At 37.7% G+C, this 115,343-nt stretch carries 113 protein-coding genes, 1 pseudogene and 5 other annotated features (1 of these 119 cut by a window edge); of the genes and pseudogenes, 93 read left to right on the top strand and 21 right to left on the bottom strand.

Annotation, left to right across the window (positions count from 1 at the left end; translation table 11 throughout):
• Positions 1–181 precede the first annotated feature (181 nt).
• The 8 genes from hemA (at position 182) to ysxE (ending at position 8,771) form a co-directional block, all read left to right on the top strand.
• Positions 182–1,519 (top strand): glutamyl-tRNA reductase, encoded by a 1,338-nt coding sequence (gene hemA / locus WAX78_RS08440; RefSeq protein ID WP_336481833.1) that lies wholly within the window; start codon positions 182–184, stop codon positions 1,517–1,519.
• Positions 1,520–1,535: 16 nt separating this feature from the next.
• Entirely contained in the window at positions 1,536–2,369 is an 834-nt protein-coding gene (locus WAX78_RS08435; protein WP_336481832.1) for a cytochrome c biogenesis protein, read from the top strand.
• Between the two features lie 15 nt (positions 2,370–2,384).
• Positions 2,385–3,314: a hydroxymethylbilane synthase gene (hemC, locus tag WAX78_RS08430; protein ID WP_336481831.1), complete on the top strand. Its 930-nt coding sequence runs from the start codon at positions 2,385–2,387 to the stop codon at positions 3,312–3,314.
• Positions 3,315–3,318: 4 nt separating this feature from the next.
• A complete protein-coding gene (locus WAX78_RS08425; protein ID WP_336481830.1) occupies positions 3,319–4,080 on the top strand; it encodes a uroporphyrinogen-III synthase in 762 nt (253 codons plus the stop codon).
• Between the two features lie 35 nt (positions 4,081–4,115).
• The gene (gene hemB, locus WAX78_RS08420; RefSeq protein ID WP_336481829.1) at positions 4,116–5,105 is read left to right on the top strand and encodes a porphobilinogen synthase; all 990 of its coding nucleotides are present in this window, start codon (positions 4,116–4,118) and stop codon (positions 5,103–5,105) included.
• Positions 5,105–6,394 (top strand): glutamate-1-semialdehyde 2,1-aminomutase, encoded by a 1,290-nt coding sequence (gene hemL / locus WAX78_RS08415; RefSeq protein WP_336481828.1) that lies wholly within the window; start codon positions 5,105–5,107, stop codon positions 6,392–6,394. The genes hemB and hemL overlap by 1 nt, the downstream gene beginning before the upstream one ends.
• 135 nt (positions 6,395–6,529) lie before the next feature.
• Positions 6,530–7,525 (top strand): stage VI sporulation protein D, encoded by a 996-nt coding sequence (spoVID, locus tag WAX78_RS08410; protein ID WP_336481827.1) that lies wholly within the window; start codon positions 6,530–6,532, stop codon positions 7,523–7,525.
• A 211-nt stretch (positions 7,526–7,736) separates the two neighbouring features.
• Positions 7,737–8,771, top strand: a complete 1,035-nt coding sequence (gene ysxE / locus WAX78_RS08405) for a spore coat protein YsxE (protein WP_336482015.1) — start codon at positions 7,737–7,739, stop codon at positions 8,769–8,771.
• A gap of 129 nt (positions 8,772–8,900) precedes the next feature.
• Here the strand turns inward: ysxE and WAX78_RS08400 are convergent, their stop codons facing one another.
• Positions 8,901–9,095, bottom strand: coding sequence for a hypothetical protein (locus WAX78_RS08400; protein ID WP_336481826.1), 195 nt, complete (start codon positions 9,093–9,095; stop codon positions 8,901–8,903).
• 256 nt (positions 9,096–9,351) lie between these two features.
• Positions 9,352–9,583 (top strand) — a binding site (T-box leader).
• A 38-nt stretch (positions 9,584–9,621) separates the two neighbouring features.
• Between WAX78_RS08400 and WAX78_RS08395 the strand changes: the two genes are divergently transcribed.
• The 24 genes from WAX78_RS08395 to pheA all read left to right on the top strand — a co-directional run bounded on the left by WAX78_RS08395 (position 9,622) and on the right by pheA (position 34,527).
• Positions 9,622–12,267 carry a valine--tRNA ligase gene (locus WAX78_RS08395; RefSeq protein WP_336481825.1) on the top strand — a complete coding sequence of 882 codons (2,646 nt, stop codon included), beginning with the start codon at positions 9,622–9,624 and terminating at the stop codon, positions 12,265–12,267.
• Positions 12,268–12,519: 252 nt separating this feature from the next.
• A complete protein-coding gene (locus WAX78_RS08390) occupies positions 12,520–13,830 on the top strand; it encodes a bifunctional folylpolyglutamate synthase/dihydrofolate synthase (protein WP_336481824.1) in 1,311 nt (436 codons plus the stop codon).
• A gap of 156 nt (positions 13,831–13,986) precedes the next feature.
• The gene (locus WAX78_RS08385) at positions 13,987–14,955 is read left to right on the top strand and encodes a stage II sporulation protein B (protein WP_336481823.1); all 969 of its coding nucleotides are present in this window, start codon (positions 13,987–13,989) and stop codon (positions 14,953–14,955) included.
• A gap of 295 nt (positions 14,956–15,250) precedes the next feature.
• Positions 15,251–15,811 carry a Maf family protein gene (locus WAX78_RS08380; protein ID WP_336481822.1) on the top strand — a complete coding sequence of 187 codons (561 nt, stop codon included), beginning with the start codon at positions 15,251–15,253 and terminating at the stop codon, positions 15,809–15,811.
• Between the two features lie 13 nt (positions 15,812–15,824).
• Positions 15,825–16,502, top strand: a complete 678-nt coding sequence (gene radC, locus WAX78_RS08375) for a RadC family protein (protein ID WP_098305083.1) — start codon at positions 15,825–15,827, stop codon at positions 16,500–16,502.
• A gap of 171 nt (positions 16,503–16,673) precedes the next feature.
• The gene (gene mreB, locus WAX78_RS08370) at positions 16,674–17,690 is read left to right on the top strand and encodes a cell shape-determining protein MreB (protein ID WP_336481821.1); all 1,017 of its coding nucleotides are present in this window, start codon (positions 16,674–16,676) and stop codon (positions 17,688–17,690) included.
• A gap of 48 nt (positions 17,691–17,738) precedes the next feature.
• Positions 17,739–18,593, top strand: coding sequence for a rod shape-determining protein MreC (gene mreC / locus WAX78_RS08365; protein ID WP_336481820.1), 855 nt, complete (start codon positions 17,739–17,741; stop codon positions 18,591–18,593).
• Between the two features lie 12 nt (positions 18,594–18,605).
• Positions 18,606–19,145: a rod shape-determining protein MreD gene (gene mreD / locus WAX78_RS08360; protein WP_336481819.1), complete on the top strand. Its 540-nt coding sequence runs from the start codon at positions 18,606–18,608 to the stop codon at positions 19,143–19,145.
• Positions 19,146–19,180: 35 nt separating this feature from the next.
• Complete coding sequence (minC, locus tag WAX78_RS08355; RefSeq protein WP_336481818.1) at positions 19,181–19,876, top strand: septum site-determining protein MinC; 696 nt, start codon at positions 19,181–19,183, stop codon at positions 19,874–19,876.
• 2 nt (positions 19,877–19,878) lie between these two features.
• Complete coding sequence (gene minD / locus WAX78_RS08350) at positions 19,879–20,676, top strand: septum site-determining protein MinD (protein ID WP_336481817.1); 798 nt, start codon at positions 19,879–19,881, stop codon at positions 20,674–20,676.
• Positions 20,677–20,859: 183 nt separating this feature from the next.
• Entirely contained in the window at positions 20,860–21,600 is a 741-nt protein-coding gene (locus WAX78_RS08345) for a M23 family metallopeptidase (RefSeq protein ID WP_336481816.1), read from the top strand.
• Positions 21,593–22,453, top strand: coding sequence for a M50 family metallopeptidase (locus WAX78_RS08340; protein ID WP_336481815.1), 861 nt, complete (start codon positions 21,593–21,595; stop codon positions 22,451–22,453). The genes WAX78_RS08345 and WAX78_RS08340 overlap by 8 nt, the downstream gene beginning before the upstream one ends.
• A gap of 62 nt (positions 22,454–22,515) precedes the next feature.
• The gene (locus WAX78_RS08335) at positions 22,516–23,898 is read left to right on the top strand and encodes an Rne/Rng family ribonuclease (protein ID WP_336481814.1); all 1,383 of its coding nucleotides are present in this window, start codon (positions 22,516–22,518) and stop codon (positions 23,896–23,898) included.
• 77 nt (positions 23,899–23,975) lie between these two features.
• Positions 23,976–24,053 (top strand) — a sequence feature (ribosomal protein L21 leader region).
• A gap of 14 nt (positions 24,054–24,067) precedes the next feature.
• Entirely contained in the window at positions 24,068–24,376 is a 309-nt protein-coding gene (gene rplU / locus WAX78_RS08330) for a 50S ribosomal protein L21 (protein WP_020059958.1), read from the top strand.
• An 11-nt stretch (positions 24,377–24,387) separates the two neighbouring features.
• Positions 24,388–24,732, top strand: coding sequence for a ribosomal-processing cysteine protease Prp (locus WAX78_RS08325; protein WP_336481813.1), 345 nt, complete (start codon positions 24,388–24,390; stop codon positions 24,730–24,732).
• Between the two features lie 3 nt (positions 24,733–24,735).
• Positions 24,736–25,026: a 50S ribosomal protein L27 gene (rpmA, locus tag WAX78_RS08320; protein ID WP_017150650.1), complete on the top strand. Its 291-nt coding sequence runs from the start codon at positions 24,736–24,738 to the stop codon at positions 25,024–25,026.
• A gap of 65 nt (positions 25,027–25,091) precedes the next feature.
• On the top strand, positions 25,092–25,640 hold the full coding sequence (locus WAX78_RS08315; RefSeq protein WP_336481812.1) for a sporulation initiation phosphotransferase B: 549 nt from the start codon (positions 25,092–25,094) through the stop codon (positions 25,638–25,640).
• Complete coding sequence (obgE, locus tag WAX78_RS08310; RefSeq protein WP_336481811.1) at positions 25,640–26,926, top strand: GTPase ObgE; 1,287 nt, start codon at positions 25,640–25,642, stop codon at positions 26,924–26,926. The genes WAX78_RS08315 and obgE overlap by 1 nt, the downstream gene beginning before the upstream one ends.
• A gap of 149 nt (positions 26,927–27,075) precedes the next feature.
• Complete coding sequence (locus tag WAX78_RS08305; protein WP_336481810.1) at positions 27,076–27,783, top strand: response regulator transcription factor; 708 nt, start codon at positions 27,076–27,078, stop codon at positions 27,781–27,783.
• Entirely contained in the window at positions 27,773–28,855 is a 1,083-nt protein-coding gene (locus tag WAX78_RS08300; protein WP_336481809.1) for a sensor histidine kinase, read from the top strand. Before WAX78_RS08305 ends, WAX78_RS08300 begins: the two co-directional genes overlap by 11 nt.
• 93 nt (positions 28,856–28,948) lie before the next feature.
• On the top strand, positions 28,949–29,725 hold the full coding sequence (locus tag WAX78_RS08295; protein WP_098914034.1) for an ABC transporter ATP-binding protein: 777 nt from the start codon (positions 28,949–28,951) through the stop codon (positions 29,723–29,725).
• Positions 29,700–31,613, top strand: a complete 1,914-nt coding sequence (locus WAX78_RS08290; protein WP_336481808.1) for an ABC transporter permease — start codon at positions 29,700–29,702, stop codon at positions 31,611–31,613. The genes WAX78_RS08295 and WAX78_RS08290 overlap by 26 nt, the downstream gene beginning before the upstream one ends.
• Positions 31,614–31,662: 49 nt before the next feature.
• Complete coding sequence (locus tag WAX78_RS08285; RefSeq protein ID WP_336481807.1) at positions 31,663–33,576, top strand: ABC transporter permease; 1,914 nt, start codon at positions 31,663–31,665, stop codon at positions 33,574–33,576.
• Positions 33,577–33,672: 96 nt separating this feature from the next.
• Positions 33,673–34,527, top strand: coding sequence for a prephenate dehydratase (pheA, locus tag WAX78_RS08280; protein ID WP_336481806.1), 855 nt, complete (start codon positions 33,673–33,675; stop codon positions 34,525–34,527).
• Between the two features lie 34 nt (positions 34,528–34,561).
• On the opposite strand, the gene WAX78_RS08275 is transcribed toward pheA, so the two are convergent.
• The 3 genes from WAX78_RS08275 to WAX78_RS08265 form a co-directional block, all read right to left on the bottom strand.
• Entirely contained in the window at positions 34,562–35,209 is a 648-nt protein-coding gene (locus tag WAX78_RS08275; protein ID WP_336481805.1) for an MOSC domain-containing protein, read from the bottom strand.
• A 92-nt stretch (positions 35,210–35,301) separates the two neighbouring features.
• A complete protein-coding gene (locus WAX78_RS08270; protein WP_336481804.1) occupies positions 35,302–35,847 on the bottom strand; it encodes a transcription repressor NadR in 546 nt (181 codons plus the stop codon).
• Positions 35,844–36,986, bottom strand: a complete 1,143-nt coding sequence (locus tag WAX78_RS08265; RefSeq protein WP_336481803.1) for an IscS subfamily cysteine desulfurase — start codon at positions 36,984–36,986, stop codon at positions 35,844–35,846. Before WAX78_RS08265 ends, WAX78_RS08270 begins: the two co-directional genes overlap by 4 nt.
• Positions 36,987–37,110: 124 nt before the next feature.
• Here WAX78_RS08265 and nadB point away from each other — a divergent pair, with 124 nt between their 5' ends.
• The 6 genes from nadB (at position 37,111) to WAX78_RS08235 (ending at position 45,130) form a co-directional block, all read left to right on the top strand.
• Entirely contained in the window at positions 37,111–38,637 is a 1,527-nt protein-coding gene (gene nadB, locus WAX78_RS08260) for an L-aspartate oxidase (protein ID WP_336481802.1), read from the top strand.
• 21 nt (positions 38,638–38,658) lie between these two features.
• Positions 38,659–39,492: a carboxylating nicotinate-nucleotide diphosphorylase gene (gene nadC, locus WAX78_RS08255; protein ID WP_336481801.1), complete on the top strand. Its 834-nt coding sequence runs from the start codon at positions 38,659–38,661 to the stop codon at positions 39,490–39,492.
• A gap of 30 nt (positions 39,493–39,522) precedes the next feature.
• The gene (gene nadA / locus WAX78_RS08250) at positions 39,523–40,629 is read left to right on the top strand and encodes a quinolinate synthase NadA (RefSeq protein WP_336481800.1); all 1,107 of its coding nucleotides are present in this window, start codon (positions 39,523–39,525) and stop codon (positions 40,627–40,629) included.
• Positions 40,630–41,029: 400 nt separating this feature from the next.
• Complete coding sequence (gene safA, locus WAX78_RS08245; RefSeq protein ID WP_336481799.1) at positions 41,030–43,429, top strand: SafA/ExsA family spore coat assembly protein; 2,400 nt, start codon at positions 41,030–41,032, stop codon at positions 43,427–43,429.
• 133 nt (positions 43,430–43,562) lie between these two features.
• Positions 43,563–44,303 (top strand): NAD(+) synthase, encoded by a 741-nt coding sequence (gene nadE, locus WAX78_RS08240; protein WP_336481798.1) that lies wholly within the window; start codon positions 43,563–43,565, stop codon positions 44,301–44,303.
• 95 nt (positions 44,304–44,398) lie between these two features.
• The gene (locus WAX78_RS08235) at positions 44,399–45,130 is read left to right on the top strand and encodes a YhcN/YlaJ family sporulation lipoprotein (RefSeq protein ID WP_336481797.1); all 732 of its coding nucleotides are present in this window, start codon (positions 44,399–44,401) and stop codon (positions 45,128–45,130) included.
• A 366-nt stretch (positions 45,131–45,496) separates the two neighbouring features.
• Here WAX78_RS08235 and WAX78_RS08230 read toward each other — a convergent pair whose 3' ends face one another.
• Both WAX78_RS08230 and WAX78_RS08225 read right to left on the bottom strand, forming a co-directional pair.
• Positions 45,497–45,622, bottom strand: coding sequence for a hypothetical protein (locus tag WAX78_RS08230; protein ID WP_336481796.1), 126 nt, complete (start codon positions 45,620–45,622; stop codon positions 45,497–45,499).
• Positions 45,619–46,713: a response regulator aspartate phosphatase gene (locus WAX78_RS08225; RefSeq protein WP_336481795.1), complete on the bottom strand. Its 1,095-nt coding sequence runs from the start codon at positions 46,711–46,713 to the stop codon at positions 45,619–45,621. The genes WAX78_RS08230 and WAX78_RS08225 overlap by 4 nt, the downstream gene beginning before the upstream one ends.
• Positions 46,714–47,257: 544 nt before the next feature.
• On the opposite strand from WAX78_RS08225, the gene WAX78_RS08220 reads away from it, so the two are divergent.
• The 7 genes from WAX78_RS08220 (at position 47,258) to yajC (ending at position 52,563) form a co-directional block, all read left to right on the top strand.
• On the top strand, positions 47,258–47,788 hold the full coding sequence (locus WAX78_RS08220) for a BofC C-terminal domain-containing protein (protein WP_336481794.1): 531 nt from the start codon (positions 47,258–47,260) through the stop codon (positions 47,786–47,788).
• A 440-nt stretch (positions 47,789–48,228) separates the two neighbouring features.
• A complete protein-coding gene (gene ruvA, locus WAX78_RS08215; RefSeq protein WP_336481793.1) occupies positions 48,229–48,846 on the top strand; it encodes a Holliday junction DNA helicase RuvA in 618 nt (205 codons plus the stop codon).
• 5 nt (positions 48,847–48,851) lie between these two features.
• The gene (gene ruvB, locus WAX78_RS08210; RefSeq protein ID WP_336481792.1) at positions 48,852–49,853 is read left to right on the top strand and encodes a Holliday junction branch migration DNA helicase RuvB; all 1,002 of its coding nucleotides are present in this window, start codon (positions 48,852–48,854) and stop codon (positions 49,851–49,853) included.
• Complete coding sequence (locus WAX78_RS08205; RefSeq protein WP_336481791.1) at positions 49,850–50,050, top strand: DUF2905 domain-containing protein; 201 nt, start codon at positions 49,850–49,852, stop codon at positions 50,048–50,050. Before ruvB ends, WAX78_RS08205 begins: the two co-directional genes overlap by 4 nt.
• Positions 50,051–50,068: 18 nt before the next feature.
• Entirely contained in the window at positions 50,069–51,121 is a 1,053-nt protein-coding gene (gene queA / locus WAX78_RS08200) for a tRNA preQ1(34) S-adenosylmethionine ribosyltransferase-isomerase QueA (protein WP_336481790.1), read from the top strand.
• Between the two features lie 14 nt (positions 51,122–51,135).
• On the top strand, positions 51,136–52,275 hold the full coding sequence (tgt, locus tag WAX78_RS08195) for a tRNA guanosine(34) transglycosylase Tgt (RefSeq protein ID WP_336481789.1): 1,140 nt from the start codon (positions 51,136–51,138) through the stop codon (positions 52,273–52,275).
• A 27-nt stretch (positions 52,276–52,302) separates the two neighbouring features.
• A complete protein-coding gene (yajC, locus tag WAX78_RS08190; RefSeq protein ID WP_336481788.1) occupies positions 52,303–52,563 on the top strand; it encodes a preprotein translocase subunit YajC in 261 nt (86 codons plus the stop codon).
• A gap of 43 nt (positions 52,564–52,606) precedes the next feature.
• On the opposite strand, the gene WAX78_RS08185 is transcribed toward yajC, so the two are convergent.
• Positions 52,607–52,993 (bottom strand): TIGR04086 family membrane protein, encoded by a 387-nt coding sequence (locus tag WAX78_RS08185; protein WP_336481787.1) that lies wholly within the window; start codon positions 52,991–52,993, stop codon positions 52,607–52,609.
• A gap of 114 nt (positions 52,994–53,107) precedes the next feature.
• Here WAX78_RS08185 and WAX78_RS08180 point away from each other — a divergent pair, with 114 nt between their 5' ends.
• Positions 53,108–53,764, top strand: coding sequence for a DUF421 domain-containing protein (locus tag WAX78_RS08180; RefSeq protein WP_336481786.1), 657 nt, complete (start codon positions 53,108–53,110; stop codon positions 53,762–53,764).
• Between the two features lie 31 nt (positions 53,765–53,795).
• Here the strand turns inward: WAX78_RS08180 and spoVB are convergent, their stop codons facing one another.
• The gene (gene spoVB, locus WAX78_RS08175) at positions 53,796–55,355 is read right to left on the bottom strand and encodes a stage V sporulation protein B (protein WP_336481785.1); all 1,560 of its coding nucleotides are present in this window, start codon (positions 55,353–55,355) and stop codon (positions 53,796–53,798) included.
• Positions 55,356–55,476: 121 nt separating this feature from the next.
• On the opposite strand from spoVB, the gene WAX78_RS08170 reads away from it, so the two are divergent.
• The 11 genes from WAX78_RS08170 (at position 55,477) to WAX78_RS08120 (ending at position 69,753) form a co-directional block, all read left to right on the top strand.
• The gene (locus WAX78_RS08170) at positions 55,477–55,761 is read left to right on the top strand and encodes a post-transcriptional regulator (RefSeq protein WP_336482014.1); all 285 of its coding nucleotides are present in this window, start codon (positions 55,477–55,479) and stop codon (positions 55,759–55,761) included.
• Positions 55,762–55,866: 105 nt separating this feature from the next.
• Entirely contained in the window at positions 55,867–58,131 is a 2,265-nt protein-coding gene (secDF, locus tag WAX78_RS08165; RefSeq protein ID WP_336481784.1) for a protein translocase subunit SecDF, read from the top strand.
• A gap of 106 nt (positions 58,132–58,237) precedes the next feature.
• Positions 58,238–59,131: a cation diffusion facilitator family transporter gene (locus WAX78_RS08160; protein ID WP_336481783.1), complete on the top strand. Its 894-nt coding sequence runs from the start codon at positions 58,238–58,240 to the stop codon at positions 59,129–59,131.
• Positions 59,132–59,390: 259 nt separating this feature from the next.
• Positions 59,391–61,730 (top strand): single-stranded-DNA-specific exonuclease RecJ, encoded by a 2,340-nt coding sequence (gene recJ, locus WAX78_RS08155; protein WP_336481782.1) that lies wholly within the window; start codon positions 59,391–59,393, stop codon positions 61,728–61,730.
• Between the two features lie 47 nt (positions 61,731–61,777).
• Positions 61,778–62,290, top strand: a complete 513-nt coding sequence (locus WAX78_RS08150; protein WP_336481781.1) for an adenine phosphoribosyltransferase — start codon at positions 61,778–61,780, stop codon at positions 62,288–62,290.
• 204 nt (positions 62,291–62,494) lie between these two features.
• Positions 62,495–64,675, top strand: coding sequence for a GTP diphosphokinase (gene relA, locus WAX78_RS08145; protein WP_336481780.1), 2,181 nt, complete (start codon positions 62,495–62,497; stop codon positions 64,673–64,675).
• A gap of 16 nt (positions 64,676–64,691) precedes the next feature.
• Positions 64,692–65,132 (top strand): D-aminoacyl-tRNA deacylase, encoded by a 441-nt coding sequence (gene dtd / locus WAX78_RS08140; RefSeq protein WP_336481779.1) that lies wholly within the window; start codon positions 64,692–64,694, stop codon positions 65,130–65,132.
• Between the two features lie 117 nt (positions 65,133–65,249).
• Positions 65,250–65,426, top strand: coding sequence for a hypothetical protein (locus WAX78_RS08135; protein ID WP_336481778.1), 177 nt, complete (start codon positions 65,250–65,252; stop codon positions 65,424–65,426).
• A gap of 69 nt (positions 65,427–65,495) precedes the next feature.
• Positions 65,496–65,725, top strand: a binding site (T-box leader).
• Between the two features lie 67 nt (positions 65,726–65,792).
• Entirely contained in the window at positions 65,793–67,064 is a 1,272-nt protein-coding gene (gene hisS / locus WAX78_RS08130) for a histidine--tRNA ligase (protein ID WP_336481777.1), read from the top strand.
• Positions 67,065–67,077: 13 nt separating this feature from the next.
• On the top strand, positions 67,078–68,853 hold the full coding sequence (gene aspS / locus WAX78_RS08125) for an aspartate--tRNA ligase (RefSeq protein WP_336481776.1): 1,776 nt from the start codon (positions 67,078–67,080) through the stop codon (positions 68,851–68,853).
• Positions 68,854–68,985: 132 nt separating this feature from the next.
• Complete coding sequence (locus tag WAX78_RS08120) at positions 68,986–69,753, top strand: tRNA threonylcarbamoyladenosine dehydratase (RefSeq protein WP_336481775.1); 768 nt, start codon at positions 68,986–68,988, stop codon at positions 69,751–69,753.
• 130 nt (positions 69,754–69,883) lie between these two features.
• On the opposite strand, the gene WAX78_RS08115 is transcribed toward WAX78_RS08120, so the two are convergent.
• Together WAX78_RS08115 and WAX78_RS08110 are read right to left on the bottom strand one after the other, a co-directional pair.
• The gene (locus WAX78_RS08115) at positions 69,884–70,525 is read right to left on the bottom strand and encodes an RsfA family transcriptional regulator (protein WP_336481774.1); all 642 of its coding nucleotides are present in this window, start codon (positions 70,523–70,525) and stop codon (positions 69,884–69,886) included.
• 37 nt (positions 70,526–70,562) lie between these two features.
• Positions 70,563–71,849, bottom strand: a complete 1,287-nt coding sequence (locus WAX78_RS08110) for a replication-associated recombination protein A (RefSeq protein ID WP_336481773.1) — start codon at positions 71,847–71,849, stop codon at positions 70,563–70,565.
• A 466-nt stretch (positions 71,850–72,315) separates the two neighbouring features.
• Here WAX78_RS08110 and cymR point away from each other — a divergent pair, with 466 nt between their 5' ends.
• The 7 genes from cymR (at position 72,316) to WAX78_RS08075 (ending at position 78,606) form a co-directional block, all read left to right on the top strand.
• Positions 72,316–72,732: a cysteine metabolism transcriptional regulator CymR gene (gene cymR, locus WAX78_RS08105; RefSeq protein WP_090916825.1), complete on the top strand. Its 417-nt coding sequence runs from the start codon at positions 72,316–72,318 to the stop codon at positions 72,730–72,732.
• Positions 72,733–72,767: 35 nt separating this feature from the next.
• Entirely contained in the window at positions 72,768–73,913 is a 1,146-nt protein-coding gene (locus WAX78_RS08100; RefSeq protein ID WP_336481772.1) for a cysteine desulfurase family protein, read from the top strand.
• Between the two features lie 16 nt (positions 73,914–73,929).
• Entirely contained in the window at positions 73,930–75,045 is a 1,116-nt protein-coding gene (mnmA, locus tag WAX78_RS08095; protein ID WP_336481771.1) for a tRNA 2-thiouridine(34) synthase MnmA, read from the top strand.
• Between the two features lie 112 nt (positions 75,046–75,157).
• Positions 75,158–75,814, top strand: a complete 657-nt coding sequence (locus WAX78_RS08090) for a tetratricopeptide repeat protein (RefSeq protein WP_336481770.1) — start codon at positions 75,158–75,160, stop codon at positions 75,812–75,814.
• Positions 75,815–75,832: 18 nt separating this feature from the next.
• Positions 75,833–78,163, top strand: coding sequence for an SF1B family DNA helicase RecD2 (recD2, locus tag WAX78_RS08085; protein WP_336481769.1), 2,331 nt, complete (start codon positions 75,833–75,835; stop codon positions 78,161–78,163).
• A 108-nt stretch (positions 78,164–78,271) separates the two neighbouring features.
• Positions 78,272–78,460 carry a hypothetical protein gene (locus tag WAX78_RS08080; protein WP_020060848.1) on the top strand — a complete coding sequence of 63 codons (189 nt, stop codon included), beginning with the start codon at positions 78,272–78,274 and terminating at the stop codon, positions 78,458–78,460.
• 17 nt (positions 78,461–78,477) lie between these two features.
• Positions 78,478–78,606, top strand: coding sequence for a DUF3918 family protein (locus WAX78_RS08075; protein WP_336481768.1), 129 nt, complete (start codon positions 78,478–78,480; stop codon positions 78,604–78,606).
• 59 nt (positions 78,607–78,665) lie between these two features.
• Here WAX78_RS08075 and WAX78_RS08070 read toward each other — a convergent pair whose 3' ends face one another.
• Entirely contained in the window at positions 78,666–78,878 is a 213-nt protein-coding gene (locus tag WAX78_RS08070) for a hypothetical protein (RefSeq protein WP_336481767.1), read from the bottom strand.
• A gap of 280 nt (positions 78,879–79,158) precedes the next feature.
• Between WAX78_RS08070 and WAX78_RS08065 the strand changes: the two genes are divergently transcribed.
• From WAX78_RS08065 to WAX78_RS08005, 13 genes are all read left to right on the top strand, one after another.
• Positions 79,159–80,235, top strand: coding sequence for an AI-2E family transporter (locus tag WAX78_RS08065; RefSeq protein ID WP_336482013.1), 1,077 nt, complete (start codon positions 79,159–79,161; stop codon positions 80,233–80,235).
• Positions 80,236–80,602: 367 nt separating this feature from the next.
• Complete coding sequence (gene alaS, locus WAX78_RS08060; RefSeq protein WP_336481766.1) at positions 80,603–83,245, top strand: alanine--tRNA ligase; 2,643 nt, start codon at positions 80,603–80,605, stop codon at positions 83,243–83,245.
• A 73-nt stretch (positions 83,246–83,318) separates the two neighbouring features.
• Positions 83,319–83,585, top strand: coding sequence for an IreB family regulatory phosphoprotein (locus WAX78_RS08055; protein WP_035434175.1), 267 nt, complete (start codon positions 83,319–83,321; stop codon positions 83,583–83,585).
• Between the two features lie 3 nt (positions 83,586–83,588).
• Complete coding sequence (ruvX, locus tag WAX78_RS08050; protein ID WP_098307965.1) at positions 83,589–84,002, top strand: Holliday junction resolvase RuvX; 414 nt, start codon at positions 83,589–83,591, stop codon at positions 84,000–84,002.
• 12 nt (positions 84,003–84,014) lie between these two features.
• The gene (locus tag WAX78_RS08045; RefSeq protein WP_336481765.1) at positions 84,015–84,299 is read left to right on the top strand and encodes a DUF1292 domain-containing protein; all 285 of its coding nucleotides are present in this window, start codon (positions 84,015–84,017) and stop codon (positions 84,297–84,299) included.
• A 244-nt stretch (positions 84,300–84,543) separates the two neighbouring features.
• Positions 84,544–85,605 carry an endolytic transglycosylase MltG gene (mltG, locus tag WAX78_RS08040; protein ID WP_336482012.1) on the top strand — a complete coding sequence of 354 codons (1,062 nt, stop codon included), beginning with the start codon at positions 84,544–84,546 and terminating at the stop codon, positions 85,603–85,605.
• Between the two features lie 197 nt (positions 85,606–85,802).
• Positions 85,803–86,450 carry an O-methyltransferase gene (locus WAX78_RS08035; protein WP_336481764.1) on the top strand — a complete coding sequence of 216 codons (648 nt, stop codon included), beginning with the start codon at positions 85,803–85,805 and terminating at the stop codon, positions 86,448–86,450.
• A 6-nt stretch (positions 86,451–86,456) separates the two neighbouring features.
• Complete coding sequence (locus WAX78_RS08030; RefSeq protein ID WP_336481763.1) at positions 86,457–87,386, top strand: peptidase U32 family protein; 930 nt, start codon at positions 86,457–86,459, stop codon at positions 87,384–87,386.
• Positions 87,387–87,402: 16 nt separating this feature from the next.
• Positions 87,403–88,683 (top strand): peptidase U32 family protein, encoded by a 1,281-nt coding sequence (locus WAX78_RS08025; RefSeq protein ID WP_336481762.1) that lies wholly within the window; start codon positions 87,403–87,405, stop codon positions 88,681–88,683.
• 17 nt (positions 88,684–88,700) lie between these two features.
• On the top strand, positions 88,701–89,339 hold the full coding sequence (gene udk / locus WAX78_RS08020; protein ID WP_336481761.1) for a uridine kinase: 639 nt from the start codon (positions 88,701–88,703) through the stop codon (positions 89,337–89,339).
• 284 nt (positions 89,340–89,623) lie between these two features.
• Entirely contained in the window at positions 89,624–90,100 is a 477-nt protein-coding gene (gene greA, locus WAX78_RS08015) for a transcription elongation factor GreA (protein WP_336481760.1), read from the top strand.
• A 375-nt stretch (positions 90,101–90,475) separates the two neighbouring features.
• On the top strand, positions 90,476–92,230 hold the full coding sequence (locus tag WAX78_RS08010) for a peptidoglycan D,D-transpeptidase FtsI family protein (protein ID WP_336481759.1): 1,755 nt from the start codon (positions 90,476–90,478) through the stop codon (positions 92,228–92,230).
• Between the two features lie 100 nt (positions 92,231–92,330).
• Complete coding sequence (locus WAX78_RS08005) at positions 92,331–92,951, top strand: YrrS family protein (protein WP_336481758.1); 621 nt, start codon at positions 92,331–92,333, stop codon at positions 92,949–92,951.
• 32 nt (positions 92,952–92,983) lie between these two features.
• On the opposite strand, the gene WAX78_RS08000 is transcribed toward WAX78_RS08005, so the two are convergent.
• Entirely contained in the window at positions 92,984–93,199 is a 216-nt protein-coding gene (locus tag WAX78_RS08000) for a YrzA family protein (RefSeq protein WP_336481757.1), read from the bottom strand.
• Positions 93,200–93,335: 136 nt separating this feature from the next.
• On the opposite strand from WAX78_RS08000, the gene WAX78_RS07995 reads away from it, so the two are divergent.
• The 6 genes from WAX78_RS07995 (at position 93,336) to WAX78_RS07970 (ending at position 100,058) form a co-directional block, all read left to right on the top strand.
• Positions 93,336–93,974, top strand: coding sequence for a class I SAM-dependent DNA methyltransferase (locus WAX78_RS07995; RefSeq protein WP_336481756.1), 639 nt, complete (start codon positions 93,336–93,338; stop codon positions 93,972–93,974).
• 14 nt (positions 93,975–93,988) lie between these two features.
• A complete protein-coding gene (mtnN, locus tag WAX78_RS07990) occupies positions 93,989–94,684 on the top strand; it encodes a 5'-methylthioadenosine/S-adenosylhomocysteine nucleosidase (RefSeq protein WP_336481755.1) in 696 nt (231 codons plus the stop codon).
• 85 nt (positions 94,685–94,769) lie between these two features.
• A complete protein-coding gene (locus WAX78_RS07985; protein WP_336481754.1) occupies positions 94,770–95,693 on the top strand; it encodes an O-acetylserine dependent cystathionine beta-synthase in 924 nt (307 codons plus the stop codon).
• 2 nt (positions 95,694–95,695) lie between these two features.
• A complete protein-coding gene (locus WAX78_RS07980) occupies positions 95,696–96,829 on the top strand; it encodes a bifunctional cystathionine gamma-lyase/homocysteine desulfhydrase (RefSeq protein WP_336481753.1) in 1,134 nt (377 codons plus the stop codon).
• A gap of 263 nt (positions 96,830–97,092) precedes the next feature.
• On the top strand, positions 97,093–99,696 hold the full coding sequence (adhE, locus tag WAX78_RS07975; protein ID WP_336481752.1) for a bifunctional acetaldehyde-CoA/alcohol dehydrogenase: 2,604 nt from the start codon (positions 97,093–97,095) through the stop codon (positions 99,694–99,696).
• Positions 99,697–99,821: 125 nt separating this feature from the next.
• Positions 99,822–100,058 (top strand): YrhC family protein, encoded by a 237-nt coding sequence (locus WAX78_RS07970; RefSeq protein WP_336481751.1) that lies wholly within the window; start codon positions 99,822–99,824, stop codon positions 100,056–100,058.
• Positions 100,059–100,243: 185 nt separating this feature from the next.
• Here WAX78_RS07970 and WAX78_RS07965 read toward each other — a convergent pair whose 3' ends face one another.
• Positions 100,244–100,999 carry an HAD family hydrolase gene (locus WAX78_RS07965; protein WP_336481750.1) on the bottom strand — a complete coding sequence of 252 codons (756 nt, stop codon included), beginning with the start codon at positions 100,997–100,999 and terminating at the stop codon, positions 100,244–100,246.
• 88 nt (positions 101,000–101,087) lie between these two features.
• On the opposite strand from WAX78_RS07965, the pseudogene WAX78_RS07960 reads away from it, so the two are divergent.
• Positions 101,088–101,181 (top strand): annotated as a pseudogene (locus WAX78_RS07960) (LacI family DNA-binding transcriptional regulator); the annotation flags it as partial.
• Between the two features lie 75 nt (positions 101,182–101,256).
• The gene (locus WAX78_RS07955; RefSeq protein ID WP_336481749.1) at positions 101,257–101,772 is read left to right on the top strand and encodes a GNAT family N-acetyltransferase; all 516 of its coding nucleotides are present in this window, start codon (positions 101,257–101,259) and stop codon (positions 101,770–101,772) included.
• 62 nt (positions 101,773–101,834) lie between these two features.
• Here WAX78_RS07955 and WAX78_RS07950 read toward each other — a convergent pair whose 3' ends face one another.
• Positions 101,835–102,380 carry a helix-turn-helix domain-containing protein gene (locus WAX78_RS07950; RefSeq protein ID WP_336481748.1) on the bottom strand — a complete coding sequence of 182 codons (546 nt, stop codon included), beginning with the start codon at positions 102,378–102,380 and terminating at the stop codon, positions 101,835–101,837.
• Between the two features lie 157 nt (positions 102,381–102,537).
• Here WAX78_RS07950 and WAX78_RS07945 point away from each other — a divergent pair, with 157 nt between their 5' ends.
• Positions 102,538–102,942: a DoxX family protein gene (locus WAX78_RS07945; RefSeq protein WP_336481747.1), complete on the top strand. Its 405-nt coding sequence runs from the start codon at positions 102,538–102,540 to the stop codon at positions 102,940–102,942.
• A gap of 200 nt (positions 102,943–103,142) precedes the next feature.
• Here WAX78_RS07945 and WAX78_RS07940 read toward each other — a convergent pair whose 3' ends face one another.
• The 3 genes from WAX78_RS07940 to WAX78_RS07930 all read right to left on the bottom strand — a co-directional run bounded on the left by WAX78_RS07940 (position 103,143) and on the right by WAX78_RS07930 (position 105,407).
• Positions 103,143–103,289 carry a tRNA U-34 5-methylaminomethyl-2-thiouridine biosynthesis protein gene (locus WAX78_RS07940; protein WP_336481746.1) on the bottom strand — a complete coding sequence of 49 codons (147 nt, stop codon included), beginning with the start codon at positions 103,287–103,289 and terminating at the stop codon, positions 103,143–103,145.
• 71 nt (positions 103,290–103,360) lie between these two features.
• A complete protein-coding gene (locus WAX78_RS07935; RefSeq protein WP_098307926.1) occupies positions 103,361–103,672 on the bottom strand; it encodes a 4a-hydroxytetrahydrobiopterin dehydratase in 312 nt (103 codons plus the stop codon).
• Positions 103,653–105,407, bottom strand: coding sequence for an aromatic amino acid hydroxylase (locus WAX78_RS07930; protein WP_336481745.1), 1,755 nt, complete (start codon positions 105,405–105,407; stop codon positions 103,653–103,655). Before WAX78_RS07930 ends, WAX78_RS07935 begins: the two co-directional genes overlap by 20 nt.
• 161 nt (positions 105,408–105,568) lie before the next feature.
• Positions 105,569–105,794: a binding site (T-box leader), on the bottom strand.
• A gap of 50 nt (positions 105,795–105,844) precedes the next feature.
• Positions 105,845–106,070, bottom strand: a binding site (T-box leader).
• A 199-nt stretch (positions 106,071–106,269) separates the two neighbouring features.
• Here WAX78_RS07930 and WAX78_RS07925 point away from each other — a divergent pair.
• The 3 genes from WAX78_RS07925 to WAX78_RS07915 all read left to right on the top strand — a co-directional run bounded on the left by WAX78_RS07925 (position 106,270) and on the right by WAX78_RS07915 (position 109,991).
• Positions 106,270–108,342 carry a peptidoglycan D,D-transpeptidase FtsI family protein gene (locus tag WAX78_RS07925; RefSeq protein WP_336481744.1) on the top strand — a complete coding sequence of 691 codons (2,073 nt, stop codon included), beginning with the start codon at positions 106,270–106,272 and terminating at the stop codon, positions 108,340–108,342.
• A 104-nt stretch (positions 108,343–108,446) separates the two neighbouring features.
• On the top strand, positions 108,447–108,758 hold the full coding sequence (locus WAX78_RS07920) for a hypothetical protein (RefSeq protein ID WP_336481743.1): 312 nt from the start codon (positions 108,447–108,449) through the stop codon (positions 108,756–108,758).
• A 9-nt stretch (positions 108,759–108,767) separates the two neighbouring features.
• Entirely contained in the window at positions 108,768–109,991 is a 1,224-nt protein-coding gene (locus WAX78_RS07915) for a TolB family protein (protein WP_336481742.1), read from the top strand.
• Positions 109,992–110,442: 451 nt separating this feature from the next.
• Here the strand turns inward: WAX78_RS07915 and WAX78_RS07910 are convergent, their stop codons facing one another.
• Positions 110,443–110,937 carry a GNAT family N-acetyltransferase gene (locus WAX78_RS07910; protein WP_336481741.1) on the bottom strand — a complete coding sequence of 165 codons (495 nt, stop codon included), beginning with the start codon at positions 110,935–110,937 and terminating at the stop codon, positions 110,443–110,445.
• 260 nt (positions 110,938–111,197) lie between these two features.
• On the opposite strand from WAX78_RS07910, the gene WAX78_RS07905 reads away from it, so the two are divergent.
• Entirely contained in the window at positions 111,198–111,773 is a 576-nt protein-coding gene (locus WAX78_RS07905) for a histidine phosphatase family protein (RefSeq protein WP_336481740.1), read from the top strand.
• A 356-nt stretch (positions 111,774–112,129) separates the two neighbouring features.
• Positions 112,130–112,630: a DoxX family protein gene (locus WAX78_RS07900; protein WP_336481739.1), complete on the top strand. Its 501-nt coding sequence runs from the start codon at positions 112,130–112,132 to the stop codon at positions 112,628–112,630.
• Between the two features lie 86 nt (positions 112,631–112,716).
• On the opposite strand, the gene WAX78_RS07895 is transcribed toward WAX78_RS07900, so the two are convergent.
• The 3 genes from WAX78_RS07895 to WAX78_RS07885 form a co-directional block, all read right to left on the bottom strand.
• The gene (locus tag WAX78_RS07895; protein ID WP_336481738.1) at positions 112,717–113,163 is read right to left on the bottom strand and encodes a hypothetical protein; all 447 of its coding nucleotides are present in this window, start codon (positions 113,161–113,163) and stop codon (positions 112,717–112,719) included.
• Between the two features lie 66 nt (positions 113,164–113,229).
• Complete coding sequence (locus WAX78_RS07890) at positions 113,230–114,108, bottom strand: alpha/beta fold hydrolase (protein WP_336481737.1); 879 nt, start codon at positions 114,106–114,108, stop codon at positions 113,230–113,232.
• Between the two features lie 15 nt (positions 114,109–114,123).
• Positions 114,124–114,963 carry a GNAT family N-acetyltransferase gene (locus WAX78_RS07885; protein ID WP_336481736.1) on the bottom strand — a complete coding sequence of 280 codons (840 nt, stop codon included), beginning with the start codon at positions 114,961–114,963 and terminating at the stop codon, positions 114,124–114,126.
• Between the two features lie 40 nt (positions 114,964–115,003).
• Between WAX78_RS07885 and WAX78_RS07880 the strand changes: the two genes are divergently transcribed.
• Together WAX78_RS07880 and WAX78_RS07875 are read left to right on the top strand one after the other, a co-directional pair.
• Complete coding sequence (locus WAX78_RS07880; protein ID WP_336481735.1) at positions 115,004–115,141, top strand: hypothetical protein; 138 nt, start codon at positions 115,004–115,006, stop codon at positions 115,139–115,141.
• Positions 115,142–115,238: 97 nt separating this feature from the next.
• Positions 115,239–115,343, top strand: the start of a protein-coding gene (locus WAX78_RS07875) for an alkaline phosphatase (protein ID WP_336481734.1). The gene runs 1,281 nt beyond the window's last position; 105 of the gene's 1,386 nt are visible here — the first part of the coding sequence; it begins with the start codon at positions 115,239–115,241; its stop codon lies beyond the right edge, outside the window.

The raw sequence follows: 115,343 nt of genomic DNA, 5'->3' as shown, positions 1-115,343 counted from the left end.
TCTTTATAAAAGTTTTCCTTACCTTTCTTTTTTCATTCTTTACTTATTCCAATGGATGTCTTATTGTCAATTAAGGAAGGAAAAAATGAGACGATGTTCACATGATTGTCGGATTTATAAGAGGAAAGTTGTATTATGATAGTAGATAAGATGAAAAATCGGTTGAAGGGGGACATGCTGCGTGCATATTCTTGTTGTTGGTGTTAACTATCGAACAGCCCCTGTAGAAATTCGTGAGAAACTAACGTTCCAAGAGGCAGAGTTAGAGCAAGCAATGACAACGTTACAACAACAAAAAAGTGTATTAGAAAATGTCATTGTATCAACGTGCAATCGAACGGAAATCTATGCTGTGGTAGATCAGTTACACACAGGACGCTATTATATTAAGAAATTTATGGCTGATTGGTTTCAGCTTGAAATAGAAGAAATTGCATCATATTTGTCTATATATGAGCAAGACGGTGCTACGGATCATTTATTCCGTGTAACATGCGGATTAGATTCAATGGTAGTGGGAGAAACGCAAATTTTAGGTCAAATTCGTAATAGCTTCTTACTAGCGCAAGAAGTAAAAACGACAGGAACGATATTTAATGAATTGTTTAAACAAGTCGTTACACTGGCAAAACGTGCCCATTCTGAAACAACAATTGGCGGCAATGCCATGTCGGTAAGTTATGCAGCTGTTGAACTTGGGAAGAAAATTTTTGGTGATTTGAAAGATTGCCATGTTCTTATTCTTGGTGCGGGGAAAATGGGTGAATTAGCACTTCAAAATTTGTACGGAAGCGGTGCTCATAAAGTGACTGTTATGAATCGTACGTTTGCAAAAGCGGAAGCGATGGCAGAAAAATATATGGGGCATGCAAAGCCATTAGATCAGTTACAATGTGCATTGTTAGAGGCTGATATTGTAATTAGTTCAACAGGTGCTTCTGAATATGTAATTACGAAAGAAATGATGTCCAAAGTAGAGGGTATGCGCTCTGGTCGTCCGCTTTTTATGGTAGATATTGCGGTGCCGCGGGATATTGATCCAGCAATTGATGCCTTAGAAAGTGTTTTCTTGTATGATATTGATGATTTACAAGGTGTTGTGGAAGCAAATCGTGCTGAGCGATTAAAAGAGGCTGAAAAAATTCAAATTATGATTGAAGAAGAAATGATTCTATTCAAATCATGGCTAAATACGCTTGGTGTTGTACCACTAATTTCAGAGCTTCGTGATAAGGCATTAGCGATCCAAAGTGAAACAATGCAAAGTATTGAACGAAAGATTCCAACGTTAACAGAGCGTGAGCGAAAAGTGATTAGTAAGCATACGAAAAGTATTATTAATCAACTGTTAAAAGATCCAATTTTAATTGCGAAAGAGTTGGCAGCTGAAGAAGATGCGCAAGCAAAACTTGCTCTATTTGCGAAAATTTTTGATTTAAATGCGAAAGAAGTAGTGGAAGAGACCGAAGCAGAATGGAAACAGACGGAGAAGTGGACCGTATCCGCTCCATCTTTGTAATGGAAAGGATAAATGGATGGGTGTTTTAAACAATAGCATTATTTATCATATTGCCATTATTTTATATGCCTGCAGCGTGAGTTTATATTTCATAGATTATTTTCAAAGTAACCGAAAGGCGAATCGGATTGCCTTTTGGTTACTTTCTGTTGTATGGGTATTATATTCGATATTTATGTTACTTCGAGCAACAGATGCGGAAATCAATCCTATTTTAACGCTGCTATCGGGTATTTATTTTTATGTGTGGCTATTAATTACATTATCATTAGTTATTAACCGATTTATGCGTATTGATTTTTTAGTCTTTTTTACAAATATGATTGCATTTGGTGTAAGCGCTGTTTCTATTTTTACTCCGCTTGGACAAATGTCACCGATGTTAACAAATCAATTAGTATCGGAGCTTGTCTATGTGCATGTTGGTATGGCGATTATTTCCTATGCAACATTTACAGTTTCCTTTATTTTTTCCATTATGTATTTAATTCAATATCGTTTATTAAAACAAAAAAAATGGAATGCAAGATTAAGACGTTTAGGAAATTTACCGAAGCTCGATTCTATGTCATACGGTTTGAATTTATTTTCTGTACCCTTCTTTTTATTAGCAATTTTGCTCGGGTGTATATGGGGATATACAAAGTTAGATAATTTTCATTGGTATGATGCGAAGGTAATTGGATCTTTTGTTGTTTTATTTGTGTACTGCGCGGGTATTTATTTGCGCGGATCAGATACATTGCAGGGGAAGAAAATTGCAAGTTGGAACATTGGGGCATTTCTTATCATGTTAATAAATATTTTTCTATTTAGCAGTTTATCGAATTTCCATTTTTGGTACTTATAATGAGGAGAGAAAAATATGCGCAAAATTATTGTAGGATCAAGAAAAAGTAAATTGGCATTAACGCAAACACATTGGTTTATCGATCAATTGAAAGCACTGGGATTACCGTATGAATTTGAAGTGAAAGAAATTGTAACGAAAGGTGACGTTATTTTAGATGTGACCCTTTCGAAAGTAGGCGGAAAAGGGCTATTCGTAAAAGAGATCGAACATGCGCTGCTTACAAAAGAAATTGATATGGCTGTTCATAGCATGAAAGATATGCCGGCAGTACTTCCTGAGGGATTAACAATTGGATGTATTCCAAAACGTGTGGATCCACGTGATGCGTTTATTTCCAAAAATGGTGAATCATTCGATGGGTTACCAGAAGGAGCTGTTATCGGTACAAGCAGTTTACGTCGCAGTGCACAGTTGTTAGCAGCACGCCCGGATTTACAAATAAAATGGATTCGCGGAAATATTGATACGAGGATTCGTAAGCTAAAAGAAGAAAATTACGATGCGATTATTTTAGCAGCCGCAGGACTAAAGCGAATGGGCTGGGCAGATGATGTGATTACAGGGTATTTAGACGAAAAGGCATGTGTACCAGCTGTTGGGCAAGGTGCGCTATCCATTGAATGCCGCGAGGATGATGCTGATTTATTACAACTACTAAGTCATCTGAATGATAGTGTAACAGCGAAAACAGTTGAAGCAGAACGAGTATTTCTTCATAAATTAGAAGGCGGCTGCCAAGTGCCGATTGCTGGATATGCAACGCTGAAAGAAGATGACCAAATTGAATTAACAGCTCTTGTTGGATCTGCAGATGGAACCGTCTTATTGAAAGAAGTTGTTACTGGTGAAAATTCGCAAGAAGTTGGAGAACGAGCAGCAGACTTGTTAATCGGGCAAGGAGCGAAGGAACTTATTGCTTTAGCAAATCAGGAGCAAAACTAGCAATATGACTTCTCTTCGTGGAAAAACAGTGCTAATTACAAGAGCAAAGCAACAGGCGAAGGAAATGAGTACAGAAGTGCGAAAGCAGGGCGGAATTCCATTAGAAATTCCGCTTTTGCATATAACAGCAGTTTCAAATGAGAGCTTTCAACAAGTGCGTGATGAATTGGACACATATAATTGGATTATTTTCACAAGTAAAAATGGTGTGAATTTCTTTTTAGATGGTATAAAGCAATCGTTACCACATACCATTAAAATTGCTGCAGTTGGTGTGAAAACAAAGAAAGAATTAGAGAAACGCGGCTATACTGTCCATTTTGTACCAACTGCATTCGTAGCTGAAGCATTTGCGGAAGAATTTGTGAGTTATATAGGAAGCGGGACGCGTGTATTACTGCCAAAAGGAAATCTTGCAAGAGATGTGATACCGGAAGCATTGCGAGGTCATGGTGCTATCGTACGTGAGCTTGTTGTATATGAAACTGCAGTCCATGTACAAAAGCGCGAGCAACTTATTGATGCACTGCAATCAAGAGGAATTGATGTGATTACCTTTGCAAGCCCCTCGACTGTGCAAAGTTTTATCGCATTGCTCGAGGATGAAAACTGGAGAGAATGGATAAAAGAATGTACAATTGCTTGTATAGGTCCCATTACAGAACGAGAAGCGCGTAAACATTTTCAAAATCTTCTCATTCCGAAAGAATATACAATTGAATCTATGTTACAATGCATTTCAGAATATTATTATAAAAATGTATAATACAGTGAAACTTTAAGAATTGGAGATGGAAAGTTATGAATCCTTTACAATTTAACCGTCATCGTCGTTTACGACAAAGTGCAAGTATGCGTGCTCTTGTGCGTGAAACACATTTGCATACAGAAGATTTCATTTATCCAATTTTTGTTTTAGAAGGAGAAAATAAACGTAATGAAGTTCCTTCTATGCCGGGTGTGTATCAAATTTCTTTAGATCATCTGCAAGCGGAAATGCAAGAAGTTGTCGATTTAGGTATTCGTTCAGTTATCGTATTTGGTTTACCTGCTGAAAAAGATGAAGTTGGTTCTTCTGCGTATTGTGAGCATGGTATTGTACAGCGAGCAATTACGCAAATTAAAGAGCAATTTCCAGAATTAGTTGTAATCGCAGATACATGTTTATGCCAATATACAAGTCATGGCCATTGCGGTGTAATTGAAGACGGCGTTATTTTAAATGATGAATCGTTAGAGGTTCTTGCAAAAACAGCAGTAAGTCAAGCGAAAGCAGGTGCGGATATTATTGCACCATCTAATATGATGGATGGATTTGTAGCAGCTATTCGTCATGCGTTAGATGAAAACGGCTTTGCGCATATTCCAATTATGTCATACGCAGTAAAATATGCGTCTGCCTTTTATGGACCGTTTCGCGATGCTGCACATGGTGCGCCGCAATTTGGTGATCGTAAAACATATCAAATGGACCCAGCGAATCGTTTAGAAGCGTTCCGTGAGGCTGAGTCAGATGTGATGGAAGGAGCAGACTTCTTAATTGTGAAGCCAGCACTTTCTTATTTAGATATTATTCGTGATGTGAAAAATAACTTTAATCTTCCAGTTGTTGCGTATAATGTGAGTGGTGAATATTCAATGATTAAAGCGGCAGCACAAAATGGCTGGATCAATGAGAAAGACATTGTTCTTGAAAAATTATTAAGTATGAAACGTGCCGGAGCAGATTTAATACTTACATATCATGCGAAAGATGCAGCGAGATGGTTACAAGAAGGGAGCGCACGATAATGAAAAGTTTTGATAAATCGATTGAAGCGTTTGAAACAGCAAAAGATTTAATGCCAGGTGGTGTAAATAGCCCAGTGCGTGCATTTAAATCTGTCGGTATGAATCCATTATTTATGGATCGTGGAAAAGGCTCTAAAGTTTATGATATTGATGGAAATGAATACATTGATTATGTATTGTCATGGGGCCCGCTTATTCATGGTCATTCCAATGATCAGGTTGTGGAAGCGTTAAAAGCTGTAGTAGAAAAAGGGACGAGCTTCGGTGCGCCAACAGAAATTGAAAATAAATTAGCACAGCTTGTAATCGACCGTGTACCGTCTATTGAAATTGTGCGTATGGTTAACTCTGGAACAGAGGCAACAATGAGTGCACTTCGCTTAGCACGCGGTTACACAGGGCGTAATAAAATTTTGAAATTTGAAGGTTGCTATCACGGGCATGGAGATTCTCTTTTAATTAAAGCTGGTTCTGGCGTTGCTACGCTTGGTTTACCAGATAGCCCGGGTGTACCAGAAGGCGTTGCGAAAAATACGATTACTGTTGCTTATAATGATTTAGAGAGCGTGAAATATGCTTTTGAACAGTTTGGTGATGATATTGCGTGTATCATTGTAGAACCGGTGGCTGGAAATATGGGCGTTGTACCGCCGCTTCCAGGATTTTTACAAGGACTTCGCGATGTTACAACAGAATACGGTGCACTTCTAATTTTTGATGAAGTTATGACGGGATTCCGTGTGGCTTATAATTGCGGGCAAGGATATTTTGGAGTAACACCTGATTTAACATGTCTAGGAAAAGTTATTGGCGGTGGACTTCCTGTTGGGGCATATGGTGGTAAAGCTGAAATTATGAAGCAAGTAGCGCCAAGTGGACCAATTTATCAAGCTGGTACATTATCTGGTAATCCATTAGCGATGACAGCTGGATATGAAACGCTTGTCCAATTAACACCGGAGAGCTATAAAGAATTTGAACGTAAAGCAGAGATGCTTGAAAAAGGTTTACATGAAGTAGCTGTAAAATATGATATTCCGCATTGTATTAACCGTGCTGGTTCCATGGTTGGTATTTTCTTTACAGACGAAAAGGTTATTAACTATGAAACAGCAAAAACGTCTAATTTAGAATATTTTGCGGCATATTACCGTGAAATGGTAGAACAAGGCATCTTCTTACCACCTTCTCAGTTTGAAGGACTGTTCTTATCAACAGCACATAGTGATGCTGATATCGAGGCAACAATTGCTGCTGCAGAAATTGCTATGTCTAAATTAAAAGGTTAATTTGTTAGCTTTTTCATTCTTTTAAATATGTGGTATTAAAATCGCTCTCAAGTTAGAGCGATTTTTTTTATTCATAAAGTCCCTATTCCTCACATAAATCTGTAATGATATATAGTTTGGGAGGGGGAATACGAAGTGACAGCAGATCAACAAACTTCATTACGGTTTTCGCTAAAAGAATCTGTCTGGTTTCAAAAAGGACAGGAAGTCAATGAGTTACTTTCTATTTCGTTAGATCCTGATGTTGTTATAGAAGAACGTGAATATGAAATTGTTGTAAGTGGACAGCTTGATTTAACGGGGGAATATATTGCAAAGGAAGAAACAGAGGTTTTCTCATTGCGGGAATTATCACCAGCTCGCACTGTAGATTATGTGGAAACACGTGATGATGGTATAAATGAATTGGTACATTCGTTTCCGTTGGAGATTTCTATTCCAAGAGGACGCGTGAAGCAAGTCGAAGATTTATATGTGGATATTGAAGAATTTGATTATGAATTGTTGGACAGTGGCTGTTTGCAGCTTTTGGCAGATATTTCAATTTATGGATTGCGTGATGAAGAGCATGAAGAGGAAGCAATAAGAGAAGAAGAGGTAATAAGAGAAGAGGAAGCAATAAGAGAAGAAGAGGTAATAAGAGAAGAGGCAGTAATAAGAGAAGAAGAAAAAGAGGAAGAAGAATTGGTAGAGACTGATGAGTGGGAAGATTATGCCTTTGAGCCATTTCAGTTAGAAGCTCGTCAAGAACCAGAGCTTGATCTAGAAGAGGAGCAAGAAATCGAGGAAGAGGAGGAAAAACAAGAAGAAGTCGCGCCGCAGCTGTTTTTTGGGCGTAAGGGAACGAAAGTAAAACAGGAAGCTGTCAATGAGGAGGCGCAAGAAGAAATTTCATACTCACAGCGAGATGAAAATGCGTTATATTTAACGAAATTATTTGCAAAGCAGCCGGAAGATGAATTTACAAAGCTGAGATTGTATTTTGTACAAGAAGGCGATACGATTGAATCCGTTGCAGAGCGTTATGATACTTCCGTTCAACATTTACACCGTATAAATCAAACGGATGATATATATTTAACAGCAGGACAAATTTTGTATATACCAGTACCAAAAGTAAAAACAAAGTGAGTGAAGAGGAATCTTCCTCACCTCTTTTCTTTTTCATCCCGCTATTTTTGGGCGGTAAACCCCTATCTCAAGATTCAGAGAGAAGCGAAGGAGATAGGCGTGAGATAACTGCTGGTATGCGCCCGATTGGGCGGGCTTTCCATCAGTGGGGATGAAGCCCTCACTGATGGAAGTTTCACTTTATGCTCCTGTAGAAAGGATCGTTGTTCGTATGGACATGGAATTGCGAGACCGTTATGCTTCTATTTTGCAGCTATATCAATTAGCTCCTGAACATATTGAGGAATATGGGAATGTAATAAAAATTTATACGAGCCAAGGTCCATATGCGTTGAAAAAATTACCCCCTCAGAAATTAGAACGAAGTAACCTTATGTATTATGTTCAATTTTTACGAGAAAAGGGCTTTACGAATTTTGCGCCGATTTACCATACGAAAGATGGAAGGCACGTGTTAACTGATGGTGAACATAGTTATTATTTAATGCCTTGGCTAGGAAGTGCAGAAGGACAAGGCGAAGAGAATGATCAGTATCATAAAATGTTTCAAACACTTGCTTTGATGCACAGGAAAACGGTGCGAGAGGAAGAAGTGACGGAAGAAGCGCTTCAAGAACATTTTGATACTATTTCAAACCGCTGGGAACAAGATGGAGTTCTATTAGAGCAGTTTTTAGTTGAATCTGAAGCGAAGTGGTATATGTCTCCGTTTGAATTACAGTATTGTACGTACTTTCATCAAGCGCTTCGTGCCCATGAATTTGCGACGAAACAGTTTACAGAATGGCATGAAGCGATGAAAGAAAAAGAAAAAACACGTATTTCATTTATTCATGGCAATGTTTCCATGAAGCACTTTTTATTTGATTATCAACGGAACGGTTATTTTATTAGTTTAGAAGATGCGCAGTTTGCTACCCCAGTTCAAGATATCGTTCAGTTTTATTCACGTTCCTTCAACACATATCCAATTGCAAGAAATGATCGTTATGAATGGTACCAAATCTATCAAAAGAATTTTGCGTTTACAAAGGAAGAAAAGTTACTTATGTTTGCATATTTAGCTTATCCAAAAACATTTATAAAGCAAGTGCATTCATATACAAATGCTCGAAATGTCCGTAACGAAACAAAGGAGCTACATGATGTGAAAATGCTTCAACAAGCACATTGGCTTATAAGTAATATTGAATATTTCGTGGCACAGCTTCAAGCTGCTGAGCAAGAAGCGAAGAACTCAAAATAAAATGAAGCTTTCATCAGTGAGGGTTTTCTTCATCTCCCACTTATCTTCTTCGCTTCTCTCTGAGTCTTAGGGTGGGGTCCTACTGCCCGTGAATAGCGGGATAAAATTAGCCGTAGCCTCAAGAAGAGGTTACGGCTGAAAATGTAAGCGAATCGTTGCTGCTACGAAAATAACAAGTATGACAAAATCTAAAAACGTAGGCAGAAGTAACGTACGAATGCCTTGGAAAATCGTGAGCGGGATTGCAAAGTCAGAAAACATCGTTTGTATATTTCTTAGCCATGAAGGGGCTGAAAAGTTGTACGTGCGTCGAAAGCGTCGCATAATGGTCCTCCGTATTAGAAACTCCTCTAGGATGGAATCATAAGAGAAGAATAAATGTGATATTACATTATGCAGGGTAAGCGTCTAATGTGCTTGTGCTGCACTTTTTTCATTTTCTTTGCATATGGTATAAAAAACTTGGTTAAGCTGATTGAAAATAGAATGTAATACTTGTAGATGTAAGTCGAAAAATATTTTTATCTTGACGAATGTGGTTTCGTTTTTTACACTGTTGTATATAATAAATAACAATTATATAAATGCGTTGAAGGGGAAGAGTATAACATTAAACGTCTGCAGAGAGGAGAATTATTAGCTGTGAGATTCTCTAGATAGTCATGTTAGAAGGTAGCCCTGGAGCATCTTTTCTGAACGGAGTCATTCTCATTAGGAAAAGACGGATCTGTCCGTTATCAAATCAAGAGTATAAGCAAATTTTGAATTTGTTTGTAAATAAAGGTGGTACCACGATGTCCCTCGTCCTTTTTGGATGAGGGACATTTTTTATTTTGAAGGAGGGAAAATAATGTCAAACACGGAAAAGAATTTACCGACTAAATATGATCATATGTCCGTTGAAGAAGGCCGCTATCAATGGTGGCTTGAAGGCAAATATTTCGAAGCAACAGGAGATGAAAAGAAACAACCATATACAATTGTAATCCCGCCTCCAAACGTAACTGGTAAGCTGCACTTAGGTCATGCTTGGGATACGACGCTTCAAGATATTTTAACTCGTACAAAGCGTATGCAAGGTTACGATGTATTATGGCTTCCAGGAATGGACCATGCTGGTATCGCAACACAAGCGAAAGTAGAAGGAAAACTTCGTGAAGAAGGTATTTCACGTTACGATCTTGGCCGTGAGAAATTCCTTGAAAAAGCGTGGGAATGGAAAGAAGAATACGCTTCTCACATTCGTCAGCAATGGGGGAAAGTTGGTTTAGGACTAGATTATTCTCGTGAGCGTTTCACATTAGATAAAGGTTTATCTGATGCGGTTAATAAAGTATTCGTTCAATTATACGAAAAAGGCTTAATTTACCGCGGTGAATATATTATCAACTGGGACCCAGCAACACGCACAGCTCTTTCTGATATTGAAGTAATTCATAAAGAAGTTCAAGGTGCATTCTACCATATGAACTATCCGTTAACAGACGGCTCTGGTCACATTCGTCTTGCAACAACTCGCCCAGAAACGATGCTTGGTGATACAGCAGTAGCAGTTCATCCAGAAGACGATCGTTACAAACATTTAATCGGAAAAACAGTTACACTTCCAATCGTAGGTCGTGAGATTCCGATTATTGCTGATGAGTACGTAGAAAAAGACTTCGGAACAGGCGTTGTAAAAATTACACCAGCCCATGACCCGAATGACTTTGAAGTAGGTAATCGCCATGACTTACCACGCATCTTAGTAATGAACGAAGATGGAACGATGAATGAAAGAGCTGGTAAGTACAACGGTATGGATCGTTTCGAATGCCGTAAAGAGTTAGTAAAAGACTTACAAGAAGCTGGTGTATTAGTAGAAATCGAGCCTCATATGCACTCAGTGGGTCATAGTGAGCGCAGCGGTGCAGTTGTTGAGCCTTACTTATCAACACAATGGTTCGTAAAAATGGCACCACTTGCAGAAAAAGCGATTAAACTTCAACAAAAAGAAGAAGAAAAAGTAACGTTCGTACCAGATCGTTTTGAAAACACATACTTACGCTGGATGGAAAACATTCATGACTGGTGTATTTCTCGTCAATTATGGTGGGGACACCGTATTCCAGCTTGGTATCATAAAGAAACTGGCGAAGTATACGTAGGTACAGAAGCACCAGCAGACATTGAAAACTGGAACCAAGATAACGACGTACTTGATACATGGTTCAGTTCAGCGTTATGGCCATTCTCAACACTTGGTTGGCCAAATGAAGATGCAGCAGACTTCAAACGTTACTATTCAACAGATGCACTAGTAACTGGTTATGACATCATCTTCTTCTGGGTATCTCGTATGATTTTCCAAGGTTTAGAGTTTACAGGCGAGCGTCCATTTAAAGATGTATTAATTCACGGTTTAGTTCGTGATGAGCAAGGACGTAAAATGAGTAAATCTCTTGGTAACGGTATTGACCCAATGGATGTTATCGAGAAGTACGGTGCAGATGCAATGCGTTTCTTCTTATCAACAGGAAGTGCACCAGGTCAAGATTTACGTTTCAGCATGGAAAAAGTAGAATCTACTTGGAACTTCATTAATAAAATTTGGAACGCATCACGTTTCGTATTAATGAACATGGATGACATGAAGTATGAAGAAATCGATTTAACTGGTGAAAAATCAGTTGCAGATAAGTGGATTTTAACTCGCTTAAACGAAACAATCGAAAGTGTAACACGTAACATGGATAAATATGAGTTCGGTGAAGCTGGTCGTTCATTATACAACTTTATTTGGGATGATTTCTGTGACTGGTACATTGAAATGGCGAAACTTCCACTATACGGTGAAGATGAAGCAGCTAAGAAAACAACTCGTTCTATTTTAGCTTACGTATTAGACCAAACAATGCGTCTATTACACCCATTCATGCCATTCGTAACAGAGAAAATTTGGCAACATTTACCGCATGAAGGTGAGTCTATTACAGTAGCTGCATGGCCAACAGTTCGCGAAGATTTACAAGATACAGAAGCTGCGGCAGAAATGCACCTTCTAGTTGATATCATTCGCTCTGTTCGTAACATCCGTGCAGAAGTAAATACGCCAATGAGCAAAAAAGTTCAAATGCAAATTAAAGCAAAAGACGAAGCAGTACTAGCTCAACTTACGAAAAACAGCTCTTACATTGAGCGCTTCTGTAATCCAAGTGAATTAACAATTCAAACGGATTTACAAGCGCCGGAAAAAGCAATGACTGCAATCGTATCGGGTGCAGAGTTATTCTTACCATTAGCTGACCTTATTAACCTTGAAGAAGAAAAAGCACGTCTTGAAAAAGAACTTGAGAAGTTCGATAAAGAAGTAGAGCGTGTACAAAAGAAACTTTCAAATCAAGGATTCGTGGCAAAAGCTCCAGCCGCAGTTATTGAAGGAGAACGCGCGAAAGAACAAGATTATCTAGAAAAACGCGAAGCAGTTCGCCAACGTTTAGCTGATCTTCAAAAATAAAGTGAAACTTTAATCAGTAGGGGCTTCATCCCCCATTGATTATTAGTTGAACCAATCGGGATTTTACGGGTAGTTTACAGCCCACCCAACTTCTTTGCTTTCCTTAAAGTTTGAGGTAGAGTGTATTACTGCCCGTTAGTGCGGGATAAAATCGTTCCAAAGAGACTCGCTGTATTGGTGAGTCTCTTTTATTTGCGTATAATAGAGCTGAGACAAGTTCTATTTTGCTGATTGGAAAGGGGAAGGGCACACGTGATACATACATATGAAGAAGCAATCGGCTGGATTCATAGCCGTTTAAAATTTGGGATTAAACCAGGGCTAGAACGTATGAAGTGGATGTTAGAGGAACTCGGAAATCCTGAGCGACATATAAAATGTGTTCATCTTGCGGGAACAAATGGAAAAGGTTCCACTCTCACATATATGCGCTATATGTTACAGGCGGCAGAGTATAAAGTAGGAACATTTACTTCACCGTACATTGAAACGTTTAATGAACGAATTAGCACGAATGGAATGCCAATTACTGATCAAGAAATTACAGATCTCGTAAATATGGTCAAACCTATTGTGGAAAAGTTAGATCAAACGGATTTAGGCGAAACGACAGAATTTGAAATCATTACTGTTATGGCGCTTTATTATTTTGGAAAGACAAATCCTTGTGACATCGTTTTATTTGAGACAGGTCTTGGAGGACGTTTTGATTCAACAAATGTCATTCACCCTGTACTTAGTATCATTACAAATATTGGTCATGATCATATGCATATTTTAGGAGATACGCTCGAAGATATCGCATTTGAAAAAGCCGGAATTATGAAATCAGGTGTTCCTGTTATTACAGGTGTGCAGCAAGGCGGCGCGTTAGAAGTCATTCGTACTGTTGCAAGTGAAAAGCGTTCTAATTTATATGAACTTGGGAATCAGTTTAAAGTAGAACATCTTTTTGCAAAGAAGCAAGGTGAACAATTTACATTCTTGTCTCCATTCCATACATATGAAGACCTTCGTATTTCTATGAAAGGTCAGCATCAAGTGCAAAATGCTGCGCTTGCTTTGATGGCAATCACGTATTTAAAAGTGTATCAGGCGTTCTTAATTGATGAGGAGCATATTCGAAAAGGGTTAGCTGAAGCATACTGGATTGGACGTTTTGAACAACTTGCTACGAACCCACATGTCATTATTGATGGTGCTCACAATCCAGAAGGAGTGCATAGCCTTGTAGAAACTGTTCGTGCTCACTATAGTGAAAAGCGAATTGTCGTTTTATTTACAGCGCTTGGGGATAAACAATTGGATGAAATGGTTGGACAGCTAGAAACAATTGCAGATGAAATGATTTTTACGACGTTTACGTTTGATCGCGCAATTTCTGCTGAGGCTCTTGCTGCTTATTCGAAACGAGAATCGAAACATATTTTTGAGAATTGGCAGGAAGCGATTGATACAACAATAGCTTCTCTACAAGAAGATGATGTTTTCTTACTAACAGGTTCTCTTTACTTCATATCAGAAGCTCGTAAATACGTTATTCAAAAAACTAGACAGAAATAAGCTGTCTAGTTTTTTAGTTCTACAAATAAAGACGCAAGCATACATATAAGATAACAATATAGGATAATTTGGCGAATCTCTTTGACAAATATCTCGTTCTTTTTTGAAACGAGTATGATACGATGCTGGCAATGATAAGAAGTAAGGAGTGGGGGTATGGACAAGCAATCGCGAACAATTTCAATTAAAGTGAATGGAACGGAAGCAAATTATTTAGAAAAGAAAGAACATGAGCAAAAGAAAGAAGAGTTTGAGTGGGTGCTGCCAGAGAATACAAATACAGTGACAAATAATGTTGTGCCGTTTCAAAAAAATGTATTATCTTCCATGCAAAAAGGGAAAAAAGGATGGAGTAATACTTTCATTTTGACAGTATCCACAGCGATTGTAATTGGGACAGGATTTGGAATGGGAATGCTCCACCTGTTAACAGGTCAAGAAACAGTTCGTGAAAATACAGCCCCAGTAGCAAATGTTACAGAGAAAAATGAGACAAAACAATCAACAAATGAGAAAAAAGAAGAAAAGAAAGCAGCATCGGCAGCTTTATCACCGCTTACTATTTATTTTGTGCAGGGCGGGGTATTTTCTACAAAAGAAAAGGGACAGGCATCGTTACAGGAGTTACAAGAAAAAGGAGTCTCTGGAGCAATTATGCAATCAGGAGATAAATATTTACTCGTTCTTGGAATAGCAAATGATGAGCAATCTGTTATGCAGATGATGGAGCAATATAAACAAAAAGATATATCAGTAATGAAAAAGAAATGGGAGATTGCGGATCAAGCGCTTCTAAAAGGGAATCAAGAGTACGGACCGTTTTTTGAAAAGCTACAATCATTGTATGGAAAATTGCTGCAACAAGCAGCTGTGATACAGTCAGGGAATAAAATAAGTAAAACAAATATAGAACAAATTGAAAATGAATGGAAGGCAATAAAAAAAGAGGAAAAAGCATTGAAGCGAGACGATGTAAAAAAATTATTTACGTATGCATCGGTGGCTGTACAGACAATACAAGAGGGAAAACAAGATGTGGCAACAATAACAAAATTGCAGCAAGTTTTAGTAGATAGCTTTCTTTCCTATGAAAAAATAGTTTCACAAAAAAACAAAAACGTATAATAATTAGATAATATTTAACTCATTATCCAGCTATTCACGGGCAGTAAGACCCCACCACAAAACTCAGGGAGAAGCGAAGTGGGAGATACATGCTGGCATGCGAATCATCAGTGAGGGTTTAATTTTTTTAAATCATCTGTTTAAGCTGAAGAAAGGGAAGGGGAGTTTAAGCTTCTTTCCTTTCTTTTGTATTTTTTAAAAGAAAAACGATATTTTCGAAATTTGAGGAGAATATATACATTTAGTATGGTTATGTTGTATCTTCCTGCTAATTTGGAAAACGAAAGGAGAACGTATGAAAAAACTTATTTTAGCGTCTGGTTCACCAAGGCGTAAAGAATTACTTGAACTAGTAGATATGCCGTTTGACGTTGTAGTTAGCGATGTGGAAGAAATAATTGGAGCATATTCATTACCGCATGATATCGTGATGTCGCTTGCATTGCAAAAAGCATCTGCTGTAGCAAAGAATTACGAAGACTGTGTTGTGCTTGGTGCTGATACAATTGTTACGTATGAGTCGCGTATTTTGGGAAAACCGGTAGATGAGGGTGAAGCGAAAGAAATGTTGCGGCTCTTATCAGGGAAAACACATGAAGTATATACAGGAGTCGCTCTTATTTCAAAAGAAAAAACAGTGACATTTTATGAGCGTGCAGAAGTAACGTTTTGGGAATTAACAGAAGAAGAAATCGATGCATATGTACGAACGAAAGAACCGCTTGATAAAGCTGGTAGCTATGGTATACAAGGAAAAGGTGCTATTTTTGTTCAACATATACAAGGTGATTATTATGCGATTGTCGGCTTGCCAATTGCACGTGTTATGCGTGAATTAAAACAATTTAATATGTAAAGGAGGCTGAAATATGAGCTGCATTCGTGATGTTGTGAAAGAAGATCAACCACGGGAACGTTTATTGCTAGAAGGAGCAAGCAGCTTATCAAACACAGAACTTCTCGCTATATTACTTCGAACGGGTTCAAAAGAGGAGTCGGTTTTAACATTAGCGAATCGAATTTTGCATCATTTTGATGGATTACGAATGTTAAAAGATGCAACAATCGAAGAAATGACAAGCATTCACGGCGTTGGGATGGCAAAAGCATCCCAACTTATTGCTGCTTTTGAACTTGGACGAAGAATGGTACGATTAGAGTATCAGAATAGATATAGCATTCGCAATCCAGAAGATTGCGCACGCTACATGATGGAGGAGATGCGCTTTTTACAACAAGAACATTTTGTGTGTCTATATTTAAATACGAAAAATCAAGTGATGCATCGACAAACGGTATTTATTGGAAGTTTGAATGCGTCAATTGTGCATCCGCGCGAGGTTTTCAAGGAAGCTTTCCGCCGCGCTGCTGCCTCTATTATATGCCTCCATAATCACCCTTCAGGCGATCCCGCACCAAGCCGAGAAGATATTGAGGTAACGAAACGACTTGTAGAATGCGGGAAAATTATCGGGATTGAAATTCTCGATCATATTATAATTGGTGACCATAAATTTGTTAGTTTAAAAGATAAAGGTCATATTTAAGACTATTTTTTTTCTTTATTTTGTTTTATAATGTGAGTTATGAGTTTTTTGTAGGCTTTCGTCTACACTATAACAAAGAACATATAAAAACGTTATGTTTTATATAAATATAATAGTATTTAAAAGAACAAATAAAGTACTTTTGTTAAATTAGAAAGGAAGATACATGATATGTTTGGAATTGGTGGTTTTACTCGTGACCTTGGAATAGACTTAGGAACAGCGAATACGCTTGTATACGTGAAGGGGAAAGGTGTCGTTGTACGCGAGCCATCTGTTGTGGCATTGCAAACAGATACAAAACAAATTGTTGCAGTTGGTAACGATGCAAAACAAATGATTGGTCGTACACCTGGAAATGTTGTAGCACTTCGTCCGATGAAAGACGGTGTTATCGCTGATTATGAAACAACAGCAACAATGATGAAATATTATATTCAACAAGCACAAAAATCAAACGGCTTCTTCTCTCGCAAGCCTTATGTAATGGTATGTGTGCCATCTGGTATTACAGCTGTTGAAAAACGTGCAGTAATTGATGCGACTCGTCAAGCAGGCGCACGTGATGCATATCCAATTGAAGAGCCATTTGCAGCAGCAATTGGTGCGAACTTACCTGTTTGGGAACCAACAGGAAGTATGGTTGTTGATATCGGTGGTGGTACAACAGAAGTTGCAATTATCTCGCTAGGTGGTATTGTAACAAGCCAATCTGTTCGTGTTGCTGGTGATGAAATGGATGATGCAATTATTCAATATGTTAAGAAAAGCTACAACGTAATGATTGGGGAACGAACATCAGAAGCATTAAAATTAGAAATCGGCTCTGCAGGCGAAGTAGAAGGTATTGAGCCAATGGACATTCGCGGTCGTGACTTAGTGACAGGATTACCAAAAACGATAACAATTCGCCCAGAAGAGATTGCAGCAGCTTTAAAAGATACAGTAGATGCGATTGTTGAGTCTGTGAAAAATACATTAGAAAAAACTCCACCAGAATTAGCGGCAGATATTATGGACCGCGGGATTGTTTTAACTGGTGGTGGTGCTTTGCTTCGTAACTTAGATAAAGTAATTAGCGAAGAAACAAATATGCCAGTTCTTGTTGCAGAAAATCCATTAGATTGCGTAGCAATTGGAACAGGTAAAGCGTTAGACAATATCCATCTTTTCAAAACTGCTCGATAAAATCCATTATTTCAGCATAAAAATTAGTGAATTTAAGAGGGTGTGAACGTGCCACAGTTTTTCTTAAACAAAAGATTAATTGTTTTGTTAGTTAGTATTATTCTTCTCGTGGCATTGATCGGGATCTCATTGAAAGAACGGAAAAATCTAACATGGCCAGAGCAGTTTGTAAAAGATACCGTAGGAGTTGTAGAGCGTGTATTTCAAAAGCCAGCGAACTATGTTGCCGGATTCTTTGAGAACGTAGGAGATGTAAAGCGCACGTATGAAGAAAATAAAGAATTAAAAGCAAACTTGGACAAGTATGCAGAATTGTCCGTAAAGGTGAAAGACTTAGAGAAAGAAAATGCAGATCTTCGTGACATTGTTGGGAAAAAAGATTCGCTTCGTAATTATAATCCGGTTCAAGCAACTATTATTAACCGCAATCCAGATAAATGGTATGACCTAATTGCAATTGATAAAGGTGCGCAACAAGGTATTCAAAAAGATTCGGCTGTTATTACATCAAAAGGTTTAGTCGGAAAAGTAAAAAGCGTTTCACAATTCACTTCAACAGTTGAACTATTAAGCTCTTTAAATAGAACAAATCGTATTTCAGCTGTTGTACAAGGGGATAAGCGTGTTTTCGGGTTAATTGAAGGATACGATAAAGAGAAGCAATTACTTCTCTTTACAAAAATCCCATCTGGTGTACCAGTAGAGAAGGATCAAATGGTTGTAACTTCTGGCTACGGTGGTGTGTTCCCAGAAGGATTGGTTATTGGGCAAATCGTCGATGTGACATCAGATGAATACGGATTAACACAAACTGCTTATGTAAAACCTGCAGCAGATTTAAATGATGTAGATAATGTTATGGTCGCAAAACGAGAAATGCCGACAGTCGATCTAGGGAAATAGGAGGGGGAAGAGATGAGTATAAAAAAAGCAATTCTTCCTCTTCTACTTCTTCTCGTGTTTGTACTCGAGAGCATGTTTTCCACCTTTGTACCAACGAGTCTTTTTTGGAAGAATACAGTCGTAGCTCCGCATTTTTTAATGATTGTTTTATGCTTTATTACAATTTACTATAATTCTGTACAAGGTATTTACTATGGACTATTATTTGGATTTTTGTTTGATATGGTGCATACAGAGCTAGTTGGTGTGTATATATTTGCTTATCCGATTTTAGCTTATCTTGTATATCATGCGATGCGAATTTTACAATTGAATCTTTTTATTGTGTTCTGTATTGTATTAGCGAGCATTGCCGCGCTGGAGTATTATGTGTATGGATTTTTGACGCTAATTGGTCGTGTTCAAATGCCAGCGCATATCTTTTTCACAGATCGTCTTCTTCCAACGTTGTTATTAAACGGCATTTTTTTACTACTGTTTTGTTTCCCACTGAGAAGATATATTTTACGTCTTTCAGAAGCCATGGAAGAAAAAGAAAAAAGGATTTTCTGATTTTATGTCGAATTGAATCGGTGGGGTGAGCATTGGTGACAGAAAAAAAGCAACAATATGTGACTATAAAAGGAACAAAGGATGGTTTAGTATTACATCTTGATGATTCCTGTTCATTTCGCGAATTGCTGCAAGAACTTGACGAAAAGCTTTCCACCCATTATTACGAGGGGGACGGACGATCGTTAATTGAAGTTCAGGTCAAAGTTGGGAATCGTTATGTGACAGAAGTACAGCAGGAAGAATTGCGTACATTAATTCGTAATAAAAAGAATTTAGTTGTAGATTCTATTGAGAGTGATGTTGTAACGAAAGAACAAGCATTGGCATGGAAAGAAGAAACAGAAATTGTTTCTGTTTCAAAGATTGTTCGTTCAGGTCAAATATTGCATGTAAAAGGCGATTTATTATTAATTGGTGATGTAAATCCAGGCGGGACGGTTATTGCTGGAGGAAATATTTTTATTATTGGAGCATTACGAGGTATTGCACATGCTGGATATTATGGGGATGCAGAAGCTGTTGTTGCAGCTTCTGTTATGAATCCAATGCAGCTTCGGATTAGCGACGTGACAACGCGCGCTCCTGAAGAGAAAGAAGACGGGGCGGAAGGGGCAGAATATGCAGAATGTGCCTACATTAATGAGAACAATTACATTGTTGTCGATCGCATTCAACTTCTCACTCATCTTAGACCTAATTTAACAAGGTTAGAAAGGGGAATTGTATAGCTGTGGGAGAGGCAATAGTTATTACATCTGGAAAAGGCGGAGTAGGAAAAACTACAACGTCTGCAAACATTGGAACAGCCTTGGCGTTATCTGGGAAAAAAATATGTTTGATTGATACAGATATCGGTCTGCGAAATTTAGACGTAGTAATGGGGCTGGAAAACCGTATTATATATGATCTTGTTGATGTTGTTGAAGGGCGTTGTCGTTTACCCCAAGCTCTTATTAGAGATAAGCGCTTCGATGAACTCTATTTATTACCTGCAGCGCAAACGAGCGACAAATCAGCTGTAACACCTGAACAAATGGAAGAATTAATACAACAATTACGCCCGGACTATGATTACATATTAATTGACTGCCCAGCTGGTATTGAACAAGGTTTTAAAAATGCTGTGGCAGGTGCCGATAAAGCGATTGTTGTTACAACGCCAGAAGTATCTTCAATGCGCGATGCCGATCGGATTATCGGACTATTGGAAAAAGAAGATATCGAGCCACCGAAATTAATTATTAACCGTGTGCGCAGTCATATGCTACATGAACAGGATATGTTGGATGTAGATGAAATTGTACGTACGCTTTCAATCGAGTTACTCGGTGTTGTAGAAGATGATGATGCAGTTATTCGGGCAACGAATACAGGAGAGCCTGTAGCATTGCAACCGAATGGAAAAGCATCAATTGCTTATCGAAATATTGCAAGACGTTTGCTTGGGGAAAATGTACCATTGCAGCCGCTTGAAAATGAAAAAGAAACGGTCTTCACGAAAATGAAAAAATTCTTCGGAATACGTTAAAAGCACTTCGCATATATGCGGAGTGTTTTTTGTTTTGCTAATCAAACTTCCCTCCATTTTAACATGTAACAGAAGATAAGGACGTTAGGTAAGAGGGGTTAAAGTTTCATTTCATTCCCATGAATATCTTTCCCGGACAACTCATACATATGTACAAACTGATTGAAAGAGGAAGGGGTCAGGATGAGAAATAAGCGAGTAGAAGAAATTAAAAAACGTATTGCTAAAAGGAAAGCACAGCAGGAAAGAACAGAAGAAGATGAATTATTTTCATATGAAGAGCAAGAATATACACAGCTTCTTATAGAAGAAGGAGAAGAAACACGCCCTTTTTTTCGCAAAGAAATATTTCTTTTTAAGTTACTACTATCTGCAATTCTTGTTCTTGTCGTAGCGATCTTATTTAAAAATACAACGAGTTCTCTTGAAGGAACGCGTACAACTGTCAAACAAGCGATGGAAAAAGAATTCCAATTTGCATCTGTTTCTAAGTGGTATGAAACGCAATTTGGAAAGCCGCTGTCATTTTTACCTTCTAGTGAAAAGAAAACGGTTCAGAAAGAAAAGGATTATGCTGTTCCTGCTTCAGGGAAAGTGATGCAAAGTTTTCATGCGAACGGGCAAGGTGTATTTGTACAAACAGCAGCAAATGCAATTGTGGAATCAGTGAATGAAGGAATTGTTGTTTTTGCCGGCCAAAAAGAGGGGTTTGGGAATATCGTTCAGGTTCAACATGCAGATGGTACTGAATCATGGTATGGAAATTTAGGAGAAGCATCAGTTAAGTTATATGATTATGTAGCGAAAAAACAAAAAATCGGAACGGTTGGCAATGATAAAAATAGTAAAAATGGTAAATTTTATTTTGCTTTTAAAAAGAATGAAAAATTTATTGATCCAATTCAGGTGATTTCATTTGAGTAAATACAGTGAAATTTTATCAAAAATTACTATTCATCCATTGTTTTGGGGAATTATGGCGATTGCAATTTTTACAGCTCGTTTTAAAGAATTATTAATTTTATTTTTCATTGTCTTTATTCATGAGCTAGGTCATGCAGTAGCTGCAGCCCATTATAAATGGCGTATTAAACAAATTCAGTTATTGCCATTTGGCGGGGTGGCTGAGCTTGAAGAGCATGGAAATAAGCCATTAAAAGAAGAATTGATTGTCATTATAGCGGGGCCTATTCAACATGTGTGGATGTTAGCTGCTGCTTATTTGTCGTACACAGTAGGCTGGATGGGAGAAGACTTCTATCATTTTTTTATGTGGAATAACATAATTATTTTGTGCTTTAACTTACTGCCGATTTGGCCTCTTGATGGAGGGAAAATTGTGCTGAATATATTGTCATATCGCTTTCCATTTGTAGAGGCACATAACATCATGATGAAAATATCAATTGCTTGTTTTAGTGCTGTATTTTTGCTGCAACTTTTCTGGAATAGTAAGAATGTAATGATGTGGACATTACTTCTTTTTTTAGTCTTCTCTTTATTTCAAGAATGGAAACAACGTCGTTATGCATTTATGAGATTCTTATTAGAGCGCTACTACGGGAAAAAACGAGAAATTGCAAAAGTTACAGCTATTACAGTTGAAAAAGAAACGAGTCTATATCATATTTTCACACAGTTTCGAAGAGGATATAAACACTCAATTATCATACAAGGAGATCATAAAAATCAATATACACTAGATGAAAATGAATTACTTTATGCATATTTTACAGAAAAAAGAACAACATCATCTATAGAAGAGTTAATTGGTTAGTGTTGACGATAACACTAACCTTTTATTATGGTATAAAAAAAGGATAAAGAGAGGAATATACTTTGAAGAAGTTATACATAAACTACATCGGTTCGGAAAAACGGGTTGCTGTTGAAGAAGAGAAAGAGATTGTAGAACTTTTATGGCAACGAAATGAACAAGAACAAATTGTTGGAAATATATATATTGGGCGTGTTATGCGAACGATAGCTGGTATGAATGCTGCCTTTGTTAATATTGGTTTGGAGAAGCATGCTTATTTGTCGTATGAAAACGTGCCATCATCTATGCGGTTGCACGAAGGACAAGCACTCCTTGTACAAGTTGTGAAAGAAGCGATTGATACGAAAGGGCCAAAAATAACAGCGAATATAGAATTCACCGGGAAATATGTCGTGTATATGCCCTACGACACAGTTTTTGCCGTTTCCCGGAAAATAAAAGATGCGAGAAAACGAGAACAACTTCTTACACTAGAAGAAACAGGTGGATTTATTTTTCGTTCTGCATGCGAGAAGGTACAAATAGAAGAGGTACAAGCGGAGATGCAACGTCTTCAGTCTCAGTTTGAGCTTGTGAAAACACAAGAACAAAGAGGAAAAGCACCGCTTCTTGTTCATTCTCCTTCTAGTTTTATAGATCGGATATTTCAAGAGATACCAGTAGAGACGGTTTCAGAAGTGATTGTAGACCAGCGTGGTATGATACAAGAATTAAAAGAGAGAATAGGTGAAGAGAAAGTTACTTTTTTTAGTGAGAAGACACCCTTATTTGCTCGCTATGGAATTGATCGTGAAGTTGAGAAAGCACTGCAAAAGGTTGTGTGGCTTCCAAACGGAGCGTATTTACTCATTGAACAAATGGAAACGATGACTGTAATTGATGTAAACACTGGGAAATTCACCGGAAAACAAAATTTACAAGATACAGTGCTGCGCACAAATGAAATGGCAGCGAAAGAAATCGCACGGCAACTGCGACTTCGAGATATTGGCGGAATGATTTTAATTGATTTTATTAATATGAAGCGCCGCGAAGAAAAAGAAAAAATAAGAGAAATCTTAAAGTCAAACTTAGAAAAAGATCATACTTATACGAGAGTATTAGGATTTACAGAGCTTGGGATTTTAGAAATGACACGAAAACGAAAAAAACAATCGCTTCGTGATGTGTTATTAGCAGACTGCACGATTTGTCAAAATAGCGGTTATGTTTTATCACATGAAACGGTAGCATATGAGTTAGAGAGAGAACTCATTGCTTATAATGGAACAGATGATGAGGCGGTTCTTATTGCTGCTCATCCGAATGTACAAAAAGTCTTTTTTGAGAAGGAACTGCAACGTAATGTATCGCTTCAAATTTATTTTATTGATGAGGAAGCTGTGCGATACAAGATTCAACGCTTTGGAACAAAGGAAGAAATATGTGCACGGAAAAAATAGTTAGTAGAACATTCATTGACAATGGGCTGTGTTTCGTGATAACATCTCTATGTTATAGTTTATAGCACCTAAACGGCTATATGCTACAACCGCACAGGACAGGTTCCAAAAAGACATTGTATGTCTACCTCGTTTTGGCGAGTCTTAGTAATTATGAGGAGGTGCAATTATGTACGCAATTATCGAAACAGGTGGAAAACAAATTAAAGTTGAAGCTGGTCAAGCAATCTACGTAGAGAAATTAGACGTAGAAGCTGGTGAAACTGTTACTTTTGACAAAGTTCTTTTCGTTGGTGGCGAAACTGTTAAAGTTGGTAGCCCAGTTGTAGAAGGTGCAACAGTTACTGCGAAAGTTGAAAAACAAGGTCGCGCTAAGAAAATCATCGTTTTCAAATACAAAGCGAAAAAGAACAATCGTAAAAAACAAGGTCACCGTCAACCATACACAAAATTAGTGATTGAAGCAATCAACGCTTAATTCGGGTTGTCATGATTAAAATTACGATTAATCGCACGAAATTAGGAAGTATCCAATCATTTAAAATGACCGGGCATGCCAACTTTGCGCCGCATGGACAAGATCTTGTCTGTGCTGGAACGACGGCGGTTGTGTTTGGATCTATAAATGCTGTGGAATCACTTTGTAATGTGCAAGCAACTATTGAACTTGGAAAAGATGGCGGATTCTTGATGTATGAATTGCCTAGTGATCTAGATGATTCTATAAAAGAAAAAGCTTGTTTTCTGTTAGAGGGCATGGTTGTTTCGCTAAAAACGATCGAACTTGATTACGGAAAATATATCCGATTAATAGAAAAAGTGCAGGAGGTGTAACGTATGTTAAGATTAGATCTTCAGTTTTTCGCATCTAAGAAAGGTGTGGGTAGTACAAAGAACGGTCGTGACTCTCAGTCAAAACGTCTTGGTGCTAAACGCGCAGATGGTCAAATGGTTTCAGGTGGTTCAATTCTTTACCGTCAACGCGGTACAAAAATTTATCCAGGTGTTAACGTTGGTCGTGGTGGCGATGACACATTATACGCGAAAGTTGACGGCGTAGTACGCTTCGAGCGTCTTGGCCGTGACCGCAAACAAGTGAGCGTATATCCTGTTGCTCAAGAAGCATAAGAAACTCACGGAAAGCTCTAACCTGGGTGCAGGTTAGAGTTTTTCTATATTAAAGGGGTATATGGATGAAGGAAAAATGGACAATTATAGATGCGCTGCGTCACTCGAGACATGATTGGCTCAATCGTATGCAGATGATTAAAGGAAATCTTTCGCTTGGAAGAGTGGAAGAAATTCATGAGCTCATCAATCGTTTTGTCCAAGAAGCGAGACAAGAATCGAATCTGATGGGGCTTTCTATGCCCAAGTTTTCAGAATGGATTTTAACATATAATTGGAAACAGCACCCGTGCTTGTTGGAGTACGAAGTATTAGGAAAGATACATAATTTATCACATCTAGATGAGAGCGTTTCTATATGGACGGCTCAATTTTTCCAAATACTTGAGCATAGTTTAGACGTTTATGTTGAAAATTATGTTTGTATCACAGTTGAATGTGAAGATGAGGATGCTCGTTTCTTTTTTGATTTTCGTGGCAAGCTAACAGATGTACAAGAAATACAAGAATGGCTTGCTCATCAACATAATAAATGGTTTTCCATTTCTTATACAGTGCGAGATGAAGAAATCTCGGTTATATTACAACTACTAGAAAAAAGTGTGGTGAGATAATGTTTGTAGATCAGGTCAAGATATATGTAAAAGGCGGCGACGGTGGAAACGGAATGGTTGCGTATCGTCGTGAGAAATATGTTCCAAAAGGTGGCCCAGCAGGCGGTGACGGTGGTAAAGGTGCCGATGTTGTTTTCGTAGTAGACGAAGGATTACGTACATTAATGGATTTCCGCTATCAGCGTCATTTTAAAGCAGATCGCGGTCAACATGGAATGAGTAAAAACCAACATGGCCGTAAAGCGGATGATTTAATTGTAAAGGTTCCGCCGGGAACAGTTGTAAAAGATGAAGCTACTGGTCAAATTCTTGCGGATTTAGTAACGCATGAGCAATCAGCAGTTATCGCAAAAGGTGGCCGTGGTGGTCGTGGTAACTCACGTTTTGCGACACCAACGAACCCAGCTCCAGAAATTGCTGAGAACGGCGAACCAGGTCAAGAACGTGAAGTAGTACTAGAATTGAAAGTGTTAGCTGATGTAGGACTTGTTGGATTCCCAAGTGTCGGTAAATCAACATTATTATCTGTTGTATCATCAGCACGTCCGAAAATTGCCGAATATCACTTTACAACAATTGTTCCAAACCTTGGAGTAGTTGAAACAGGTGATGGCCGCAGCTTTGTTATGGCAGATCTTCCAGGATTGATTGAAGGTGCACACGAAGGTGTTGGGCTTGGACATCAATTTTTACGTCATATTGAACGTACACGCGTTATCATTCATGTGATTGATATGTCTGGTTTAGAAGGACGCGATCCATATGAGGATTATGTAACGATTAATAACGAGTTAAAAGAATATAATCTGCGTCTAACAGAGCGTCCACAAGTTGTTGTTGCGAACAAAATGGATATGCCAGATGCAGAAGAAAATTTACAAGCGTTCAAAGAAAAAGTGGGCGATGAAGTGAAAATCTTCCCTATTTCTGCGGTAACGCGTCAAGGTGTTCGTGATTTACTATTTGAAGTAGCAAATCTAATAGAAACAACACCAGAATTCCCAGTGCATGAAGTAATCAGTGAATCCGATGCAAGTGTAATGTACAAATTTGAGGCTGAAGGTTCTAACTTTGAGATTACACGTGAAAGCGATGGTACATTTGTCATTTCTGGTTATGACATTGAGAAAACATTCAAGATGACAGACTTTACTCGTGATGAATCTGTACGCAGATTCGCTCGTCAAATGCGCGGTATGGGCATTGATGAAGCACTTCGCGCGCGCGGTGCAAAAGACGGCGATATTGTAAAAATTCTTGAATATGAATTTGAATTTATCGACTAAAGACTGCCGAAATACGGCAGTCTTTTTTATTTGCCAAAGTAAAAAAATCTCCTCAAATGGAAATTTACCCTTATAATGGAAAATGGGTGGATGTAAGGCACGTAGTAATTGTGCCCTCATGTACTTTTAAAAAGGGAGTGGGAAATTGTATGTATAAAATATTAATTGTAGAAGATGATCTGAAAATTTCTGATATTTTAGAAGGACATCTAGGGAAATACGGTTATCAGTCATTTCGCGTGCAAGATTTTCGTCATATAAAAGATGAATTTGCAAAAGTGAACCCTCATTTAGTTTTACTTGATATTAATTTACCATACTTTGACGGCTTTTATTGGTGCCGTCAAATTCGTACTATTTCTAATGCGCCGATTATTTTCGTTTCTGCACGTACGGGAGAAATGGATCAAGTGATGGCAATTGAAAATGGCGGAGATGATTACATTACGAAACCATTTCACTTAGATATTGTCATGGCAAAAGTAAAAAGTGCACTGCGCCGTGTGTACGGTGAATATGCTTCAGGGGCGGAAAGTGATTACTTTGGAGTCAGTGGATTACTTTTATTTCCAGCACAGCATATGGTAGAGTGGCAAGGAAAGCAAGTGGAACTTACAAAAAATGAGTATTATTTATTAGAATGCTTAATGAAGCAAGCGGATCAATATGTAACGAGAGAAGAATTATTAGAAGCGTTATGGGATGAAATTGCTTTTGTTGATGACAATACTTTAACTGTAAATGTAAAGCGTGTTCGCAAAAAGTTAGAGGAGATTGGTATTAGCGATGCAATTGTTACGAAACGAGGCTATGGATATGCGCTCCTAACGAACTGGGTGAATGAACATGAATCTTAAAAAGTATGTGATGGACCGCACTGCATTGCTTATTTCTTATATCATGAGTGTGGTTCTATTTGGTCTTGTCTTGCAGCTGCAAGCTTTTTTGCAGAAACAATCTATAAATTGGACTACCTGGCTATATGGATTTTTATTATCAATCGTCGTTTTTACTTGCTTTCTTATGTATGATTACCGGAAAAGGCAAGTTTTCTTGCAAAAAGTAGAGCATTACATTGCAGAGGGACACGAGTTGCATCATTCTTTATCGATCAGTTCGTCATATTCATACGAACAAGAAACGATTGTAGAAGCCTTTTCTCTCCTGAGACAACAATACATGAATGAAGTGCATGAACAACAAGCAAAAGGAGAGCAGCAAACGATCTTTATGAATCAGTGGATTCATCAAATGAAAACGCCGGTATCTGTCATTGAACTATTGCTGCAAAAACTTGGACAAACGCACCGCGAAGCAAGAGATACGATTGAAAGTATTCGTGAAGAAAATAATCGTATTTTACAGGGGTTAGATTTAGCGCTTCATATGGCACGCCTCGAACAGTTTGGGAAAGATTATAAAATAGAAGAAATTAATGTGGTGGACATTGTTCGTGATAGTATTAACCAGCATAAAAAAACATTCATTCAGTATTCTGTATATCCGAAAGTCACGTTTGATAAAGAGCAGTATATGGTAGCTTCGGATCAAAAATGGCTTAGTATTGCGATCAATCAAATTGTGATGAATGCACTGAAGTATACAAGAATTACAGAAAAAGAGAAAAAAGAAATTGTATTTCAGATAGAAGAAACAGAAAGCGTCATTACATTACATATTCGTGATAGCGGAATAGGGATTCCAAAACAAGATATAAAGCGAATTTTTGAACCGTTTTTTACAGGAGTCAATGGACGGAAAACAAGAGAAGCGACAGGAATGGGATTGTATATTACAAAACAAATTTGTGAGCATCTTAGCCATGGAATTTCTGTACAATCGATAGAGAATGAGGGGACAACATTTACGTTCCAGTTCTCGAAAGATAAAGGATATCACCAAATGATGAGGAAAATGACAAAATTGTAAGATAACAAACCGTTTTGTAAGGGAAATCACTCGTTACTTTCCCTCGTTTTTTCTATAGTAAAAGTAAGAAGAAAATACATAGGGGGATGTAAAATGAGTGTTCTTGAAGTAAAGGGTTTAACAAAAGTGTATCAATCAAAAGGTTCGGTAACGACAACGGCACTAAATAATATTAACTTTAAAATTGAAGAAGGTGAATTTGTCGGTATTATGGGACCATCAGGAAGCGGGAAAACAACGCTTCTAAACCTACTAGCGACAATTGATAAGCCAACATCTGGCCATGTATATATGAATGGTGAAGAAATTAGTCAAATGCGTGCTGCAAAACTTGCAGCGTTTCGCCGTACACACTTAGGGTTTATTTTCCAAGATTTCAACTTACTTGATACGTTATCAATTAAGGAAAATATCATTTTGCCACTTGTAATGGCCAATCGTCCTGTGAAAGAAATTGATGCGAAAGTATTAGAAATTGCAAAGTTTCTAAACATAGAGGGAATTTTACATAAAAAAGTGTACGAAGTATCAGGCGGTCAGCAGCAGCGTGCGGCAGCAGCACGGGCGATTATTCATCAGCCGACTTTAATTTTAGCGGATGAACCGACAGGAAACTTGGATTCCAAATCAGCGAAATCATTAATGGGTGCTCTGCAAGAACTTCATGAAGAAAAGAAAGTAACGATTGCGATGGTAACACATGATCCTGTCGCTGCAAGCTATTGCGAACGTATTTTATTTATTCGTGACGGCGAAATTTTCTCAGAGATTCATAAAGGAGAAACAAAGCAAGCCTTTTTCCAAGAAATATTAGATGTACTTGCGATGTTAGGGGGAGAGTACCATGAACTTTCGCCAGCTCGCGTTTAATAATGTCAAAGGAAATTGGCGTAATTATAAAGCGTTTTTAATTAGTAGTTGTTTATCGATTTTTGTGTTCTTTATGTATGCTTCGTTTATTTATCATCCAGATGTCGTGAATGGTAATATTAGTGAGAAAATGCGTGTTGAAAAAGGATTAGAGACATGTAATTATATTGTTATTTTATTTTCCGGGTTATTCATTTTATACTCCAACTCCATTTTTTTACGAGCTCGTAAAAAAGAGTTAGGGCTATTCACTTTAATTGGTGCGACAAAAGGACAATTAGGAAGAATGATTATGCTAGAGCAAATGATTCTTGGATGCATTTCAATTGTCAGTGGAATTGCTCTTGGTATGCTCGGTTTACCACTCTTTTTTAAAGCAGTAAGTGCTGTAATAGGAATTGAAAAAGCATTGCCATTTGTCTGGAATGGAAAAGCAATCGTAATCACTGCCGGTGTATATTTGATTCTCTTTTTCGTATTATCATTATTTGGATTATGGGCGATATGGAGATTGCAAATTATTGATCTACTTCGCGATGCAAGAAAACAAAGAGTCGAGCCATTTTCGTTTACATGGTTATTTTTAGCCGGATTACTAAGTATTATCGTTGCTTACGTTCTTTGTTTTCAAGTAACGTTCATGAACCTTACGGTGTACTTCCTTCCAATTGTTGGTTTAACGATTATCGGAACCTATTTTTTATTCACGCAAGGAAGCGTTGTTTTATTAAAAGCATTGCAAAAGAGAAAGTCGCTTTTTTATAAGCAGCCGAGTTTGTTTGTTATTAGTAATCTCGTTTATAAGATGAAAGATAACGCACGTTTTCTATTTGTTGTTTCGATCATCACAGCAATTGTTGCATCGGCAATGGGGACGTTATACGTCTTTTTTGAGGATATGAGTGCAAAAGTAGTGCAGCATTCTCCGCATGCTATTTCCATTCAGGAAAAAGGGGTCAACTCTCATGAAGTGGTGAAAGAAGAAACATTGCAATCACTACTTAAAAAACATAATTTTGAACAGGCACGAAAAGTAACCGTAACAGAAATACCGGGAACATTTCATATAAAATGGATGAATGAAGACCGAGAATTTGATATAAGAATTATCTCTGAGCAAGAATTTAATGCAGAAGCGCGAAAGCAAAAGGAAGAAGAGATTCATAATAAGCCGGGAACTGGCACAATGGTTGTGTTGGATATGATGAATGAAGTTATGAAATTTGATACAACGAAGCCTTTTACATTTAAAGTACAAAATCAATCGTATGAGCTGAAGTTAAATAAGCCATATACAAAAGCGATATTTAATACTGGTAATTTATTTGTTGTAAATGAGCAAGACTACGCCAAGTATGCAGCTGCTGTCCCAGATACAGAAAAGATGATGTATTACGGCTATTATATTCAGAACTGGAAAGATACGGAGGCTCTCGTGAAAGAATTGAAAGGTCACATTGCCGATGATAAAAAAGTGAATTTTGATAATTCTATTCTTATTTATCAAAGTGTAAAAGAAAATGGTGCGATTACGATGTTTATTGGTTTCTTCATAACAATATTGTTCTTCTTTTTTGCTTGCAGCATGACATACTTTAAGTGGTTTAATGATAAAGAACAAGATCGTATTCAATTTCATTCTTTAAAACGAATTGGTATGACGGATCAAGAAATTCGTAAAATTGCAGTTAGACAAATGGGAGCGATTTTCTTCATTCCTATCTTGATAGGTATTTTACATAGCGGGTTTGCATTATATACGTTAGGAAACATGTTGTATTTAGACTTATGGAAATCAGGAGCGGTTATTATTACAGCATACGTACTAGCATCCGCATTATATTTTGCCATTGCACAAAGAGGATATTTAAAGCACGTAAAAAGCTAGGACTTCCTAGCTTTTTACGTATGTAACGGGCTTTAGAGGGGGTGGAAAGGTGAAGTTTTACCAACTTACTTTTCAAAATGTTAGAGGGAATTGGCACAACTACAAAATATTTTTCTTAAGTAGTTGCTTTTCTGTATTTGCCTTTTTTATGTACACATCTATTATTTTGCATCCTTACATGAAAACGGGTGATTTGTATAAGGGGGTACAGTCGGGCCTTATTGTGTGTGATGTGATTGTAATTGCTTTTTCCATTATATTCATTCTTTATTCTAGTTCGATTTTTATACAATCTCGTAAAAAAGAATTTGGGCTATTTATATTAATGGGAGCTACGAAAGTAAATGTCATATGTATGATGATAATGGAGCAACTTGCAGTTGGGCTCATTGCGAGCTTTGCTGGGATAGGGATTGGTCTGTTATTTTTAAAGTTATTTTTTATGATTTTTAGTTTATTGCTTAATATGCCGGATCAATTGTCGTTTATTTTTAGTTTAAAAGCTGTTGTTGTAACGATTATCACATACGTCACTATGTTTCTCTTTTTATCGATTTTTAGTGCACTACGTATATGGAAAATCGAAATTATTCATTTATTAAAGGAAATTCAGGAAGGAAAGAAGGAAACAAAAAGTAAGAAGTGGCTTTGGTGGTTCGGTTTCGTCTGTATAGGAATTGGCTATGGTTTAACAACAAAAGTGACGATGATGAATATTGCTTTGTATTTTATACCTGTTTCCATTTTAACGACAATTGGTACATATTTTGTATGCACACATGGTACGATCCAAGTATTACAAAGGATTAAAAATAGAAAGAGTGTGATGTATCAATATCCGTATTTATTCGTTGTCAATCAGTTGTTACATACAGTAAAAGATAATCGACGTTTTTTCTTTATTTTATCTATGTTAACAACGATAGTAGTAACAGCTACAGGTTCTGTCTATTTATTTTTTTTAAGTATGAAAGAACAACTTCGTTACAATCAGCCGCATGCTTTCTCATATGTTGAAAAAGGAATTGGTTCTAAGGAAGTAATGGCGAAAGAAACGGTTGAAAATCTGTTCCGTAAGCACGGTGTCAATGATTTTCGTTATGCAACGTTTGTTGGAATCCCGGTAACATTTCAGTTAGATTCTAATAAAGAGTCTTATGCAACTGTGATTAGCGAAGATGAGTATAATAGAGAAGCAAACAGGCAGTCGAAGCAGCAGGTGCATCAGAAGGAAGGAACCGTAACATTTGTTTATTATGGTAATTATGATGTTCCGCCTCGGCATCATAAGAAGTATATAAATTTTAAAGCGCTAGGAGAAACATATCAATTTGCATATAACGGAGCATATGAAGGAAATGTATTTAATACGGATAGTAGTCAGCGTAGCGGCAGATTTCTCGTTATGCATAATCAAGATTTTCAAAAGCTTTCTCGTCAAGTTCCTGACCATGAAAAATATGTATATAGCGGATATGAATTAAGAAATTGGGAGAATAGAGAAAGATTAGGTGAAGAATTACAAGCTTACATTTCAAAAGGGAAAGAAGCAGTAACACGTAATAATGTGTATATATATAAGACGATGAAAGACGGAGGGAATCTTATATTATTTATCGGTTCATTCATTAGTGCACTCTTTTTTCTTGCATCCTGTAGCACAGTTTATTTTAAATGGTTTCATAATATTGAATATGACCGCATGCAATATCAAGCTCTTTTAAAAATAGGGATGACAAAGCAAGAAATATATAAGATTTCACGTTGGCAACTAGGGGTTCTATTCTTTTTCCCCGTTTTATTAGGAAGCATACATAGTGCAGTTGCCTTGCATACGTACTATGTTGCCTTTTTTTTATCTAAATCATTTGGACTCGTTTTAGAGGTCATTGCAGTTTATCTCATCGCGTGTATACTCTATTTCTTCTTTGCACAAAAAGAATATATGAAACATATAGGCTAGCTCTTGCTAGTCTTTTTGTTTTAATATTCTAAAAATAAGTAGAAGAATATAGATGTTTATGGTATAACAGTAAGAAAACGAAAAAGAGGGGAAAAGATGACGATTCGAGTTGGCTATTTAGGACCAGAAGCAACATTTACAAATATGGCGGTGAGTCGCTTCTTTCCTGAGGCTGAACATGTACCATATCGAACGATTCCAGATTGTATAGATGCAGCAGCAAATGATGTTGTAGACTTTGCCGTTGTACCGCTGGAAAATGCGATTGAAGGCTCAGTAAATATTACGATTGATTATCTTGTACATGAGCAAACGTTGCCAATTGTTGGCGAAATTACAGTACCTGTTCAGCAACATTTGCTCGTTCATCCGCAACATGCACAAGTATGGAAAGACGTATATGCAGTACATTCTCATCCACATGCAATTGCGCAGTGTCATAAGTTTTTAAATCAAGAATTAAAAGGTGTGACGGTGCGTGATATGACATCAACAAGCGCTGCCGCGCAGTTTGTAATGGAACATCCAGAAGAAAAAATTGCGGCAATTGCAAATGAGGCTGCAGCTGAAAAATACGGATTATCTATTGTCCAACGTGATATCCATACGCATAAAAATAATCATACGCGTTTTCTCGTATTGCATAAGAACGAACAAGTTGAATTACCGAGAAATGGGGAGCGCCGCGGGACGAAAACAACGCTTATGGTAACGTTACCTTCAGATTATGCAGGGGCGTTATATCAAGTATTATCCGCATTTGCATGGAGGAAATTAAACCTTTCAAAAATTGAGTCTCGTCCGATGAAAACGGGCCTCGGCAATTACTTTTTCTTAATTGATGTGGAAAAAGAGTATGATGATGTCCTGCTTCCAGGAGTAAGAATGGAGTTAGAAGCACTTGGCTTTTCTGTCACATTACTTGGAAGTTATTCTTCTTATTGGGTGTGAAAAAGAAAATCCCATTGCATATGCAGTGGGATTTTTATTTAAACTTTTCTAATCGTGCGGTCAATGATTTTCGCCAATCTTCTGCGAGTTCGGGAACTGCGATAATCTTTTCCATGCTCTCTACATCTTTTTGTCCCCGGAAATAGACTTCGTTCGCAAATAGAATAGAAACTTGCTGCGGGTGACGTTCAAGTAAGGTAATCTGTGAATTTTTACGAACCGTTCCTTCTTGCAAAACGCGGCATAAATATCCAGTATAGCCAGTTTCGACAATGCGAGGTAAAATACCAGAAATGCCGAGTCGTTTCGAAATTGTACTGCATGGGATTCTTCCTTGCGTTACTTGAACAATTGCATCTCCAAGCTGATAAATGTCACCAATACAAACGTCCTGCTCTAACATATTTGTAACTGTTACATTTTCTCCAAATGCAGATGTAGGAAGTGATATGTGAAATTCTTTTTCCCATAGCTGATAATGTTCGTAAGGATAGACACAAACGGCACGATCAGGCCCTCCGTGATAGCGTAAGTCCGCAACACCGTCTCCTCTAAATCCATCTTTTGATAAAAAAGCATCATCAACAAGCTGTTTACATATGCCAGTTGTCATTTCTTTATCTTCTGCATATTGGATTGTTTTTGGTTTTCCGGTGCTAAAGTGAATGAGTTCGATTCCCATATATTTTCTCCCTTCCCATCATTTTTTTTATTGTAGCATGGATAAAAACAAAAAAATGCACAGAGATAGTAAAAATTCTCTGTGCGTTTTTTTTAATGAACAAGAAATCCAGCTCGGTCTAATGCCTCACAAGCTGCATTTAATTTTTCAATAGAATCTGCTTCAATTGTATGCAAATGAATCCCATCTGTAAGTTGAGATAAATAAGTCGCTTTTGTTTCCTCAATCTTTTTTAAATACTGTTCGAGTTCAAATCGATTACTTACCAGAATTAAAGCAGTTAAATCTCCGTATACTGGATGTTCCACTTTTACATCTTTAATTGTAACTCCATGGTCAACGAGTAGAGTAAGCTCTTGGCGTACTTGTGATGGCTGATGCTTGGAAACGATAATGCGCTCGAATGTAGTATGCTGTTTTTCTGACGGTCTTAAATATAAATATCCTTGTGCCGTTGCAATAATAGGTTCGTTTCGGGCTTTTAATAAAGAAATATCTTGTACGATGACCTGACGGCTTACGTTTGTTTTCTTTGCTAATTCACTGCCAGACAATGGTTTACTTGCGGCGAGGAGCCATTCTAAAATGAGCTGTCTCCTTTCCTCTCCTAAAATCTTTTTTTGTTTATTTTGACTCATTTACTATTAACACCTCTATTAAATTGATTTCCGATTGCTATAAGTGCATGGATTGTTGCATCAATATGTTCTGTTGTTGTTTGATGTCCGAATGAAAAGCGGACATACTGCTTTGCTTCTTCATATTCTTTGCCGATGGCAAGCATCGTTTTAGAAGGCTCCTGTTTTCCAATTTGACAAGCGCTTCCTGTAGAAATAGCAATACCGCGGCGATTGCACTCTAGCATTGTATACTGTCCTTCTATTCCTTTTATTGTAACCCCAATGATATGAGGTAAACAAGAAGTAGAATGGCCTTCAATTTGTATTTCGTGTGAAATGGCTTGTAATTGCTGGGTAAAGTATGCTCGTAATTCTTGTAAACGGGTCATCTCCAGTTGTTGATTCTTTAACATGTGCTGTGCTGCTGTAATAAACGAAGCAATGCCAGGGACATTCACGGTGCCGGGACGAAATCCTTTTTCATGAGAGGTGCCAGGAAATACTTGCCCCCATCGAACTTGTGGATTTATATAGCATGCTCCCACCCCTTTTGGGCCGTAAATTTTATGAGCAGAAACAGAGAGACTATCAATATTCATCTTAGTTACATCGATTGGTATTTTCCCAAATGTCTGCACGCAATCTGTATGAAATAAGACGTTACGTTTTTGAAGAATGGCCCCAATTTCAGCAATTGGTTGCAGCGTTCCAATTTCAGAGTTTCCATGTTGGATGCTAGCAAGTACAGTGTGTTCTGTAATAGAACGTTCGAGTGCATCAAGTTGAATCATGCCAAGGTGATCTACAGGGACTTCAGTAATTTCATAGCCTTGCTCTTGAAGAAGGTGAAAGTAATTTCGGATAGATGCATGTTCCATAGGTGTTGTAATGATATGCTTTCCGTTTCGAGCATTTAGTAATGATTGAATCGCAAGATAGTTGGACTCTGATCCGCCGCTCGTAAAAAAGACCCCTTGTTCTTTCCCGCTAATCATCGTAGCAAATGCTTGGCGGCAAGACTGTAATAATGAGGAGGCAGTACCGCCAATATCATGTAAGCTTTGTTCATTACCGAAATAATGTTCAGCGGCTTTTGTATACGTCTCTAGCGCTTCTTTACTCATAGGTGTTGTTGCAGCATAATCCATATATATCATAGAGCATAGCCCTTTCTTTATAAGATTTTCGTATCATTTTATAAAAAGCTCTTGTTATTATTTTAAATATATGTAAATATAGGTGTCAAGACAGTTGAAAAGTGTAAAGTAGGGGGCAATGAAAATGCCAAATGCAGATGTCTTAATTATCGGAAGCGGGGTTGCAGCGCTGCGCGTTGCGCAAAAAATTTGTCACGAAAAGAATGTGATTATTATCACAAAGAAAACAGGGCGAAATAACAATACAAATTTAGCGCAAGGCGGAATTGCAGCAGCAGTTGCTTCATACGATCATCCAGATGATCACTATGAAGATACGCTTACAGCAGGATGTCATTATAACAATACGGAAGCTGTTCGTTACTTAGTAGAGCAAGGGCCGAGAGAAATGAAAACCTTACTAGATAACGATATGCGCTTTGACGGTGATGAACAAGGATTACACCTTGGAAAAGAAGGTGCGCATCGAAAGCGACGTATTTTACATGCGGGCGGGGATGCGACCGGAAAAAATTTGTTAGAGCATCTTGCAGACCAGGTACTTCCATATGTGGCAGTTGTTGAACAAGAAATGGTCTTGGATTTTATAATAGAGAATCAAACTTGTCATGGTGTTGTTACACGTGATAGTAAAGGGAATATACAAAAATATTACGCACAGTGTGTCGTACTGGCAACAGGCGGTATTGGCGGAGTATATGAGTTTAATTCTAATGATCGTACAGTTACAGGCGATGGGTTAGCGATGGTATATAGGGCTGGGGGAGAACTTGTTGATTTAGAATTTGTACAGTTTCATCCAACGATGTTATATGTAAATGGGAATTGTTGCGGTCTTGTGTCAGAAGCGGTGCGCGGAGAAGGAGCTATTCTTCGAAACTCAAAAGGAGAGCGGTTTATGACGCGTATTCATGAACAACAAGACCTTGCACCGCGTGATGTGGTCGCGCGTGTCATTCATGAACAAATGTTAGCTGGTGAAATCGTGCACTTAGATATCTCATCTATTTCAAATTTTGAAGAGCGTTTTCCAACTGTTTCTTTTTTATGTAAAAAGAATGGCGTTAACATGGAAAATAAGTATATTCCAGTTGTACCAGGTGCTCATTTTCATATGGGCGGTGTAAAAACAAATTGTAACGGAGAAACATCGATCAATCGTTTATATGCAGTGGGTGAAGTCGCATGTAATGGTGTACATGGTGCGAACCGCCTTGCGAGTAATTCGTTATTAGAAGGCCTTGTATTTGGAAAACGTGTAGGGGAACACATTTTAGCAAATATTGAGCCGCAAATCGTGAATAGTGATGGAGCAGTACAAGGTGAGTTACCGCACATACGGTTGCCGCGAAAAGAAGAAATACAAAAGCTGATGATGAAATACGTTGGGATTGTACGCACGGAAGAAGGCTTATCGTATGCGAAGCAATGGCTAGAGCAGTATGGAACATATAGTAAAATGCTTCCATATGAAGACCTTACAAATGAAGATATAACAATTATTAATATGTTAACTGTTTGCCAGTTACTAACAAAAGCTGCACTGCAAAGAAAAGAGAGTATTGGCGGTCATTATCGCAGTGATTTTCCAAAGCGTAGTAACAGGACGTGCGAAATTGTAATGAAAAAGAATATGTTGCAATTAGCTTAACGAAGGGAAAAGAGGGGTTCTATGAATACATTAAAAATAAAAGAGGCACTGAAACAATTTTTTCTAGAAGATATCGGGGAGCGAGATGTAACATCGCAGCTTATTTTTCCGAACGACTTGCAAGCACGGGGAACGTTTCTTGTAAAAGATACGGGTGTTTTTGTAGGAGTTGATGTGATTAAGGAAGGTTTTTCATTATTAGATAATCGAATTGAAGTGACACTTCATAAAAAAGACGGAGATATGGTAACGAAAGGAGATATCCTTACCACTGTACAAGGGCCGATTGTTTCTTTATTAACAGCTGAGCGTGTTGTGTTAAATGTGATTCAGCGCATGAGCGGAGTAGCGACGATGACAAGAAAGGCAGTTACTGCACTAGGAAGCGATCATACACGCATTTGTGATACGAGAAAAACAATGCCAGGGCTTCGTATGTTTGATAAACATGCAGTTGTATGCGGCGGCGGTTATAATCATCGCTTCGGATTATACGATGGTGTCATGATTAAAGATAACCACATTGCGTTCGCTGGCTCTATTACAAAAGCGGTAACAGCAGTGAAAGAGCAGCTTGGACATATGGTAAAAGTAGAAGTGGAAACAGAAACGAAAGAACAGGTGCTAGAAGCAGTTGCTGCTGGAGCAGACATTATTATGTTTGATAATCGTACGCCAGAAGAAGTGAGTGAATATTGCAAGCTCGTTCCAGCTGCAATTGTTACAGAAGCTTCAGGTGGGATTACGATTGAGAATTTGGCAAAGTATGGTCAAACAGGTGTGGATTACATTTCGTTAGGATTACTAACTCACTCTGTTAAAGCGTTAGATATTAGTTTCAACATTGAAGTGTGATGGAAAGAAGGGAAAAGGGGGACTTCACAGATGAGTATTTTAGAAACAGTGCAACCGATTGAAACGATGTTACCAGATCGTTATCAAACAATGTCAATCGAAGAAATGGAAGCACGTGTGCGTGAAATTAAAGAGAAGCTAGGAGAAAAGCTCTTTATTCCAGGGCATCATTATCAAAAAGATGAGGTTGTTCAATTTTCTGATTCAACGGGAGATTCCTTGCAGCTTGCACAAGTAGCAGCGCGCAACAAAGAAGCGAAGTATATTGTGTTTTGCGGTGTTCACTTTATGGCCGAAACAGCTGATATGCTAACAACAGATGAACAAATTGTCATTCTTCCTGATATGCGAGCTGGCTGTTCTATGGCTGATATGGCTGATATTGAACAAACAGAGCGAGCTTGGAAAGAATTGCAGCAATTATTTGGAGATACGATGCTTCCATTAACATATGTAAACTCAACTGCTGCAATTAAAGCATTTTGCGGCCGAAATGGCGGTGCGACTGTTACATCTTCTAATGCGAAAGAAATGGTTGAATGGGCATTTACACAAAAAGAGCGTATTTTATTCTTACCAGATCAGCATTTAGGACGTAATACAGCATATGACCTTGGGGTACCTTTAGAAAAAATGGCGGTTTGGGATCCACACACAGATTCATTAGAATATGATGGGAATGTAGAAGACGTTCAGGTTATTTTATGGAAAGGGCATTGTTCTGTCCATCAAAATTTTACTGTGAAGAATATTGAAAGTGTAAGAAAAAATCATCCAGATATGAACATTATTGTTCACCCAGAATGTTGTTATGAAGTTGTTGCAGCCTCCGATTATGCAGGTTCAACAAAATATATTATTGATATGATTGAAAAAGCTCCGTCTGGAAGTAAGTGGGCAATCGGTACAGAAATGAACTTAGTTAATCGTATTATTCAGCAGCATCCAGATAAAGAAATTATTTCATTAAATCCATTTATGTGTCCATGCTTAACGATGAACCGTATTGATTTACCACATTTACTATGGGCGCTTGAAGTAATCGAGCGCGGCGAGCATGTAAATGTAATTCAAGTAGATAAAAAAATAACAGAAGAAGCGGTACTTGCGCTAAACAGAATGTTAGAGCGAGCATAGAGGCGACGGATTTCCGTTGCTTTTTCTTTTGTACATAATTCTGCTTTTATGAGCATACATTGTGTTGAAGCAATCATTGTGTTAATACTCGTTTTTATCTCGCTATTCGTGGACAGTAAGACCTCCACCTCAAGATTCAGAGAAAAGCATTGTCCAGCTCTAGCGGTTAGAATCTCCGGTCGTTTCGCCCCATCGGACGAGGCAAAAAGCGCCTCTTTGTCGGGGGCGCGGGCGTCCTGCGATTCTGAGCGAGCCGCTTCCGCTTTTCTTAAGAAGATAGGTGGGGATAGCTGTCTGTAAAAGCCCGATTGGTTCAACTAACCATTAGTGGGGATGAAGAAATACTCCACTGATGGAAGTTTCACTTTATTATAGATAAGTTATACAGGAGGGGGAAAATTTGAAAATTCATATCGTGCAAAAAGGGGATACCCTTTGGAAAATTGCGAAAAAGTACGGGGTGGATTTTGAAGCATTAAAACAAGCGAATACACAGCTTAGTAATCCAGACTTAATTATGCCGGGCATGAAAATTAAAGTACCATCTCATGGTGTTCCGATTAAAAAAAATCCAGGTGCTGGTTCAGTCCCTCCAAAAGAATATGTAAAAGAAGTGCAGCAAAAAGAATTTCCTGTTGCGCCTAAACCTCTTGGTATAGAAGAAGAGGAGGAGGTCTCACAAGCTGGGCCAATTACAGAAAAACCAGCAGCGCAAATACCGCAGAAGGAAATGCAAGTAAAACCACAAAAAGAAGTACAAAAGGAACAACCTATACAAAAAGAACAGCCTATACAAAAAGAGAAACCAGTAGAAAAACTACCTGTCGTTGAGAAGAAACCAGTTGTTAGCAAAGTAGAAAAACTACCGGTTGTTAGCAAAGTAGAAAAACAAAAAGAGAGCACAAAATTTTCCGTGAACATTTTACCACAGCCGCCGCAACCACCGGTAAAAGCGAAAAAAGAGTATAAAATTGCAGATATTATAAAAAAAGGTAACGATTTAATTGCTCCGCAAGTAAATAAAATGAAGGGAAGTAATGTTGTCGCACCAGGAGTGAAGAAAGAAAATATAAGTAACGTCATCGCACCAGGAGTGAAGAAAGAAAATATAAGTAACGTCATCGCACCAGAAGTGAAGAAAGAAAATGTAAGTAATGTCATCGCACCAGAAGTAAAAAAAGAAAATGTAAGTAATGTTATCGCACCAGAAGTGAAGAAAGAAAATGTAAGTAATGTTGTTGCACCGGAAGTTACAAAAGAAAATATAAGCAATGTCGTTGCACCGGAAGTTACAAAAGAAATTCCACAAGTGCTCCCACCTAATGTTACGATGCCGATAATGGAAAATATCCATCCAAGTGTTATGCCGATAATGGAAAATATCCAAATGCCAAATGTGATGTCGATGATGGAAAGTAATCAAATGCCAAATGTGATGCCAATGGCGGAAAATAGTCCAATGCCAAATGTGATGCCAATAACGGAAAATAGTCCAATGCCAAGTATGATGCCAATGATGGAAAGTAATCAAATGCCAAGTATGATGCCGATGATGGAAAGTAGCAATATGCCAAATATGATGCCGATGATGGAAAGTAATCAAATGCCAAGTATGATGCCGATGATGGAAAGTAGCAATATGCCAAATATGATGCCGATGATGGAAAGTAGCCACATGCCAAATGTGATGCCGATGATGGAAAGTAGCAATATGCCAAATATGATGCCAATGATGGAAAGCAATCCAATGCCAAATGTGATGCCAATGATGGAAAGTAATCAAATGCCAAATATGATGCCAATGATGGAAAGCAATCCAATGCCAAATGTGATGCCAATGATGGAAAGTAATCAAATGCCAAATATGATGCCAATGATGGAAAGTAGCCACATGCCAAATGTGATGCCGATGATGGAAAGTAGCAATATGCCAAATATGATGCCAATGATGGAAAGCAATCCAATGCCAAATGTGATGCCAATGATGGAAAGTAATCAAATGCCAAATATGATGCCAATGATGGAAAGCAATCCAATGCCAAATGTGATGCCAATGATGGAAAGTAATCAAATGCCAAATATGATGCCAATGATGGAAAGTAGCCACATGCCAAATGTGATGCCGATGATGGAAAGTAGCAATATGCCAAATATGATGCCAATGATGGAAAGCAATCCAATGCCAAATGTGATGCCAATGATGGAAAGTAATCAAATGCCAAATATGATGCCAATGATGGAAAGCAGCCACATGCCAAATGTGATGCCAATGATGGAAAGTAATCAAATGCCAAATATGATGCCAATGATGGAAAGTAATCCAATGCCAAATGTGATGCCGATGATGGGAAGTAATCAAATGCCACCATTTGCACCAATGCCGTATCCATACCCACCATCATACCCACAACAGATGCCATATCAATCACCATACCCACAGCCACACTATCAAATGCCATATCAACAAAATCCATACTACGGCATGCCGGCAATGCAAGGTATGCCGCCAATGCAGGGCATGCCACAATATGATATGCAATACACTTCTATGCCAAATCCAAATGTCGCACCTATAGCAATGGATAATAATGCACCGCCAATGGCGCCAATACAAGAGGACTGTGGCTGTGATGATGAACCAAAATTGTATAGTCCACAGCCAGGTGTACCATATTTTCCACGTGAATCTTATCAACAAAATCCATATATTCCGTATACACCACAGCCTGGTACAATGTATTATCCACCAAATCCTCCTTCTGCATTTGGTACACCATATTTGGAAGAAGAGGAAAATTAAAAAGAGTGTCAAGGAGCCGTTCTTTTATACAGAACGGCTTTTTTTGTGAAAATCTGTTTGGAAATTCGGAAAAGATTAGATAATATAGTAAAATGAGTACAAATGAATCCTGCTGAGAAAGGAAGTAGCAGAAATGGAACAAAAAATTGAAAAACTTGTTGAGTGGTTACAAACGAAAGTAAAAGAGGCAAATGTAAAAGGTCTTATTGTTGGGATTAGTGGCGGTATTGACTCTGCTGTTGTAACGCATTTAATTAAACGTGCATGTCCAAATGATTCTTTAGGCGTTATTATGCCTTGTAAAAGTAATCCAAAAGATCAAGAGGACGCATTAAAAGTTGTAGAAAGCTCTGGAATTGATCATTATATCGTTGATTTAACAGAGACACATAAAACATTATTTGGTGCAGTAGAAGAGCAACTGAAGTCAAATGGAAAATGGGATGAAGAACGTGCTACATTAGGTGATGCAAATACACGTGCTCGTCTTCGTATGACGACGCTATATGCTGTTGCAAACAACTTTGGTTATCTTGTTGTTGGAACAGATAATGCGGCAGAATGGCATACTGGATATTTCACAAAGTATGGTGATGGTGGTGTAGATTTAGTACCTCTTGTTCATTTCACAAAAGGTGAAGTACGAGAAATGGCAAAAGCATTAGGGGTACCAGATGAAGTTATACATAAAGCACCAAGTGCAGGTCTTTGGGAAGGCCAAACAGATGAAAATGAAATGGGTACAACATATAACACGATTGACAAATATTTAAAAGGTGAGGAAGTTCCTGAAAAAGATCGCCTTATCATTGAGCGTCTCCATGCTCGTTCAGAGCATAAGCGTCATTTAGCAGCAGCGCCTCCGAAATTTTAAGTAAAATACTGACAGTGTAAAAACCCCCTTTGTGACTCATTATAAGAGGGAGCTTTTCGAATGAAAAGTTCATTCTAACAGAGGGGGTTTTTGTATTGAACAAACAAATTAAGCTTATTGCTGCTTCTTTGTTAGTTACCAGTGCATTAGCTGCATGTGGTACACCTAAAAAAAGTGCAATGGATCGTAATGCTACTTATAATTACCAACGGACAGCGTATGAGAATACCGTTCCGTATACAGATAATGTGACACGTACAGATCGTACTACAGATTATGTCACATACCGTAACAATGCAAGAACGGACGATTACGGAAATGTAAAGTATTCAAAAATTAATAAAGACATTCATAATACTCGTAATAACGTTGGATACAATTATTACCGCGATGTAAATTATCACGGACAAATAACGAATCCGTCTCCAACTCGCAATATAACGACTCCGTATCCAACTCGTAACGTTACGATGAACAACTCCTATGTTAACAATGATGGTAAAACAGCTGAAGCTATTACCAATCGTGTGAAGGGTATGGCTAACGTGGAGCGTGTTTCTACTGTTGTGCGTGGTAATGATGTTGTCATTGCAGTAAAATCTCGCAGTGGAACAGATGAAAAAGCATTAACAGATGATATTCGCAAAGCTGTTGCGCCGCTTGTTAACAATCGAAATGTCTATGTTACAGCAAAAGAAGATATGTTTACTCGTGTTGACACGCTTAGCACAAGTCTTCGAAATGGAACAGTTACAAACAATTTAAATCGTGATGTAACAAATCTGTTCCAAGATCTTCGTACGAATGTAACTAATGTGGTGCGATAATGAGAAGAAGGGGAAATGTTATTTCCCCTTCTTTTTACTTGAATAGATTTTATCCCGCTATTCATTGGCAGTAAGACCCCGACCTCAAAAGCAAGGAAGATAGGGGAAATAATTGCTGGCATATGCCCAATTGGTTCACCCAAACATCACTAGGGGAGAAAAAAACCAAAATGATGAAAATTTCACTTGATAAGTCATAATCTTGTTGAAAAGACTTTGGTATCTCTTGAATATGAAGAAATACTGATGTGTATGAAAATAAAATGAGTAACTTTTATATTTTTAATGAATAAGCGGAATGAACATAGAGTAAATGAAAAAGAACGCTTACCCATTTCTTGGATAGCGTTCTTTTTTTGTTAATTATCAACCAGTATCTCCATGTGCGTCCTCAACAACAGGAGTACCTTGTTTAATATCTGTTGATTGTACCCCAAGTACCATTGTAAAAGCTGTCATAATTACCATTAAACTGAATACTGCTTTTTTCATTTTAACGCCTCCATCTCAAAAATTTGTTCTCTAGCTTTACTGCTTAAATAAAAATATTTACTTGCTTTTGAATGCTTGTCTTCGTGGTAGAATTTGATTGCCAGTTTTTCTTCATATTCTTGAATGTAATCATATAATCCTTCATTTTCAAAATAATGAATTCCTTCTAAAATAAATTTTTCTAGTTCTTCCGCAGAGATATTTTGATTGAGTGCTTGGAGTATTGAAAAATGGTGAAAGTATTCTTTGTTTTTCAATTCGTTGCAAATGATCAAACCTTTCTCAATGAGTTCTCCAGCAATGTCTGTTTCTCCTAATTTAAAATGTTCTCTAGCTTTAATAAAAATCGCCTTGTAATGCTTTGGTATGTTTTCAGTAACCTCAGAAAGATAACGAATAGCTAACTCGGATAAATTTTGACTTGCATACATCAAGCCTAAATTATGCCGAACTAATAAAATTGCTTTTTCGTTTTTTTGTTTTTGAAATACGTCCATAGCAGAAACAAAGTATTCTTCAGCCATTTCAAATTCGCTTAAATGTGTGCAAGATAATCCTAGAAGGTTATCACAATAAGCTATTTTTAATTCGTATCCTGAATGTTTAGAAAATATTTTTTTTGCTTTTGTTCCTTGCTTAGTAGCTAAAAGCGCTTGATGAATATGATAATGATATGTTGCTAAGTTGTAATAAAACTCGGCTTTTTCAAGCTCATCAGGAATGTGGTTTAGTAGCATTTCAGCTTTATCATAATGTTCTTTAGCAAGATTATAATTCCCAATTGCGTTAGAATGGATTGCTTTATAAAAATGATAATAATACGCTAAGAAATTATCTGTCGGTGTACCGAAAGATTCAATTTGATCAAAGCTACTTTTTGAAATACTTAAATTATCAACTAAATAACTATATCCAAAATTTAGAAGATGGTAGTAAAGTAATAAGTTTGAGTCTTCGGAGTTATTGTGAATTAAGGTATCAACTTCTTCTTTTAAGCGATTAGCATTATTTATATTACGCAAACGAATTTCTTGATACCAATCTTGTAATAATCTCTTAATCTGTTCATTTCCCGTGATTTGGACGCTCAAAAAATCCCTCCTACTTCCGACATGTGTTTGTAAAGATAATAACAAAAATAGGATATAATAGTAGTTATTTTATACATTTTTCAATTTTTTTCTGAAAATTCAGTTTATTAAAAACTCAATGTCATTCATTTCCCTCTTGCTTTCTTGCACGGTTAATGTTATATTAACAAAGCGATGAGCTAATTTACGTAAGACGAGAGATATGCTTAAGTGCTAAACACGCGGATGTGGCCGCCTGGTCTCTCGCCGTAAACGCATCAAGACGCCTGCATGACAGGCGTCTTTCTTATTATATAGAAAATTGTAGCGGAGTAAGATGAAAATCTTATTCCGCTTTTTTGCTATTTATCTTTTAAACGTGATTCTTTGTAGGAAAGAATTTATTTTAGTCAATTCCATTTTTCGTATGGTCTAGCTTCGCTTCCTAACTCCTTTCGTCTAAGTGGATTAACAGTCGGTGCCACTTTTCTAAGGGATAAAACTTCTATTTTCGGTCAAACTGTAAATAGAAGTTTTTTATTTTCCCTAAAAGAGGTGACAGCATATGAAATTCATGATTATTGCAATGCAGATTGTGCTAGCTATGTTTTGTTTTTATCATGAATCGAGTGTAGCATCGGCAGAGAGTTCGGGTAATGCAGTGGAACAGGAACCTCAAATTACAATCATGTTGCAGCGTATATATTTAGACGGGGAAGTGAGTCAGGAAATTTTTAGAGACAAGGTTTTGCACTTAGAAAAGTTTTTGGAACAATATAAAGAGTGGCAACTTGTTGATCGAGACGATGTACAAGTTGTATTACAAAAACGCATTGATGATATTTCGCCGTTATTAAAAACAAGCGGTTATTTTGGGGTTTCGAAAGAAGGCATTCTCCAAATTTTTAACGGTGTACCCGAAACCGATAATGTCATTCATTCCTTTTTTCAAATTGATATGAAAAAGATGGAGAGTTATCAGCGTGAACGGTTGAAGCGCGGGATTCGGGTGAAATCGAAAGAGCGATTTGTGGAAGTAATGAAAGATATGGAACAGTATTCTATGAGTAATGGAAACAGCCGTAGCTTAAAGTAGCTACGGCTGTTTTTTATCCCGCATGGCAGTAAGACCCCCATCTCAAGATTGAGAGAGAAGCGTTGTCCAGCTCTAGCGGCTAGAATCTCCGGTCGTTTCGCCCCCTCAGACGAGGCAAAAAGCGCCTCTCTGCCTTGGGCGCGGGCGTCCTGCGATTCTGGGCGAGCCGCTTCCGCTTTTCTACAGAAGATAGGTGGGGGACAACTGCCCGTAAAATCCCGATTGGTGAGGGCTTTCCATCAGTGAGGAATGAAAAAACTGCTGGAAGTTTCAGTTTACTTTTGTTTTTTAATCATTTTTATGTTATTCATTCTTTGAGAGTGCTCAGTCAATATAAAAAGGAAAAGATAGGATAGAGAACATTTGTTGGGGGAATCTCGCATTTATATCGTTATTTATGTTAAAATGGAATACATGATTTGAGAGGGAGAGATACAGTTTTGTTTGAATATATTACAGGTTATGTGGAATATGTAGGACCGGAATATGTTGTTCTTGACCATAACGGAATTGGCTATCAAATTTTCACACCAAATCCGTATGTATTTCAAAGAAGTAAACAAGAACTTCGCGTATATACATATCATTATGTAAGAGAAGATATCATGGCCCTTTACGGATTTAAAACACGTGAAGAGCGTTTATTATTTACAAAACTTTTAGGTGTATCGGGGATTGGACCAAAGGGAGCGCTTGCTATTTTAGCTTCTGGTCAAACAGGTCAGGTTGTACAAGCGATTGAACATGAGGATGAAAAATTCTTAGTAAAATTCCCGGGTGTTGGAAAGAAAACAGCGCGTCAAATGATTTTAGATTTAAAAGGAAAATTAGCAGATGTTGTGCCGGATGCCTTTGTTGACCTATTTTCAGATGAAGAGCGTTTCGATGAGAAAAAAGGAACATCTATGGAGCTTGATGAAGCACTGGAAGCACTTAGAGCGCTTGGATATGCAGAGCGAGAAGTGTCTCGCGTAGTGCCAGAATTATTAAAAGAATCACTTACGACGGATCAATATATTAAAAAGGCACTTAGTCTTTTACTAAATGGTAAGAGGTGAGTAGAATGGACGAACGTCTTGTCTCGGGAGAGTCCGTATATGAAGATGTGGACTTAGAATATTCGTTAAGACCGCAAACGCTCCGTCAATATATTGGGCAAGATAAAGCAAAACATAATTTAGAAGTATTTATTGAAGCTGCAAAAATGCGTGAAGAAACGTTAGATCACGTCTTATTGTATGGGCCGCCAGGACTTGGGAAAACGACATTAGCAAACATTATTGCGAATGAAATGGGCGTGAATATTCGTACAACATCAGGACCGGCAATTGAAAGGCCAGGTGATTTAGCAGCGGTATTAACGGCGCTTCAACCGGGCGATGTTTTATTCATTGATGAAATTCATCGTCTGCATCGCTCAATTGAAGAAGTGTTATATCCGGCGATGGAGGATTTCTGTCTTGATATTGTAATTGGGAAAGGTCCGACAGCGCGCTCTGTTCGGCTTGATTTACCTCCGTTTACATTAGTTGGTGCAACAACGCGTGCAGGTGCATTATCTGCACCGCTTCGAGATCGTTTTGGTGTATTGTCTCGTTTAGAATATTACACAGTCGATCAGTTATCAGCCATTGTAGAACGTACAGCAGAAGTGTTTGAAGTTGAAATTGATTCGTTGGCTGCCTTAGAAATTGCAAGGCGTGCACGAGGTACACCGCGAATTGCGAACCGCTTATTGCGTCGTGTACGTGATTTTGCGCAGGTGCGCGGTGATGGAACCGTTACGATGGATATTACGCAAATGGCACTCGAACTACTGCAAGTAGATAAACTTGGATTAGATCATATTGATCACAAATTATTGCTTGGTATTATTGAAAAGTTCCGCGGTGGTCCAGTTGGATTAGAAACAGTTTCAGCAACGATTGGGGAAGAATCTCATACAATTGAAGATGTGTATGAGCCGTACTTACTGCAAATTGGCTTCCTTCAAAGAACACCAAGGGGCCGTATTGTTACACCGCTTGCATATGAACATTTTGGAATGGAGATGCCGCAAGTATGATGGATATGTCAAAGCTGCTCATTACGGCTGGCATTCTTTTAATTGTTACGGGATTAGCTTGGAAGCTTATTGGAAGGCTTCCAGGCGATATTTTTGTGAAAAAGGGAAACGTTACCTTTTATTTTCCTATTGTTACGTGTATTGTGATAAGTATTGTATTATCTTTTATTATGTATGTCATAAATCGATTTAGATAGAAATAGGTGAACTTAGTTATGGATATTAATTTGTTTGATTTTCATTTACCAGAAGAGCTCATTGCACAAGTACCGCTTGAAGATCGTGAAACATCAAGATTAATGGTGTTAGATCGTGAGACAGGTGAAATTCAGCACAAGCATTTCACTGACATTCTTTCTTATTTACATGAGGGCGATTGTTTAGTTTTAAATGAAACGAAAGTGATGCCTGCGCGTTTGCACGGTGTAAAAGAAGATACGGGTGCACATATTGAAGTGCTTTTATTAAAGCAAGAAGATGGAGATACTTGGGAGACGCTTGTTAAACCTGCGAAACGTGTGAAAGAAGGAACGGTAATTTCTTTTGGTGAGGGAAAACTAAAAGCAACATGTGTCGGAGCTGGTGAACAAGGTGGTCGTCATTTGGAATTTTCGTATGACGGTATTTTCTATGAAATTTTAGATGAACTTGGTGAAATGCCGCTTCCTCCGTATATTAAAGAAACGCTTGAAGACCGCGATCGTTATCAGACGGTATTTGCACGTGAAGTTGGTTCAGCAGCAGCGCCGACAGCGGGGCTTCATTTTACAGAAGAGCTATTAGAACAACTGAAGCAACAAGGCGTTCATTTAGCGTTTATTACACTGCATGTTGGGCTTGGGACATTTAGACCAGTTTCTGCAGATACAATCGAAGAACATCATATGCACGCAGAGTATTACCATATGTCAGCGGAAACAGCAGATTTGCTAAATCGTGTAAAACAAGAAGGCGGCCGTATTATTACTGTTGGGACAACATCAACGCGTACGCTTGAAACAATTGCAACAGACAATAATGGTAAGATTTGCGCTGCTTCTGGCTGGACTGATATTTTCATGTATCCAGGATATGAATTTAAAGCGATCGATGGTTTAATTACAAACTTCCACTTGCCAAAATCAACATTAATTATGCTTGTGAGTGCACTTGCAGGAAGAGAAAATGTTCTGCATGCGTACAATGAGGCGGTAAAAGAAAAGTATCGTTTCTTTAGTTTTGGTGATGCGATGTTTGTTGCATCTCACTCTAAAGCAGAGAAGAAATAAAAAGGAGTAACTATATGACAGCAATACGTTATGAATTAATTAAAACTTGTAAACAAACAGGAGCACGTTTAGGCCGTGTTCATACACCGCACGGTTCATTTGAAACGCCAATTTTTATGCCAGTAGGAACACTTGCGACAGTAAAAACGATGTCACCAGAAGAGTTAAAAGCAATGGATGCGGGTATTATTTTAAGTAATACGTATCATTTATGGCTTCGTCCTGGCCATGAAATTGTACGCGAAGCAGGCGGTTTACATAAATTTATGAACTGGGATCGTTCTATTTTAACAGATTCTGGTGGATTCCAAGTGTTTAGTTTAAGTGACTTCCGCCGTATTGAAGAAGAAGGTGTTCATTTCCGCAATCACTTAAATGGAGATAAATTATTCTTATCACCAGAAAAGGCAATGGAAATTCAAAATGCACTTGGTTCTGATATTATGATGGCATTTGATGAATGCCCGCCGTTTCCAGCGACATTTGAGTATATGAAAAAATCAGTAGAGCGTACGAGCCGTTGGGCAGAGCGTTGCTTAAAAGCGCATCAGCGTCCGCAGGATCAAGGGTTGTTTGGTATTGTACAGGGCGGAGAATTTGAAGAACTTCGTCGTCAAAGTGCCCGTGATCTTGTTTCAATGGATTTCCCAGGTTATGCAGTAGGTGGTTTATCTGTTGGAGAACCGAAAGATATTATGAATCGTGTGCTTGAATTTACAACACCACTTCTTCCAGATAACAAACCTCGTTACTTAATGGGTGTTGGATCTCCGGACTCGTTAATTGACGGTGCAATTCGTGGTATTGATATGTTTGACTGTGTACTTCCAACTCGTATTGCACGAAATGGTACATGTATGACAAGTGAAGGACGCCTAGTTGTGAAAAATGCGAAGTATGCAAAAGACTTTGGCCCGCTTGATCCAAATTGTGATTGTTACACATGTAAAAACTATTCACGTGCATACATTCGTCACTTAATGAAATGTGATGAAACATTCGGAATTCGCTTAACGTCTTACCACAACCTGCATTTTCTGTTAAAATTAATGGAGCAGGTGAGACAAGCCATTCGTGAAGACCGTCTTGGAGACTTCCGTGATGAGTTCTTTGAACAATACGGCTTTAATAAACCAAATGCTAAAAATTTCTAATACATAATAATTAAGGAGGAATAAAAGATGAATCCAGGTATGATGAATATTATCATGATCGTTGCGATGTTTGCGATTTTCTACTTCTTATTAATTCGCCCGCAACAAAAGCGTCAAAAGGCAGTAGCACAAATGCAAAGTGAACTGACAAAAGGCGATGCAATCGTAACAATTGGCGGCTTGCACGGTACAATTGAATCTGTAACTGATACAACAATCGTGATTAAATCTGGTGGTTCACACCTTACATTTGATCGCAGTGCAATTCGTGAAATTGTAAAAGGCTAATAAAAAAAGCTGTCCCAAAAGTATTACTTTTGGGACAGCTTTTCTAATATGTTGTACGCTTACCGATATTGACTCCGAGTATGCCCCCAATTGTACTTGCCGCAATAATCACAAGTTGATATAGAAGCTGTACCTTTGATAACGCCGATGAAAAGCCTAAATAATTTACAAGAAATACGAGAATGGCAAATGCGACTCCAGTGGATCCACCGACAAACCAACCTTTTCCCTGTGCTTTTACCCCAGCAACAAATCCAGCGATTATTGTCGACATAATTGCGAGGACAAAAAGTGCGATGGATAAAGTTCCTTCATTTATGTTTGTAAACTTCAATAATAAAGCAATGATGATACTTGCTAGGCAAGCGAAGATAAGTAAGGTAACGATGCCGAATCCAACTGCAATTGATATTTTTTTCGTTCCATCCATAGAGCATCTCTCCTTTCTAATACAAGCATATTTCTTGTTTTGCTAAGTTAGACTAGTTTCTTTTTGTACGGGGAAACTAATATATAGAAATTGAAATGAGAAAGGAAATGAAAGATGGAACTAGTTCAAATTATCTTTCGAACAATTGTCTTATACAGTGTAATGCTCATTATTTTTCGTCTAATGGGAAAACGTGAAATTGGTGAATTGAGTGTTTTGGACTTAGTCGTTTTTATTATGCTTGGTGAAATGGCAGTTATTGCGATTGAGAATATGGATAAGGCAATGTGGCACCAACTTGTTCCGATGGTGCTTATTATGATTATTCAAATTGCTTTATCTTTTGTCTCGCTAAAAAGCCAGCGTCTTCGTCATATTTTAGAAGGGGAGCCGGCTATTATCGTGCACGAGGGGAAAATCGATGAGAAGCAAATGCGTAAACATCGTTACAATATGGATGATTTGCTTATGCAATTGCGTGAGCAAAGTATCGGTGATATACGTGATGTAGAGTATGCAATTTTAGAACCATCAGGAAGATTATCGGTGTTTGAAAAGCAAAAAAGTAAAAAAAGTAAAAATGATACACCATTATTTTCGGTTCCGCTCATTATTGATGGAGAAATTCAGAAAAAACACTTATACATGATGGAACATACCGATATATGGCTGGAAGACAAACTAAAGAAATTAGGGTATAAGGATATTGAAAATATTTCATATTGTAGCTTTCAAAACGGCCAGTTTTTTGTTGATTTAATAGATAAATAAAAAGTTGCTCCTTAAAATAGGCAGCAACTTTTTATTTAAAAAAAGAGAATTTACGAATGATAGGTAATCGAAGTAATTCTTCTTTTCTAATAAGGCGAAAAAGGATTAACAGAAATATATATAGTGTCGTAGTGGATAGTACTTCCCATAATGTTTGCTTGCCAAGTGAAGGGGAGAAGATGATGTGCTTATGTATGTAGTAACCTGTTCCTCCAGCAATGATCATGGCAAATAATCCGTATACATAATCTTTTATATAAATAGTAAACGTAATCTTTTTTAATACCGTTGCATAGTGAAGTAAAGTAACTGTCACGATATTGGCCGCAATTGCAAGTGCCACACCCATCATTTGAAATTGTGGCTGTGAGGCAAGGACGAAAATAACAAGTAATTTCACAATCGCTCCGATAAATGTATTCATCATGGCAGCTCGTGCTAAATTTAGAGCTTGTAATACAGATGTCAGTGGTCCCTGAAAATAGTGAAATAAAAAACAAGGTGCAAGTACTTGAATAAAAAGGATCGCGCTATCGGAACCATACATAAGCGTTAAAATAGGTGAGGCGAATACGTATAAAATAACAACAGACCATCCTCCTGTAATAAGAGAGATGCGCATTGCTTGCTGTAATCTACGCTCTACTAAACGATGCTGCTTTTTAGCGTTTGCTTCGCTAATGGAAGGAACAAGCGCTGTTGAAAGAGCATAGGTAATAAAAGCTGGCAAAGACAAAAGTGGAAAGGCATACCCATTTAATATACCGTATTGCTTTGTTGCAATAGAGGCTGCAACTCCGGCCATTGCTAAACTTTGCATGACAACAATTGGTTCGAAAAAGTAAGAAATGGATCCGATTAAACGGCTTCCTGTTGTAGGAAGTGCAATATCCATTAAAGAATAAAAGGTGTCTTTGCTTTCTTTCACGGTACTTACAAAACGAGATCGAATGGAAAGATGTTTTTCTCTTTGAAACAACGTTAATAGGAATAAAAGGGAAGCGACTTCTCCGAGTACAGCAGATAGCATTGCGCCCGCTGCAGCGTATTCCACTCCATATGGTAAGAAAAGGCGGATGCATACTGCAATAATTGTAATGCGAACGACTTGTTCTAGCACTTGTGCGTAGGCGCTCGGTTTCATGTTTTGTTTCCCTTGGAAATAACCACGAAGCACAGAGGAAACGGCAATAACAGGCACAACGGGTAAAATAGCAATTAATGGATAATAGGTTCGTTTATCGGTTAGAAATGTTTCTGCTAACAAAGGTGCCAGAAGCATAATTCCGGCTGTTAATAGAATACTAATGACCGAGGTGATAGCCAATGAAACAGTTAATATTTTTTTTACTTGTTGCTTATCATGTGTAGCCTCTGCTTCAGCGACCAGTTTTGCAATGGCAACCGGGAGACCGATTTGTGTAATGGTAATAGCTAAAATAAATGTTGGAACGGCCATCATATATAATCCAACACCTTCTTCTCCTAAAGTGCGTGCCATTACAATACGGTTAATAAAGCCTAATATTTTCGTGATAAAACCAGCCAACATTAAAATAAAGGCACCTCGTAAAAAGGTTTGTTTCGTCATAGTTTTCTCCTACCTTCTCAAAATCAATGGAATGATTTACAATAATTTATATGCATCTATAAGGCAAGCATGACAAGCATTTGAAATGAGGAACGTAAGATCAGAAGGAGATGAGCGGGAAGTGGTTGGGAAAGAAGAGTTAATAGAAGCGTATCGGGAACAGTTAAGAATTGTCTTAGAAAGCAAAGTAGAAGAGTTCCAAATGCTCGGCTATGATCGCGTTACAATGGAAGACGTTTGGAAATGTTTAAAGACTCGAAAGTGGAAAAAAGTAGATAGTGATGTCAGATTGTATGAGCTTGTAAATGACGTGTTAACGTTAACAGCTAATGATTATATGACATTTTTAACGATGAAGGCGTACCAAGCGCCGCTTTGGTCATTTGAAGAATATGAAAATAAATAATAGGTTGTAATTGGTTTGTTCTTCCTCTTGCAGTATAATAATGAGTATTGATAAAGAGGTAATTTTGGAACAATGGCCTTTGTTCAAAGGAGGAACAAGAGACATATGGCAAAACGAAGCAGTAGAATTGTTGCTTTTTTCCTCGTTGTGTTATTAATTGGAGGAATCATTGGAGCAACGACAAAAAACATTACAAAAGGAATTAATCTCGGACTTGATCTTCGGGGCGGCTTTGAAATTTTATATGAAGTAAAGCCAGCGAAAAAAGGGGATAAAGTTACAAAGGATACTCTTGTGAGTACGGTTGGTGCACTCGAAAAACGTGTAAACGTTCTTGGTGTAAGCGAACCGAATATCCAAATTGAAGGAAATGATCGCATTCGTGTGCAGCTTGCTGGAGTAAAAGATCAGCAGCAAGCCCGAGACGTGTTATCAACGCAAGCGAAATTAACGTTCCGTGATGTAAATGATAACATTCTTATGGATGGTACAGATTTAGCGACGAATGGAGCAAAGCAAACGTTTGATGAACAAGGCCGTCCAAGCGTTAGCCTAAAATTAAAGAGTGCCGATAAGTTCCGTGCAGTAACTGAAAAAGTATCTAGCATGCCGCAGCCAACAAATTTAATGGTGATTTGGCTTGATTTTGAAGAAGGAAAAGATTCTTACAAGGCAGAAGCAGCGAAGCCAAAGCCAAAATATTTATCGGCAGCTACTGTTAATCAAGTATTTAATCAAGCGGAAGTATCTATTGTTGGTGGAAACTTTACAGTAGAGAGCGCAAAACAACTTTCAGAGTTGTTAAATGCCGGAGCACTTCCTGTTGATTTAAAAGAAATATACTCTACTTCTGTTGGAGCAAAATTCGGAGAGCAAGCATTGCAAAAAACAATTTTTGCAAGTGCGATTGGTATAGCTCTTATTTTCTTATTTATGCTTGTATTCTATCGTCTACCAGGTCTTGTAGCGGTAATTATGCTTGGGTTATATATTTACATAACGTTACTCGTATTCAATTGGATGCACGCTGTTCTAACATTACCGGGTATAGCGGCACTGGTGCTCGGGGTCGGAATTGCGGTTGATGCAAACGTTATTACATATGAAAGACTAAAAGAAGAATTGCGCATCGGAAAATCGATGTTATCAGCATATCGCGCGGGTAATCAGCGTTCATTATCAACGATTTTAGATGCGAATGTTACAACGCTTGCAGCAGCAGCTGTATTATTTGCATACGGCACAAGCTCTGTTAAAGGATTTGCGACAAGTTTAATTGTAAGTATTTTCGTCGGCTTCCTTACGAATGTTTACGGTACACGCTTCTTACTTGGCTTACTTGTTAAGAGTCGTTACTTTGATAAAAAGTATTCTTACTTTGGTGTAAAACCAAAGGAAGTCATTCCGTTATCAAAAGGTGTAGAACATGCACCAACGAAATTTGACCGTGTTAACTTTGTTAATATTGGACATAAGTTTTTCTGGTTCTCTGTTGTTGTGATGATTCTAGGTGCAATTATTTTACCAATCTTTAAGTTGAATCTTGGGATTGACTTTGCAAGCGGTACGCGCATGGACATTAAAACAAATCAAGCCATAACGGTTTCACAAGTACAACAAGAGTTACATGATTTAAAAGTAGATGTGAAAAAAGAAGATATTGTGCCGACAGGTAATGATAATAAAGGATTTGCTGTTCGTACAATTGGTGTACTATCAAAAGACGATATTGCGAAAGTAAAAACAGTCTTCCATGATAAATATGGTACAGAACCAAACGTAAGTACAGTTTCTCCGACAATCGGAAAAGAAATTGCACGAAATGCACTTATTGCAGTGCTAATTGCTTCTCTTGTTATCATTTTATATGTGAGTATTCGTTTCCGCTTCACATATGCGCTATCGGCAGTGTTAGCACTGTTACATGATGCATTCTTCATTATCATTGTGTTTAGCTTACTTCACTTAGAAGTTGATCTAACGTTTATCGCAGCAGTGTTAACGATTATCGGTTATTCTATTAATGACTCGATTGTTACGTTTGACCGAAACCGTGAGCTATACAAACAGAAACAAAAAATTCGTACTGTAAGTGATTTAGAAGAGATTGTGAATTCTAGTATTCGTCAAACGATCGGTCGTTCTATTAATACGGTCATGACAGTGTTACTACCTGTTATTACATTATTAATTTTCGGCAGTGAGTCATTGCGAAACTTCTCAATTGCATTATTTGTCGGTTTAATTGTTGGTACGTATTCTTCTGTTTTCGTTGCATCTCAAATTTGGTTGATGCTTGAAAGCCGTCGTTTGAAAAAAGGAAAAGGTCAGAAGAAAGTTGAAGTGAATACGTCTGAACCGCAAGTATAAGTAAAGTCACTTAAGCTTGAATAAAAAGAGATGCCTCATTGTAGGCATTTCTTTTTTGTTCCGGGATAAAATAAAGTGTAGGTTGACGAAAGAAAGGATTTCAGTTATGGAAAAAGATGAACGTTTTAAACAAGCGGAATTTGGAGCGATTGTTGGAATTGTCGGTAATATTGTGCTTGCAATTATAAAAGCGGTTATTGGATATGTTGGGAATAGTAAGGCGCTTATGGCAGATGCTGTTCATTCTGGTTCGGACGTCATTGGCTCGTTAGCGGTCCTATTTGGACTGCGGGCAGCAAAGCAACCGCCTGATGACGATCATCCATATGGACATGGAAAAGCGGAATCGATCTCAGCGATTATCGTAGCTGTTCTTTTATTTATTGTCGGAATTGAAATTGTTATCTCTTCTATTAAAGCTTTTACACAAGTGTTAGAGCCACCGCGCTGGATTACTGTGATTGCTGTGCTTCTTTCGATTGTTGTGAAAGAAGGGATGTTTCGCTACAAATATAAGTTAGGTAAAAGGATAAAAAGTGATGCCATTATTGCAAATGCGTATGAGCATCGTTCTGATGTATTTTCATCATTTGCGGCTTTAATTGGGATTGGAGCGGCGATTATAGGAAGTAAAATGGGGGTGGATTGGCTTGTATATGCCGATCCAGTTGCCGGTTTATTTGTATCTTTACTCGTTATAAAAATGGCTTGGGATATTGGAAAAGAAGCGATTCATACAACGTTGGATCATGTACTTCATGAGGAAGATATCGTTCCGATGAGGGAAGCTGTTATGCAAGTGGAAGGAGTAAAGAAAATAGGTTCGCTATACGCAAGAGAGCATGGACACTATGTTATTGTTGATATTAAAGTGTCTGTTGATCCATACATTACGGTAGAAGATGGACATCGCATTGGTAAACATGTGAAAGAGGTGCTTATGCAGCAAGACAATGTGCAAAATGTTTTCGTGCACATTAATCCATATTCTCCTGATTAATGTAAGAGAAGGAGAAGAACTGCCCGTAAGAGCCCGATAGGTTCGACTAACCATTTTTGGGAAAGGGCGCTCTAAAAATAGAAGTCTCACTTTACCCCGCTCAAACGGGCAGTAGAATGTAGGAACGCCAAGGAGAAGAACTGCCCGTAAGAGCCCGATTGGCTTAACTAACCTTTAGCAAAAAGCGCTAAAGGAAGTTTCGCTTTATTGTCACCCCTTAGTCTGTCTAGTATAATGGATAGGTTAAGGGGTGATTTCGTTGTTACAAGCGAAGACGCGTTGGAAAGAAAAGTATAATAATGAGGAACTTGTAGGACAGTTGGCAAATAAACTTCAATTGTCTCCTCTTGTTGCTTCACTATTACTGAATAGAGGATTCGATACAGAAGAAAAGATTGTGGACTTTTTAAATACAGAGCAGCAAGAATTTCACGATCCGTTTTTATTAGAAGGTATGGACCGTACTGTAGAGCGTATTCGCCAAGCGATTCAAAACGGAGAGCAAATTTTAATTTTTGGTGATTATGATGCAGACGGTGTTAGTAGTACAACCGTTTTATTTTTAGCATTGCAAGAACTTGGAGCGGATGTGGAGTTTTATATTCCGAACCGATTTACAGAAGGATATGGGCCGAATGAAGAAGCGTTTCGCTGGGCGCATCGTGCTGGTTTCTCACTTATTATTACAGTTGATACGGGAATTGCAGCTGTTCACGAGGCGCAGGTTGCAAAGGAGCTTGGTGTTGATTTAATTATTACCGATCATCATGAGCCGCCGCCAGAATTGCCGGAAGCTTTAGCGATCATTCACCCGAAGTTAGATGGTGGTGTGTATCCATTTCATTACTTGGCAGGTGTTGGAGTTGCGTTTAAAGTTGCTCATGCTTTGCTTGGGAGTGTGCCAGAACATTTATTAGAAATTGCAGTTATTGGTACGGTGGCTGATTTAGTGCCTCTTTATGGTGAAAACCGCTTACTCGTGCAACGTGGACTGAAAAAATTGCGAACAACGCAGCGAGTAGGATTACAAGCACTGTTTAAAGTTGCTAATATTTCGCAAGGTGAAATTACAGAAGAGAGCGTTGGTTTTGCAATTGGACCGCGCATTAATGCAGTTGGACGATTAGAAGATGCAACGCCAGCTGTGCATTTACTATTGTCAGAAGATGTAGAAGAAGCAAAAGAACTTGCACAAGAAATTGATGAACTGAACAAATTACGAAAAGATATTGTAAAGCAAATTACGGAAGAAGCAATTGCGGAAGTGGAAGCACATTATCCACCAGAAGAGAATAAAGTATTAGTTCTTGCAAAAGAAGGTTGGAATCCTGGTGTAATTGGGATTGTTGCTTCAAAGCTCATAGATCGCTTTTATCGTCCGACAATTGTACTAAGCATTGATCCCGAAAAAGAGACAGCAAAAGGATCAGCCCGTAGTATTGAAGGCTTTGATTTGTATGCCAATTTATCAGATTGCCGGGACATTTTACCGCATTTTGGCGGGCATCCAATGGCTGCTGGTATGACTCTTAGTATGGATGATGTCGATGAACTGCGCCGACGCTTAAACGAGCAAGCAGCGGTTCAGCTATCAGATGAAGATTTTATTCCAGTCACTGCAGTAGATGTAGTATGTGAAGTGGAAGATGTAACGCTTGCTGCAATTGAAGAGATGCAGAAACTTGCCCCGTTTGGTGTCGGAAATCCAAAGCCGCGTATCGCTGTGAAGGATGCAGGTCTTGAAAGTATTCGTGCAATTGGTTCTGATGGTTCGCATTTGAAAATGACACTTCGTAATGGACAAGCGACATTAGATAGCATCGGTTTTGGTCTTGGTGCATTTGCAAAAGAAATTTCTCCTGTAGCGCACGTGTCGATCGTTGGAGAAGCTTCTATTAATGAATGGAATAATTTCCGTAAGCCACAAATTATGATTCAAGATATTGCGATAGAAGCTTGGCAATTATTTGATTGGCGCAGCATGCGTAATGTAGAAGCAAATCTCGCTGATCTTTCGCGTGATAAATTGACAATCGTGTATTTTAAAGAAGAGGCATTGCAAAAGTTTTCTTTAGAAGCGTATACAGATTATCTCGTGCATGCCAAAGATGTGACAACATTAGAAGGTCGTTACGTTGTTGTTCTTGATTTACCAGATGCGACAGAAGATTTAAAGTCTATATGTGAAAAAGGATTCCCAGACCGTATTTATACTGTTTTTTATCAAGAAAACAATCACTTATTCAGTACGGTTCCAACGAGGGAACATTTTAAATGGTACTATTCATTTTTACATCAAAAAGCACCATTTTCTCTTCGACAATACGGAGAGCAACTTTGCCGTCATAAAGGTTGGTCAAAAGACACAGTAAATTTCATGACACAGGTGTTTTTTGAGTTAGAATTTGTTACAATAAAAGACGGTGTCATTTTTATGGCAGAAGAAATGAAAAAACGTGATTTAACCGAATCAAACACGTATCGTGAGAAAATCAACCACTTACAATTAGAAAAAGAACTGGTTTATAGCACATATCAACAATTATATGCATGGTTTGAAACGATTCGTAATCATAAAGAAGTAGAACAGTTAGGATAAAGAATTTGTATTTACAATTCTTTTATATTTGAGGAGGATTCATAAATATGGATTTCAAGCAACATATTGCAATTGTACCGGATTATCCGAAAGAAGGTATTGTCTTTAAAGACATCACACCTTTAATGAATGATGGAAAAGCATATAAAGCAGCAACGGATGCAATCGTTGCTTATGCAAAAGAAAGAGATATCGACCTTGTAGTAGGACCAGAAGCTCGTGGTTTTATTATTGGATGTCCAGTTTCTTATGCATTAGAAGTGGGCTTTGCACCAGTTCGTAAATTAGGTAAATTACCACGCGAAGTAATTAAAGTAGATTATGGTAAAGAGTATGGTAAAGATGTGTTAACAATTCATAAAGATGCGATCAAACCTGGCCAACGCGTATTAATTACAGATGATTTATTAGCTACAGGTGGAACAATTGAAGCGACAATTAAGTTAGTAGAAGAACTTGGCGGTGTTGTTGCAGGTATCGCATTTTTAGTAGAGCTTACTTATTTAGATGGCCGTAAAATGTTAGACGGTTATGACGTATTAGTATTAGAAAAATATTAATTGTAAACAGGGCGGCATGTGGAGTACCCGTGAATCTCTTTGAGAGGATCGGGTATTTTTATATATTTATTGAAAAAGTAAAGTGAAATGTATGTAAAATCTTTTCCTTTTCACAATTCCCAATCATTACGTTATAATGGTAAAATAAAAATTATTCTAATTGGCAAGGAAAGAGATTATTAATCTTCAATAAAAGGTGATTAGATGGCGAATGAACAAGTACTAACAGCTGAACAGGTACTGGAGAGAGCAGGGCAATATTTACAAGATGATGATATCGATCTTGTTGCGCGCGCTTATGAATTTGCGCGTGCCGCACATAGTGAGCAATACCGAAAATCAGGGGAACCGTATATCATTCATCCAATTCAAGTAGCAGGTATTTTAGTTGATTTACAAATGGATCCGTCTACTGTATCTGCAGGTTTTTTACATGATGTAGTAGAAGATACAGAGGTAACGTTAGAAGATATTGAACGTGAATTTACAAAAGAGATTGCGATGCTTGTTGATGGTGTCACAAAGCTTGGAAAAATTAAATATAAATCACATGAGCAGCAACAAGCGGAAAATCATCGAAAAATGTTTATCGCAATGGCACAAGATATTCGAGTGATTTTAATTAAACTAGCTGACCGTCTTCATAACATGCGTACGTTGAAACATTTACCGCAAGAAAAGCAGCGTCGTATTGCAAATGAAACATTGGAAATTTTCGCACCATTAGCACATAGACTCGGAATTAATACGATTAAGTGGGAACTAGAAGATACAGCCCTTCGTTATTTAAATCCGCAGCAATATTATCGTATTGTCAATTTAATGAAACGCAAGCGTGCCGAACGTGAAGAATATTTAGATGAAGTTATGGCAGAAATTCGTGATAAGTTAAAAGAAGTAGCGATTCAGCCGGATATTTCTGGTCGTCCAAAGCATATTTACAGTATTTACCGTAAAATGGCAATGCAAAATAAACAATTCAATGAAATTTATGATTTGTTAGCTGTTCGTGTTGTCGTAAATAGTATTAAAGATTGCTACGCGGTTCTAGGTATTATTCACACGTGCTGGAAACCGATGCCAGGCCGTTTTAAAGATTATATTGCAATGCCAAAAGCAAACTTGTATCAGTCGCTGCATACAACAGTAATTGGACCGAAAGGCGATCCGCTTGAAGTGCAAATTCGCACGAAAGAAATGCACGAAATTGCAGAATACGGAATTGCGGCACACTGGGCATATAAAGAAGGACAAGCGGTTGACACAACAGGAACGCTTGAGAAAAAATTAACGTGGTTCCGTCAAATTTTAGAATGGCAAAATGAAGCCTCAAATGCAGAAGAATTTATGGAATCCTTAAAAATTGATTTATTCTCTGATATGGTGTTTGTCTTTACACCAAAAGGAGATGTAATGGAATTGCCGCTTGGTTCTGTTCCAATTGACTTTGCTTACCGTGTTCACTCTGAAATAGGGAATAAAACGATTGGTGCAAAAGTAAACGGTAAAATGGTGACTCTTGATTATAAATTAAAAACAGGTGACATCATTGAAATTTTAACATCTAAGCATTCATATGGTCCGAGTCAGGACTGGGTGAAATTAGCTCAAACATCACATGCGAAAAATAAAATTCGTCAATTTTTCAAAAAGCAGCGCCGTGATGAGAATGTTGAAAAAGGTCGCGAGCTTGTTGAAAAAGAGGTGCGAGGCCTTGAGTATGAAATGAAAGAAGTATTAGCATCTGATAACTTAAAACGCGTAGCTGAGAAATTTAATTTTGCGAATGCAGAAGATATGTTTGCAGCAGTTGGCTATAACGGTATTACCGCATCTCAAATTGTGACGCGCTTAACAGATAAATTCCGCAAGCAACGTGAAGAAGAAATAACGGAAGTAAAAGAAGTTCGGAAACCGATGAAAATTCGAAAATGGGATTCTGGTGTAAAGGTAAGTGGTACTGATAATTTACTTATCCGCTTATCGAAGTGTTGCAATCCAGTTCCAGGCGATGACATCATTGGCTATATTACGAAAGGCCGCGGTGTATCGATCCACCGTACAGACTGCGTAAATGTTCATACAGAAGAAGCGCAAGAGAGATTGCTGGAAGTAGAGTGGGAAGGCAGTCCAGAAAAAGAAATTGAATACAACGTTGATATTGAAATTTCAGGATATGATCGCCGAGGGTTACTAAATGAAGTATTGCAAGCTGTAACAGAAACGAAAACATATATTTCGGCTGTTTCAGGAAGAAGCGACCGCAATAAAATGGCAACAATTCATATGTCTATTTCTATTCATAACTTACAGCATTTGAAAAAAGTTGTAGAGCGCATTAAACGAGTTCCGGAAATTTATGCGGTGCGCCGCATGATGCATTAATAGGGAGTGAATATAGATGAGAGTTGTCTTACAGCGATCAAAAGAAGCATCTGTAACAGTAAACGGTGAAATTGTAGGACAAATTCATTTCGGCTTAACGCTATTAGTTGGAATCACACATGAAGATACAGAAAAGGATGCTACTTATATCGCTGAAAAAATTGCGAACTTACGTATTTTTGAAGATGAAAACGAAAAAATGAATTATTCTGTATTAGACGTTGGTGGACAAGTTCTTTCCATTTCACAGTTCACGTTATACGGAGATTGCCGAAAAGGAAGACGCCCAAACTTTATGGATGCAGCAAAACCTGACTATGCAGAACGTTTATACGATTTCTTTAACGAAGAACTTCGCAAACAAGGATTGCATGTAGAAACAGGACAATTTGGAGCGATGATGGACGTTCAGCTTATTAATGATGGTCCAGTGACATTGATCGTAGAGAGTAAATAATGATGGTGGAAGAGAGGGGATATGTTCTCCTCTCTTTTTTGTAACAGCGTATAACCTCCATATCAATATGGAACACTAGTCATTAGAATTCCACTATTGAATGTGAGGGATATGCATATGCGTATGAATGAAAAAGGAAACGCTGCTACTAACGGAGCGAATCAATTGTTTAATGTGAATTTTCATGAGTTTATTTCAAAAGAATCGCAAAATACATCGCTTGAACTCGCTTCTGAATTTGGGCTTTCTTTAAAAGATGTGAAAACATTAAAGAAGCACCTTGGACGTTCTTGAGAACCTTGACAACATTTGTGAATAACCGTATAGTAGTAAACAAATTCGTCTTTTTACAGTTACATATGTTATAAACCGATGATAGAGAAGAGTAGATGAGAGACACATGAAAAGAGAGGAAATGTCCAGGGCTGAAAACATTTCTGCATGATGACTGATCGAATGACACTCTGTAGGTTTCGTCTTGAACAGCTTAGTGCTCAGTAGAGGTCGAACGCAATTTAAGCGTTATTAAAAAAGTGGAAGCATACGTGCTTCAATTAGGGTGGCACCACGGGTATTATACTCTCGTCCCTACTGTGTAATCAGTAGAGGCGGGAGTTTTTTTATTTTTATTATTATTGAAAAAATGAGGAGGAACTGAATATGTCTATTCAAATCCCACGCGGAACGCAAGATATCCTTCCTGGTACTGTTGAACTATGGCAGTATATTGAAGGACAAGCACGTGAAATTTGCCGTCGTTATAACTATAAAGAAATTCGTACACCAATTTTTGAGCACACAGAATTATTTTTACGAGGTGTTGGTGATACGACAGATATCGTACAAAAAGAAATGTACACATTCGAAGATCGCGGAGAACGCAGCTTAACGCTTCGTCCAGAAGGTACAGCACCGGTTGTACGCTCTTATGTGGAAAATAAAATGTTCGGCGACGCTACGCAGCCAACAAAATTATATTATATCGGACAGATGTTCCGTTATGAAAGACCACAAGCAGGTCGTTACCGTCAATTCGTTCAGTTTGGTATTGAAGCGATTGGCAGTAATGATCCAGCGATTGATGCAGAAGTGATTGCACTTGCTGTTGAATTTTATCGCGGCATGGGCTTAAAGAATATAAAAGTTGTTTTAAATAGTTTAGGGGATGCAGCGAGCCGTAAAGCACATCGCGATGCATTAATTGCACACTTTGAGCCTCGCATCGGTGAGTTCTGTTCAGATTGTCAATCTCGTTTAGAGAAAAACCCGCTTCGTATTTTAGATTGTAAAAAAGATCGTAATCATGAATTGATGGCTACAGCACCGTCTATTACAGAGTACTTAAACGAAGAATCAAGTGTGTATTATGAAAAAGTACAAGAATTATTAACAATGATGGGCATTCCATTTGAGAAGGATCCAAATCTTGTGCGCGGTTTAGATTATTATCAGCACACTGTATTTGAAATTATGAGTGAGGCAGAAGGCTTTGGTGCGATTACAACGTTAAGCGGCGGTGGTCGTTACAACGGACTTGTACAAGAAATTGGCGGTCCAGAAATGCCTGGTATTGGTTTTGCGATGAGTATCGAACGTTTAATTATGGCGCTGAAAGCTGAGAATATCGAATTACCAATTGCTCATAATATCGATTGTTATGTTGTAGCACTTGGTGAAAAAGCAAAAGATCGCGCTGCAAAAGTTGTCTTCGATCTTCGTAAGGCTGGCTTAGCGGTTGAAAAAGATTACTTAGATCGTAAAATGAAGGCGCAGTTTAAATCAGCGGATCGTCTAAGTGCAAAATATGTAGCTGTATTAGGTGAGGATGAACTAGAAAAAGGTATTATCAACTTAAAAGATATGGCAACAGGCGAACAAGAAGAAGTTGCATTAGATGTATTTGCTTCATACGTAGCAGAGAAATTAGTATAGGGGGAGAGCAGAAATGGCTGAAAGAACACATGAATGTGGAAAAGTAACAGTAGAAGCAGTGGGACAAACGGTTCAATTAAAAGGTTGGGTACAAAAACGCCGTGATTTAGGCGGATTAATTTTTATTGACTTACGTGACCGTACAGGTATTGTGCAAGTTGTATTTAGTCCAGAGACTTCAAAGGAAGCATTAGAAATAGCAGAAACAATTCGCGGTGAATATGTGCTGCATGTAGAAGGTACAGTTGTTGAGCGTGCGGCCGGTGCAATTAATGAAAATATGGCAACAGGCCGTATTGAAGTACAAGCTACGAAAGTAAACGTATTAAATGCAGCAAAAACACCACCGATTATGATTACAGATGATACAGATGCATCAGAAGACGTTCGCTTAAAATATCGTTACTTAGATTTACGTCGTCCTGCTATGTACAACACATTTAAAATGCGTCACGACGTAACAAAAACAATTCGTAACTTCTTAGATAGTGAAGATTTCTTAGAAGTAGAAACACCGATTTTAACGAAAAGTACACCAGAAGGAGCTCGTGATTACTTAGTACCGAGCCGTGTACATGAAGGAGAATTTTATGCACTTCCGCAATCTCCGCAGTTATTTAAGCAGCTTCTTATGGTCGGCGGTTTTGAACGTTACTACCAAGTGGCACGCTGCTTCCGTGATGAGGATTTACGTGCAGATCGTCAGCCAGAATTCACACAAGTCGACATTGAGACATCATTCTTAACACAAGAAGAAATTCTAGAAATGATGGAACGCATGATGACAAAAGTAATGAAAGAAGCAAAAGGTGTAGAGATTCATGCACCGTTCCCGCGCATGACATATGCAGATGCAATGGCTCGCTACGGTTCTGATAAGCCAGATACACGTTTTGCGATGGAGCTTATTGATCTGTCAGAATTTGCAGCAGGCTGTGGATTTAAAGTGTTTACAAGCGCTGTAGAGAGCGGCGGGCAAGTAAAAGCAATTAATGCAAAAGGTGCGGCGAGCAAATATTCTCGTAAAGACATCGACGCATTAACAGAATTCGTAAAAGTGTACGGAGCAAAAGGCTTAGCTTGGTTAAAAGTTGAAGAAGACGGCTTAAAAGGCCCAATCGCAAAGTTCTTTAACGAAGAAGACGCAAATGCACTTATGAGTACGTTAGAAGCAACTGCTGGTGACTTATTATTATTTGTTGCTGATAAGAAGAGTGTTGTTGCAGATAGCTTAGGAGCACTTCGTTTACGCTTAGGTAAAGAACTTGAGTTAATTGATGAAAGCAAATTTAATTTCCTATGGGTAACAGATTGGCCGCTTCTTGAGTATGATGAAGATGCTGATCGTTACTTCGCAGCTCATCATCCATTCACAATGCCATTCCGTGAAGATGTAGAGTTATTAGAAACAGCACCAGAAAAAGCGCGTGCACAAGCATATGACCTTGTATTAAACGGTTATGAGCTTGGTGGTGGATCACTTCGTATTTACGAGCGTGATGTACAAGAAAAAATGTTCAAAGCACTTGGTTTCTCGCAAGAAGAAGCACAAGAGCAGTTCGGATTCTTATTAGAAGCATTCGAATATGGTACACCACCGCACGGAGGAATCGCATTAGGTTTAGATCGTCTTGTTATGTTACTTGCAGGTCGTACGAACCTTCGTGATACAATTGCATTCCCGAAAACAGCAAGCGCAAGCTGCTTATTAACAGAAGCACCGAGCCCAGTTGCAGATGCACAGCTTGAAGAGCTTTACTTACAATTAAAAGTCAAAGAAGAGAAGTAAGAACGAATCCTAGATGGACATACTAACTCCATCTAGGATTTTTTGTTTTGGTATATAACTTTTTCTATACAAATAGTCGGAAAAACGCTAGAATACATGGTAGACCATTTTTGTAATAGGAGTGTAGAACGCATGTTACATCAATTTTCACGTAATGAATTAGCCTTCGGAAAAGAAGGTATTGAAATATTAAAAAATAGTACGGTTGGTATTTTAGGAATTGGCGGCGTTGGTTCGTTTGCAGCAGAAGCGCTAGCGCGTTCTGGCGTCGGTCGTCTTGTATTAGTTGATAAAGATGTTGTAGATATTACAAATGTTAACCGTCAAATCCATGCGTTACTTTCTACTGTGGGTCGTTCAAAAGTAGAATTAATGAAAGAACGTATTGCGGACATTAACCCAGACTGCGAAGTTATCGCATTAGAAATGTTTTATACAGATGAAACATACGAAGAGTTCTTTAAATACGGTTTAGATTTTGTGGTAGATGCATCTGATACAATTACGTTCAAAATTCATTTAATTAAACAGTGCTTAAGAAGAAAAATTAAAATGATCTCAAGTATGGGCGCAGCAAATAAAATGGATCCAACTTGTTTCCGCATTGCTGATATTTCAAAAACACATACAGATCCAATTGCAAAGGTAATTCGTACGAAGCTTCGTAAAGAGGGCATTAAAAAAGGTGTGAAAGTTGTATTCTCTGACGAAAATCCGATTGTGATTCGTGAAGACATTCGAAAAGAAATCGTTCCAGATGAAAATGCGAAAATTCGCAAAGCGAAATTACCACCTTCCTCTAACGCATTCGTTCCGTCTGTGGCTGGCTTAATTATGGCAAGTCATGTTGTGCGTGAACGTTTGAAGGATATAGAAGTAAAACGTGTAGGACAAGAATAAAAAAGAGAGATGCATATGCATCTCTCTTTTTTATTCCGCTATTCGCGAGCGGTAAGACTCCCGCCTCAGGATTCAGAGAGAGGTGAGGAAGATGAGTGGGGGATAACCCCTCATTGATGGAAGTTTCACTTTATTGTGAAACAATTTCTAAATTTCCGTTCTCATCCATTTTAAAAATGGGTGCCATATGCTCGTTTGGCTCGTCTAATATAACAAGTTTGCGAGCGCGGTCCATAATTCTGACAAGAGTTTCATAGTCTTCTTGTACAGATTGTTGTTGATTCTTCAACGTTTCAAGCTTTTTCTCTAATTCTTGATTTGTTTTTCGCAGTTTTTCGAGCTGACAGCGTAATGTTTCGTTTTCAGTTTGCAACTTCGCTACACGCGGATTGTTTTGTTCAACGTTTTGAAGAAATGAAATTACATCTTGCATCGTAAGAGATGGCTGATTTGAGCTGAGTTCTTCTGAAAACTCAACATCAATTACGACACTTTTCTTCGGTCGCAAGCGTGATATTTGCTGTTTTTGCTGTATTGCTTGTGCCCGCTTTAATTCTTTCCGTTGTTTTTTTGCAATTTGCACAGCTTCTTCATAGTTTTGACGAATTTCTGCATTCCAACGAAAGCCGCAAGCAGCAGATGTTCGATTTAATTGATCGCCAATTTCATCAAATGCTTTTAATTGGGTGCTGCCTTCGCGAATATGACGTAAAACGGTTTCTGCTAGAAGTAAATCTTCTTCTCCAGTCCATGCATCTTGGCGCATTTTCATTGCGAAACCCCCATATTTCATGTCGTTTTCGCTTATATTACCCTTTTGATTCGGTTTTATACGAATGTTGCAATCTTTCATAAACTGAAGCGAGTGCTTGTTCAAATTTTCCTGTTTTCTTTGGTTTATAGTATTGTTTGTTTTTTATTTTATCTGGCAAGTACTGCTGCTGAACCCATCCGTTTGGATAATCGTGCGGATATAAGTAGCCGATACCCCTACCGAGCGTTTCAGCGCCTTTATAGTGACTATCTTTTAAATGGGAGGGAACATCGCCTGTTTGTCCATTTCTAAGGTCATGTAAGGCTGCATCAAGTGCTTTATATGCTGAATTTGATTTTGGTGATAAGCATAGTTCAATAACTGCATTTGCAAGCGGAATACGAGCTTCTGGAAAGCCAACGCGTTCTGCAGATTCAATGGCAGCTAGCGTACGCGGCCCAGCTTGTGGATTTGCAAGCCCAATATCTTCGTATGCCATAATAAGCAATCGTCTGCCAATACTTTGCATATCACCAGCTTCAATAAGGCGAGCTAAATAATGAAGGGCTGCATTTACATCGCTTCCGCGAACTGATTTTTGGAAAGCTGACAATACGTCATAATGTGCATCGCCGTCTTTGTCGTGTACAAAGCTTTTCTTCTGTAGACATTCTTCAGCAATTTCAAGTGAGATTTCTACTGTTTCTTCATCTGTTGTAAAGCTAGATAAGACAGCGAGTTCAAGCGCATTATAAGCAGAGCGCATATCACCGCCAGATGCACTTGCGAAATGACGAAGAGCTTCAGTTGTGACTGTTACATTGTATTCTCCTAGTCCTTTTTCTTTATCGGTTAAAGCGCGCTGTAGTCCTTGTAAAATGTTTCCTTCTGTTAAAGCGTGTAGCTCAAAAATTTGACAACGGCTCCGAATAGCGGAGTTAATTGCGTGAAATGGGTTGCTTGTCGTTGCTCCAATTAATGTAATGAGTCCGCTTTCTAAGTGAGGAAGAAGAAAATCTTGCTTTCCTTTATCTAAACGATGCACTTCATCTAAAATTAAAATAAGATGACGATGCATTTTTGCCTCTTGGACAACAACTTCCATATCTTTTTTATTATGAGTAACGGCGTTTAATAGACGAAAAGGCATACCGATGCTGCCGGCAATGGCACTTGCAATAGATGTTTTTCCTGTTCCGGGAGGCCCGTATAAAATCATTGATTGTAAATGCTTTGCTTGTACCATTCGCCATAAAATTTTGCCTTCTCCCACTACATGTTCTTGGCCGATAACTTCTGTAATATTGGTTGGACGCATTCGATGTGCGAGTGGTTGTTTCATATTGTTTTCTCTCCTTAAGTGACCGTTCATTGTTTATCCCGCTATGCGCGGCAGTATAATACTCCCACTTCGAAATTTGGTAAAGCATTGTCCAGCTCCAGTGGTTAGAATGTTCGGTGGCTTCGCTTTTTCCTACGAGGTAAAAAACACCTCTACGTCAGAAGCTCCATCCCCCTCACATTCTGAACGAGCCGCTTCCGCTTTTCTAAAGAAGTTAGATGGGAGATAAACTGCTGGCATGTGCCCGATTAGTGAGGGCTGATTAAAGTTTCACTTTATGTTATAAATTCCGAGTTATTTGATATACTTATATGTTATCATTTCTGTTAGAAAAGTTGAAATTTCTTATCATACTATATTATGCTATAATTTCAAAGGATTTTGATTTCAGAGAGTGTTCTTCCTACTAAATAAAAGAATAACTAGCTAGGTAAAAGTGAAAGATTTGAAAAGAGGTGCAACATATATGAAAATCTCAACAAAAGGCCGTTACGGTTTAACGATTATGATTGATCTTGCAAAAAAATTTGGAGAAGGTCCAATTTCATTAAAATCAATTGCTCAAGCGCATGATTTATCAGAGCATTATTTAGAGCAACTCATTTCGCCGCTTCGTAATGCTCGTCTTGTCAAAAGTACACGCGGTGCATATGGTGGTTATGTATTATCGGATCAACCAATTAACATTACAGCTGGTGATGTCATTCGTGTATTAGAAGGGCCGATTAACGTAGTAGAAATGTTGGATGAAGAAGAACCAGCACAGCGTCAGCTTTGGATACGTGTTCGTGATGCGGTGCAGGAAGTTCTTGATAGTACAACATTAGAAGATTTAGTACGTTATGAAGAAGAAAATAACGGTGGTTATATGTTTTACATTTAATTCCGTGTGTAACGATTTGGAAAGAAGGAGATATAATGGAACGCATTTACTTAGATCATGCTGCGACATCTCCGGCTCACCCAGAAGTAGTCGAAAAGATGATTCCGTATATGACAGAAGCATTTGGTAACCCGTCAAGTATCCATTTCTTTGGGCGCCAAGGCCGTCATGCAGTTGATGAAGCAAGACGTGCGTGCGCGCGCAGCATCCATGCAAATCCAAATGAAATTATTTTTACAAGCGGCGGTACAGAGGCTGATAATTTAGCGCTTTTAGGCGTGGCTCGTGCGAATCGTAATAAAGGAAATCACATTATTACGACTGCAATTGAGCACCATGCGATTTTGCATACATGTAATGTGCTAGAACGAGAAGGATTTGAGGTGACGTATTTACCTGTTGATGAAACAGGGCGTATTCGTATTTCTGATCTGCAAGAGGCATTAACAGATCAAACGATTCTTGTCTCGATTATGTTTGGAAATAATGAAGTTGGTACAGTGCAGCCGATAGGAGAAATTGGTGCTTTATTAAAAGAATACGGTGCTTATTTTCATACAGATGCAGTACAAGCATATGGTTTAACAGCAATTGATGTGAAAGAGCTTGGTATTGATTTATTATCAATCTCTTCTCATAAAATTAACGGTCCAAAAGGTGTCGGCTTTTTATATGCAGGGCAGCATGTGAAATTTGAACCGCTATTAACAGGTGGAGAGCAAGAACGAAAACGCCGAGCTGGCACAGAAAATGTGCCGGGAATTGTTGGGCTTCAGCAAGCTGTTTTGTTAGCGGAGCAAGCTCGTGAGCAAAAAATTGCCCAATACAAGGGATTTAAAGATATAATGATATCTGTCTTGAAACAAGAAGACATTACTTTCGAGGTAAACGGAAACTTCGAGCATAGCTTACCACATGTGTTAAATATAAGTTTTACAGGAATGAATATTGAATCATTCCTTATGAACTTAGACTTAGCGGGAGTTGCAGTTTCAAGCGGATCTGCTTGTACGGCTGGCTCTATTGATCCATCACATGTGCTCGTAGCGATGTTCGGAAAAGAATCCGATAAAATACGTTCATCCGTGCGGTTTAGCTTTGGACTTGGCAATACGAAAGAACAAGTAGAAAAAGCAGCGTACGAAACAGTGAAGATCGTAAAGCGATTAACACAAAATTAATATAGGAGGTGACGTGATGAACAAACTACCTCACGAAACACGCGTTGTCATCGGGATGTCCGGTGGCGTTGATTCATCTGTAGCAGCGATGTTATTAAAAAAGCAAGGCTATGATGTAATCGGAATTTTTATGAAAAACTGGGATGATACGGACGAGAACGGCGTATGTACAGCAACAGAAGATTATAACGATGTGATTGAAGTATGTAACCAAATTGGAATCCCATATTATGCAGTCAATTTTGAAAAGCAATATTGGGATAAAGTATTTACGTATTTTTTAGATGAATACCGTGCTGGTCGTACTCCGAACCCAGATGTAATGTGTAATAAAGAAATTAAATTTAAAGCATTTTTAGACCATGCAATGGAGCTTGGTGCAGATTATGTAGCAACAGGGCACTATGCACGTGTAGCGTATATTGATGGTGAATATAAAATGCTGCGCGGCGTTGATGATAATAAAGATCAAACATATTTCTTAAATCAACTGAGCCAAGACCAATTATCAAAAACAATGTTCCCGCTTGGTGAATTAATGAAGCCTCAGATTCGTGAGATGGCGAAAGAAGCAGGCCTGGCAACAGCAACGAAGAAAGATAGCACAGGTATTTGCTTTATCGGAGAACGAAATTTTAAAGGCTTTTTAAGTAACTATTTACCAGCGCAGCCAGGTAAGATGCAAACATTATCTGGTGAAGTGAAGGGGAAACATGACGGGTTAATGTATTATACAATTGGCCAACGTCATGGCCTTGGCATAGGTGGCAATGGTGATCCATGGTTTGCTGTTGGGAAGAACTTGAAAGAAAACATTTTATATGTAGAACAAGGATTCCATAATGAACTGTTATATGGTGACGAAGTATTTGCTACAAATGTAAGTTGGGTTAGCGATAAGCCGAAAGAAAAAGAATTTGCATGCACAGCGAAATTCCGCTATCGTCAAGCGGATAACGGTGTAAAGGTCCAAATCGTTGATGAGAATACCATTCGCATTCTTTGTGATGAACCAATTCGCGCAATTACGCCAGGACAAGCAGTTGTTTTCTATGATGGAGATGAGTGCTTAGGCGGTGCGACAATTGATGACGTATACCGTAATGGTAAGAAACTTGATTATTTAGGATAAGAAAGAAAAACCTCTGCCTTATAATGGTCAGAGGTTTCTTTTTAGTAAAGGCGAATTTTCGTTCGCTCGAAAAATAGATTCTTTGTTATAATTTGTTGTAGAGGTGAAAAATATGTCAAACAAGCTTGAAACAGGCATTCAATATATGCAAGAAGGAAACTGGGAAGAAGCAGCAAAGAATTTTACAGAGGCCATTGAGGAAAATCCAAAAGATGCACTTGGTTATATTAACTTTGCAAATTTATTAGATGTATTAGGAGACAGTGAGCGTGCTGTTGCCTTTTATAAACGCGCGATTGAATTAGATGAAAAATCTGCTACAGCGTATTATGGACTAGGAAATATATATTTCCAGCAAGATCTTTTTGCACAGGCGAAAGAAGCATTTGAGAAAGCGATGCAAGCAGGGCTGCAAACGGGAGATGTTTCGTTTATGCTTGGCATTACATATGTTCAGCTTGGAAACGATCGTCTAGCGCTGCCGTTTTTACAGCGTGCAGCTGAGTTAAATGAAGGTGATGCTGAAGCGATTTTTCAATGCGGATTATGTTTTGCACGCCTAGAACATGTAAAAGAAGCAAAACCTTATTTTGAAAAAGTTGTAGCGCTTGATGAAGAACATGCAGATGCCTATTACAATTTAGGTGTAGTATATGCGTTTGAGGAAGATAGCGAGAAGGCGCTTGTGATGTTTAAGAAAGCTGTAGCCATTCAACCGGATCACTTTTTAGCGGGTAACGGCATTCGTTTATTAGAGCAAGACGCATAAAATGGAAGGAGGGGCAAAATGGGAAATCAACATGCAATGGATTTGTTTGAGGAAGAGCAAAAGTTTATAAAAGCACAAGTTCTTCATACCATTTTCCACAACGAAGAAAACCTCTATTCCGTTGTCAGTATGAAAATTATTGAAACGAATGAAACATATGACGAAAAAAAGGTCATGATAACAGGTCACTTTCCCCGAATGCATGAAGATGAAGTGTTTACACTAACGGGTCATTTTAAAGATCATCCAAAGTACGGGAAACAATATCATATTGAAACGTTTAAAAAAGAATTACCGCAAACAAAAACAGGAATGGTGCAATATTTAGCGAGCGATTTATTTAAAGGAATCGGGAAACGAACAGCTGAAAAGATTGTTGATCATCTTGGTGAACATGCAATTTCGAAAATTATGGATGATCCTGCAGCTCTGGACGGGATTGTAAATAAGCAAAAAGCACAAGAAATATACGAAACGATTATTGAGCATCAAGGTCTTGAAAAAGTGATGAGCTTTCTAAATGGTTATGGATTTGGAACGAAGCTTTCTATTAAAATTTATCAACAGTATAAAGAAATGACACTTGAAGTTATTCGGAATAATCCGTATCAACTGATTGAAGAGGTAGATGGTATTGGGTTTGGACGAGCTGATGATATTGGCCGCGCGCTTGGCATTTCTGGTAATCATGCCGATCGTGTACGAGCAGGATGCTTCTATACATTAGAGCACGTTTCGCTGCAAGAAGGTCATGTGTATATGAAAAGAGAGCAGTTAGTGCAACAAACAATGGAGTTGTTAAATAACCAGGAAACGTCTGTTACAGAAGAAGATGTTTTGCAATGCGCAGAAATGATGCAAGGAGAAGGCAAAATTATTATAGAAGATGAGCGTGTATATTTAGCCTCCTTGTATTATTCTGAAAAAGGTGTTGTAGCTTCTATCAATCGTTTACTTGGTCAAGAAGAACTTCCTTCCTTTCCTGAATCGGAGCTGTTGTTAACACTCGGAAAAATTGAAGAGCAGCTCGGCGTGCAATACGCACCGCTTCAGCAAGAAGGGATTCAAACAGCTCTTCATAAACCGATGATGATTTTAACAGGAGGTCCTGGTACAGGAAAGACGACTGTTATTAAAGGGATTGTAGAAATGTATGCTTCTCTTCATGGTTTATCACTAGACCCGAAGGATTATAGTGATGACAATCCGTTCCCTATTTTATTAACAGCGCCGACGGGTCGAGCAGCAAAGCGAATGAGTGAATCAACAGGATTGCCTGCTTGTACTATTCATCGTCTACTTGGATGGACACCAGAAGGATCGTTTCAACGTAATGAGCACGATCCTGTTAAAGGGAAATTACTTATTATTGATGAATTTTCTATGGTTGATATTTGGCTTGCGAATCAATTGTTCAAATCATTGCCATCTACCATTCAAGTCATCATCGTTGGAGATGAAGATCAATTACCATCTGTTGGTCCTGGACAAGTGTTGAAAGATCTATTAGAATCCAGCGTTATTCCAACGGTAAAGCTTACGGAAATATATAGACAGGCGGAAGGTTCGTCTGTTATTCAGCTTGCCCATTCGATTAAAAAGGGTGTGTTACCTCCTGATGTAACACAAAATAAAAAAGATCGTTCGTTTATTGCGTGTGCAAGTACGCAAATTGTTGAGGTTGTTAAGCAAGTGTGTGAAAACGCAAAAACAAAGGGATTTAGTGCGCGTGATGTACAAGTGTTAGCTCCTATGTACAAGGGGCCAGCAGGTATTAATACGTTAAATGAAGCGTTGCAAGAAGTGTTTAATCCGAAAAAAGAAAAAAGCCGTGAAATTGCATATGGCGAGGTTGTGTATAGGGCTGGAGATAAAGTGCTTCAACTTGTCAATCAGCCGGAAAGTCAAGTGTTTAACGGCGATATTGGCGAAATTGTTTCAGTGTTCTATGCGAAAGAAAACGTGGAACAGCAAGATATGGTCGTTGTTTCTTTTGACGGTATTGAAGTAACGTATACAAAAGCAGATTTAAACCAAATTACACATGCGTATTGCTGTTCTATTCATAAATCACAAGGAAGTGAATTTCCGATTGTGATTATGCCGGTTGTAAAAAGTTATTACCGCATGTTGCGCCGTAATTTAATTTATACAGGAATTACACGTAGTAAAAAGTTTTTAATTATTTGCGGCGAGGAAACCGCTTTTCAATCTGGTGTAAGTCGCCTTGATGATGCACTTCGTCAAACAACACTATGCGACAGATTGCAAGGAAAAGCAGAAGCAACTGAGATTATGACAGAAGAGGGTCTCGATGTGGAAAACATTTCACCGTATGATTTTATGTAACGAGGTGAAATTATATAGTGTAATGCAGTTCTTATCATGTATAAACATATATGGTTTGGACATAATGGCGTAATAGAATACGGGAGATCGTAAGGAGATGAACGCCATATGTTCAGTTGTCCAAACTGTAAAGGAAAAGATATTGGAAAAATAGGTGTGAATCAATATTATTGCTGGAACTGCTTTATTGAATTATCGATTTCAAAGGGGAAAATTCATACACATCAAGTCGAGGAAGACGGTTCATTAAGTTCTTTAGATGATTTGTTTGATGAGAACGAACGAACAATCGGCTAATAAGGAGAGTGTTAACTTTGAAATTGCGCTCATCATTAATTGCATTAGGTTTAGGAGCAGCAGCATATCAATATGCACGTAAGCAAGATGTATTTTCAAGACGAAATGTGAAAAGAGCACGTAAGATGCTTAAATCTTATTTATAATTCTCATTATACATGCATGTTTCAGATGCGAAGAAGCTCCCTAATTTTAGGGAGCTTTTTTATGTACTTGTATAGAGGTAAAATAATCCGATTTGAGAGAAAAGATGAGAAAGTCCGTAGCAGCCAAGCCCTAGTATACTGTAGTAACAGAGATGCCTGGCACGTTCTTGCTTTGAAGAGGGAATGAAAAATCCTTTCCAAATGCCAAACCCAATACATATCCATTCTAATAGCATGCAAATTGCGGAAAGTCCCAGCATCAACCAAACCATTTTGCGCCTCCTAACTTTGTTGAACTAATCGGACTTTTGCGGGAAGTTGTCCCCCACCTATCTTCCTCGTTTCTCTTTGAATCTTAGGGTGGAGGTCTTACTTCCCAAAAATAGCGGGATAAATAATAGTGAGGACAAGAAATGATATGAAATTGCACTTGTTAGTTTGAGTATATGTATTTTTCTACAAAACAGTAAGAATACCTACAAAAAAATCCCGGCACAGTAGGGTTTTTTAATTTTTACACATAACCTTCTTTATTTCTCTTCAAACTAAGAAATAGAGGAGGTTTTTCTATTGAAGAATCTTAAAATTATTTGGATTTACCGGTTAGGATTATTATTGCTGATTTTTTTATGTTTGCTCGTCTTTTTGAAAATTAAGCCGCTTTGGGCACCGATTTTATTTGTGATTAAAGTCGCCGTTACACCATTTTTCATCGCTTGTTTTATTGCATATTTGCTGCATCCGCTTATTGAAAAATTGCATGAAAAAGGCATGCCGCGTACATTTGCCATTTTACTCATTTACATTCTTTTCTTTGGCGGTCTTGGATATGGTGTGTATAAAGGAACGCCAGCTGTTATTGCACAGTTGCAAGAAATGAACGAGCAATTTCCGCAATTTGTGAGCATGTATGAAACATGGTCGGATGGAATAACAGAGCAAACTGAAAATTTTCCTGAGTTCGTGAATGAGAAAATTAAACAAATCTTTGCAGGGGTTGAAGGGAAGATACAAGCGCTTTTAAATAAAGTGATGAGTACGGCAAGAGGAATACTTGATTCACTTCTTATTATTTTTTTAATTCCATTTATCGTATTTTACATATTAAAAGACTACGGTGAATTTTATCATATTTTTTGGAAGCTTGTACCGAGTAAGTGGCGTAAGGATGGTCAGCAGTTAGCGAAAGAAATTGATAAGTCTCTTGGAAATTACATTCGCGGACAATTATTTGTTTGTTTAATTTTAGGAGGGGTCTCTGCGCTGGCATTTTGGTTTATCGGAATGAAGTATCCGCTTCTTTTAGGGATTATCGTTGGAGTTACTGATATTATCCCATACTTCGGTCCTATTTTAGGGGCGATTCCAACATTAATGATTGCCGCGACAGTATCAACAAATTTAGTTATTAAAGCTGGAATTACGCTTGCGATTTTACAATTTGTTGAGAGTAATATTTTGTCTCCCTATATTGTAGGAAGATCTCTGCGGATGCACCCTGTTGTCATTATGCTTGCACTGCTTGTTGGAGGTGAAATTGGCGGCATTGTAGGACTCTTATTATCCGTACCACTGTTAGCGGTTCTTCGCACCATTATTGTACATACCAAGCTATTTTGGAAACATTGACAAATGGAAACGGATTCGCTACAATTTGTGCATATAGTATATGATAAATTAATGACGGAACGAGTATGTTACAGTCCATTTTGCAGAGAGAAGCTTCCTTAGGCTGAGAGAAGCTTCAAATGAAGGGTAACAGAACGCTATTCCTGAGAGCAGCTAATCCCTGCCGTCTTGCCACGTTACGGCAACTTGAGGTGATGAAATATATGCATATTATTAGGATGTGCAATCTAGCCGTCGTGTCCAAAAGTAAGACACTTCCGCTTTTTATTTCATAATCAGGGTGGTAACGCGAGTCAACTCTCGTCCCTGTTATAGGGGACGGGAGTTTTTTGTTTTTTAATTGATTTTAATGAAGGAGGAAATACATATGAAACACTTAACAGGCGCACAAATTCGTCAAATGTTTTTAGATTTTTTCCAAGAAAAAGGACATGCAGTAGAACCGAGTGCATCATTAGTTCCGCACGAAGATCCATCTCTTTTATGGATTAATAGTGGTGTTGCAACGCTGAAAAAATATTTTGATGGCCGCGTAATTCCACAAAACCCGCGCATTACAAATGCACAAAAATCAATTCGTACAAACGATATTGAAAATGTAGGGAAAACAGCTCGTCACCATACATTCTTTGAAATGTTAGGGAACTTCTCAATTGGTGATTACTTCAAAGAAGAAGCAATTACATGGGCTTGGGAGTTTTTAACGAGCGACAAATGGATTGGCTTTGATAAAGAACTTTTATCTGTAACAATCCATCCAGAAGATGAAGAAGCATTCCAAATTTGGCATGAGAAAATGGGTGTGCCAAAAGAGCGCATTATCCGTTTAGAAGAAAACTTCTGGGATATTGGTGAAGGCCCAAGTGGACCGAACACAGAAATTTTCTACGACCGCGGAGAAGCTTACGGTAACGATTTTAGCGATCCAGAATTATATCCAGGTGGAGAAAATGAACGTTATTTAGAAGTATGGAACCTTGTATTCTCACAATTCAACCATAACCCTGACGGTACATATACGCCGCTTCCGAAGAAAAACATTGATACAGGGATGGGTCTTGAGCGTATGGCATCTGTTGTTCAAAATGTGCCAACGAACTTTGACACAGACTTATTTATGCCAATTATCGGTGCAACAGAAGCTATTTCTGGTGAAAAATACCGTGCTGGCAATCATGAACAAGATACAGCGTTTAAAGTAATTGCTGACCATATTCGTACTGTAACATTTGCAGTTGGAGACGGAGCTCTTCCTTCTAATGAAGGCCGTGGTTATGTATTACGTCGTTTATTACGCCGCGCTGTACGTTATGCGAAGAAATTAAATATTAATCGTCCATTTATGTACGAATTAGTACCAGTAGTTGGCGAAGTAATGAAGGATTTCTACCCAGAAGTTCTTGAGAAGAAAGACTTTATTGCACGCGTTGTGAAAAATGAAGAGGAGCGTTTCCATGAAACACTTCATGATGGCGAAGCAATCTTAGCTGAAGTGATTGGAAAAGCAAAAGAAGAAAAATCAACTGTTATTTCTGGTGAAGACGCATTCCGTCTATATGACACATATGGTTTCCCAATTGAATTAACAGAAGAATACGCAGAAGAAGCTGGTATGACAGTTGATCATGAAGGTTTTGAAGCAGAGATGGAAAAACAACGTGAGCGTGCACGTGCAGCTCGTCAAGACGTTGATTCGATGCAAGTACAAGGCGGCGTTCTTGGTGAAATTAAAGTAGCGAGTGAATTTATTGGCTATGATTCCGTAGCTACAGAAAGTAACGTTGTTGCACTTGTGAAGAATGGTGAGTTCACAGATAGCCTACAAGCAGGTGAAGAAGGACAATTAATGTTAGATGTAACACCATTCTACGCTGAGAGCGGCGGACAGATTGCTGACCGTGGTTATCTTCTTGCTGATGGCGTAAAGGTACTTGTAAAAGATGTACAAAAAGCGCCTAATGGTCAAAACTTACACAAAGTAGTTGTAGAAGAAGGAACATTAACGAAAGATGCAGCAGTAAAAACGTTAATCGATACGAAAAATCGCGCAGCAATCGTGAAAAACCATACGGCAACTCACCTTCTGCATCAAGCGTTAAAAGATGTACTTGGCGGACACGTAAACCAAGCAGGATCTCTTGTAACATCAGAGCGTTTACGTTTTGACTTCTCTCATTTCGGTCAAGTACAAGCTGATGAACTTGAAAAAATTGAGCGTATTGTAAACGAGAAAATTTGGGAAAGTATCACAGTAGACATTTCTCAAAAAGCAATTGAAGAAGCAAAATCGATGGGTGCAATGGCACTATTCGGTGAAAAATACGGAGATGTTGTACGCGTTGTACAAGTAGGTGATTATAGCTTAGAACTTTGCGGTGGTTGTCATGTAGATAACACAGCATCTATTGGTATTTTCAAAATCGTTGCTGAATCTGGTATTGGAGCAGGAACGCGCCGTATTGAAGCGGTAACAGGAAAAGCTGCATATGAATTAATGAACGAACAAGTTGGTTTATTAAAAGAAGCAGCAAACAAAATGAAAACAAATCCGAAAGACATTTTAACAAGAGTGGATGGCTTATTTGCTGAAGTAAAACAACTGCAAAAAGAAAATGAATCTCTTGCAGCAAAACTAAGCAACATTGAAGCTGGTAACTTAACAGATGCAGTGCGTACAGTGGATGGTGTAAATGTACTTGCAACAAAAGTAAATGTTGCAGACATGAACAATTTACGTACGATGATGGATGATTTAAAGAATAAATTACAATCAGCAGTTATCGTGCTTACAGCTGTAAACGATGATAAGGTCAACATTCTTGCTGGTGTAACGAAAGATTTAATTGAACAAGGATACCACGCTGGTAAACTTGTTAAAGAGGTAGCATCTCGTTGCGGCGGCGGCGGCGGCGGTCGTCCTGATATGGCGCAAGCTGGTGGTAAAAACCCAGCACAAGTAGAGGATGCACTTGCATTTGTAGAAGAGTACGTTAAATCTGTTTCAAAATAAAGAGAGAGTAGTGTACAATAGTAGGGAGAAGGAATATCTTTCTCCCTATATCTAGTAAAGTGAGGTGCTTAAAATGGACGGGTTCGATAAAACGATGAAGTTTAACTTCCAAGAAGAAAAACAAAATGTCCATGTAAATGACGTACTATTAACTGTGTATGATGCACTTCAAGAAAAAGGATACAATCCGATTAATCAAATCGTCGGTTATTTATTAAGTGGAGATCCGGCATACATACCTCGTCATAAAGATGCTCGCAATATTATTCGTAAGCTAGAACGTGATGAACTGATTGAGGAGCTTGTAAAGTCCTATTTGAAACATCATCGTGAGGAGTAGTTTATGCGTATACTAGGTTTAGATGTGGGTACAAAAACAGTCGGCGTTGCAATAAGCGATGAGATGGGCTGGACAGCACAAGGCTTGGAAACGATTAAAATTAACGAAGAAAGAGGCGAATTTGGTTTTAATCGTATTTCTGAGTTAGTAAAACAGTACAATGTGGACAAGATAGTAGTAGGATTGCCAAAAAACATGAATGGTACAATCGGTCCGCGCGGTGAAGCTTGTCAGCAATTTGCAGAAAAATTGGGTGAGCTCGTGCAATTGGAAGTTGTACTGTGGGACGAACGCTTGTCAACAATGGCAGCGGAGCGCCTGCTCATTTCGGCAGATGTAAGCCGAAAAAAACGAAAGCAAGTCATTGATAAGATGGCAGCTGTCGTAATTTTGCAAGGATATTTAGATAGTAAATAAGAGGTGACCATAATGGAAGAAAATCAAATTACAATTGTTGACGAAAAAGGTAACGAACATCTATGTGAAATTATTTTCACTTTTGATGCTGAAAAATTTGGTAAAAAATCTTACGTAGTATTCTCACCAATCGGTGAAGTTGACGAAGATGGCGATCCAATTTATGATGCAATGGCTTTCGAACAAAACGAAGAAGAATCTGGCGGAACATTACTTCCAATCGAATCAGAAGAAGAGTGGGAAATGGTACAAGAAATGTTTAACACTCTTGCTGAGGAAGAAGAAGGCGAAGAATAATATAGTAAGTGCAAACAAACTGATTTCATATTGAAATCAGTTTGTTTGTTATATTTGTAAGATGAATGAAAGATTTTTTGTCGAAAGCAGATAGTTATTTGTAGTATAATGATACAGGTTGTAGAAAAAAGAAAAAACATGTCTAAAGAATAGACATGTTTTTTAGTATTTCGTAAGTTGTTGTATAGAGTAGGCGAGTACATTATACAATTTTGAATAAGGAGGACATAGGGGAGTGAATCAAATGAAAACAAAAAAACGAAGACGAGTAATGGCAGCCATTGTCGTTGCGTTGCTTGTTGTTTGTGGTTCTGCATATGCATATATTACCTCAGCTTTAAAGCCGCTTAATGTAGAGAGTAAAAAGGAAATTGAAGTGGAAATTCCAAAAGGTTCTTCTACAAGTAAGGTAGGAGAGATTTTGGAAGACAAAGGAATTGTAAAAAGCGGAACTATATTTAGTTTATACGCAAAAGTGAAGTCTAAAAATTTACAAGCTGGCACATATTTATTAAACCCATCGATGAATGTAGAGGAAATAATGGGACAAATGTCATCTGGTAATGTGCATCGTCCGGTTGCTTATAAAGTGACAGTCAAAGAGGGCGCACAAGTCGTTGAAATCGCAGATACAATTGCAAAGGAATTTAAATTAAATAAAGAAGATGTTATTCGTCAGTTGAATGATAAAGCATTTGTTCAAAAACTCCAGCAGAAGTATCCAACATTGCTTACTAATAAAATTTTTGATAGCAATATTAAGTATCCATTAGAAGGCTATTTATATCCAGCTACATATCCGTACTATCAAAAGCAAGTAACGTTAGAAGAAATCGTAACACCAATGCTTGATAAAACAAATAAACTGATTGAGCAAAACGCGCAAAAAATGAAAGAAAGACAATTGGATGTTCACCAATTATTGACAATGTCTTCTTTAATTGAAGAGGAAGCAACAGGTTATACAGATCGGAAAAATATTGCCAGTGTGTTTTATAATCGTTTAGCAAAAGGAATGCCGCTGCAAACAGATCCAACAGTGCTATATGCGTTAGGTAAGCATAAAGAACGTGTACTATATGAGGATTTAAAAGTAAACTCTCCGTATAATACATATGTTGTGAAAGGATTACCAGTTGGACCAATTTCGAATTCTAGTGTAAAATCAGTAGAAGCAGCACTTGAGCCTGCACAAACAGAGTATTATTATTTCTTAGCGGCACCAGACGGTCAAGTGTATTACGCTAAGACGCTAGAAGAACATAACGCGTTAAAACAAAAGTATATTACACAAAAGCAATCGTAAATTTTTTGAGGGAAGCGAGAAAAATTCGCATATCCCTCTTTTTTATGATAAAATATATCGGGTTAAAAACTGGCAGAAGAATCGTTTTTAATATAGAAACGGGACGTACAAGCTAAGGATAGAGTGAGCTTGTATTTTTCTTGCCGCAAACAGACAATATTCTTTTTTACTTCTCCATGCGATAAGGAGGACTATCTATGGAGCAACAAGATACAGTTTATGAATATTTGCAGTCTTTTATCGATCCGAAAGATGAGCTAATTCTTGAAATGGAACAGTATGCGAGTGAGTATCATGTACCAATTATGGATCGTCTTGGCATGGAGTTTATGTTGCAATTTTTGCGTCTAATTGAGCCAAAGACCATCTTAGAACTTGGTACAGCTATTGGATATTCTAGCATTCGCATGATGCAAGCCATTCCCAATTCACGCATTGTCACAGTAGAGCGAAATGCAGATCGATATGAAAAAGCACTTGAATATATAAATCATTCCCCGGTAAAAGAACGCATTTCTGTTATTTTTGGAGATGCTCTAGAAACGGGAGAGCAAGTAAAAGAACATGGCACATTTGATGTCATTTTTATTGATGCAGCAAAAGGACAATATCGTCGCTTTTTTGATATATACGAGCCGTTATTAAATCCTGGCGGCGTTATTATTTCAGATAATGTACTATATCACGGTCTCGTGACGACAAAGGAACACATTGAAAATAGACGTACACGCGGGTTAATTAGAAGAATTAAAACGTATAATGAGTGGCTCATGAATCATGAAGGATATGATACAACAATTTTCCCGATTGGCGACGGAGTAGCCGTGAGTAAAAAGAAGGGGTGACGTATAATGAAAAAACCTGAGTTGTTAGTAACGCCAAGAACAGTGGCGGATATTGAACCACTTGCAAAAGCAGGTGCAGATGCAGTAATGATTGGTGAACAAAAATTTGGTTTACGTTTAGCTGGTGAATTTTCTCGTGAAGACGTAAAAGAAGCAGTAGCTGTTGCACATGAAAATAACATGAAAGTGTATGTTGCAATGAATGCGATGTTCCACAATGAGAAAGTAGAAGCTTTAAAAGATTATGTGTCATTTTTACAAGAAGTAAATGTAGATGCAGTTGTATTTGGAGATCCAGCTGTATTAATGACAGTGCGTGAAGTTGCACCAAATATGCAAATGCATTGGAATACAGAAACAACAGCAACAAACTGGTTTACATGTAACTATTGGGGACGTAAGGGTGCAAAACGCGCTGTTCTTGCACGCGAATTAAGCTTAGATGAAATTGTGGAATTAAAAGAAAATGCAGAAGTCGAAGTGGAAGTACAAATTCACGGAATGACATGCATGTTCCAATCAAAGCGTTCTTTAGTAGGAAACTACTTTGAGTATCAAGACCGCAATATGGAAATTGAAAAGAAGAAATATGAAGAAAACATGTTTTTACATGATAAAGAACGTAATAATAAATATCCAGTCTATGAAGATGAGAACGGCACTCACATTATGAGTCCGAATGATATTTGTTTTATCGATGAATTAGAAGAGTTAATCGATGCTGAAATCGATAGCTTAAAAATTGATGGTGTATTAAAAAGTTCAGAATACATTGTTGAAGTAACGAAGAGATATCGTAAGGCTATTGATTTATGCGTAGAAAATCGTGATGCGTATTATGACGTAAAAGACGACTTATATAAAGAAATTGAAGAAATTCAACCGGTAAATCGCCCATTAGATACAGGATTTTTCTTCAAAGAAACGGTTTATTAAAAAGGAGGTTTAGCATATGACTGTCAAAGAAATTTCACGTGTAATTGACGGAAAACGTGTTATTGTAAAGAAACCTGAGTTGTTAATACCAGCAGGTAACTTAGAAAAATTAAAAGTAGCTATCCATTACGGTGCAGATGCTGTATATTTAGGTGGACAAGAATTTGGTCTTCGCTCAAATGCAGGTAACTTTACGCTAGAAGAAATGGCAGAAGGCGTTGAATTTGCAAAGAAATATGGTGCGAAAATATATGTAACAACAAATATCTTTGCCCATAATGAAAATATGGACGGATTAGAAGAGTATTTAAGAGGGATTGAAAAAGCTGGTGTAACGGGTATTATCGTTGCAGATCCTCTTATTATTGAGACGTGTAAACGTGTTGCACCTTCTGTTGAAGTACATTTAAGCACACAACAATCACTATCCAACTGGAAAGCAGCACAGTATTGGAAAGAAGAAGGTCTACACCGTCTTGTATTAGCTCGTGAAGTAGGCTATGAAGAGATGAAAGAAATTAAAGAGCACGTTGATATTGAAATTGAAGCATTCGTCCATGGTGCAATGTGTATTGCGTATTCTGGAAGATGTACATTAAGTAATCATATGACGGCACGTGACTCTAACCGCGGTGGTTGCTGTCAGTCTTGCCGCTGGGATTATGACTTAATTCAAACAGTATCGCAACATAAAGAAGCAGAAGAACTTCCTTTATTCCAAGAAGGAGATGCTCATTTTGCGATGAGTCCAAAAGACTTAAATCTCATTTTATCTATCCCGAAAATGATTGAAATTGGGATTGACAGCTTGAAAGTTGAAGGACGTATGAAATCAATTCACTACGTTGCAACTGTTGCAACTGTGTATCGTAAAGTAATCGATGCATATTGTGCAGATCCAGACAACTTCGAGTTTAAACAAGAATGGTTAGAAGAACTTGATAAATGTGCAAATCGTGATACAGCTCCTGCATTCTTTGAAGGCGTTCCTGGGTATCAAGAGCAAATGTATGGAAATCATAGTAAGAAAACAACGTATGATTTTGCTGGTTTAGTGTTAGATTATAATGAAGAAACAGGCATTGTAACAATAGAGCAGCGTAACTACTTCAAACCAGGTCATGAAGTTGAGTTCTTTGGACCAGAAATTGAAAACTTTACACAAACGGTGGAAAAAATTTGGGATGAGGATGGAAACGAATTAGATGCAGCGAGACATCCGTTGCAAATCGTGAAATTCAAAGTGGATCGACCAGTGTATGTGAACAACATGATGCGAAAAAGCATACTTCAATAAGAAAGAGTGGTAGTTGAATGGGGACGAACAAGCCTGTTGTAATTGGGATCGCTGGTGGTTCAGGGTCAGGTAAAACAAGTGTAACAAAAGCAATCTTTGATCAATTTCAAGGTCATTCTATTTTAATCTTAGAGCAAGATTATTATTATAAAGATCAAAGTCATTTGCCAATGGAGGAGCGCTTAAAAACAAATTATGATCATCCGTTAGCATTTGATAATGACTTGTTAATTGAGCACTTGCATCAGTTGCTTGCGTATAAGCAAGTTGAGAAGCCTGTATATGATTACACATTGCATACACGCTCGGAAGAAATTATTCCAGTAGAACCGAAAGATGTAATTATTCTAGAGGGAATTCTTATTTTAGAAGATCCACGTCTTTGCGATTTAATGGATATTAAAGTGTTTGTTGATACAGATGCTGACCTTCGCATCTTACGCCGTATGGAGCGAGATATTAAAGAACGCGGCCGTACGATGGAATCTGTTGTTGAACAATATGTAAATGTTGTGCGTCCAATGCACAATCAATTTATTGAGCCTTCTAAGAAATTTGCAGATATTATTATTCCAGAAGGCGGACAAAATCATGTTGCGATTGATATTATGGTCACAAAAATCGCAACAATTCTTGAAGAAAAAGTGAATTTGTAATAGCATAGTAAAAGATGTACGATAGGAAGGGATTTTTCCCCTTTCTATCGAATACAATGAAACATGCCAACCTCACCCCCATCTAGGTGAGGGCATATTTATATTAACTTTCCATACATATCTTCTTTATATAAGGAAGAATTGGGAAAAAATACGGGGTTGTGTGTGACAACTCCGCTAGTGCTAAGCGTACTAGAAACCTCTGCTATTTCATAAGGCGGAGGAGTTTTCATATGGAACTCCTCTTTTTTTCGGGGGATTGGTATATAAAAGGAGTGGAAAACATGGCAACAGAAAAAACTTACCCTATGACACTTGAGGGAAAACAAAAATTAGAACATGAACTTGAACAATTAAAAACAGTAAAACGTAAAGAAGTTGTAGAGCGTATTAAAATTGCGCGCAGCTTTGGTGATCTTTCTGAGAACTCTGAGTATGATGCAGCAAAAGACGAGCAAGCATTCGTAGAAGGTCGTATTACACAGCTTGAAAACATGATTCGCAATGCAGTTATTATTGAAGATAACGGTGAAGATTCTACAATCGTAACGCTTGGTAAAACTGTTATTTTCCAAGAATTACCAGAAGGTGAAGAAGAAGCATATACAATCGTTGGTAGCGCGGAAGCTGATCCATTTGAAGGCAGAATTTCTAACGATTCTCCAATCGCGAAGAGCTTAATGGGTAAGCAAATTGGCGAAGAAGTAATCGTACAAACGCCAGGCGGAGATATGCGCGTAAAAATCGTTTCTGTAAAGTAAAACATAAAAAGCTAACTCATCGTATGGTGAGTTAGCTTTTTTATTATTGTGATTCGTATACCTCATTTTAAAATCCATGGGAAGTAAAGTGAAACTTCCATCAGTGGGTTTTTTCATCTCCCACTGATGGAAAGCTCTCACCAATCGGGCTTTTATGGGCAGTTATTCCACATCTATCTGCTTTGCTTCCTTCTCAATCTTGAGATGGGGGTCTTACTGCCCGCGAATAGCGGGATAAAGTGAAACTTCTATCAGTGAGGGGTTGCTGCCCGCAAATAGCAAGATAAAGAGAACCTTTACAATATCAAATTTTTCTGTCTGTTTGTATAAAAAGAATTACACCTCGTCAACAATGAAAGACGAGGTGTTTTTTTTATGAAAATGCAGCAACGAATTATCATGATTTTAGCAGTTTTTATGTGTATGATGTTTATATTACTTGGCCGTTTAATACAAATTCAGCTTGTGAAAACGGAGTCGTTTACAGATAAGCATATTAATTTAATTGAAAAAAGCGTTGCTCAGCGTACACAGGCAGTTATTGTAGACGATGGACGTGGCCGTTTTACTGATCGAAATGGTAAAGAGCTGGTGGATGATAATCAGATGGTTTTAATTTTATTTCCATTATTGCGAAGTGCGAACTGGCCGGTGCAAAAGGTTGCCAATATCATCGGAGTACGAGAAAAGGAATTAGAGCAGCAAATACGAATAGCAAACAAACCCGTTATATTTCAACAAGATGAAAAGCCGTTGAAATTAACGAAAGAACAAATGCAGCAAATTAATCATTTAAAGATTCCAGGTATTTTGGCAGTCCATGCAAGATTGAAGCAAAATGGCATTATAGCAGAGCATCTCATCGGTATTACTGGAGAAAATGAGGAGCAGTTTGTAAAGCGGTATGGGGAAAAAGAAAAGAAGAAAACACCAATCGGTATTTCAGGGCTACAACGCTCGTTTGATGAGTTTTTATTATCAGATGGAGAAGCAAAAATACTATATCATGTTGATGGGCAAGGAGAACCAATTTTCGGAAAAAAAGTTAAGTATACATATCCTGCTAATCCTTTTTATCCACTTGTTATAGAAACAACATTGGATAAAAGTTTACAAGTGAGAGCAGAGGAAGTTATTAACCAGTACAAACTTGTAAAAGGCGGTCTTATATTACTTGATATTCAAACAAATGAAATTTTAGCAATGGTGAGTAAGCCATCTTTACATACAAACAACAAGGAAGCGTATAAGCAAGGTGCAAGTAATCAAATGCTTATGCCACATTTTCCAGGGTCTGTTTTTAAAACTGTCATTGCAGCAGCTGCTATTGAGGAAGGAATACTTACAGCAAAGCGAAGATTTGACTGCGATATGGATCTTTACGGAGAAGGGAAAGCAGATAGGCTGATGGGGAAGCTATCTTTTACAGAAAGCTTTGCTCGCAGTTGTAATCGTACGTTTGCAGTGCTCGGGCGTGAACTCTTACAAAAAGATAGAATGGTGCTTGAGAAGTATGTAGAAGCGTTAGGGGCAGCAAACAGCGTTGGATGGAAAGGGTCTGTTTTTCATACATCTTCATTGCAGCAGCTCATAGAAGAAAAAGAGGGAACGACTTGGCGTGATGAGAGAGATAAAACGGTTCGAAAAGCAATTGCACAAACGGCAATCGGTCAAAAAGATGTTCGGTTATCACCGCTAGCTGTCGCTAATATGATGGCAACAATTGCAAGAGGAGGTGAAAAGCAAGAAGTGAAAGCTGTTCGGAATATTACATATAAAAATGGAACGAAATTACTTCATTTTGAAGATCATCTACTGCGAGGGAAAACACTCAAAAAAAATACGATAAAGCAAATGCAGCAATTATTAAGAGGTGTTGTAACGTCATCGAATGGCACAGGCTCCGCCTATCAATCATTACCATTTACAATAGCAGGGAAATCAGGAACTGCACAAACAGGGAAAGAGAATCGTGAAAATCGTTGGTTCGCTGGTTATTTTCCGTATGACAACCCTCGCTATGCTTTAGTTGTTGTTGATTTAGAAACGAATAGGAAAGACAATGTCGTCACACACATTTTTGCCGATTATGTGGAATCCATTGCTAAGTGGGAAAACAAGAGAAACTGATAAGAAATATTTTCATTTTGTGAAAAAGTAGTCCTAATCCTTCAACCTTTGTGCATTTGATGTTACAATAACAAGTATGAAAAATGTCATGGAGGTTTGAATGATGGCAGGAACTAGATTTCAACAAAAACAACAAAGGCGTCGTCAAAATGGTGTTTTGAATATTGCAATTGGTATCGTACTATTAGCGGTAGTAATTGTAGCATATCAATTATTCTTTACTTCTGATAAAACAGAGCAAGTTGCGTCCAGTGATAAAAAGGTAGCGCAGCAAACTGAAAAAGAAAAAGAAGCAGCAGCTAAGAAGAAAGAAGACGCGAAAGCAGCGGAGCAAAAGAAAACAGACGAAGAAGCAAAGAAGAAAGCGGAAGAAGAAGCGAAAGCAAAAGAAAATGAAAAAGTACCCGCAGAGAAAACAAATGCAAAAGCGACAGAAGCATATACAAAACCAGCTTGGAAGCCAGTTGGTACAGAGCAAGGTCAATCACCAGCAATGACATTCCAAAAAGGAAGCACTGACTGGAATGAGATGATGAAGGCGATTGGTTATGCAATTGATGTCCCAGCAGATCAGTTGATAATTCACCGTATTGGAAATAACGGAAAACAGAAAGCATACGGTAATGTACAAGATAAACAATCAGGTAAAAAATATTATGTAAATATTGATTGGGTAGAAAATGAGGGTTGGAAACCAACGCTTGTTCAAACCCTAAATTAAAAAAGAGAGAGGTGATAAAGCCTCTCTCTTTTTTAGCGCAATTTTTTCAATTTAAAATGAACAACAGCGCTATAATATGGTCGCTTGCTTTCAGGATCCATAATCATTTGATGTGAAACGTGATGTACTTCCATCATAAGTGCCTTATTATTATCGATTTGTTCAATGATTTTCTTTTCTAGCGATGCTAAGCTAGCTGCTTCAAAAAATTCAACTTTATCTTCCATCATTTCAAATGTAAACGACATGAAGCACACCTCTTTCCGCATGTTCATAATTTAGTGTATCAAAGAAGACTAAGAAATACCATGTGCATTTTTATTGACTTTTTAGCGTATAAGGCATATTATACTGATAAATCCGATAAGAAAAAGGGGAATTTTTATGGGTACAGAATTTAATGAACTATTCGATGAATGGGCTCATACGTATGATTCTTTCGTACAGGGCGAAGACATACAATATAAAGAAGTTTTCGCTCATTATGAGGAGATTTTAGAGGATGTAGTAAATAAATCTTTTGGAAATGTTTTGGAATTTGGTGTTGGTACTGGCAACTTAACAAATAGATTATTGGCTGCCGGTTACAATGTTTATGGTATAGAACCGTCACAAGAAATGCGGGCGATTGCGAAACAAAAACTTCCGCAAGATGTATCGATTATAGAAGGTGATTTTCTAAACTTTGTTGCTCCTTCGCATGTTGATACGATTGTTAGCACGTATGCTTTTCACCACTTAACAGATGAAGAAAAAAATGTTGCAATTGCGAAGTATAGTCAATTGCTAAATAAAGGTGGTAAAATAGTGTTTGCTGACACGATATTTGTAGATCAAGAAGCATATGATAAAACTGTTGAATCTGCACAAGAGCAAGGATTTCATCAGTTAGCAAATGATTTACAAACGGAATATTATACACGTATTCCAGTCATGCAATCTATTTTTGAAAACAATAGCTTTCAAGTCACGTTCACCCGTATGAATCATTTTGTTTGGGTAATGGAGGCAACGAAGCAATAGAAAGAGGGATTAGTTTGAGAATTGCTGTAATCGGAGCAATGGAAGAAGAAGTACGTATTTTACGTGACAAGTTAGAACGAGCAGAAACAGAAACAGTTGCAGGTTGTGAGTTTACGAAGGGTACACTAGCAGGTCATGAAGTGATCTTGTTGAAGTCTGGTATTGGTAAAGTAAATGCAGCAATGTCAACAACGATTTTATTAGAGCGTTATAAGCCTGAAAAAATTATTAATACAGGTTCAGCTGGTGGATTCCATCATTCTTTAAATGTAGGGGATGTTGTGATTTCAACAGAAGTTCGTCATCATGACGTAGATGTAACGGCATTTGACTATGAATATGGTCAAGTACCAGGAATGCCGGCAGGATTTCCAGCGGATGAAGAACTTGTTGCATTAGCTGAAAAATGTATGCAAACAGCAGATGGCATTCAAGTTGTAAAAGGTATGATTGCAACTGGAGATTCATTCATGAGCGATCCAAACCGCGTTGCATTTGTTCGTGAGAAATTTACTGATCTGTATGCAGTAGAAATGGAAGCAGCAGCAGTTGCACAAGTTTGTTATCAATATAAAGTGCCATTTGTAATCATTCGAGCACTTTCTGATATTGCTGGTAAGGAATCGGATATTTCGTTTGACCAATTTTTAGATCAAGCAGCTCTTCATTCTACAAACTTTATTGTAAAAGTATTAGAAGAGTTAAAGTAATGTAGCAAAAAGGCAACTGTTTCATATATAAGATATACATACAGTTGCCTTTTTCTTTTGAGGTATTAGGTAAGGAGGAAATACGATGAAAGTGTATCGCAGTGTTCATGACCTAATCGGACATACACCGCTTGTTGAAATTACACACTTTTTACTTCCAGAAGATGTTCGGCTTTTTGCGAAGCTTGAGTTCTATAACCCAGGAGGAAGTGTAAAAGATCGGTTAGGGCGAGAATTAATTGAGGATGCTCTTGCTAAGGGGCTTGTTACGCCGGGTGGAACAATTATTGAACCGACAGCTGGCAATACAGGAATTGGACTGGCACTTGCAGCACTTGAGCATAATTTACATGTTATCGTTTGCGTTCCAGAGAAATTTAGTATTGAAAAGCAAGAACTTATGAAAGCTCTTGGCGCAACGATTGTTCATACACCAACTTCAAAGGGTATGACAGGTGCTATTGCAAAAGCAGAAGAGCTTCTTAAAGAAATTCCAAATTCATATTCTCCATGTCAATTTGCTAATGAAGCAAATCCACGTGCATATTATAAAACATTAGGTCCTGAACTGTGGGAAGCACTAGACGGAAACATTAACATATTTGTCGCTGGTGCTGGTACCGGTGGAACATTTATGGGAACAGCGTCATATTTAAAAGAGCAAAGTCAACAGATTAAAACAGTAATTGTTGAACCAGAAGGTTCAATTTTAAATGGGGGCGAAGCCGGCTCTCATGAGACAGAAGGAATAGGACTTGAATTTATACCACCGTTTCTGAATCCATCATATTTTGATGCCGTTCATACGATTTCAGATCGTGATGCATTCTCACGTGTGAAACAATTGGCACAAAAAGAAGGACTTCTTGTTGGTAGTTCTTCGGGTGCAGCGCTTCACGCAAGTTTATTAGAAGCAGAGAAAGCAAAGCCAGGTACAAATATTGTAACAATTTTTCCAGATAGCAGTGAACGCTATTTGAGTAAGGACATATACAAAGGATGGGAATAAAAATGAGAAAAAAAACGAAATTAATTCATGGTATTCATATCGGAGAACCTTCAACTGGAGCTGTAACAGTACCAATTTATCAAACGAGTACGTACAAACAAGAAGGTGTAGGGAATCATAAAGGGTACGAATATTCACGTACGGGAAATCCAACTCGTGCAGCCCTTGAAGAAACAATTGCTGTTCTTGAAAATGGTCATGCAGGATTTGCATTTGGATCAGGTATGGCAGCAATTACAGCAGTGATGATGCTTTTCTCTAAAGGGGATCATGTTGTTTTAACAGATGATGTATACGGCGGAACATACCGTGTCATGTCAAAAGTATTAAATCGCTTTGGAATTGAACATACATTTGTTGATACAACAAACTTAGAAACGGTAAAAGAAGCAATTCTTCCAAATACAAAAGCAATTTATGTAGAAACACCGACGAATCCGCTTTTAAAAATTACAGATATTAAACAAATTGCAGCACTGGCTAGAGAACAAGGCTTATTAACAATTGTTGATAATACATTTATGACACCGTATTGGCAAACACCAATCTCCCTTGGTGCAGATATTGTACTTCATAGTGCAACAAAATATTTAGGTGGTCATAGTGATGTTGTCGCTGGAGTAGTAGCTGTAAATAGTGCAGAATTAGCAGAGGAGCTTCATTTCGTACAAAATTCAACTGGTGGTATTTTAGGACCACAAGATAGCTTCTTATTACTACGTGGTTTAAAAACGTTAGGAGTACGCATGGAGGAGCATGAAGCAAATGCTCGTGCAATTGCTGAGTTCTTACAAAATCATCCGAAAGTAAACAAAGTGTACTATCCAGGACTTAGCAGTCACTATAATCATGACTTAGCAGCAGAGCAAGCAAATGGCTATGGCGCAATTATTTCATTTGATGTAGATAGTAAAGAAACATTAAATGCTGTCCTTGAGAAAGTACAATACTTTACACTTGCTGAAAGTCTAGGTGCAGTAGAAAGCTTAATTTCAATTCCTTCTCAAATGACACATGCTTCTATTCCAGTAGAGCGCCGTGCAGAACTAGGAATTACAGATACATTAATTCGTATCTCAGTTGGAATTGAAGACGGAGAAGATTTAATTGAAGATTTAGCACGAGCATTAGCATAATGGAACAAGCACTACTGAATGAAGTAGTGCTTGTTTCTTATAACTTAAATTTGTGAAACATTTCACAAATTAGACACACACAAATAAAAATATCTCGTGTATAGTAAGAACATGAAACAAGATACTTTACACATATTTATGTGAAATGTTTCACAAACAATGAAATTCATGTAGAAAAGGTAGTTCTATTTTTTTAGCTATCAGGGACAAATTTAGACCCTTAAGGACGTTTTTTGCCCAACAGCAGAATAGGAGGAAATTACATGGCAGTCAAAGAGAAAGTTGTAAATGAAATGCAAGAAGTAACAGAGATGATTGAGGCGTTAGTAAAGAACGGTCAAAAAGCTTTACAAGCATTGGAAGGATTTACACAGGAACAAATTGACAACATTGTACATGAAATGGCACTTGCTGGTGTAGATCAACATATGCCACTAGCAAAAATGGCTGTTGAAGAAACAGGGCGCGGTGTGTATGAAGACAAGTGTATCAAGAATATTTTCGCAACTGAATATATTTGGAATAGTATAAAAAACGATAAAACAGTGGGAGTTATTCGTGAGGATCCACATGAGGAAGTTATAGAAATTGCAGAGCCGGTTGGTGTAGTTGCAGGAGTAACGCCAGTAACAAACCCAACTTCAACAACGATGTTTAAAGCAATCATTGCGATGAAAACGAGAAACCCAATTATTTTTGCATTCCATCCTTCAGCGCAGCAATGTTCTATTGCAGCTGCTAAAACAGTGCGCGATGCTGCAGTAAAAGCAGGAGCACCAGAGAATTGCATTCAATGGATTGAAAGACCTTCTGTTGAAGCGACAAAGCAACTTATGAATCATGAAGGGGTAGCACTTGTTCTAGCAACAGGAGGCGCAGGAATGGTGAAATCAGCATATTCAACTGGTAAACCAGCTTTAGGGGTAGGACCTGGTAACGTTCCTTGTTATATCGAAAAATCAGCACATGTAAAACGAGCTGTAAATGATGTAATTTTATCGAAAACATTTGATAATGGTATGATTTGTGCTTCTGAACAAGCGATTATTGTAGACAAAGAAATCTATAATGACGTGAAACAAGAAATGATAGCGAACAATTGTTACTTTGTAACAGCAGAAGAACGAAAAAAATTAGAGAAACTTGTTATTAATGAAAATACATGTGCAGTAAATAGCGATATCGTAGGGAAATCCGCTCATTATATTGCAGCTTTAGTTGGGATTACAGTACCTGAAGACACAAAGATGCTTGTAGCTGAAATTAAAGGAGTCGGCGCAGCTTATCCGTTATCCCGTGAAAAATTAAGTCCAGTATTAGCTTGTATAAAAGCCAATTCATTAGAAGAAGGACTGCAGCATTGTGAAAATATGTTAGAACTTGGCGGTTTAGGACATTCTGCAGTCATTCACTCTACAAATACAGAAGTACAAAAACAGTTTGGTTTACGTATGAAAGCATGTCGTCTTATTGTAAATGCTCCGTCAGCACACGGCGGAATTGGTGATGTATATAATGCTTTTATTCCATCACTTACACTTGGATGCGGATCATACGGAAAGAACTCTATTTCTCAAAACGTAACGGCAACACATTTACTGAATATAAAAAGACTTGCAAACAGAAAAAAGAATATGCAGTGGTTCAAGCTGCCACCAAAAATTTATTTTGAAAAACATGCAACGCAATATTTAGCGAAAATGCCGAACATTTCACGCGCATTTATTGTGACAGATCCTGGAATGGTGAAGCTTGGATATGTTGATACAGTAACGCATTATTTACGTCAACATATGAATGATGTAAAGGTAGAAGTATTCTTTGAAGTAGAACCAGATCCGTCAGATGAAACGGTATTTAAAGGAGCAGAAATGATGCGAAGCTTCAATCCGGACGTGATTATTGCTCTTGGCGGTGGATCAGCGATGGATGCAGCAAAAGGAATGTGGCTATTTTATGAGCATCCAGAAACAGAATTTTTTGGTATCAAACAAAAGTTTTTAGATATTAGAAAACGTACATGTAAATATCCAAAACTAGGAACTAAAGCACAGTTTGTTGCGATTCCTACAACATCTGGAACAGGATCAGAAGTAACGCCATTTGCAGTTATTACAGATAAAAAGAACAATATTAAATATCCGCTTGCTGATTATGAGTTAACACCAGACGTTGCGATCGTTGACCCGCAGTTTGTTATGACAGTACCGCCGCATGTGACTGCTGACACAGGAATGGACGTATTAACACATGCAATTGAAGCGTATGTATCTATTATGGCAAACGATTATACAGATGGATTAGCCTTAAAAGCAATTGATCTTGTCTTTAAATATTTACCACGTGCATATAAAGATGGAAATGACGAAGAGGCTCGTGAAAAAATGCATAATGCTTCAGCAATTGCTGGGATGGCATTTGCCAACGCGTTTCTTGGTATTAACCATAGCTTAGCACATAAAATTGGACCGGAGTTTCATATTCCGCACGGACGTGCTAATGCAATCTTAATGCCGCATGTTATTCGCTATAATGCAATTAAACCGAGAAAACATGCGCTATTCCCTAAATATGAGTACTTTGTTGCAGATGAGCGTTATGCACATATCGCAAGAATGCTTGGTCTTCCGGCAAGCACAGTAGAAGAAGGCGTAGAATCATTAGTACAAGCCATTACCGCTCTTGGAAAAGAATTAAACATTAATATGAGCGTTGCTGGCCAAGGTGTTGAAAAAGAAGCATTTGAAGCGGTTGTTGATGTACTTTCTGAACGAGCATTTGAAGATCAATGTACAACAGCAAATCCGAAATTACCGCTTATTTCGGAATTAAAAGAAGTATATATGCAAGCATATAAAGGTGTGTAATGAAAGAAAGAGCCGTGTGTATTGCGGCTCTTTTCCTTATGGAAAACATCTCCCTCATTGGTTGTATTTACTTGCCTACGAAACGATGAAAATATGATACAGTGAAAAGGAGGAGTGATTAAAGAATGAAAGGATTACAGCAAAAAATTGCTGATTATATTCGTTTCGGTCAAGTCATGTTAGCACTAAGTGCATTTTTAATGCTCGGTTTATTACTCCCAAATGGACAAAAAGAAATGGTGCAAATGTTTGCCATGATGGGTGTGATTGCTACTTTTTTAGGCGGTTCTTTTTATTTTTTCTACCGTGCAAGAGAGCTGCGTGACAAGTTAGAGGAGAACGAACATGAACAGATGTTATAGATAGAAAAGCTACTTAAAGAGTATATATCTTTAAGTAGCTTTTTTTGATGAAAATATTGTGGAATGGGTGCTGAGTGTAACAAAGCTGGGAGCATATGAGCATTGTTTTTTACATTCTTTATTCTACATCGCCCTATTCGATTTCTATATATTAAATATGGTATGAATGCAGTAGACAGCTTTGTCTACTGTGTTTTTTTAGTTAAAACTTGAATATCAGTGTAAGCTGTAATAATAAAATCAGCATATGGTGTCAATTCTTCTATTGCATGTTCGTGATTTGCAATCCCTACAGCAATACTGCCAGCATCTTTGGCCATTTTTACGTCAACAACAGTATCTCCAATCATAATAAGTTCATTTGTTTGAATCCCAAGTTGTTTACATGTTTTTATAATCATCTCCGGGTTCGGCTTTCCGCATGTTACATCTTCTGGAGTAAGAAGAAAATGTAGAGTTGGTACGGGAAGAAGTTCTATACACTTTTTTGCTCGTAATTTAGTATCTGACGTTAAAATCCCTGTATAAATTCCTTCACTTTGCAAGGAATTTATACAGTCAGCCGCTCCTTGAATCGGATGAAAAGCATTTTCAATGCATAATTCTTCATCGCCTTCTTTAAAAATAGTAGCGGCAAGTTCTTTACAGCGATGCCATGGATATTTTGTTATTTGATATAATAGGCTTGCCGTAACAATTATTTCATCCTCTTCAGGTGCAACAGCTAGTAACCCTTTAAAATCAACGTGATCAGGATGTACGAAACCAACTGCTTTTTCCCAAAGTGATTCGTATTCATCGCCAACAATTTGCAAAAATTTATATTTTCGCAGTCTATCAATTTCATACCAAAACGGGATAGCTTGAAATAACGTACCATCCTTATCAAAGGCAACTGCTTTGGTATCAATAGTTTCTCCTAAAATTTGAATTTTCCCCATATTTAAGGTCACCTCATTTATAATAGATATGTAACTTACTATATACTGTACATTCTGAAATGCGTTACAGGTCAAGGGGGGATCTACGATTTTTACAATTGAAGATATCGCTAAATTAGCTGGAGTTTCTAAAGCGACCGTTTCCCGTGTACTCAATCATCATCCGTATGTTCGTACAGAATTAAGAGAAAGAGTGCAACGAATACAATTACCTATTTCAGTTATAGAAAGAGAATCGACAAGAAAGGGGGAAGACCGTGTTTCACACGAACCGTTTACAATTTCGGAAATATACAATCGATGATTTAGATTTCTATGCTTCTTTATGGGCAAACGAACAAGTGATTCGCTACATTGGGAAAGGAATTCCCAAAACGTATGAACAATGCAAAAAAAGTCTTGAAAGCTGGGTTCTTTCAGGATATGAGCGTGGACTCGGTTTATTCATGATGTTACATAGAGAGACGGGAGAACCAATCGGTCATGCAGGGCTTGTTCGTCAGCGTGTTGATGGAAAAGAAGAAATTGAAATTGGATATTGGCTGCTTCCAAAGTATTGGGGAAACGGATATGCGAAAGAAGCCGCAGCCGCTTTTCGTGATTACGGCTTTCAAGTACTTAAGCTTCAGAAACTTATTTCTCTTATTAATCCCAATCATCCAGCTTCTATTTTTGTGGCAAGAAAAGTAGGTATGACTTATGAGAAGACAGTGTTATTCCATGATATCGATGTTCTCGTTTATTCGATGAAAAGAACAGGGTTTATAACTTAAACAACCTGTTCTTTTTTTTATTTTATAAAAAAAGCACTGCAAACAAATTTGTTTACAATGCTTCAATATACATGTTTTCGATTTTCAGTATGGCTTGAAATAAGAAGAAGTGCAGCTGCATCACCAATATTACGAACGATGTGTGGTACACATGCGCTCCAAGAAAACGAATCTCCTTCTTCTACAATGGCAATATCTTCTCCATGTTGTACTTCTAATTTTCCGCGTAAGACAAGATGACATTCTTCCCCTTCATGAGCATTCGGTGTGTTTTCTTTCGGAAAGCCGGGGGGAATTTCTACTAATGATAAACGAAGTCCGCCTTGCTCAGCTACATGTTCAATCCTTTGCTGATCTTTTCCATAAATACTATATTTGCGTTCTTCTTTTTTAACAATTTTCATTCGATCTTTTTGCTCTAATAACAAATAAGGAAGAGGAACATTTAAAAAATGAGCGATTGTTTCTAGAGTAGAAATAGATGGGGACGTTTTATTGTTCTCCACTTGGCTCATAAATCCTTTAGAAAGTCCTGTTCCTTCACAAATTTGCGCAATTGTAATACCCCTGCGCTGTCGAATTTCACGTATTGTCGAACCAATATTCATAATGCTCGATCTCCTTTTTCTAAACAGATATTTGTATCATAGCAAATCTTTTTTACTTTTTCTCAATAAAAATCAATTGACGAATAAAAAATTTTATTGTATGTTTTGTATTGTGAATAAAAGTTTTATATAACAAAACAATAAAGGAGAACGAACGATGAATCAATATATTGGTAATTTAATTATTCGAATTGTGTTAGGAGTTACGTTTTTTGCTCATGGTTTAGCGAAGTTCCAAGCAGGAATCGATAACATAGCAGGTTGGTTTACAAGTATTGGTTTACCAGGTGGTCTTGCATATGGCGTTGCGACAGTAGAATTAGTTGGTGGTATTTGTTTAATTATCGGTTTAGGTGTAAGATATGTCGGACTATTATTTGCACTTATTTTAGTTGGAGCAATTGTAAAAGTAAAATGGTCAGCTGGTTTATTAGGAGATGGGAAAAATCCTGGATATGAAATAGATCTTGCATTATTAGCAATGGGCCTTTACTTATTTGTTGTAAAAGCAGAAGGATTTTTAGATCGTTTCTTAAAAGCAACAGTATTGAAAAAAGACTAGTACTCATTCACAACAATTGATTTGAAATATTTCATGATTGGACTAACAGGTAAGTATAAAGCATATTGGGACATCTGTTATATAGGGCAATGGAGTATATCATATTTATTTCCGTGTGAGATAGAAAAAAGGAAGCTTAAATAGTGGCTTCCTTTTTGTCTTTTTTCGATGTAAGAAGCAATAAGCCGAAGTACGAGATGCTATCTCTTATTCTTTCCAATTTGATACCCAGAAATTGCACCTAGTATGAAAAGAAATAAACTACCCGAATTGTAATTGTTTGTGAAGAAACTAATGATTAGCCAAGCAACAAATGCACCGAGGAAAAGTTGAATGAGGTGTTTCAATTATGTTCCTCCTACATGTTTAGTTATATAAAATGAACCAGCAGAAAAGTTTCTGGCTGGTTCATTTTATATTATCTTACAATTGCTTTTTCATTTTGCAAAAACATCTCATCAAACTGTTTTGCCATTTCAAAATCAAGTTTTGTCAAACCTTTTGCATTCCATGATGACAGCGTGATAATAACTGCTTTATACTGGATAAGGATAAATGGATGGTGATTGCGTTCTTCTGATAGTTTGGCCGCTTCAGAAACAAATTCGACACCTTTTAAGTAGTCGGAGAACATGTATTTTCGTTCAATCCATTTTTCGTCTTTTACTGTCCATTTATCCAACTTCATTAACTCTTCTTGAACTTCTTCATTAGTTAGTCGTTGCATTATTTGTCACATCCTTTATTGGAAGTAAGGCAAGCCCATTATTGATTAAACGCTGAACTTCTTCATTATTTTTAAAGGAAGAAAGCTGTTGTAATAATGCTGCACGTTCTGGAATCTCCACTTTATGTTCTAGTAATAACTCTAAAATCTCAAGGCGCAGTAGCCATTCCTTTTCATAAAACTTATCTAATACGTGATGGATTGCTACAAGCTGTTCTATAAGCTGTTCGTGTAATGAACCTTCGCTGCGAATATCACGAACAGTTTCGTACATTTTTTCAAGCTCTGTTTGTGTGCGCGGTGCAGGTATAACTTCTTCTTCTTCTGCTATTGGGAAGAAAGCTGCTGGATCAGCTGCACCAGGGAAAACAGAAGGAATTGCTGAACCAACTGCCATATCAAATGTACCCCATGCCGCATCGAATAATAAGCGATCTTTTAAAGTGACTGTACAATTTGTAAATGAAATGACGGCGACTTTTTCCTCATTTCTAATAATATCGGTTACTGTCCCTGTCACATGTACACCGCTTGTAAAGGCAAGCTCAGCTTTGTTACCAACAGAGATTCCTAATGTACTTAATTCTTCGTCTGTGCAGGACTCTAATGCGACATTGTTTTGTAACAACCCAATTGGTGTACCAAACCCATCTTGGTGCACATTTGTAGAATGATTTGGTAATTGTGTATGATTGATAGCTAGTGCAGTTGGACTACCTGTTTTTATATAAATAGCTTCACCGCTTTCATCTTTTACTACTTCAACTAGTGTTCCTGTAATTTGTAATCCGCTGTTTAAAGTAACTGTCGCTGTATTTTCAGAACGCAGTGCTTTATCTAAACCTTTTGTACCGCCTGATTTGAATGCCATTGTTTCTGAGAATTTTTCAAGCGCTTCAATCAGTTCTTCGAAAGAGCCGCATACAAAAAGCTGAGGCTGCATTTTTGTTACGTCGTAGCTCGTTTGAATACATGATTCAATGGAGAACGGTACTTTTTTGACAGCGTCAGTTAAACAATGCTTGCTTTCACCTACAGAGGAAAGAAGTCCAGCACCGTAAATTTTCGGATTTTGTATATCGCCAATCAATCCGTATTCCACTGTCCACCAGAAAAGACGGGAAATTTGTTCTGCTTCTGATAGGCCAGAAACATGTTTTTGTTTTTCTTCCACTTCTTTCTCTGCAGCAATAATTTCTTCTGGAGTAGATGTACGGCTTTCTTTTACAATCGTTAATTGACGAACTGCTTCAAACAATTCGTGTTCTTCTTTTGTAGAGAAAGCTTTTGCTCCAATCTTTCCGAACAACTTTACATATTTTGCATATGTAGGGTCGAGTAAAATTGGGGCATGACCAGCTGCTTCATGAACGATATCCGGAGCTGGTGTATATTCAATATTTTCCACTTTGCGAATATCTGTCGCAATTGGCAGGAGACCATGTCCTTGGAAATCAAAGAATGCTACGCCAGGAATCAATCCGTCAATTGTAACAGCCCCCCAACCGCTCGGTGCTAAACAATCGTTCATTTCTTCCACTTTTGGAATGGCATCTATATTAATACCGGAAGACTGCAATCCGTTTACGTATGCTGGATGTGCAACGTCTTTTAAAAAGTTATGATTTTGTCTCATAATGTAGCGCCATACAGCGTGATCAATGGGTGTGTATTGGTCGTAATGCTGCTTTGATACATAAGGTTTTAAATGTGATGGAATTTCTGTTGTTCTTGTCATATAGATATCCTCCTTTTATGTAAAAAAATGCTATGTGTTATTTTTTTATGTGCATCACTCCTTTCAAAAAAATGTAAGCGCTTCTAAAATTTTATCATAAAATTCAGAATTGTTTAATGTTTGTTTTACTGCAAATAGAAAAAATCCCTATCGGAAAATCCGATAGGGACGATAAAAATCGCGGTACCACCCTACTTGTAAACAAAAAACTGTTTACCACTCTCTTAAGATAACGGAAAGATCCGTCTTTCCCTTCATGAAAGGTTCACTACGAGAAAGAAGCTCCAGAATTGTAATTCATGTTTATATATGTACTGATTTGCACCAATCATCAGCTCTCTGAAACAGGGATATAAGCCACTACTATTATTCTATCAACGCGTATATATGAAATTGTTTAAAAGGGTGGAACGCAAAAAAGCCCCTATCGGAAATCCGATAGGGACGATAAAAATCGCGGTACCACCCTACTTGTAAACAAAAAAACTGTTTACCACTCTCTTAAGATAACGGAAAGATCCGTCTTTCCCTTCATGAAAGGTTCACTACGAGAAAGAAGCTCTGGAATTGTAATTCATGTTTATATATGTACTGATTTCCACCAACCATCAGCTCTCTGAGACAGGGATATAACTACTACTATGATTCCTTCAATGCCTATATGTTTTGTTCAAATAAACTATGTTTTGTATTATAAAACTATCACTTCGAAATTGTCAACAATAATTATAGTGGAAATATACAAAAAATAAAATTTGAAAATTATTATTTTCTAGAATTGTAAAAAAATGTTGTTTGGGAAACCTTTCTATTTTATTATATTATATGGATGTTTTTGTCGTAAAAGAAAAGGGTGAGAGGGATGGGGAAGAAGGAAAAGAAAAATTATATGCATCTCAGACTGAATCTTCTGTTTTTTGCAGTGTTTATAGCATTTTCAACACTTATTTTTCGTTTAGGTTTTTTACAGATTATTAAGGGGGAGAGCTATAAGCAAGAAGTGGCGAGGGTAGAAAATGTAACGACAAATGTTTCTGTACCACGGGGAAAAATATATGATCGTTATCATCGTGTTATTGTAGAAAATAAGCCGCTGCGAACAATTAGTTATACGAGGTCTAAAAGTTCCAAAAAGGAAGATCGTTTAGAAGTTGCAAGGAATTTAGCGAAGTTAATTGAAATGCCAATAGATAAAGTTACAGAGCGTGATAAAAAGGATTTTTGGATAGAGTTGAATCCAAAGCAGGCCGAAAAGAAAATAACAAAAGAAGATTTACAATTACTAAAAGACAAAAAAATTAGTGATAAAGATCTTTATAAGAGGCAGTTAGAACGTATTACGGAAGAAGAGTTAGCAAAGTTTACTCCAGAAGACATTGAGGTTTTGGCGATTAAGCGTCAAATGGAAGGTGGACATGTTTTAACTCCTCAAACAATAAAAAATCAAGGGGTGACTGATCAAGAATATGCAATTGTAAGCGAAAGGTTAGCAGAGCTTCCCGGAGTAGATATTACAAGTGATTGGGATCGCAGCTATCCATATGAAAATATGTTTCGAACGGTACTTGGTAGTGTTACAAATAGTAATGAAGGGTTACCGAAAGAGAGACTAGATTATTACCTTGCTCGAGGATATAACCGGACGGATCGAGTAGGAAAAAGCTATATTGAGCAAGTACATGAAGATGTCCTTCAGGGTAAAAAATCGCAAGTGAAAAATGTGACAGATGAAAACGGTGCTATTATGGAGACAATATATCTTTCTAAAGGTGAACGTGGCAAAGATTTGTCTTTAACAATTGATATGGAATTGCAAAAGCAAGTAGAGAAAATTATAGAAGAAGAATTACAGGCTGCGAAGCGAAATGGGGAGCATCTCATTGACCGAGCGTTTGTCGTTATGATGAATCCGAAGAATGGTGAGATTTTGTCTATGGCGGGAAAACAGTTTGTCGAAAATGAGGAGCAAATACAGGATTTCGCACTTGGAACGATGACGAGCTCTTACCCAATGGGGTCTGTTGTAAAAGGGGCAACGGTGTTTACAGGGTATCAAGAAGGTGTTATTCAACCTGGTACGTCATTACTAGATGAGGAGATTTTAATTTATAAAACACCAGTTAAAAAGTCATATAAAGTATTTGGGAACATTACGGATTTACAAGCATTACAAGTATCGTCCAATGCGTATATGTTTAAAACAGCAATGAAAATTGCAGGGACTGATTATAAAGCAAATATGAAGTTGAATGTGAAAGAAGAGGCATTTCGCAAGATGAGAAGTTCATTTAGTCAGTTTGGGCTTGGTGTTCCAACTGGCATTGATTTACCGAATGAAGCAAGCGGTTTAAAAGGACTTGCTGATAAACCAGGTTTTTTATTAGACCTTGCGATTGGTCAGTATGATACGTATACGCCTCTGCAATTAGCGCAGTATGTCTCTACGATTGCGAACGGAGGATATCGATTAAAGCCACAATATGTGAAAGAAATTCGTAAACCAACAACGAAGGAAGGAGAAATAGGTGCTGTTGTTCAATCCAATGTACCAGTCGTACTAAACAGCATTGGTATGAAGGATAGCTCTTATCTCAAGCAAATACAAAAAGGATTTCGTATGGTAGTGGAGGCGCCTCCGGGAACAGGATATTCGAATTTTGGACAAGACAATCCCTATATGCCAGCAGCAAAAACAGGAACAGCCGAAATTTACTATGATGGTCCTAATAAGGAACTTCGAAAATCTGGCTCAGATGGAAAAAGTCCAAAATGCTACAACTTAACATTTGTTGGGTATGCGCCGTACGACAATCCAGAAATTGCATTTTCTGTTGTTGTACCATGGGTTGTGAATGATACAGAAAATCCGGTGAATAAAAAGATTGGAAAGCGCATTTTAGAAGCATATTTTGAATCGCAGAAAGTGAAAAAGTAAGAAAGAAGGCATAGAGTGTGCCTTCTTTCTTACTTTTTCACTTTTTGTATACTCTTTGGTTGAGTAGCGAAATGCTATAAGAAAAAGGTAGGAAGGAAAAGTTTATGGAAATGGAGCAAGGGATATTACCATTATTAATACACGGGGCAACAATCTTTTTATTGATTTCTTTTGTTATTGCTGCACTGTTATGGTGGAAAACAAAATGTGGTGTATATGGCTGGTTTTTTAGTCATCTTATATTTCTAAGTTTTGGAATTGCAGCTTGGGTACATATTTTACAAGAACCACCTGTTGGAGAGGGATTTGAGTCGGAATATAATTCGCTTTATATTGGAATTGCCGGTTTATCGTGGGGAGTTAGCATGCTATTTTTCATAAAAGGAATGCAGAGAATTGCGAAGCTTGTAAAGTGAGGTGTTCATATGTTTAAGTTGTTCATATTTATTTGTTTTTTCTTTAGTGCAGTTTCAAGTAGTTATGCGGAAAATGTGCCAATACAAGTTGCTTTTATTCGTAACCATAATCTCTGGATAAAAATAGATGGGAAAGAAAAGCAGATAACAAAAGGAGAACGTATCGTGAATCCAAAGTGGTCATATGATGGAATGTGGCTTGCTTATGCAAAAGGAAAAGAAGCAAACCGGCTTGAATTATATCGAATTTCAGATGGAAAAAAGGTGATGCCTTTTCTAGTGGATGCAACAAACTATCAATGGTCACCAAAGCAAAACATCATCGCCTTTCAATTTGGTGAAGTTTTAAACATATACGATGTAGAGCACTCGCAAAAAGGTTTTGAGAATGTATCGGTTGGTGTGGGAGATTATGGATGGTATCCTGATGGAAAGAAATTTCTCGTTTCTTCTATGTCTCATTTACTGCCAACAGGATGGACAGGTGCTGAATTATTTCAAGTGCCGCTGGATGCAAATTTAGACCGTAGTAAGATCAAACATTTTTACACCTTACCAAAAGAATCACCACAATTTTTTGCAATTGTAGCAAGTTTGTTCCAATGGTCACCCGACAGAAAATGGATTTCATTTTTAGCAACACCAACTGCCTCTTGGTCGATGGATAGTAACACATTATGTATAATTGGAGCAGATGGAAGCAGGTTTGAAGCAGTTGATCACATGTTGATTCAACCAAAATGGTTTCAATGGGCACCGTCAAAAAATATTCTTGCATACATAGAAGGAGAAGGACGCTTTACCGTCGAAAATAAACATTTAAAATTAAAAGAACTTCCTGCTTTTCAGCAAGCTACTTTCACTCCAAAAGGTTATGTTGATTGGGATTTCACTTGGAACAGTAATACGTTGATTACAATTTCTAGAGCAAAGGAAACGGAATGGTCCAATGATCCGAAGCAACGTCCGCAGCCCTCACTATATCAAATCAATGTTGCGAATGCACAGCAACGTCAAATTACAACCCCGCCAAAAGGGTATGGAGATTATTATTCGTACTATATAAAACACACAAATCAACTTTTATGGATGCGCTCTAATCGCAAGCAAGCCGATATGTGGATCGCAAATGCAGACGGTTCACAAGCGAGAAAATGGATTCAAAATATAGACGAAGCCGCAAATTATTATGAGAAACGAGATTGGGAGCATGTTGTATCCGTAAAGGAATAAAATATGCGTTCTCTATTTGTAGAGACGCATATTAAAAGGGTGTATAGTTTGTGAGAGATTTTTCGGCATTTATGCAGCGTTGTATCCATTGTGTTTCATATTGTGAATGAGATAAAATCCGATACTGTAAATGACCGATATGAAAAATCTTTTCTGATAGACACCAATCTACACATAATTTATATAAGTCATAATGTAATGGATCGTTATCCCAATAGACAGAGATCTCTTTTATATTTGCTTGCCAATATAAATATGCACGCGTATGACCATCTGTAAAAAAAATTTATCATCTAATTTTTTTACGGGTAATGGCGCGTGTAAAGCAAATGCAGATGGTGAAAAAAACTGTTGCAATTTCATTATTTTGTCGTTGTTTAGAAACAATTGACTTGGTTGCACTTTAAATATATCGATAAAAAAAGAGTTCATTTTGGATTACCTAAGTCTTTTATAAGATTTTTGCTATATAATATTCATTCCTTGGTTGTCCATCAATAATTACACCATGCACAGCTTCACCTTCAATAACAAATCCCATCTTTTTATATAATGCAAGGGCTCTTTCATTATGAGACATGACTGTTAATTCTAGACGCAGTAATTGTTGTGTGCGTGCCCATGTTTCAATTTCATGAAGTAATTGTTTGCCGATTCCTTGACCTGCATATTGCTGGAGGACGCCAATTACTAAATAGGCAGCGTGTTGCTTTCGCTTTACTGCTCCGCCGCGAGCTATTATATAACCAACAAGTTGCTCATCTTTCTCGGCTACTAAAAGTGTCGAATTATGTGGAGAGAGAAGTGCTTGAATCATAGATGTTTGTTTTTCTATTGTAAAGTTGCGTTCATGAGGTTCAAATAACATGAAATTTGTTTCTTGATCAATTGTTTGACATAGCTTTAAAAACGGAGCTGCATCTGCTTTAGTAATTTCACGAATCATCATAATCACCTATTTCTATTTTTATATAACATATGATATTCGTTATGTAGATGTTGAACTCCTGTAAGGAAAGGGTCATATTACTTTGTTTCCCCCTTAAATTTAAATATATGTGGATCCTCTCTTTTACATAAAGAGAGGATTTTTTTGTAAAGAAGAGAAGCTTCTATGATTGAGAGTTTGTTTAATCAATCTTTGTTTTATATAAACAACTTCACGTTGATGCAGAATAAAAAGAGGGGAAAGAAAGGGACAGTGATATGAAACTTATTTTTGTCAGACATGGAGAAGGAGAGCATACAACAAATCTGCCGAATAGTTTACGGACGAATCATCCATATCTCACAAATAAGGGAAGAGAACAGGCATTATTACTACAAGAAAATTTACCTCTATGTGAGAGCGATGTATTGATTGCAAGTCCAACGGTTCGAACATTACAGACAGCTGCGTTATGGAGTGAACAAGTGGCTTGTATGAAAGTGGTTCATCCGTATATTTCACCTCGCATTTTTCCATATCGAGAAGGAGCAAGAACGTTACCTTGTGACAAAATGTTAAGCCAAAGAAACATGCAACAGTTGTTCTCGCAATTTTCATTAGCAGAAGAACGCAATGACGAGTTATGGAGTGATGGAATCAATGCGATTACAGAGCTTGAGTTTTGCACGGCTGCTCATAGCTTCATTGAATGGTGTAAAACATTACAAGTTGCACGCGTAATGATCGTTTCTCATGATGGAACGATTACAGCATATAGGCAATATGTAATGAAACGAGTACTAACGAGGGAAGATTTTTTAGAGGAAACAGGAATGTATGAAATTCAATTGTAGTAAAAGAGAACTTAAAATAAAGTGAAACCTCCATCAGTGAGGGGGAAGTGCTTACAAGAACCTGGTCGTGTACTAGCGATAAGTAGGAGTCTACTCATTTAAAAAGATAAAAGTACGCTTTTTTATAAAATTTGACATTGAGAAAATTATTTTTTACAAATAGTAATGAAAATCATTATCATTTGTGTTATTATATGTTCAAGTTTTTATTTGCAAATAAAAGTGGTTATATAACGTACGTTTGAAGTATTTTGTGCAAATTGATAAAAAGCATTCATAATGAATGAAACGAAAACCGGTTATGAATGTTGTTGTATTCATGTAATTTATTTAATTACAAAAATCAGGAGGAATGTATGGTTATTCAGTTTTTAAGAGAGAACAAAGCAGTTTCCTTTTTACTAGCAGCAGTGCGTATTTATATTGGATATACGTGGCTTATGGCAGGGGTGAAAAAACTAACAGGTGGCGGATTTGACGCAACAGGTTTTTTAAAAGGAGCAATTGAACAAGCATCAGGAGCTCACCCAACAGTGCAATCATGGTGGGCATCCTTTTTAAAAGAAGTAGCAATTCCAAATGTAGAGCTATTTAATTTTTTAGTTACATGGGGAGAAATTTTAGTTGGAATAGGGTTAATTGTTGGATGTTTAACGAAAACAGCTGTATTTTTTGGCCTTGTAATGAACTTTTCCTATATGTTTAGTGGGTCAACTGGTGTGAATCCACAATTAGTAATCTTGTCTATGTTGATTTTAGTTTCAGGTTATAATGCTGGCAAATTTGGTGTAGATGGACTTATTTTATCAAAAATTTTCAATAAAAAATCACGCAATTATAAAAAGCAAGCTGCTTAGCGTATAAAGTGAAACTTCCGTCAGCGGGGGGCTTACTGCCCACGAATAGCGGGATAAAAGGGGTATCTCATCATGAGATACCCCTTTTAACGAATTTGAGGTGATTTTGCTATAAATAAACTAAGCATGAGCATCGTAATTACTGATAGAAAGAAAATCGGGATTCCTAAAAAGGCTGCACCGAAACAAGATTCATCATTTTGGAGGCTCATAAAATAGCCGAAAAAAATAAGATTGGGAATCACGCCAATTACACCGATAATAAACATATTCCAAATCGGTTTGTGTGTAACATATTGGCGATACTTCTTTAATAATCGAATCCATAATATAAAGTAACCAATCCCTGACAAAAGTAAGAAGAGTATCATAATCGGACCAAATAGAAGAGTAAAATTACTTTTTACTTCAATGGAGCTAAATATCCAACCAAGTCCAATTAATAGAGCGCCTGATCCAAGCATATAGCATAAGTTATAAATGCTTAAATACAATCCATTTTTATATGAATTATCTTTATCAGGTCTGAGCAATACATCTCCTCCTTTTTCCCTGATTGTATTATCCCCCCCTTTTAATCAGGGGTTTTTTGTAAAAAATTACAACTTAATAGGATACTTCTTGAAAAATTCATCAACATACTGCATAAACTCTTTCGGCTGTTGACGAAACGGTGCATGTTCGCCTTCTTCGATAATATGTAATGTACTATTTTTTAAGAATTGATGATACGTTTCGCCATTTTTCCAAGAAACGCTTTTATCATTTCTGCCCCAAATAATTAATGTTGGCACTTTGATTTCATCAGCATTGATGCGTAAACGGCGCGGCCTCATTTTACTTAATTCTGTATAATGCTCCGTATCTTCACGTTTATACTTTACTTCATTCTTACGATATTCTTTCGGAGTAGAGACAGTACTCAAATCAGTTAATAAATTTGGTTTTGGAGATCCTTTCCCGTGCTGCAAAGATTCAACCCCTGTTGCATCCGCTAAAATAAGGTGGCTTACTGCATTCGGATATAAGTATGCTAAGTTTAAAGAAATTTCTCCGCCCATTGAGTGCCCTAATATCGCGAATGTATCATATCCTAATTTTTTCATTAATTTATAATATAAGTTTGCTTGATTTGGAAATGAATAGTGAAAATCCATCGGTTTAGAAGAATGACCGAAACCTAAAATATCGACAGCGATAATGGTATGGTTTTTTGCTAACTCGGGATAAATATCGCTAAAGCCATTTGATGAACCTCCAAAGCCATGAAGCATAAGTAAAGGTGGTTTATTTTTACCAATTTGTTTGAAGTAAATGGTTTGTCCATCAATTTCAATCATTTTTTCATCTGTCTTCAGTTTTGTTGTAACTGTTTCTTTTACTTGTGTTGCTTTTTTTGTTTGCTTCTCAATTGTGCTGCAGCTCGTTAGTGTTGTCAGAGCAAAGCAACTAATAATATAAAGTTTCCAGCGCTTCAAAATGGTGTCCCCTTTCTAACAGAGTGCTGCGTCCATCATAGCAAAGATAGAATCACGTTTACCAGGAAGGTGTTTTCCGTTTTTCATCATGAGCGGAGAAACGAGTGTTACTTGAAATCCATATAATTGTAGTTTGTTTCTAAAGGTTGTTTGTGAATGAGGAATGTCGATACGAACAACTCCATCCCATTGATTACATATGGATAGTAGTAAATGCATGGCATTCTCTTCATTGTTAGCGATAAGGGGAGTAACACATAAGGTATCTCCTTTTCGTATACATAGCGCAAAAGCCTCTAGTCTATCGTTTTTTTCTATTTTTAATGCAAGGTATGCTCTATTTAAAAGTATTGAATACAGCTCGGGACGATAAGCGCCGCTTGCTATGTAATCGAGTTGAATGAGTGTATTAAGATCCTGACTTGTGACTTGACTAGTAGAAAAGGAGTTGTTTTTTGTAGCTGTGCTATTTCGTTCTAGTCGATGAATAGAAGTAATTGTGTTAAATCCATATGTATGATATAACGGCGTACCAGCATCTGTTGCAATGAGAGTAAAAGGTTGTAATTGCGAAGCGTTTTTTATACTAATGTCTAGCAAAGAGCGTGCTAATCCTCTTCGTTGAAAATCTGGATGAACAATAAGCATACCAATAGAAGTAAATCCTGTTTTATATGGAAAAGCAGCGATACAAGAGATAAGCTTACCTTCGTTATCGTGGCCAAACAAGGTACCGATAGAAAAGAAGGTTTCAAATTGTTCTTTCATAGATGAAACGTTATGTAACCAACCTACTGCATCACAAAGAGATAGAAGCTGTGAGATATCAGAGATACTTAGTGTTTTTACTTGCATATATTACACTCCTCGTGTTTTTTAGTAGATACATTTTATCATGGAAAATCAAAATATTACGTCTTATTGTGCATTAAGGAAAGAGAGAGGGTTTACAAACATGCTGAATTTAGAAGAATCATATACGTCGATAAGTAAAACGACAAAGAAATACAGCTTGCAACAACATTTACCTTAAATTAACAAAATGTTTACATATTTCCAATTTCTCCTTAACAGTTTTCTATTACATTTGGTAGTAGGGATAGAATTAAGAATTTAGGGGGACTTATAAGATGAAAAAATTTATGAAGAAAGCTTGGCCGTTTGCGGTTGTTTCATCGTTAGCACTTACTTCAATTGTAACGTGGAATGTTACGCGTTCAGATGTCATCAAAGCA

It is taken from the genome of Bacillus yunxiaonensis, assembly GCF_037104695.1.
GTDB lineage: Bacteria > Bacillota > Bacilli > Bacillales > Bacillaceae_G > Bacillus_A > Bacillus_A yunxiaonensis.
The sequence above is the reverse complement of the archived record's forward strand: the minus strand, read 5'-3'. Positions and strand labels throughout refer to the sequence as shown.

Bases quoted from the DNA above. Each gene is read 5' to 3' on its own strand.
- WAX78_RS08435 (WP_336481832.1), top strand. From the start codon at position 1,536: ATGGGTGTTTTAAACAATAGCATTATTTATCATATTGCCATTATTTTA.
- hemC (WP_336481831.1), top strand. From the start codon at position 2,385: ATGCGCAAAATTATTGTAGGATCAAGAAAAAGTAAATTGGCATTAACG.
- WAX78_RS08425 (WP_336481830.1), top strand. From the start codon at position 3,319: ATGACTTCTCTTCGTGGAAAAACAGTGCTAATTACAAGAGCAAAGCAA.
- hemB (WP_336481829.1), top strand. From the start codon at position 4,116: ATGAATCCTTTACAATTTAACCGTCATCGTCGTTTACGACAAAGTGCA.
- hemL (WP_336481828.1), top strand. From the start codon at position 5,105: ATGAAAAGTTTTGATAAATCGATTGAAGCGTTTGAAACAGCAAAAGAT.
- ysxE (WP_336482015.1), top strand. From the start codon at position 7,737: ATGGACATGGAATTGCGAGACCGTTATGCTTCTATTTTGCAGCTATAT.
- WAX78_RS08400 (WP_336481826.1), bottom strand. From the start codon at position 9,095: ATGCGACGCTTTCGACGCACGTACAACTTTTCAGCCCCTTCATGGCTA.
- WAX78_RS08395 (WP_336481825.1), top strand. From the start codon at position 9,622: ATGTCAAACACGGAAAAGAATTTACCGACTAAATATGATCATATGTCC.
- WAX78_RS08385 (WP_336481823.1), top strand. From the start codon at position 13,987: ATGGACAAGCAATCGCGAACAATTTCAATTAAAGTGAATGGAACGGAA.
- WAX78_RS08380 (WP_336481822.1), top strand. From the start codon at position 15,251: ATGAAAAAACTTATTTTAGCGTCTGGTTCACCAAGGCGTAAAGAATTA.
- radC (WP_098305083.1), top strand. From the start codon at position 15,825: ATGAGCTGCATTCGTGATGTTGTGAAAGAAGATCAACCACGGGAACGT.
- mreB (WP_336481821.1), top strand. From the start codon at position 16,674: ATGTTTGGAATTGGTGGTTTTACTCGTGACCTTGGAATAGACTTAGGA.
- mreD (WP_336481819.1), top strand. From the start codon at position 18,606: ATGAGTATAAAAAAAGCAATTCTTCCTCTTCTACTTCTTCTCGTGTTT.
- WAX78_RS08345 (WP_336481816.1), top strand. From the start codon at position 20,860: ATGAGAAATAAGCGAGTAGAAGAAATTAAAAAACGTATTGCTAAAAGG.
- rplU (WP_020059958.1), top strand. From the start codon at position 24,068: ATGTACGCAATTATCGAAACAGGTGGAAAACAAATTAAAGTTGAAGCT.
- WAX78_RS08325 (WP_336481813.1), top strand. From the start codon at position 24,388: ATGATTAAAATTACGATTAATCGCACGAAATTAGGAAGTATCCAATCA.
- rpmA (WP_017150650.1), top strand. From the start codon at position 24,736: ATGTTAAGATTAGATCTTCAGTTTTTCGCATCTAAGAAAGGTGTGGGT.
- WAX78_RS08315 (WP_336481812.1), top strand. From the start codon at position 25,092: ATGAAGGAAAAATGGACAATTATAGATGCGCTGCGTCACTCGAGACAT.
- obgE (WP_336481811.1), top strand. From the start codon at position 25,640: ATGTTTGTAGATCAGGTCAAGATATATGTAAAAGGCGGCGACGGTGGA.
- WAX78_RS08305 (WP_336481810.1), top strand. From the start codon at position 27,076: ATGTATAAAATATTAATTGTAGAAGATGATCTGAAAATTTCTGATATT.
- WAX78_RS08300 (WP_336481809.1), top strand. From the start codon at position 27,773: ATGAATCTTAAAAAGTATGTGATGGACCGCACTGCATTGCTTATTTCT.
- WAX78_RS08295 (WP_098914034.1), top strand. From the start codon at position 28,949: ATGAGTGTTCTTGAAGTAAAGGGTTTAACAAAAGTGTATCAATCAAAA.
- WAX78_RS08290 (WP_336481808.1), top strand. From the start codon at position 29,700: ATGAACTTTCGCCAGCTCGCGTTTAATAATGTCAAAGGAAATTGGCGT.
- pheA (WP_336481806.1), top strand. From the start codon at position 33,673: ATGACGATTCGAGTTGGCTATTTAGGACCAGAAGCAACATTTACAAAT.
- WAX78_RS08275 (WP_336481805.1), bottom strand. From the start codon at position 35,209: ATGGGAATCGAACTCATTCACTTTAGCACCGGAAAACCAAAAACAATC.
- WAX78_RS08270 (WP_336481804.1), bottom strand. From the start codon at position 35,847: ATGAGTCAAAATAAACAAAAAAAGATTTTAGGAGAGGAAAGGAGACAG.
- WAX78_RS08265 (WP_336481803.1), bottom strand. From the start codon at position 36,986: ATGATATATATGGATTATGCTGCAACAACACCTATGAGTAAAGAAGCG.
- nadB (WP_336481802.1), top strand. From the start codon at position 37,111: ATGCCAAATGCAGATGTCTTAATTATCGGAAGCGGGGTTGCAGCGCTG.
- nadC (WP_336481801.1), top strand. From the start codon at position 38,659: ATGAATACATTAAAAATAAAAGAGGCACTGAAACAATTTTTTCTAGAA.
- nadA (WP_336481800.1), top strand. From the start codon at position 39,523: ATGAGTATTTTAGAAACAGTGCAACCGATTGAAACGATGTTACCAGAT.
- nadE (WP_336481798.1), top strand. From the start codon at position 43,563: ATGGAACAAAAAATTGAAAAACTTGTTGAGTGGTTACAAACGAAAGTA.
- WAX78_RS08230 (WP_336481796.1), bottom strand. From the start codon at position 45,622: ATGAAAAAAGCAGTATTCAGTTTAATGGTAATTATGACAGCTTTTACA.
- WAX78_RS08220 (WP_336481794.1), top strand. From the start codon at position 47,258: ATGAAATTCATGATTATTGCAATGCAGATTGTGCTAGCTATGTTTTGT.
- ruvB (WP_336481792.1), top strand. From the start codon at position 48,852: ATGGACGAACGTCTTGTCTCGGGAGAGTCCGTATATGAAGATGTGGAC.
- WAX78_RS08205 (WP_336481791.1), top strand. From the start codon at position 49,850: ATGATGGATATGTCAAAGCTGCTCATTACGGCTGGCATTCTTTTAATT.
- queA (WP_336481790.1), top strand. From the start codon at position 50,069: ATGGATATTAATTTGTTTGATTTTCATTTACCAGAAGAGCTCATTGCA.
- tgt (WP_336481789.1), top strand. From the start codon at position 51,136: ATGACAGCAATACGTTATGAATTAATTAAAACTTGTAAACAAACAGGA.
- yajC (WP_336481788.1), top strand. From the start codon at position 52,303: ATGAATCCAGGTATGATGAATATTATCATGATCGTTGCGATGTTTGCG.
- WAX78_RS08185 (WP_336481787.1), bottom strand. From the start codon at position 52,993: ATGGATGGAACGAAAAAAATATCAATTGCAGTTGGATTCGGCATCGTT.
- WAX78_RS08180 (WP_336481786.1), top strand. From the start codon at position 53,108: ATGGAACTAGTTCAAATTATCTTTCGAACAATTGTCTTATACAGTGTA.
- spoVB (WP_336481785.1), bottom strand. From the start codon at position 55,355: ATGACGAAACAAACCTTTTTACGAGGTGCCTTTATTTTAATGTTGGCT.
- secDF (WP_336481784.1), top strand. From the start codon at position 55,867: ATGGCAAAACGAAGCAGTAGAATTGTTGCTTTTTTCCTCGTTGTGTTA.
- WAX78_RS08160 (WP_336481783.1), top strand. From the start codon at position 58,238: ATGGAAAAAGATGAACGTTTTAAACAAGCGGAATTTGGAGCGATTGTT.
- WAX78_RS08150 (WP_336481781.1), top strand. From the start codon at position 61,778: ATGGATTTCAAGCAACATATTGCAATTGTACCGGATTATCCGAAAGAA.
- relA (WP_336481780.1), top strand. From the start codon at position 62,495: ATGGCGAATGAACAAGTACTAACAGCTGAACAGGTACTGGAGAGAGCA.
- dtd (WP_336481779.1), top strand. From the start codon at position 64,692: ATGAGAGTTGTCTTACAGCGATCAAAAGAAGCATCTGTAACAGTAAAC.
- WAX78_RS08135 (WP_336481778.1), top strand. From the start codon at position 65,250: ATGCGTATGAATGAAAAAGGAAACGCTGCTACTAACGGAGCGAATCAA.
- hisS (WP_336481777.1), top strand. From the start codon at position 65,793: ATGTCTATTCAAATCCCACGCGGAACGCAAGATATCCTTCCTGGTACT.
- aspS (WP_336481776.1), top strand. From the start codon at position 67,078: ATGGCTGAAAGAACACATGAATGTGGAAAAGTAACAGTAGAAGCAGTG.
- WAX78_RS08120 (WP_336481775.1), top strand. From the start codon at position 68,986: ATGTTACATCAATTTTCACGTAATGAATTAGCCTTCGGAAAAGAAGGT.
- WAX78_RS08115 (WP_336481774.1), bottom strand. From the start codon at position 70,525: ATGAAAATGCGCCAAGATGCATGGACTGGAGAAGAAGATTTACTTCTA.
- WAX78_RS08110 (WP_336481773.1), bottom strand. From the start codon at position 71,849: ATGAAACAACCACTCGCACATCGAATGCGTCCAACCAATATTACAGAA.
- cymR (WP_090916825.1), top strand. From the start codon at position 72,316: ATGAAAATCTCAACAAAAGGCCGTTACGGTTTAACGATTATGATTGAT.
- WAX78_RS08100 (WP_336481772.1), top strand. From the start codon at position 72,768: ATGGAACGCATTTACTTAGATCATGCTGCGACATCTCCGGCTCACCCA.
- mnmA (WP_336481771.1), top strand. From the start codon at position 73,930: ATGAACAAACTACCTCACGAAACACGCGTTGTCATCGGGATGTCCGGT.
- WAX78_RS08090 (WP_336481770.1), top strand. From the start codon at position 75,158: ATGTCAAACAAGCTTGAAACAGGCATTCAATATATGCAAGAAGGAAAC.
- recD2 (WP_336481769.1), top strand. From the start codon at position 75,833: ATGGGAAATCAACATGCAATGGATTTGTTTGAGGAAGAGCAAAAGTTT.
- WAX78_RS08080 (WP_020060848.1), top strand. From the start codon at position 78,272: ATGTTCAGTTGTCCAAACTGTAAAGGAAAAGATATTGGAAAAATAGGT.
- WAX78_RS08070 (WP_336481767.1), bottom strand. From the start codon at position 78,878: ATGGTTTGGTTGATGCTGGGACTTTCCGCAATTTGCATGCTATTAGAA.
- alaS (WP_336481766.1), top strand. From the start codon at position 80,603: ATGAAACACTTAACAGGCGCACAAATTCGTCAAATGTTTTTAGATTTT.
- WAX78_RS08055 (WP_035434175.1), top strand. From the start codon at position 83,319: ATGGACGGGTTCGATAAAACGATGAAGTTTAACTTCCAAGAAGAAAAA.
- ruvX (WP_098307965.1), top strand. From the start codon at position 83,589: ATGCGTATACTAGGTTTAGATGTGGGTACAAAAACAGTCGGCGTTGCA.
- WAX78_RS08045 (WP_336481765.1), top strand. From the start codon at position 84,015: ATGGAAGAAAATCAAATTACAATTGTTGACGAAAAAGGTAACGAACAT.
- mltG (WP_336482012.1), top strand. From the start codon at position 84,544: ATGAAAACAAAAAAACGAAGACGAGTAATGGCAGCCATTGTCGTTGCG.
- WAX78_RS08035 (WP_336481764.1), top strand. From the start codon at position 85,803: ATGGAGCAACAAGATACAGTTTATGAATATTTGCAGTCTTTTATCGAT.
- WAX78_RS08030 (WP_336481763.1), top strand. From the start codon at position 86,457: ATGAAAAAACCTGAGTTGTTAGTAACGCCAAGAACAGTGGCGGATATT.
- WAX78_RS08025 (WP_336481762.1), top strand. From the start codon at position 87,403: ATGACTGTCAAAGAAATTTCACGTGTAATTGACGGAAAACGTGTTATT.
- udk (WP_336481761.1), top strand. From the start codon at position 88,701: ATGGGGACGAACAAGCCTGTTGTAATTGGGATCGCTGGTGGTTCAGGG.
- greA (WP_336481760.1), top strand. From the start codon at position 89,624: ATGGCAACAGAAAAAACTTACCCTATGACACTTGAGGGAAAACAAAAA.
- WAX78_RS08010 (WP_336481759.1), top strand. From the start codon at position 90,476: ATGAAAATGCAGCAACGAATTATCATGATTTTAGCAGTTTTTATGTGT.
- WAX78_RS08005 (WP_336481758.1), top strand. From the start codon at position 92,331: ATGATGGCAGGAACTAGATTTCAACAAAAACAACAAAGGCGTCGTCAA.
- WAX78_RS08000 (WP_336481757.1), bottom strand. From the start codon at position 93,199: ATGTCGTTTACATTTGAAATGATGGAAGATAAAGTTGAATTTTTTGAA.
- WAX78_RS07995 (WP_336481756.1), top strand. From the start codon at position 93,336: ATGGGTACAGAATTTAATGAACTATTCGATGAATGGGCTCATACGTAT.
- WAX78_RS07985 (WP_336481754.1), top strand. From the start codon at position 94,770: ATGAAAGTGTATCGCAGTGTTCATGACCTAATCGGACATACACCGCTT.
- WAX78_RS07980 (WP_336481753.1), top strand. From the start codon at position 95,696: ATGAGAAAAAAAACGAAATTAATTCATGGTATTCATATCGGAGAACCT.
- adhE (WP_336481752.1), top strand. From the start codon at position 97,093: ATGGCAGTCAAAGAGAAAGTTGTAAATGAAATGCAAGAAGTAACAGAG.
- WAX78_RS07970 (WP_336481751.1), top strand. From the start codon at position 99,822: ATGAAAGGATTACAGCAAAAAATTGCTGATTATATTCGTTTCGGTCAA.
- WAX78_RS07965 (WP_336481750.1), bottom strand. From the start codon at position 100,999: ATGGGGAAAATTCAAATTTTAGGAGAAACTATTGATACCAAAGCAGTT.
- WAX78_RS07950 (WP_336481748.1), bottom strand. From the start codon at position 102,380: ATGAATATTGGTTCGACAATACGTGAAATTCGACAGCGCAGGGGTATT.
- WAX78_RS07945 (WP_336481747.1), top strand. From the start codon at position 102,538: ATGAATCAATATATTGGTAATTTAATTATTCGAATTGTGTTAGGAGTT.
- WAX78_RS07930 (WP_336481745.1), bottom strand. From the start codon at position 105,407: ATGACAAGAACAACAGAAATTCCATCACATTTAAAACCTTATGTATCA.
- WAX78_RS07925 (WP_336481744.1), top strand. From the start codon at position 106,270: ATGGGGAAGAAGGAAAAGAAAAATTATATGCATCTCAGACTGAATCTT.
- WAX78_RS07920 (WP_336481743.1), top strand. From the start codon at position 108,447: ATGGAAATGGAGCAAGGGATATTACCATTATTAATACACGGGGCAACA.
- WAX78_RS07915 (WP_336481742.1), top strand. From the start codon at position 108,768: ATGTTTAAGTTGTTCATATTTATTTGTTTTTTCTTTAGTGCAGTTTCA.
- WAX78_RS07910 (WP_336481741.1), bottom strand. From the start codon at position 110,937: ATGATTCGTGAAATTACTAAAGCAGATGCAGCTCCGTTTTTAAAGCTA.
- WAX78_RS07905 (WP_336481740.1), top strand. From the start codon at position 111,198: ATGAAACTTATTTTTGTCAGACATGGAGAAGGAGAGCATACAACAAAT.
- WAX78_RS07900 (WP_336481739.1), top strand. From the start codon at position 112,130: ATGGTTATTCAGTTTTTAAGAGAGAACAAAGCAGTTTCCTTTTTACTA.
- WAX78_RS07885 (WP_336481736.1), bottom strand. From the start codon at position 114,963: ATGCAAGTAAAAACACTAAGTATCTCTGATATCTCACAGCTTCTATCT.
- WAX78_RS07880 (WP_336481735.1), top strand. From the start codon at position 115,004: ATGGAAAATCAAAATATTACGTCTTATTGTGCATTAAGGAAAGAGAGA.